The organism is Streptococcus sp. Marseille-Q3604, from assembly GCF_916619785.1.
Taxonomy (GTDB): domain Bacteria; phylum Bacillota; class Bacilli; order Lactobacillales; family Streptococcaceae; genus Streptococcus.
Genome location: NZ_CAKAKM010000001.1, coordinates 1 through 115,343, shown reverse-complemented (window position 1 = coordinate 115,343; position 115,343 = coordinate 1). Strand labels below are relative to the sequence as shown.

The 115,343-nt window shown below is 39.7% G+C and carries 103 protein-coding genes and 2 pseudogenes (1 of these 105 running past the window's edge); 18 read left to right on the top strand and 87 right to left on the bottom strand.

Annotated elements, in window-relative coordinates; translation table 11 throughout:
* The 4 genes from LG375_RS00520 to LG375_RS00505 all read right to left on the bottom strand — a co-directional run.
* Positions 1-2,451: the 5' portion of a glycoside hydrolase family 70 protein gene (locus tag LG375_RS00520; RefSeq protein ID WP_225745064.1), read on the bottom strand. Its footprint begins 2,103 nt before the window's first position; the window shows 2,451 of its 4,554 coding nt (coding positions 1-2,451); the start codon lies at positions 2,449-2,451; its stop codon lies off the left edge, out of view.
* 426 nt (positions 2,452-2,877) lie between these two features.
* Complete coding sequence (locus LG375_RS00515; protein WP_225745063.1) at positions 2,878-7,362, bottom strand: glycoside hydrolase family 70 protein; 4,485 nt, start codon at positions 7,360-7,362, stop codon at positions 2,878-2,880.
* Between the two features lie 273 nt (positions 7,363-7,635).
* Positions 7,636-8,658: a glycosyltransferase gene (locus LG375_RS00510; RefSeq protein WP_002884005.1), complete on the bottom strand. Its 1,023-nt coding sequence runs from the start codon at positions 8,656-8,658 to the stop codon at positions 7,636-7,638.
* A gap of 33 nt (positions 8,659-8,691) precedes the next feature.
* The gene (locus LG375_RS00505; protein WP_225745062.1) at positions 8,692-9,972 is read right to left on the bottom strand and encodes a carbohydrate-binding domain-containing protein; all 1,281 of its coding nucleotides are present in this window, start codon (positions 9,970-9,972) and stop codon (positions 8,692-8,694) included.
* Positions 9,973-10,356: 384 nt separating this feature from the next.
* Between LG375_RS00505 and LG375_RS00500 the strand changes: the two genes are divergently transcribed.
* Together LG375_RS00500 and LG375_RS00495 are read left to right on the top strand one after the other, a co-directional pair.
* Positions 10,357-11,136, top strand: coding sequence for a polyphosphate polymerase domain-containing protein (locus LG375_RS00500; protein WP_073950520.1), 780 nt, complete (start codon positions 10,357-10,359; stop codon positions 11,134-11,136).
* On the top strand, positions 11,129-11,812 hold the full coding sequence (locus tag LG375_RS00495) for a DUF4956 domain-containing protein (protein WP_073950522.1): 684 nt from the start codon (positions 11,129-11,131) through the stop codon (positions 11,810-11,812). The genes LG375_RS00500 and LG375_RS00495 overlap by 8 nt, the downstream gene beginning before the upstream one ends.
* A gap of 136 nt (positions 11,813-11,948) precedes the next feature.
* Here LG375_RS00495 and LG375_RS00490 read toward each other — a convergent pair whose 3' ends face one another.
* The 32 genes from LG375_RS00490 to cdaA all read right to left on the bottom strand — a co-directional run bounded on the left by LG375_RS00490 (position 11,949) and on the right by cdaA (position 40,526).
* A complete protein-coding gene (locus LG375_RS00490) occupies positions 11,949-12,743 on the bottom strand; it encodes a hypothetical protein (RefSeq protein ID WP_225745061.1) in 795 nt (264 codons plus the stop codon).
* A gap of 207 nt (positions 12,744-12,950) precedes the next feature.
* Positions 12,951-13,265 (bottom strand): phosphoribosyl-ATP diphosphatase, encoded by a 315-nt coding sequence (gene hisE, locus LG375_RS00485; RefSeq protein WP_110980950.1) that lies wholly within the window; start codon positions 13,263-13,265, stop codon positions 12,951-12,953.
* Positions 13,266-13,273: 8 nt separating this feature from the next.
* Positions 13,274-13,612: a phosphoribosyl-AMP cyclohydrolase gene (gene hisI, locus LG375_RS00480; protein ID WP_211180645.1), complete on the bottom strand. Its 339-nt coding sequence runs from the start codon at positions 13,610-13,612 to the stop codon at positions 13,274-13,276.
* Positions 13,609-14,367 (bottom strand): imidazole glycerol phosphate synthase subunit HisF, encoded by a 759-nt coding sequence (gene hisF / locus LG375_RS00475; protein ID WP_073689296.1) that lies wholly within the window; start codon positions 14,365-14,367, stop codon positions 13,609-13,611. Before hisF ends, hisI begins: the two co-directional genes overlap by 4 nt.
* Before the next feature lies 1 nt (position 14,368).
* A complete protein-coding gene (gene hisA / locus LG375_RS00470) occupies positions 14,369-15,088 on the bottom strand; it encodes a 1-(5-phosphoribosyl)-5-[(5-phosphoribosylamino)methylideneamino]imidazole-4-carboxamide isomerase (protein WP_073689297.1) in 720 nt (239 codons plus the stop codon).
* Positions 15,089-15,136: 48 nt separating this feature from the next.
* The gene (hisH, locus tag LG375_RS00465) at positions 15,137-15,745 is read right to left on the bottom strand and encodes an imidazole glycerol phosphate synthase subunit HisH (protein WP_073689298.1); all 609 of its coding nucleotides are present in this window, start codon (positions 15,743-15,745) and stop codon (positions 15,137-15,139) included.
* Positions 15,742-16,326: an imidazoleglycerol-phosphate dehydratase HisB gene (gene hisB, locus LG375_RS00460; protein ID WP_008534357.1), complete on the bottom strand. Its 585-nt coding sequence runs from the start codon at positions 16,324-16,326 to the stop codon at positions 15,742-15,744. The genes hisH and hisB overlap by 4 nt, the downstream gene beginning before the upstream one ends.
* Positions 16,327-16,345: 19 nt before the next feature.
* Positions 16,346-17,629, bottom strand: coding sequence for a histidinol dehydrogenase (gene hisD / locus LG375_RS00455; RefSeq protein ID WP_225745060.1), 1,284 nt, complete (start codon positions 17,627-17,629; stop codon positions 16,346-16,348).
* A complete protein-coding gene (gene hisG, locus LG375_RS00450; protein WP_021144333.1) occupies positions 17,626-18,276 on the bottom strand; it encodes an ATP phosphoribosyltransferase in 651 nt (216 codons plus the stop codon). The genes hisD and hisG overlap by 4 nt, the downstream gene beginning before the upstream one ends.
* Positions 18,269-19,249: an ATP phosphoribosyltransferase regulatory subunit gene (locus LG375_RS00445; protein WP_225745059.1), complete on the bottom strand. Its 981-nt coding sequence runs from the start codon at positions 19,247-19,249 to the stop codon at positions 18,269-18,271. Before LG375_RS00445 ends, hisG begins: the two co-directional genes overlap by 8 nt.
* Positions 19,246-20,298, bottom strand: coding sequence for a histidinol-phosphate transaminase (gene hisC, locus LG375_RS00440; protein WP_225745058.1), 1,053 nt, complete (start codon positions 20,296-20,298; stop codon positions 19,246-19,248). The genes LG375_RS00445 and hisC overlap by 4 nt, the downstream gene beginning before the upstream one ends.
* Positions 20,299-21,068: 770 nt before the next feature.
* Complete coding sequence (locus LG375_RS00435; RefSeq protein WP_073950534.1) at positions 21,069-21,458, bottom strand: hypothetical protein; 390 nt, start codon at positions 21,456-21,458, stop codon at positions 21,069-21,071.
* The gene (locus LG375_RS00430; RefSeq protein ID WP_060971463.1) at positions 21,439-22,362 is read right to left on the bottom strand and encodes a phosphodiester glycosidase family protein; all 924 of its coding nucleotides are present in this window, start codon (positions 22,360-22,362) and stop codon (positions 21,439-21,441) included. Before LG375_RS00430 ends, LG375_RS00435 begins: the two co-directional genes overlap by 20 nt.
* A gap of 161 nt (positions 22,363-22,523) precedes the next feature.
* A complete protein-coding gene (locus LG375_RS00425) occupies positions 22,524-23,258 on the bottom strand; it encodes a PHP domain-containing protein (RefSeq protein ID WP_183137354.1) in 735 nt (244 codons plus the stop codon).
* An 8-nt stretch (positions 23,259-23,266) separates the two neighbouring features.
* Positions 23,267-23,911 carry a TIGR01906 family membrane protein gene (locus tag LG375_RS00420; protein ID WP_225745057.1) on the bottom strand — a complete coding sequence of 215 codons (645 nt, stop codon included), beginning with the start codon at positions 23,909-23,911 and terminating at the stop codon, positions 23,267-23,269.
* Positions 23,901-24,674: a TIGR01457 family HAD-type hydrolase gene (locus LG375_RS00415; RefSeq protein ID WP_225745056.1), complete on the bottom strand. Its 774-nt coding sequence runs from the start codon at positions 24,672-24,674 to the stop codon at positions 23,901-23,903. The genes LG375_RS00420 and LG375_RS00415 overlap by 11 nt, the downstream gene beginning before the upstream one ends.
* A 1-nt stretch (position 24,675) precedes the next feature.
* Positions 24,676-25,419: an acyl-ACP thioesterase domain-containing protein gene (locus LG375_RS00410; protein WP_225745055.1), complete on the bottom strand. Its 744-nt coding sequence runs from the start codon at positions 25,417-25,419 to the stop codon at positions 24,676-24,678.
* Positions 25,420-26,556, bottom strand: coding sequence for a radical SAM family heme chaperone HemW (gene hemW / locus LG375_RS00405; RefSeq protein ID WP_225745054.1), 1,137 nt, complete (start codon positions 26,554-26,556; stop codon positions 25,420-25,422).
* A gap of 94 nt (positions 26,557-26,650) precedes the next feature.
* Positions 26,651-27,391 (bottom strand): hypothetical protein, encoded by a 741-nt coding sequence (locus LG375_RS00400; protein WP_225745053.1) that lies wholly within the window; start codon positions 27,389-27,391, stop codon positions 26,651-26,653.
* A 208-nt stretch (positions 27,392-27,599) separates the two neighbouring features.
* On the bottom strand, positions 27,600-28,715 hold the full coding sequence (locus LG375_RS00395; RefSeq protein WP_037600546.1) for a hypothetical protein: 1,116 nt from the start codon (positions 28,713-28,715) through the stop codon (positions 27,600-27,602).
* Positions 28,716-28,779: 64 nt separating this feature from the next.
* Complete coding sequence (gene rfbB, locus LG375_RS00390; protein WP_002884100.1) at positions 28,780-29,826, bottom strand: dTDP-glucose 4,6-dehydratase; 1,047 nt, start codon at positions 29,824-29,826, stop codon at positions 28,780-28,782.
* A gap of 202 nt (positions 29,827-30,028) precedes the next feature.
* Positions 30,029-30,622 carry a dTDP-4-dehydrorhamnose 3,5-epimerase family protein gene (locus LG375_RS00385; protein ID WP_225745052.1) on the bottom strand — a complete coding sequence of 198 codons (594 nt, stop codon included), beginning with the start codon at positions 30,620-30,622 and terminating at the stop codon, positions 30,029-30,031.
* Positions 30,622-31,491 carry a glucose-1-phosphate thymidylyltransferase RfbA gene (gene rfbA / locus LG375_RS00380; RefSeq protein ID WP_002883992.1) on the bottom strand — a complete coding sequence of 290 codons (870 nt, stop codon included), beginning with the start codon at positions 31,489-31,491 and terminating at the stop codon, positions 30,622-30,624. The genes LG375_RS00385 and rfbA overlap by 1 nt, the downstream gene beginning before the upstream one ends.
* A 213-nt stretch (positions 31,492-31,704) precedes the next feature.
* Positions 31,705-33,051, bottom strand: coding sequence for an acyl-CoA thioester hydrolase/BAAT C-terminal domain-containing protein (locus LG375_RS00375; RefSeq protein ID WP_225745051.1), 1,347 nt, complete (start codon positions 33,049-33,051; stop codon positions 31,705-31,707).
* 186 nt (positions 33,052-33,237) lie between these two features.
* The gene (locus tag LG375_RS00370) at positions 33,238-34,326 is read right to left on the bottom strand and encodes an NAD(P)/FAD-dependent oxidoreductase (RefSeq protein ID WP_225745050.1); all 1,089 of its coding nucleotides are present in this window, start codon (positions 34,324-34,326) and stop codon (positions 33,238-33,240) included.
* Positions 34,327-34,392: 66 nt separating this feature from the next.
* Positions 34,393-35,034, bottom strand: a complete 642-nt coding sequence (locus LG375_RS00365; RefSeq protein ID WP_225745363.1) for a ZIP family metal transporter — start codon at positions 35,032-35,034, stop codon at positions 34,393-34,395.
* Positions 35,035-35,133: 99 nt separating this feature from the next.
* Positions 35,134-35,922 carry a Nif3-like dinuclear metal center hexameric protein gene (locus LG375_RS00360; RefSeq protein WP_225745049.1) on the bottom strand — a complete coding sequence of 263 codons (789 nt, stop codon included), beginning with the start codon at positions 35,920-35,922 and terminating at the stop codon, positions 35,134-35,136.
* Complete coding sequence (locus LG375_RS00355; protein WP_225745048.1) at positions 35,912-36,598, bottom strand: tRNA (adenine(22)-N(1))-methyltransferase; 687 nt, start codon at positions 36,596-36,598, stop codon at positions 35,912-35,914. Before LG375_RS00355 ends, LG375_RS00360 begins: the two co-directional genes overlap by 11 nt.
* Before the next feature lie 98 nt (positions 36,599-36,696).
* Positions 36,697-37,137, bottom strand: a complete 441-nt coding sequence (locus tag LG375_RS00350; protein ID WP_014633281.1) for a GtrA family protein — start codon at positions 37,135-37,137, stop codon at positions 36,697-36,699.
* A 2-nt stretch (positions 37,138-37,139) separates the two neighbouring features.
* A complete protein-coding gene (gene glmM, locus LG375_RS00345) occupies positions 37,140-38,492 on the bottom strand; it encodes a phosphoglucosamine mutase (RefSeq protein ID WP_013990769.1) in 1,353 nt (450 codons plus the stop codon).
* A gap of 220 nt (positions 38,493-38,712) precedes the next feature.
* A complete protein-coding gene (locus LG375_RS00340) occupies positions 38,713-39,678 on the bottom strand; it encodes a YbbR-like domain-containing protein (RefSeq protein ID WP_014634272.1) in 966 nt (321 codons plus the stop codon).
* Positions 39,675-40,526: a diadenylate cyclase CdaA gene (gene cdaA / locus LG375_RS00335; RefSeq protein ID WP_014634271.1), complete on the bottom strand. Its 852-nt coding sequence runs from the start codon at positions 40,524-40,526 to the stop codon at positions 39,675-39,677. Before cdaA ends, LG375_RS00340 begins: the two co-directional genes overlap by 4 nt.
* Positions 40,527-40,627: 101 nt before the next feature.
* Here cdaA and murT point away from each other — a divergent pair, with 101 nt between their 5' ends.
* Both murT and gatD read left to right on the top strand, forming a co-directional pair.
* The gene (murT, locus tag LG375_RS00330) at positions 40,628-41,971 is read left to right on the top strand and encodes a lipid II isoglutaminyl synthase subunit MurT (RefSeq protein WP_225745047.1); all 1,344 of its coding nucleotides are present in this window, start codon (positions 40,628-40,630) and stop codon (positions 41,969-41,971) included.
* The gene (gene gatD, locus LG375_RS00325) at positions 41,971-42,759 is read left to right on the top strand and encodes a lipid II isoglutaminyl synthase subunit GatD (protein WP_037600521.1); all 789 of its coding nucleotides are present in this window, start codon (positions 41,971-41,973) and stop codon (positions 42,757-42,759) included. The genes murT and gatD overlap by 1 nt, the downstream gene beginning before the upstream one ends.
* 50 nt (positions 42,760-42,809) lie before the next feature.
* On the opposite strand, the gene mprF is transcribed toward gatD, so the two are convergent.
* The 6 genes from mprF to udk all read right to left on the bottom strand — a co-directional run bounded on the left by mprF (position 42,810) and on the right by udk (position 50,701).
* Entirely contained in the window at positions 42,810-45,365 is a 2,556-nt protein-coding gene (gene mprF / locus LG375_RS00320) for a bifunctional lysylphosphatidylglycerol flippase/synthetase MprF (RefSeq protein ID WP_225745046.1), read from the bottom strand.
* Complete coding sequence (locus LG375_RS00315) at positions 45,362-46,081, bottom strand: alpha/beta fold hydrolase (RefSeq protein WP_139723865.1); 720 nt, start codon at positions 46,079-46,081, stop codon at positions 45,362-45,364. The genes mprF and LG375_RS00315 overlap by 4 nt, the downstream gene beginning before the upstream one ends.
* Before the next feature lie 455 nt (positions 46,082-46,536).
* Positions 46,537-47,568, bottom strand: a complete 1,032-nt coding sequence (locus tag LG375_RS00310) for a hypothetical protein (RefSeq protein ID WP_037600513.1) — start codon at positions 47,566-47,568, stop codon at positions 46,537-46,539.
* 191 nt (positions 47,569-47,759) lie between these two features.
* Positions 47,760-48,020, bottom strand: a complete 261-nt coding sequence (locus LG375_RS00305) for a YiaA/YiaB family inner membrane protein (protein WP_002883990.1) — start codon at positions 48,018-48,020, stop codon at positions 47,760-47,762.
* 89 nt (positions 48,021-48,109) lie between these two features.
* Positions 48,110-50,029, bottom strand: coding sequence for an ABC-F family ATP-binding cassette domain-containing protein (locus tag LG375_RS00300; protein ID WP_037600510.1), 1,920 nt, complete (start codon positions 50,027-50,029; stop codon positions 48,110-48,112).
* A gap of 36 nt (positions 50,030-50,065) precedes the next feature.
* Positions 50,066-50,701, bottom strand: coding sequence for a uridine kinase (gene udk, locus LG375_RS00295; protein ID WP_002890688.1), 636 nt, complete (start codon positions 50,699-50,701; stop codon positions 50,066-50,068).
* Between the two features lie 91 nt (positions 50,702-50,792).
* On the opposite strand from udk, the gene LG375_RS00290 reads away from it, so the two are divergent.
* Positions 50,793-51,875, top strand: a complete 1,083-nt coding sequence (locus LG375_RS00290; RefSeq protein WP_225745045.1) for a DEAD/DEAH box helicase — start codon at positions 50,793-50,795, stop codon at positions 51,873-51,875.
* 52 nt (positions 51,876-51,927) lie between these two features.
* Here the strand turns inward: LG375_RS00290 and LG375_RS00285 are convergent, their stop codons facing one another.
* The 9 genes from LG375_RS00285 to acnA all read right to left on the bottom strand — a co-directional run bounded on the left by LG375_RS00285 (position 51,928) and on the right by acnA (position 63,756).
* Positions 51,928-53,091: an ATP-grasp domain-containing protein gene (locus tag LG375_RS00285; RefSeq protein ID WP_049545207.1), complete on the bottom strand. Its 1,164-nt coding sequence runs from the start codon at positions 53,089-53,091 to the stop codon at positions 51,928-51,930.
* 46 nt (positions 53,092-53,137) lie between these two features.
* Positions 53,138-53,878, bottom strand: coding sequence for an esterase family protein (locus tag LG375_RS00280; protein ID WP_002884014.1), 741 nt, complete (start codon positions 53,876-53,878; stop codon positions 53,138-53,140).
* Positions 53,879-53,919: 41 nt separating this feature from the next.
* On the bottom strand, positions 53,920-54,747 hold the full coding sequence (locus LG375_RS00275; protein WP_225745044.1) for an alpha/beta hydrolase: 828 nt from the start codon (positions 54,745-54,747) through the stop codon (positions 53,920-53,922).
* 115 nt (positions 54,748-54,862) lie between these two features.
* A complete protein-coding gene (locus LG375_RS00270; RefSeq protein WP_002890682.1) occupies positions 54,863-56,296 on the bottom strand; it encodes an NADP-dependent glyceraldehyde-3-phosphate dehydrogenase in 1,434 nt (477 codons plus the stop codon).
* A 218-nt stretch (positions 56,297-56,514) separates the two neighbouring features.
* On the bottom strand, positions 56,515-58,248 hold the full coding sequence (gene ptsP / locus LG375_RS00265; RefSeq protein ID WP_002890681.1) for a phosphoenolpyruvate--protein phosphotransferase: 1,734 nt from the start codon (positions 58,246-58,248) through the stop codon (positions 56,515-56,517).
* Positions 58,249-58,252: 4 nt separating this feature from the next.
* Positions 58,253-58,516, bottom strand: coding sequence for a phosphocarrier protein HPr (locus tag LG375_RS00260; RefSeq protein ID WP_002884015.1), 264 nt, complete (start codon positions 58,514-58,516; stop codon positions 58,253-58,255).
* Between the two features lie 261 nt (positions 58,517-58,777).
* Complete coding sequence (icd, locus tag LG375_RS00255) at positions 58,778-59,953, bottom strand: NADP-dependent isocitrate dehydrogenase (RefSeq protein WP_110980970.1); 1,176 nt, start codon at positions 59,951-59,953, stop codon at positions 58,778-58,780.
* Positions 59,954-59,966: 13 nt separating this feature from the next.
* Complete coding sequence (locus LG375_RS00250) at positions 59,967-61,091, bottom strand: citrate synthase (RefSeq protein ID WP_014634261.1); 1,125 nt, start codon at positions 61,089-61,091, stop codon at positions 59,967-59,969.
* Position 61,092: 1 nt separating this feature from the next.
* The gene (gene acnA / locus LG375_RS00245; protein ID WP_225745043.1) at positions 61,093-63,756 is read right to left on the bottom strand and encodes an aconitate hydratase AcnA; all 2,664 of its coding nucleotides are present in this window, start codon (positions 63,754-63,756) and stop codon (positions 61,093-61,095) included.
* Between the two features lie 330 nt (positions 63,757-64,086).
* On the opposite strand from acnA, the gene nrdH reads away from it, so the two are divergent.
* The 3 genes from nrdH to nrdF all read left to right on the top strand — a co-directional run bounded on the left by nrdH (position 64,087) and on the right by nrdF (position 67,683).
* Positions 64,087-64,311, top strand: a complete 225-nt coding sequence (gene nrdH / locus LG375_RS00240; protein WP_225745042.1) for a glutaredoxin-like protein NrdH — start codon at positions 64,087-64,089, stop codon at positions 64,309-64,311.
* A gap of 94 nt (positions 64,312-64,405) precedes the next feature.
* Positions 64,406-66,565, top strand: a complete 2,160-nt coding sequence (nrdE, locus tag LG375_RS00235) for a class 1b ribonucleoside-diphosphate reductase subunit alpha (protein ID WP_002890676.1) — start codon at positions 64,406-64,408, stop codon at positions 66,563-66,565.
* Positions 66,566-66,723: 158 nt separating this feature from the next.
* Positions 66,724-67,683 (top strand): class 1b ribonucleoside-diphosphate reductase subunit beta, encoded by a 960-nt coding sequence (gene nrdF / locus LG375_RS00230; RefSeq protein ID WP_002890675.1) that lies wholly within the window; start codon positions 66,724-66,726, stop codon positions 67,681-67,683.
* Between the two features lie 91 nt (positions 67,684-67,774).
* On the opposite strand, the gene ileS is transcribed toward nrdF, so the two are convergent.
* From ileS to LG375_RS00145, 18 genes and pseudogenes are all read right to left on the bottom strand, one after another.
* A complete protein-coding gene (ileS, locus tag LG375_RS00225; protein ID WP_225745041.1) occupies positions 67,775-70,573 on the bottom strand; it encodes an isoleucine--tRNA ligase in 2,799 nt (932 codons plus the stop codon).
* Positions 70,574-70,818: 245 nt separating this feature from the next.
* Positions 70,819-71,694, bottom strand: coding sequence for a DivIVA domain-containing protein (locus LG375_RS00220; RefSeq protein WP_225745040.1), 876 nt, complete (start codon positions 71,692-71,694; stop codon positions 70,819-70,821).
* Between the two features lie 52 nt (positions 71,695-71,746).
* The gene (locus LG375_RS00215) at positions 71,747-72,550 is read right to left on the bottom strand and encodes an RNA-binding protein (protein WP_225745039.1); all 804 of its coding nucleotides are present in this window, start codon (positions 72,548-72,550) and stop codon (positions 71,747-71,749) included.
* Positions 72,550-72,807, bottom strand: coding sequence for a YggT family protein (locus LG375_RS00210; RefSeq protein ID WP_037604445.1), 258 nt, complete (start codon positions 72,805-72,807; stop codon positions 72,550-72,552). The genes LG375_RS00215 and LG375_RS00210 overlap by 1 nt, the downstream gene beginning before the upstream one ends.
* Before the next feature lie 3 nt (positions 72,808-72,810).
* Positions 72,811-73,410, bottom strand: coding sequence for a cell division protein SepF (locus tag LG375_RS00205; RefSeq protein ID WP_225745038.1), 600 nt, complete (start codon positions 73,408-73,410; stop codon positions 72,811-72,813).
* Between the two features lie 4 nt (positions 73,411-73,414).
* Positions 73,415-74,098 (bottom strand): YggS family pyridoxal phosphate-dependent enzyme, encoded by a 684-nt coding sequence (locus LG375_RS00200; RefSeq protein WP_037600483.1) that lies wholly within the window; start codon positions 74,096-74,098, stop codon positions 73,415-73,417.
* Between the two features lie 2 nt (positions 74,099-74,100).
* A pseudogene (locus LG375_RS10580) lies at positions 74,101-74,259 on the bottom strand (cell division protein FtsZ); the annotation flags it as partial.
* Between the two features lie 74 nt (positions 74,260-74,333).
* Positions 74,334-75,423 (bottom strand): annotated as a pseudogene (gene ftsZ / locus LG375_RS00195) (cell division protein FtsZ); the annotation flags it as partial.
* Between the two features lie 28 nt (positions 75,424-75,451).
* Complete coding sequence (gene ftsA, locus LG375_RS00190; RefSeq protein ID WP_037600477.1) at positions 75,452-76,828, bottom strand: cell division protein FtsA; 1,377 nt, start codon at positions 76,826-76,828, stop codon at positions 75,452-75,454.
* 126 nt (positions 76,829-76,954) lie between these two features.
* Entirely contained in the window at positions 76,955-78,097 is a 1,143-nt protein-coding gene (locus tag LG375_RS00185) for a cell division protein FtsQ/DivIB (protein ID WP_070839971.1), read from the bottom strand.
* A 9-nt stretch (positions 78,098-78,106) separates the two neighbouring features.
* The gene (locus LG375_RS00180) at positions 78,107-79,177 is read right to left on the bottom strand and encodes a UDP-N-acetylglucosamine--N-acetylmuramyl-(pentapeptide) pyrophosphoryl-undecaprenol N-acetylglucosamine transferase (protein WP_070839967.1); all 1,071 of its coding nucleotides are present in this window, start codon (positions 79,175-79,177) and stop codon (positions 78,107-78,109) included.
* Between the two features lie 3 nt (positions 79,178-79,180).
* A complete protein-coding gene (murD, locus tag LG375_RS00175) occupies positions 79,181-80,533 on the bottom strand; it encodes a UDP-N-acetylmuramoyl-L-alanine--D-glutamate ligase (RefSeq protein ID WP_064524713.1) in 1,353 nt (450 codons plus the stop codon).
* Between the two features lie 127 nt (positions 80,534-80,660).
* Positions 80,661-80,930, bottom strand: coding sequence for a DUF3165 family protein (locus tag LG375_RS00170; RefSeq protein WP_064524715.1), 270 nt, complete (start codon positions 80,928-80,930; stop codon positions 80,661-80,663).
* A 19-nt stretch (positions 80,931-80,949) separates the two neighbouring features.
* Entirely contained in the window at positions 80,950-82,800 is a 1,851-nt protein-coding gene (gene typA / locus LG375_RS00165; RefSeq protein ID WP_002884130.1) for a translational GTPase TypA, read from the bottom strand.
* Between the two features lie 140 nt (positions 82,801-82,940).
* On the bottom strand, positions 82,941-83,909 hold the full coding sequence (locus LG375_RS00160) for an ROK family glucokinase (protein ID WP_037600464.1): 969 nt from the start codon (positions 83,907-83,909) through the stop codon (positions 82,941-82,943).
* Positions 83,884-84,108 carry a YqgQ family protein gene (locus LG375_RS00155; protein ID WP_037600461.1) on the bottom strand — a complete coding sequence of 75 codons (225 nt, stop codon included), beginning with the start codon at positions 84,106-84,108 and terminating at the stop codon, positions 83,884-83,886. The genes LG375_RS00160 and LG375_RS00155 overlap by 26 nt, the downstream gene beginning before the upstream one ends.
* Before the next feature lie 107 nt (positions 84,109-84,215).
* Positions 84,216-84,653 carry a Fur family transcriptional regulator gene (locus LG375_RS00150; RefSeq protein WP_002884117.1) on the bottom strand — a complete coding sequence of 146 codons (438 nt, stop codon included), beginning with the start codon at positions 84,651-84,653 and terminating at the stop codon, positions 84,216-84,218.
* Positions 84,654-84,740: 87 nt separating this feature from the next.
* The gene (locus tag LG375_RS00145) at positions 84,741-85,262 is read right to left on the bottom strand and encodes a Dps family protein (protein WP_037600458.1); all 522 of its coding nucleotides are present in this window, start codon (positions 85,260-85,262) and stop codon (positions 84,741-84,743) included.
* A gap of 109 nt (positions 85,263-85,371) precedes the next feature.
* Between LG375_RS00145 and LG375_RS00140 the strand changes: the two genes are divergently transcribed.
* Entirely contained in the window at positions 85,372-86,028 is a 657-nt protein-coding gene (locus LG375_RS00140) for a prepilin peptidase (RefSeq protein ID WP_225745037.1), read from the top strand.
* 29 nt (positions 86,029-86,057) lie between these two features.
* Here LG375_RS00140 and LG375_RS00135 read toward each other — a convergent pair whose 3' ends face one another.
* From LG375_RS00135 to LG375_RS00110, 6 genes are all read right to left on the bottom strand, one after another.
* Positions 86,058-87,449, bottom strand: coding sequence for a serine hydrolase (locus tag LG375_RS00135; RefSeq protein ID WP_225745036.1), 1,392 nt, complete (start codon positions 87,447-87,449; stop codon positions 86,058-86,060).
* 98 nt (positions 87,450-87,547) lie between these two features.
* Positions 87,548-88,153 (bottom strand): superoxide dismutase SodA, encoded by a 606-nt coding sequence (gene sodA / locus LG375_RS00130; protein WP_049545964.1) that lies wholly within the window; start codon positions 88,151-88,153, stop codon positions 87,548-87,550.
* Between the two features lie 95 nt (positions 88,154-88,248).
* A complete protein-coding gene (gene holA, locus LG375_RS00125; protein ID WP_198463232.1) occupies positions 88,249-89,283 on the bottom strand; it encodes a DNA polymerase III subunit delta in 1,035 nt (344 codons plus the stop codon).
* A 67-nt stretch (positions 89,284-89,350) separates the two neighbouring features.
* Positions 89,351-92,173, bottom strand: coding sequence for a phosphoenolpyruvate carboxylase (gene ppc, locus LG375_RS00120; protein ID WP_073689706.1), 2,823 nt, complete (start codon positions 92,171-92,173; stop codon positions 89,351-89,353).
* Between the two features lie 173 nt (positions 92,174-92,346).
* Positions 92,347-92,742, bottom strand: coding sequence for a DUF4430 domain-containing protein (locus tag LG375_RS00115; protein WP_049545961.1), 396 nt, complete (start codon positions 92,740-92,742; stop codon positions 92,347-92,349).
* Positions 92,739-93,212 (bottom strand): membrane protein, encoded by a 474-nt coding sequence (locus LG375_RS00110; protein WP_037597654.1) that lies wholly within the window; start codon positions 93,210-93,212, stop codon positions 92,739-92,741. Before LG375_RS00110 ends, LG375_RS00115 begins: the two co-directional genes overlap by 4 nt.
* Positions 93,213-93,501: 289 nt before the next feature.
* On the opposite strand from LG375_RS00110, the gene LG375_RS00105 reads away from it, so the two are divergent.
* From LG375_RS00105 to LG375_RS00090, 4 genes are all read left to right on the top strand, one after another.
* Positions 93,502-94,230 (top strand): metal ABC transporter ATP-binding protein, encoded by a 729-nt coding sequence (locus LG375_RS00105; protein ID WP_002890643.1) that lies wholly within the window; start codon positions 93,502-93,504, stop codon positions 94,228-94,230.
* Entirely contained in the window at positions 94,220-95,059 is an 840-nt protein-coding gene (locus LG375_RS00100) for a metal ABC transporter permease (RefSeq protein ID WP_002884063.1), read from the top strand. The genes LG375_RS00105 and LG375_RS00100 overlap by 11 nt, the downstream gene beginning before the upstream one ends.
* Positions 95,060-95,078: 19 nt before the next feature.
* The gene (locus LG375_RS00095; RefSeq protein WP_002890641.1) at positions 95,079-96,005 is read left to right on the top strand and encodes a metal ABC transporter substrate-binding protein; all 927 of its coding nucleotides are present in this window, start codon (positions 95,079-95,081) and stop codon (positions 96,003-96,005) included.
* Positions 96,006-96,084: 79 nt separating this feature from the next.
* Positions 96,085-96,732: a metal-dependent transcriptional regulator gene (locus LG375_RS00090; RefSeq protein ID WP_002890639.1), complete on the top strand. Its 648-nt coding sequence runs from the start codon at positions 96,085-96,087 to the stop codon at positions 96,730-96,732.
* Positions 96,733-96,782: 50 nt separating this feature from the next.
* On the opposite strand, the gene htpX is transcribed toward LG375_RS00090, so the two are convergent.
* The 9 genes from htpX to LG375_RS00045 all read right to left on the bottom strand — a co-directional run bounded on the left by htpX (position 96,783) and on the right by LG375_RS00045 (position 108,996).
* Positions 96,783-97,682, bottom strand: coding sequence for a zinc metalloprotease HtpX (gene htpX, locus LG375_RS00085; RefSeq protein WP_002890638.1), 900 nt, complete (start codon positions 97,680-97,682; stop codon positions 96,783-96,785).
* 1 nt (position 97,683) lies between these two features.
* Entirely contained in the window at positions 97,684-98,244 is a 561-nt protein-coding gene (locus LG375_RS00080; RefSeq protein WP_002884070.1) for a LemA family protein, read from the bottom strand.
* Between the two features lie 149 nt (positions 98,245-98,393).
* Positions 98,394-99,395, bottom strand: a complete 1,002-nt coding sequence (locus LG375_RS00075) for a DNA/RNA non-specific endonuclease (RefSeq protein WP_225745035.1) — start codon at positions 99,393-99,395, stop codon at positions 98,394-98,396.
* A gap of 146 nt (positions 99,396-99,541) precedes the next feature.
* Entirely contained in the window at positions 99,542-103,297 is a 3,756-nt protein-coding gene (locus tag LG375_RS00070) for a YSIRK-type signal peptide-containing protein (RefSeq protein ID WP_225745034.1), read from the bottom strand.
* A gap of 532 nt (positions 103,298-103,829) precedes the next feature.
* Positions 103,830-104,729, bottom strand: coding sequence for an Rpn family recombination-promoting nuclease/putative transposase (locus LG375_RS00065; RefSeq protein ID WP_225745033.1), 900 nt, complete (start codon positions 104,727-104,729; stop codon positions 103,830-103,832).
* 162 nt (positions 104,730-104,891) lie between these two features.
* Complete coding sequence (locus LG375_RS00060) at positions 104,892-106,586, bottom strand: DUF2075 domain-containing protein (RefSeq protein ID WP_225745032.1); 1,695 nt, start codon at positions 106,584-106,586, stop codon at positions 104,892-104,894.
* Positions 106,587-106,595: 9 nt separating this feature from the next.
* On the bottom strand, positions 106,596-106,925 hold the full coding sequence (locus LG375_RS00055) for a nucleotide pyrophosphohydrolase (RefSeq protein ID WP_110980984.1): 330 nt from the start codon (positions 106,923-106,925) through the stop codon (positions 106,596-106,598).
* A 117-nt stretch (positions 106,926-107,042) separates the two neighbouring features.
* The gene (locus LG375_RS00050) at positions 107,043-107,807 is read right to left on the bottom strand and encodes an SDR family NAD(P)-dependent oxidoreductase (RefSeq protein WP_155212956.1); all 765 of its coding nucleotides are present in this window, start codon (positions 107,805-107,807) and stop codon (positions 107,043-107,045) included.
* Between the two features lie 31 nt (positions 107,808-107,838).
* Complete coding sequence (locus tag LG375_RS00045) at positions 107,839-108,996, bottom strand: Mbeg1-like protein (protein WP_104020835.1); 1,158 nt, start codon at positions 108,994-108,996, stop codon at positions 107,839-107,841.
* 110 nt (positions 108,997-109,106) lie between these two features.
* Here LG375_RS00045 and LG375_RS00040 point away from each other — a divergent pair, with 110 nt between their 5' ends.
* On the top strand, positions 109,107-109,733 hold the full coding sequence (locus LG375_RS00040) for a Pr6Pr family membrane protein (RefSeq protein ID WP_002890606.1): 627 nt from the start codon (positions 109,107-109,109) through the stop codon (positions 109,731-109,733).
* Positions 109,734-109,770: 37 nt separating this feature from the next.
* Here LG375_RS00040 and LG375_RS00035 read toward each other — a convergent pair whose 3' ends face one another.
* Complete coding sequence (locus tag LG375_RS00035) at positions 109,771-110,613, bottom strand: HAD family hydrolase (protein ID WP_110980987.1); 843 nt, start codon at positions 110,611-110,613, stop codon at positions 109,771-109,773.
* Between the two features lie 151 nt (positions 110,614-110,764).
* Here LG375_RS00035 and LG375_RS00030 point away from each other — a divergent pair, with 151 nt between their 5' ends.
* The 4 genes from LG375_RS00030 to LG375_RS00015 all read left to right on the top strand — a co-directional run bounded on the left by LG375_RS00030 (position 110,765) and on the right by LG375_RS00015 (position 113,474).
* Entirely contained in the window at positions 110,765-111,154 is a 390-nt protein-coding gene (locus LG375_RS00030) for a hypothetical protein (RefSeq protein ID WP_061652211.1), read from the top strand.
* Between the two features lie 190 nt (positions 111,155-111,344).
* Entirely contained in the window at positions 111,345-112,247 is a 903-nt protein-coding gene (locus LG375_RS00025) for a glycoside hydrolase family 25 protein (protein WP_225745031.1), read from the top strand.
* 112 nt (positions 112,248-112,359) lie between these two features.
* Positions 112,360-112,833 (top strand): aminoacyl-tRNA deacylase, encoded by a 474-nt coding sequence (locus LG375_RS00020; RefSeq protein WP_022495771.1) that lies wholly within the window; start codon positions 112,360-112,362, stop codon positions 112,831-112,833.
* Positions 112,834-112,835: 2 nt separating this feature from the next.
* Positions 112,836-113,474, top strand: a complete 639-nt coding sequence (locus LG375_RS00015) for a histidine phosphatase family protein (protein ID WP_002890596.1) — start codon at positions 112,836-112,838, stop codon at positions 113,472-113,474.
* A 99-nt stretch (positions 113,475-113,573) separates the two neighbouring features.
* Here the strand turns inward: LG375_RS00015 and LG375_RS00010 are convergent, their stop codons facing one another.
* Both LG375_RS00010 and LG375_RS00005 read right to left on the bottom strand, forming a co-directional pair.
* Entirely contained in the window at positions 113,574-113,993 is a 420-nt protein-coding gene (locus LG375_RS00010; RefSeq protein WP_225745030.1) for a hypothetical protein, read from the bottom strand.
* Between the two features lie 57 nt (positions 113,994-114,050).
* Complete coding sequence (locus tag LG375_RS00005; protein WP_225745029.1) at positions 114,051-114,953, bottom strand: HAD family hydrolase; 903 nt, start codon at positions 114,951-114,953, stop codon at positions 114,051-114,053.
* Between the last annotated feature and the right edge of the window lie 390 nt (positions 114,954-115,343).

Genomic DNA, 115,343 nt, shown 5'->3' with positions numbered 1-115,343 from the left:
AAAGTTCTTGATACCATCAGCTGTACCAACAATCAAAGCACGGTATTTTTGGTTGGCATGGATTTTACCCATTTCAACGTTTAATTTAGCTGATTGATCCAAAGTCAATTTTGGATTGTTAGCTACAAGTGTTACCTGACCAGATGTACGGCTGTATTTAGAACCTTCTGTATCATCAGCTGTCATGATGTCTTTACCATAACGTACTGAAGCATAGACTTCATTTGTACGGTAGAGTTCAACATCTGAATTGTCCATCTTACCATCAGTTGGCAACCAGTATGAACGTTGAGCTTGTCCACCAGATACATACTTGATACGATTCTTCATCAAGTTAACAATGGTATCGTAGTATGGAGACTTAGTTTCCATGTAATTACCATTATCTGTATAAAGGTCTCCATAGTAGACACGAGTGATTGTTTCCATGTTTTGCAACATAACAGCGTATGCTGCTGGGATGTTGTTCAAGGTATATTTTTTGTCGCTGCTGAGCATGTCTTTGTTATAAATCTCAAAGGCTTGCTTCATTTCAGCATCAGTGATTGTGAAACCATCTGATTTTGGATTGATTTCTTTCTTGATGATTTCAGCAATAATATCTTGAACGTTGTTATCATGGGCACGGATAAAGACGTAGTTTCCTGACGCATCTCCGTATTTCTCGTTGTATTTACCGATTGTAGACTGTTTAACTGTTCCGTCTTCGTTATAGGCCTTGCTTCCATCTTTGTTAATCCAATCAGTCTTTTCATCACGTTGTGTCGTGTTGAAAGTATTGTTATACAAAGGACTTACAGCCGGTGTACGTTCTTTGATTGGTTTAGCCAATGAGAAGAGGAGAGCCAAACGTTGTTTGTTTTCCATAGCAAGCGCAGCGCCATCTGTCTTGTCATTGTAGTGGTTGTCATTAAGACTCCATGCTTCAAGGACTGAGATGTGAGCAAGAGCGTTTGCTTCAGATTTGTTAACACCATAGTACTCACGGAAGTAGTTTGTGTAGAGTTGAAGCATGTCTGCATCGACATTATCTACCGCGTCGACACGGATACCATCGAAGTTAGCATCCTTGTCACCCATAACGATTGAACCCCAGTTCATAAGGTAGTGGATTTGGTTCAATTGTTCCGCTTGAACAACTGGGTTTGACAAATCTACGTCATTAGCTAGCAAGAAGTCGAAACCACCCATGTGGTTTGGATCTGATTGCTCATCAAGAATTGATTTATCAATTGTACCAGTCCGGTTAGTTGCTGTACGGTTCAAAAGACGATAGTTAGAGTTCGCCCATGGTGTACGTGAATCATTTACATAAAGAAGGGCACCACCTTGAAGGTGATCTTCGCCGCCACCTTTAGAGTAGTTTTCAGTTTCTTTGTTCCATTGTGGTTGTGTCTTAACAAAGGCAGAGATAGTTTCACGCAACCATTGTGTTGATTTTTCAGCCTGAATCTTTTGTTCAATCTTAACTTGGATATCCTTAGCAGCAACATTCAAAGTTTCTTGCTTATCTGTGCTAGTGTATTTAGCATCCAAGTTAAATACTTTAGACATGTAGTTCAAGTAGTTAACTTGTGTATCTACATTTGGCCACCAAGCCATCAAAAGTGGACGGAAATCTTCTGCAGTTGATGCTTGCCAAGTTACACCATCTTTGATGATAGAAGCTGGACGGTACCAGCTATCTGCAGTCAAATAACCATCAATCAATTCAAAGCTAGCTTCAGATGAATCGTAGGCACGGTTATTTATTGAGAAACCATCAACAATATTTGTTGTTCCTGGTGTGAAAGAGTATGTTGATGAGCTTGTAAGGGCACCATCTTTACCGAAGTAAAGCAATTGACCATTTACAGTAATGGCAAAGTTTTCTTTGTGTGAACCATCTTCATTAACATAGTAATATTTACCATCAATGTTTTTGATGTTTTTCAAGGAAAGCGCAGCTTCTACTTCTGAATCTTTCAAAGCAGCTTCTGGCGCTTTAACTTCTGTGTTTACAACTTCAGCCTTCACTGTTGCTGGTTGTTCTTCTGCTTTTTCAGTTGTAACAGCTGGTGCATCTGTTGTCACAACTGCTTCTTTATTTGGAACAGCTGCCACCGCTACATCAGAAGTTGTTGCTGTTGTAGCTGCTTCAGCTGTTGCTTGTGTGTTCGTTGTAGTTGCTGTTTCGACGGCATTTGTTTCTTTAGCAGGCGTTAAAACATCTGCTTCTTTTGTATTTGTACGTTTATCGACTTCTTTGGTTGCTTCTGTAGAAGTAACTAAATCGGCTGTTGTATCTAAATTTGGTTGAGTTACTATCTTATCTTGAGTTTCATCCGCTGAAACTGAAGATGTTGTTGCAGACAATCCTCCTACGACAGTAGCAAGTGCTGCAGAGGCAACTGCAATTGTGACCCATTGCTTCTTAACTTTATGAAGCTTATAGTGTACCTTATTTTCCATTATAATTTTCCCCGTGATTTTATTTGTCAAAATCAGACTGAAATCTATCCGATTTCAAACAATTACATTATATCATTATTTTCTAACTATTTCTCGAATTAATTGTTTTTTTATAAATTATATGTAACATAACAGCAACATTAGAAAAGTTTTGTAACACACCTATTTCATAGGCTTTCAATTCTCATTTTCATATCATTTGATAAGTAAAACTATTTTCTATAAAAACCACTAAAACCCTTGATACAATGGCTTTTACAACGATTCTGACTCAAAATTGATATTTGTCAGATTTTTTTCTTTAAGGAGCAAAAAAAGGCAAAATTTCTTTAAACGATTCTCGTTTTCAAGAAATTTCACCTATAAATTCATGTCAAATCATATCGTTTTTCACTTAATCTCTCAGATTAAGATTAGATTGATTGATTATTTATCAAAATCAGCATAACCATTTTCATCGAAGAAGACAGTCTTACCGTCTTGGAAAGTGATCCATGTGTTTGTCACACGTTCTCCAAGAACTGATTCGTAGTATTCCACTCCTTTTGGTGTGCTGATTGGGCTACCTTTAACTTGACGTCCCAAATGATCAAAGTAATACTCTTTACCATCGATATTTTGGCGTCCTGTTACAGCCTTACCATCTTTGAAGTAGTACCAAACATTGTTACCAGTTGTCAAGAAACGGTTATTGAGACGCTCCCCTGAATCTTTATCATAGTAAGAAAGTGAACCATCAGCATTCTTAACAAAGTCACCTTTAACTTGGCTACCATCTTCTTTGAAGTAATAGTTTTTACCACCAACGCTATACGCACCTGTCACGATTTCACCATTATCTTTGGCGTAGTACCATGTCTTACCACCATCAAGAGTGAAGAAATCAGATTTAACTTGGCTTCCATCAGCATTGAAGTAATAGTTAAGGTGGTCAATTGTTTGACGACCTGTGGCGAGGTTACCATCCTTATCAGCATGGTACCACTTGCCGTTTACTTCGAAGAACTTGTCTTTAACCTTGTAACCATTATCTACAGTGTAGTAGCTAATCTTGCCATTTTCAGTAACAAATTCACCTTTAACTTGGGCACCATTTGCACGGAAGTAGTATTCGTGACCATCCAAAGTAAGGGCACCTGTCACATTTTTACCAGCTGCATCACGGTAGAACCATGTTGAGCCATCTGTTGTGTAGAATTCACCCTTCTTAGCTTGTGCATAGCCTTGATCATTGAATTCATACCAGATACCATCGATTTCAGCCCAACGATTTGTGTAGGCATTACCTGAATTTTTATCGAAGAAGTAGAGTTTTCCGTCTGGAGTAACATACTTAGTACCTTTAGCTTGGAAGCCATTTTCATCAAAGTATTGCAATCCTCCACCAGCATGAGTCAAGCCAACAGCCATTTCTCCAGTTGGTGAAAAATAACGGAATTTAGCTTCTGTTTCTGAAGTACCTTCTTTCGGTACATCGAATACAAAGTAACCATCTTTGTACTGCTCACCAAAGCTACCAAAGTAATAATATTTACCATCCTGTTGATAAATAGAATCACGAAGCTGGATACCGTTTGGCAAGAAGAAATAAGTCTTACCATCGACATCTTGACGACCAGTTAACATATAACCTTCTTTATCGAAGTAATAGTAATTTCCAGCATATTTAATGAAGGCATTCTTAGCTTGGAAACCACTATTATCAAAGTAGGCCATACCCTTACCATCATAGTAGAAACCTGTCTTACCACCTTGGTCCGTCAAAGGTTTTGGCAAGAAGATGCCATTATCAGTAACTTGATAATAGCGACCCGTAGCATCGTTACTGAGAACATAACGATTACCACGACCCAAGATATTAGTACCATTCATGTACTTAGCAGACCATTGCTTGATTTTAACAGATGGATCAATCTTCTTACCAGTTGATATCATCACATCTTCAAACAACTGTGGATATTTCTTTTGGAGCTCATCAAGGAACTCACCACCATATTGAGCTTGGAAGTCCTTACCTGATGATTTAGAATTTGCAACATATAAAGTGTTATTGATATAAGCATTGGCCTTTGGAGTACCATAACTATTAGCACGTGTTGCTGTTACAACTTCTTGTCCTGGCAATTGATAAAGTTGATCTGGAACCCAGTCAGCAATTGCTTGAATACCTTGCTTGTGAAGCGCCTTAAGTGCATCACGAAGATCTTCTTTAGATCCATATTTGTTATTCTTACTCATGGCAAGGTCATAACGGTCAGTAAAGGCATAGCCATTTTGGATAACAGAATCAAGGAAAGTACGGTCATCAGCCGATACAAATTGAGGAGCCATCTCGAATGATGTGATTCCCCATGACTTGAAGAGTTCCGCATTTTCTGCAATCAATTTATTAGTATATTGGCTATCTTTTTCAACAAAATCTTGGAAGTTTGAGAAACCTTCATAGATAACTTGTGAGTCCAATGCTTCAGTAGCAGAAAATGTCTTGTCAAGTTTCTTATCTGAACCTTTAACACGGATATCTTGGTTATCAGGCGCACCTACTGGTACCCAAACACCAAGATAACCTCTCATATCAACAGTTCGATATCCCTTGATTTCATCTCCACTGAAAGTCAAGTTCCCTTCAGCATCGGTGTATTTAATTTTTCCAGCTGCAGCTGCATCATTCTCGTAAGTGACAATTCCCTTATCAGTACCAAGAAGTAATGGACGGTAGGCTTGGTTAGCATGAAGTTTACCCATGTTAACTTTCAACGTACCATCACCCAGTGAGAAATCCTGATTATTGGCAATAAGTGTCAACATACCAGAATGTTTACTTGTTTCTGCTACACCCGTAGTTTGGTCAGCAGTCATAATATCTTTACCGTAACGAACAGATGACAAGATTTCTTTTCCATTGAACGTGTCGACTTTCATCGATTGTCCACCTGAAACATATTTCATACGGTTCTTCAAGAGCGTTGTGATAGCATCGTAGTAAGGAGACTTGGTAGCCATATATTGGCCGTTATCCGTATAAAGATCTCCATAATAAACACGAGTTACCTGCTCCATATTTTGAAGAATCAAAGCATAGGCAGCTGGAATATTGTTAATAGTATAACGTTTTTCTGCCTTCTTCATATCTTCATTATAGATTTCAAAGGCACGTTTCAATTCAGCATCAGTCATGGTATAACCATCTGATTTTGGATTGATCTCTTTTTGAACGATATCACGAATGATATCTTGAACAAGGTTATCATGAGCACGCGCAAAGATGTAGTTAGCTTGTGTATCTCCATACTTACTATTATTTGTACGGTCTGTCAAACTGCTAGTAATCAAATCTTTCAATGAAGAGCCTGATCCATAAAGTGCACCCATAATTGCATAACGAAGGTTATTATCCATGGCAAGGGCTGCACCATCATGTTTTTGATTATAAGCATTATCATTTAAATCCCAAGCTTCAAGGATAGAAATGTGAGCGAGTGCATTGGCTTCAGATTTATCCACACCAAAGGCTGCTCGGAAGTAGTTTGTATAAACTTGGAGAAGGTCTGCATCAACATTATCAACTGCATCAACACGGATACCATCAAAGTTAGCATCCTTATCACCCATAACAATTGATCCCCAGTTCACAAGATAGTGAATTTGGTTCAACTGCTCAGCTTGCACAACTGGATTTGAGTTATCAACGTCATTGGCAAGTAGGAATTCATAACCACCCAAATATCTTCCTGTACCATTTAGAGAACCATCTTGGTTACTTGGTGTACGGTTAAGCAAACGGTAATCAGAATTTGCCCAAGGTGTCTTGTCATTATTGACATAAAGAAGAGCTCCCCCTTGAAGGTGGTCAGCAAGGGTATAGTTTTCAGTTGTAGTATTCCACTGGTCTTGTTCTTTTACAAAAGACTCAATTGCTTGACGAAGCCATTCAGTTGATTTTTTAGCTGAAATTTCTTGTTCAATCTTAATTTGAATTGTCTTAGCAGCTGCATTCAATTCAGATTGACTTTGGCTGGTTGAATAAGTTGCGTTAAGGTTAAAGTGTTTAGAGAAAGTATTGAGGTAGGCAACTTGTGTATCTACATCAGGCCACCATGCCATCAAAAGTGGACGAAAGTCTTTCTCAGTTGATACACGCCATTTTTCACCATTTTCCAAAATAGTGACTGGACGATACCAGCTGTTTGGTGTCAAGTATCCATCTACCAACTCGAAGCTTTCTTTCTTAGAATCGTAAGCACGATTATGTGAAGAGAAAGCATCAACTAGATTAGTTGTACCTGGTGTGAATGAGTGTGTTGATGTGCTTGTCAAAGCACCGTCTTTACCGAAGTAAAGCAACTGGCCATTAACTGAAACAGCAAAATTTGTTTTGTATGAACCATCTTCCTTGACATAATAGTATTTACCATCAACTTGTTTGATGTTGTCCAAAGAGAGTGCTGCTGTTTCTTCTTTTTCAGTAACACCAGATTTTGGTTTTTCAGCTACTGTAAGCGTTGTATCTGTTGCTACAGTTGCATTTGCTGGTGTTTCTGTAGCACCATTAGCTACTGCTGCACGATCAGTCGCTGCTGGTGCTGCCGCATTAGTAGTTGTATCAGTTGTAGCCGTTGCTGGTGCTGGAGTTGGAGTTGCTACAGTATCTGTAGTTGCTGCCTTGTCATTTGTTACTGCTGTAACATCTGTCGTAGCAGTTGCTGCTGGAGTCGCTACTTCATGCGTTTCGACCACAACATCGCTTTCAGCTGTCGTAGTAGCAACTGGTTCTGTTGTTTCATCGGCTGAAACCTTTTGATTAGCTACTGTAGCACCACCTACAATAGAGGCAAGTGCTGCCGAAGTGACGGCAATCGTCACCCACTGCTTCTTAACTTTGTGAAGCTTATAATGTACCTTTTTTCCCATTTTAGGTCCTCTTTTCATTTTCCTAGTTTGAATGAAATCTACATAATTCAAACAATTTCATTATAGCATATTTTTTTCAGCCATTTCGAGTCTTTATCAAGTCATTTCAATTTTTAATCATAATGTAAATTGAAAAACATTTTGACAATCATTAAAAACTACCGAATGTCGAAAACGGTAGTTTTTTCTATATTTTTAGGAAAATTTTTAGAGGTAATTGAGAGGTAAATAAACTATCTCTATTCAATCAGTTAGCGATTTTCAAGTCAGCTATTAAGCAAAAACCACATTATGTTGGACCCTGTAGCTAACTAAAAAGAGCAAGGTTTCTGTAACTAGTTTTGCCAGAACCAAGCCTAAACCAATAGCAACTAGACTACTAAGTAAGAAATAGTTACAGGCCAGGAGGACCAGGACCAACATAAAGTAACGAACACTCGATCTAAAGAGGGAGCTTGTCGGATTAAAGACCACATTGGCGTTCAGCAAACACTGGCTGGAAGCCGAAATCACACGAGCTAGCACGACCGAAAGGAGCAGATTCTTCGTCAAGGCAAAGAGCACAAATAAGGCTGTTGCATCAATGACTGAGGCCAAGACGGCCGTGCCAGAGAACTTTAAAAAAGGGCTGTAAATACGGATGGAATCACGAATAGGCCGAAAGTGTGAACTTTTATTTTCCTCCAGATAAACGGTCTCGATAGGGACTTCAGAGATTTGATGGCCTGACTTTTTGGCTTCAAGCAACATATTAAACTCGTACTCAAAACGATTGCCATCCAGATTAAGAAGCCATGGAATCAGGTCGGTTGACATGCCTCGAAGCCCTGTCTGAGTATCTGTCACCTTTTGGCCAGTTACTAGACGGAAGAGTCCAGCAGTCACCTTATTTCCAAAGCGGCTACGTGCTGGCACCTTACCAACAAAGGCACGCGCACCCAAAACAAGATGACTGGGATTTTCCTCGATTGCCTTGGCCACACGGACAATATCTTTAATCAGATGTTGACCGTCACTATCAACTGTGACAATAGGTTGAGCCGAAAGGTGCTGACTGACTACTTCTTCTTGAATGTGAGCAAAGGCTGTCTTGAGAGCTGCTCCTTTTCCTTTATTGATAGGATGGGTAAGGACAGTCGCTCCAATAAAAGCCGTTTCGTCGTAATAGTCGTTATAGCCTGGTCCACTCCCATCATTAACAACAATAATACGGGCTTTAGGGAGTTTTATGGTAATATCTTGAACCACCTGAATCAGGCGTTTGTCTGGTTCATAAGCTGGAATAATAATATACATAGGCACTTCCTTTCTGTTTCATCCTATGACTCTTTAGTGACCTCCTCCAAAGCCACCTGGTTGTCCACCACCTTGGGGACCACCTCCACCTTGAGGGCCACCGCCTCCAGGCATTGAGTTTTCAATCTTAGTTTGTTTTTCACCATTAATAGTAATGTCACCACCGGTATAGGTCGCTGAACCATCGAAGTCAAAGCCAGACTGACCAGTCAAATTAATCGTTCCACCCGATACAATAATATCGCCGTTAGAATCGATTGGGTCGGTATCACCCTCACCAACCTCAACATTTAGGGTTCCACCGGTCATCTTAAAGAAAATCTCACTTTGACTGGCATTAGCATTGGCCGCATTGACACCATCATCCGTTGCATAGACATCGATATTTCCACCATTGATGGTCACAGATTTACCCTGGATACCTTCGGTTGATTTTTCAACCTTGTAAGTACCACTATCAATAATCAGGTCACCGGACGCATGAATACCGTCGTCACCAGCCTTAATGGTCATGGTATTGTCAGATAGATAGATGGTACCTACTGAGGTGTCGTCATCATTATCGACCTTGACACCATCTTCTTCAGCCTCAATGGTCATAGTTGTTCCTGTGATGTTGAGTTCATCATTGACATTGAAGGCATCACCGACTGAGGAAATCTTATAGGTACCGCCAGTCATATGAAGGCTGTCATTGGCTTTAATACCGTTATTTTTCTTGGCATCAATGTTAAGAGTACCTGACCCATTAATGGTCAAATCTCCCTTAGAGAAAATCACGGCATCCGCATCTTCATCACTGTTAGAACTTGAATCAGAGAGGGTGCTAGTGGTTCCATCTTTAAGCGTTAGGTAGACATGCCCAGCTTTTGTAGCGTTGATTGGTGCCTTTGTATTTGTCATGGTAGCACCATCTAGAACAATATGGACATCATCTGAATCCCCAGCATCCACCTTGATTTGCACACCATCAGATTTTCCAGAAATGACGTAAGTCCCAGCTTTGGAGATGGTTACGGTTGAATCTGATACCGTTACGCCATCACCTGAAACATCCGCAGATGAGCCTGATAACTTAATCTTAGAGGCAGAACTTTCATCATAAGATGTGTCCGAGTCTTTTGAAGTGAAATAGTTGCTGTTGTTATTAGTCGTTTTCTTACTAGTTGTTGCGGTTACAGCACTTGTTTTTGATGTCGTGCTTGACGTCGTCCCCGTTGATTGACTGTTTGATTGGCTACAAGCTGTCATGACTGTTAGGGCTGTCGCACAGGTTACTAAAGTCGTCCATTTTTTTAGTTTTTTTGATTTCATATCTTTTTTTCCTCTCGGATTCGTTTTGATGATTACAGTTTACGGGACTTAGCTAAAACATTTCTGAAGGTTAACTAAAACTTTTCTTAAGTTAAGTTTGGTGAAAGTTTGACTTAGGCCTTCTTTCAGAAAAGTCCCATAGACTAATAGGCGAGCAAGTAAGTACTATATAAAATAGTACATTTGCCCTCAACTTAATTTTCTACTACAAAAATAAAAGCCAAATCTTAAAGTGAAGGCTTTAATCTTATCTAATTGAACACGCCTACAACTCGGGGGGAAAAAGATGGGCCCTGCTTGGAGATAAACTCCTGCGGCTGGTCTCCCTATTTTCCTGAGAGTTGTTTTACGGCTTTGTATCTTATCTATAAAAGGAGTTTTTTCATGGTTAAACAATTGGAAACACGTTTTAAACGTATTGAAACAAAATATGTGGTCTCAAAGGAAAATCTTGAAGACCTGCTCGCTGATCTTAAGGAGTATTTGGTAGAGGATGATTATCCGACATCTACCATTTCAAATATTTACTTTGATACGGATAATTTTGATGTCATCCAAGATGCCCTTGATGGTAATCATCGTCAAGAGAAGATCCGCATGCGTACCTACCTAGCCAATCCCAAAATTGATAGCAAGGTCTTTCTAGAGGTCAAAGCTAAAGATGAGGAGGGAATCGGTCATAAGTTTCGTCTCGTTTCAACACCCCTTGCCATCACTAACTTGATGACAGACGGTAAGAATCATAGCCAAATCACCGATCGTCAGCTCTTACAGGATATTCACCACTTACGTCAGCGTTATGATGAAGGCCTCAAACCTCGTATGTATATCTACTACGACCGTTTTTCAATGAAAGAAAAAGAGACTATCCAAGGCTATGCCTACAATAAAGTTCGTGTGACCCTAGACCAAAATCTGACTTACCGTGATGAAGACGTCAGTCTCTTCAAGGGAAATCATGGGTTTCCGCTTCTTGATGAAGATACGATTATCATGGAAATCAAGGCACCTGGTCAAAAGCCAGAATGGCTTCAAGCTATCTTAGACAAACATGGTTTGGAAGAGCAGAAATTCTCAAAATACAGCTGTGCCTATCATAAGTCTCAAGGTCTAGATTACGGGCCACATCCAGTTCAAGAAAAAGGAGCTGCCGCCTATGTCTAATCTCTTCAATTCTATCTTTAATGATGCAACCGCAACTGCAAGTCCCCTTCAACTCATGCTGGCCTTACTGGTCAGCCTTGTTTTAGGCTTGGCATTGACCTGGACTTACAAATATCGAACCCTCTACACCAGAGAATTCGCCATCAGTTTGACCTTGCTGCCATGCTTGATGACCCTAGTTATCTTCCTTGTCAATGGTAGTTTGGGGACCTCTATCGCCGTGGCAGGGACCTTTAGTCTCATTCGTTTTCGATCAGCGACTAGTGGTTCCAGGGAGCTAATCGCCGTCTTCATGGCCATGATTATCGGTCTGGCATCTGGGACAGGCTATTTGCTACTGGCCGTCCTCTTCACCGCCTTTCTATTGGCTGTTTGGCTCCTTTTGGAAAATCGTCAAAGTCGTACCGACAACCAACGTCGTAGACTCCTGACCATTAACGTCTCCTACCAAGACTTGATTGATCAAAAAATCACTAAAACCTTGCTCAATTTCACCAGCGAATGCGACCTGATTTCCCTTAACACCACTGGTGGGGGCGAGACCATGCAGCTGGTCTACGAAGTGGATTTGAATCCCCAAGTGGATGACTTCCAATTGACGAATCACCTTATCTCAAGTATTGAAAATTGTGACCTTGCCCTAACCAAAAAAGCTAAAAAGAAAAAGAATTTGTAAGATAAAAAGACATCTCCAACTAGTTTTTGGAGATGTTTTTGCATGTTTTGAGGTTAACATTATCGCTTGAGTGTAACCCACACTTCTAACGGCCTAGTATGGCAGGCTAGCTTATCGATGAAAATCAAAATACTTTCTAATCATCTTCATCTTGGACAACCTTACCATCTTGTATGTTAAAGGTATAGCCAATATATCCGGAATTGTCATAGTTAGCGGAATTTTCTTTATCAGTTGTGAAAAAATAAAATTCGTACTCTCCGTCTGGTAGCTTGCTAGCATCCAGTTTCTTCGCTGCCTCTTTTAAATCGTTCTTACTAGTATTTTCTGCATCACTTACTCTTATTGACATAGTAACAATATGTTCATCAATCATTGTTTGATAAGGAATTTGATAATACCCATAAAAATCAGATTTCCCATTTTTACGGTTTTCCTCAGCTATATGTTTTCGACGATTACCAGCCTCTTGATCTATCAGGGTATTATCTCTGAAGGAGAAATCTACGATATCAAGACCTAAAGATTGTTTTTTAAGCTCCTTAAAGAGTCTCTGCTCTTCTTTTTTTACAGATTTTTGTTGTAAATAGGTTTGCGAGTATAGACCAGGAGTCTCATATTCTTCACCATTAACTGTCCAGTCCAGGTTAAAAGTAATTTTTGAATCTAATGATATGTTTTGATTGTCGTAGGTTTCCTCTGAATAGGTATAATCAACATAAATGCCTGCACTATCTAGAATCACCTTTTTGATATTCTTAACTTGGACCTTTCCCTTAAAACCATTATGAGCCAAGATTTTTTGCGTTTTTTCTCTGGCTTTTGAGTAAGCATTTGGAAGTGCTCCTGTACAACCAACTAAAAGACTAGAACAAAGGAGGAGAATTGCTAAACGAGAAAGAGTTATGATATAAGGAGTATTTTTCTTCATAGGACATCCTTCCTTTCATCAATGATTTGTATAAATAAGCACACCAAATCCTTCAAATAAAACGAGCTTTCTTCACTCCTATTATAGCATTTTAAAGCGCTTTCTCATGGTAGTTAGAGGGACAAAATCATTAGAATTCCTCTATCAAAAAAGCCCGAAGCATCACTTCAGGCATTTCTTTTTAGTCTTAATCGGTTGAGATAATCCTCAATAATCTGTTACTTCTTTTCGGTCATGGATATTGCTTTGCTTGCCCTGACGTGCTTTAAGTACGGCTTCAACGTCTTCAGGGCTAACCCCTGTTTCAACGAGCATGACTGCTAGGTGATAGAGGACGTCTGCTGTCTCGTTGGCAATTTCTTCTTTATCAGCATTTTTGGCCCCAATCACAACTTCTGTCGCTTCTTCGCCAACCTTTTTAAGAATCTTGTCTAGCCCCTTGTCAAAAAGGTAATTGGTATAAGACCCTTCTTTGGGATTCTTTTTACGATCTAAGGCTTCCTTATAAAGTGTTTCTAACATAGCTACTCCTATCTGTCTTGATTGTCATCATATATATCCGTAAAGAAACAGCTATAGGCTCCTGTATGACAGGCTGCTCCTTCTTGTTCCACGGTGATAAGCAAGGTGTCCTGATCACAGTCAGTCTTGATGCTTTTAACATGTTGGAAATGACCAGATGTGGCTCCCTTATGCCAAAGCTCATTTCTAGAGCGGCTCCAGTAATGCATTTGTTTGGTCTCTAGGGTCAACTGATAGGACACCTCATTCATATAGGCCAACATGAGCACCTGCCCCGTCTTGTAATCGGTCACAATGACTGGTACAAGTCCCCCTTGTTTATCAAAATCAAGTTTAACCTCTGTCATCGTCTCACCTCAATTCCTGCATTTGCCAAGACTTGTTTGGTTTCGCCTATATTTACCTCACCAAAGTGGAAGATAGAGGCTGCCAGTGCACCCGTTGCTGTTGTCTTTTCAAAGACCTCTACAATGTCCTCAATATTTCCCGCGCCACCAGAAGCGATGATCGGAACATCAACGACTTCCGCCACACGATTTAGCATTTCCAAATCAAAACCAGACTTAGTGCCGTCCTTGTCCATGCTGGTTAAGAGAATTTCTCCAGCCCCCAAGGCGACGACTTCTTGAGCCCATTGGATGAGGTCCCTACCTGTATCCTTACGGCCACCTGCCACAAAAACATGCCAGCTCCCATCAGACATCTTTTTAGCATCAATCGCAGCGACCACACACTGATTGCCAAATTTTTGAGCACAATCAGCGATTAGTTGAGGGTTGGCAAGGGCTGAGGAATTGACCGCAACCTTGTCAGCACCGGCTTTGAGCATCTTGTTCATGTCTTCAACTGAACGGATACCACCACCAACCGTGAAAGGAATAAAGACCTGGTCGGCAACACGGCGCACCATGTCAACCGTTGTTTCACGATTGTCTGAAGTCGCTGTGATGTCCAAGAAAACAAGTTCGTCACAACCAGCCTCATAATAGGCACGCGCAGAATCAACAGGATCTCCAACATCTGTCAGATTCACAAAATTAACCCCCTTGACGACACGGCCATCCTTGACATCCAAACAGGGAATAATACGTTTTTTAAGCATCTTAACCTCCGAAAGACTTGAGTTGGTCTAATGTGATATTACCGTTATAGTAAGCTTTACCGACAATGGTTCCTGCCACACCAATCTCTTGTAGGTGATCTAAGTCGGCTACTTCTGCAATCCCACCGGAAGCGATGACTTTGGCGGTTGTGAGTTCAGATACCAAACGTTTGTAGTGATCAAGATTGGGTCCTGTCAGTGTGCCATCTCGATCAACATCAGTATAGACAAAGAGGGTTACGCCCATCTTTTCCATTTCCTTGGCCAAGGTAATATAGTCCACATTGCTGGTTTCCAACCAGCCTTCAGTAGCGACTAGACCTGCCTTGGCATCAATACCCACGACAATCTTATCAGCACCAAATTCCTCTAAAGCTGCTCTAACGAAGTCAGGATTTTTAACGGCCATTGAACCGATAATGATACGGTCGATGCCAACTGCCAAATAATCACGAATCTGCTCCACGGTACGGATACCGCCACCAACTTCGATGCCAAGTCCAGAAACCTTCTTGACCTCTGCAATCAAGTCACGGTTAGTGGCACGACCATCAAGGGCACCGTCCAAGTCCACGACGTGAATAAATTGAATGCCCGCATCCTTAAAGGTCTTTGCTTGTTCAATAACGTCTGGATTAACAACGGTTTGTTGGTTGAAATCTCCTTTGAAGAGACGAACAGCCTGTCCATCCTTAATATCAATTGCTGGTAGAATTTGCATCTCCCCTACCATCCTTTCTAACTAAAAAGTCTTTGCTCTCACTAGCTTCTAGGCTTTACATAAACCTGCAAATTTTTCAAGAATACCTAAGCCAATATCCCCTGATTTTTCAGGATGAAATTGGGCACCATAAACATTGTCTTTATGGATCATGGCTGGCACCTCGATACTATAATCTGCGGTAACATCAATATATTGGCTAGGGACATCCGTGAAATAACTGTGAACGAAGTAGACAGCTTGGCCGTCTAAACCATCTGTCAAAGGGCTGGCTTGCTTAACAGCCAAATCATTCCACCCCATATGTGGGACAGGCTGCTCCTTGCTAGCAGGAATAGCACGGCAAACACCTGGAATAAAACCAAGACCATTTGTTTCCTCATGTTCCAGCCCTTTTTCCGTTAAAATCTGCATGCCTAAGCAGATTCCTAAAAGTGGAACTCCCTTTTCTACGGCCTCTTTGATAACAGCTACCAAGCCTCTTCGCTCAAGCTCTGCCATGGCTGTTGGATAAGCACCCACACCAGGTAAAATCAGACCATCTGCAGCTAAGATTTTTTCTTTATCGGCAGACAATTCTGCAGTCACACCGATCTTTTCAAGGGCCCGCAGAACATTGGCGGTATTGCCCGCATCGTAATCAATGACGATAATCATAGCATCCCCTTTGTCGAGTTTACGCCGTGAATGTCAGGATTGACTGTGATTGCCTCACGCAAGGCACGTCCTGTTGCCTTGAAGAGACTTTCTGACTTGTGGTGATTGTTTTTTCCGTGGAGAATCTTGAGATGGAGATTCATCTGAACATTGAAAGCCAAGGCTTGGAAAAATTCTTCTACCAATTCTGTGTCAAAATTACCCAATTTTGGATTATCAAAACTAGCATCAAAGACCAAGTAGCTACGTCCAGACAAGTCTAAACTTGCCATTCCGAGGGTTTCATCCATAGGTACAAAAGCCGTTCCATAACGGTTAATACCTGCTTTATCGCCCAAGGCCTCTTTAAGAGCTTGACCAAGGACAATACCGACATCTTCAACGGTGTGGTGACTATCAACCCAAAGGTCGCCATCAGCCTTTACCACCAAAGACATACGGCCGTGACGGGCAAACAAGGTCAACATGTGGTCAAAAAATCCGACACCTGTTTGAATATCTACTGGTTCTTGAGCATCCAAATTGAGGCTTAACTTAATTTTGGTTTCAAAGGTATTACGTTCAATTTCTGCTTGTCTCATAACTTCTTCCTCTACTCTCTCAATTATTGTCGTTTCTGACTTCAATAGCCTTAGCGTGGGCCTGCAAACCTTCCGCGTAAGCCAAGGTTGTGATATCGTGTTGAGCCTTATTGACTGCTGCTTTGTCATACTGCGTATATTGGATACGTTTGACAAAATCATGCACACCTAAAGCTGATGAAAATCGGCTGGTTGCTGTCGTTGGAAGAACATGATTGGCACCAGCATAGTAGTCACCAATTGGTTCACTGGTAAAGTGACCAAGAAAGACGGAACCAGCATTCTCCACTTTTTCTAGATAATCATAGGCCTTGTCCATAGCAATTTCCAAATGTTCTGGCGCAACCAAGTTCATGAGTTCAAACATAGCATCTGTATCATTGGCAATAATAATTCGGCCGTTATTTTCGATAGATGGACGAGCAATCGCCTCACGTGGCAAAAGCTTGAGTTGACGTTCAATCTCACTTTCAACTGCATCAGCCAAGGCTTGAGAATCTGTTACCAAAATGGCGCGTGCACGTGTATCGTGCTCTGCTTGAGACAAGAGATCGGCTGCCACATAGGTTGGATTAGCGCTACTATCAGCAATAACACCGATTTCTGATGGTCCTGCAATCATATCAATACCGACAATACCGTAAACTTGCTTCTTAGCAGTCACCACGAAAATATTACCGGGACCTGTAATCTTGTCAACCTTTGGAATCGTTTCTGTACCAAAAGCCAAGGCCGCAACCCCTTGAGCCCCACCGACTTGATAAATGCTATCCACACCAGCCAATTTTGCGGCTACTAGAATTGCAGGAACAAAGTGTTCTTGTGGCGGCGTAATCATAATAATCTCTTTAACCCCAGCAATTTTAGCAGGGATGACATTCATAAGAACTGATGATGGATAAGCCGCAGTTCCTCCAGGCACATAAACACCTACACGATTGATGGGACGAATCAATTGACCACGAATAACACCCTCACTTGGTTGGTCCTCAAAACCAGCCTCCAACTGATGCTTGTGGTAAGATTCAATGTTTTCTTTGGCATTAACTAGGGCTTGGTAAACCTCTGGATCAATCTCTTTAAAGGCCTGATCAATCAAATCTTGTCCAACCTCAAAATCAGTCAAGTCAACCTTATCAAATTTAGCTGAATAGTCACGAAGGGCCTCGTCTCCTCGTTTTTTGACATCCTCAATAATGGCTTGAACCGTGCTTTCAACGTCTCTATTTTCTTTTGAAAGTTCCAATTGCTCCTGATAAAGAAGCTCAGCAATTTCTTTATTTGTTCCAGTTAATCGTTTCATTCGAACGGTACCTCCTCGTTCCCTACAAGTGATTCAATCTTACGAATGAATGGCAGGACTTCCTTGTTATTTTTCAAAGAAGCCTTGTTCACAATCATTCGTGCTGAAATACGGCAAATATCTTCATAAACTTTTAGGCCATTTGCAACAAGGGTATTCCCTGTTTCCACAATATCGACAATGGCATCCGCTAGACCAATAACAGGGGCAATCTCTACACTCCCTTGAATCGAAATGATCTCGACATCCTCACCCTTTTGATTAAAATAATCCGTCGCAATGGTTGGATACTTGGTCGCAATACGTTTTCGCTTATGGTCATCAGGGTTATAGTCTTCTGTTGATGCTACGGAGAATTTACAAAGACCAAAATTAAGATCTAACATTTCCAAATAACCTGTCGGATGTTCGACCAAAACATCCTTACCGACAATCCCAATATCTGCAACACCGTGTCTAACATAGGTAGTCACATCTGGAGCTTTGACCAAGAGAAAACGGAACCGGTTATCAGGACTCTCGAAAATCAAATTACGTCCCTTATCGGCCATGAAAGACATATCAAAGCCAGCTTTTTCCAGTAATTTAACCGTATCTTTCTCAATACGTCCCTTGGTCAAGGCAATTGTGATTTGATTGCTAGTCATCCAAGTCACCTCCAAATTCTACATCGTCATGTACTGCTTGATAAACTGAGTCGATATCAATGGCCCAGCCAACTGCTGTTAACTCGGTAGCTCCAAAGCGTTCAAATAGTTTATCGTAACGGCCACCTGATACAAAGGCATCTGGTACCTTGTCACCGAAGACCTTAAACATCATGCCCGTGTAGTAAGGCACTGCTGGCAATTGAGCCAAATCAAGCGTCGTCTCTGGGAGACTATCTGATAAACGATTAGTTAAAACTTCCAAACTATCCAAGGCTGTCAAAAAGGCTTCACTGTCTGTTAACTGTCTAGCCTTGGTCAGGACAGCATTTGTCTCACCAAACAAGAAGGGTAACTGCTCCAAGACCTTGTCATATTGACTTGGATTTTCTTTGGTGAACTCCTTAAGACCGGTGATCGATTTGTCACGGATATAGGCCGCCAACTCTGCTTCTTTTACATCTGGAAGGTTTAATTCTTCAAAAATGAGTTGTAGGAGGCGAGCATGTGAAAATTCAAACTTGTAATTTTTGACCCCTGCAACATCTAGAGCATCTTTAGCAGAAGCTATTGCTTCTTCCAATGCCTGATGAACTGGAAAACCAATGATTTCCACACCAGCCTGCGTATGCTCATTGGACAAGCCACGCATCTCCTCATTGTAGTTAAAGACTTTTCCAGAGTAAGAAAATTTAATCGGTGTATGAACTTGAGTCGAAGCAATCACACGCCCAATTTGGCTGGTAATATCAGGACGTAAACTAACAAGCTCTCCATTTTTATCAAAGAAATTATAGTTACCATTGTCCACAAGATCACTAAAGACTTCGAAATGCTCTAAGGTTGGTGTCTCAATCCGAAGAAAGCCCTTTGTCATCAACAAGTCACAGATACGGTGTTCAATCTGATACATGGTACGGGCACGTTTGAAAAGTTTATCGTGCATTCCTAAGGCTAATGTCGTTTTTTTCATGCTTGTAACTCCTGTATTGTCATTAATACGCGCTCCATCTCATCCTGCGTCCCAATAGAAATGCGTAGTCTGTCTGAAATACGCTCCACTTTTGGAAAATAACGGACATAAATTTTCTTACTTTGGAGGTAGTCAAACAATTGACCTGAAGTCACTCCGTGAGGTTTGACCAAAACAAAATTAGTTTTTGAAGGTAGGATATCAAAACCAATCGCCTGCAATTCTTGGCTAAACCAGTCACGTGTTGCCATAATCTTTGCGCAAGTGTCCTCATAGTAGTCCCATGACTTAACCGCTGCAGTCGCCAAGACTTCCGCAATGCTATCCACATTATAGGGGTTGACCGAATTCTTGACGGCATTGATTACAGCCATTAATTTAGGACTTCCTATGCCATAGCCGACACGCAAGCCAGCAAGGGAGGCATCCTTAGAAAAGGTCCTAGTGATAAACACATTGTCATACTTTTCTAGGAGCGGTAAGGCCGTCTCCCCACCAAAGTTAATATAGGCTTCGTCAATAATCACAACTACCGACTGGTTGGCTTTTACGATTTCTTCAATTTGATCGAGAGGTTTATAAATACCTGTTGGCGCATTTGGGTTAGTGAGGACAATCCCACCATTTTCAACCAGATAATCTTGAGTATCAATCCCAAATGAAGAGTTCAAAGTCACTTCTCTAAATGGGATGCGATACAAATCTGCCCATACCTTGTAAAAACCATAGGTCAAATCTGGAAACAAGACTTCTTCCTCACTATTAAAGAAAGCTAGAAAAGCCATTGACAAGATATCGTCTGACCCATTTCCAATAATCACTTGATCGGCAGGAACACCTAACTGTTCAGATAAGGCCTGACGTAAAGCCGCTTGATCCAAAGTCGAATACTTGCGTAACTGATGGGCATCAAAGGATGCTAAAGCTTGATGGACTGCTGGACTTGGTCCATAGGCATTTTCATTAGTATTCAACTTAATGATATTTTTCTCAGCAGGCTGACTACCTGCCACATAGGGTTCAATCTTTCGTAATCCTTTGATTTCCATAGTTTATCCTTTCTGTTCAACTCCAACCAAGTGTACGTCTAGCTACAAATGCTAAAAGCAAGTGTAACAAAAAACGCCCTCGCAAAAACAACTTTTGCAAGGACGTTGGCACGTGGTTCCACCTTAATTCGAACAGGGGTCACCCCCTCTTCCTCATGAAGTCACAAGGTCTCTCTTGTAACTCCCAGTCTCTAACGGAACCACCCGTCGTACACTACTGTCATCCAGAGTTCGCATACGCTCTCAAGAATGTGTCGTCTTTGATCTCATGCGTTCTCAGCTTCCCGCATTCTCTGTGAAACGATCTGACTTTTTCTATCAACGATTTCGATTTTAGTATATTTTACCTGAAAATTCAGAACAAAGCAAGTCTTTTTTGTATATTTTTATAAAAAGTTGAAAATCATGTATATTTAATAGCAGAAACAAGCCTTTTGAGACTTTTCTTAGGTGATGACGGACGCGGGTGAAATGATTCTGTGGATAATTCTAGCCATCCAAAAGTTCCATGCCTAAGTTTTGAACCTCATGTCTCAAAAATCCCTCGCACCGCAAATACGATAGATTCAGGTATTTTCATCACTATAGAAGATTTCGTTCTATCTAAATTCCTATCACAAAAAAATCAGGCTCAGTAATTTTTTATGAAAATTTCTTTAGGCTAATTCCCCATTTAAAATAATTTCTTCATATTATAATTTGTATATTTATCCTAAATATTTTTTCAATGCAAGACAAAAAGCCTGAAGCACAGCTCCAAGCTCTTATGGTTAAGCTAATTTTCTAGGTCTAATAAATCCTGTCATAATACTCAAACAAAGTAGCCCCGCAGCAACATACCAATAAGGCATATCCACGCTAGTCGTACGACCTGAAACCTCAACGATTCCCTTAACCAAGCAGGCACTAGCAACAACGGCAATAGACGAATTAAAGAGTAGTTTTGAAAGACGTGTTTTCACCCAAGACATTCCCACTCCTGTTAGCAGATAGATAAGTGCTCCAGCCAATGGTGCAAAAAACATCATACGCATAAACATGGACGATTCCCCATAAGAAAAGCGTTCATAGACAAAGGTAAATAGAAGACTGAAAATGGTTAGACCGATGTAGGTGAAAAAGTGTTTGCTGGCTGATTTTTTAGTAACCGATGTAAACAATATCGCTCACCGCCCTTTCTGAGATTTTATTTCCGTTTGTGGTTGGCTTGTTAATGACTTGACCATTGAAGTACATGGTTGATGAGCCACCACCATCAAGGTTATAGGCTGTCGTCACACCATAGGATTTCATCAACTCTGCCATTTCATAAAGAGTCAATCCTGACGACTCACTGGTACGACCATCAGAGACAATGACAATATAGTGCACACTGCCGTCACTTTCTTCGATAACTCCGATGGCTGTACGTGGATTGTCAGCCATGGCTTGACCAACCTCTTCATTTTCTGATACAGCTACCTTGCCATTTTCAACCAAGGTTGGACCAAAGGCAAAGGTATTCACCACACCTGAATCAACCAATTTTTGAGCCGTTGTATCGCTTTCCTTAAAGGTCTTGAAGCTACCATCTGAGTAAACGGCAAGGTCTTCATAGTCACTGTTTCGATCAGTATCACGATAGACTTGACCATTCTTAATCACATAACCTGACTGATTAGCCCCATAGTAGTCACCATTGATGGCAAAGATAGCATTGTTTTGCTGAGCAATACTTGAAGTGGTATCAGTAATGTTGGTCCCATAGGTGTTTTGTGCCAAAGCTGTTTTAAGGTAATCAGCACTTGACAGCTTGATATCTGCCACATAGTAAGTGGTATCACTAGTTTTACCTGTTGTGATTTTGATATCCATATTGTCATCTTTGTAAGTTGTATCCGTCTTAGTCACCTTACCAGTGCTGGTAGATGCTGTCGACGAAGCTGTGCTTGAGCTAGTCGTATTGGCTGAAACCGTTGAGACTGCTGAGGGAATGACAAAGACCTTTAAGAGAGAGTAGACATTTGCCCCCATGAGAAAAAGGGTAAAGAGTAAGGCATAGGCATGCCTTTTGAGAAATTTCATAGAAAACCTCCAATTTTGAAAGATAAGATAGAAACCATAAGTTTCTTTTTCTTGACATTAGCATAACAAGCAAAGCTTAAAATCTTCTATAAATCCCACAACTACGCTTTTCCTTTAAGTTTTCCTTAAGAAAAAGACAGCTTCAGTTGAAGCCATCTTCGCTATATAATCATATCTTCAGTAATATCAAATTCTCTCAAGAGCTCCTGAATCTTATCAAAGTTCAGACGGAAATGCTCTAACTTATGCCCATCAGAGCCGATAGAATACTTGCAACATCCCAAATCCTTAACAAGGCCCAAGGCATAACGATAAAGATCTTCGTGATGATAGAGATACATACTCTTTGCATTCAGTTCAAAAGCCAAATCATTAGCAAGCATTTTCTGGAAAATGCGTTTGAGCTGCTCCTCATAGGCTTTTAACTCATCAACAGTCACGTCAAAAAGTCGGAAACCATAGTCAAAGTGAGCCAGAACATCTGCGTCTACACGACCAATAGCGTACTCCAACTTGTCCAGATACTCTTGAATAATGCTTGCCTTGTCCATATCAGCTACCTCATCATCAAGATAATCATTGAGCCCATTATGGTGAACAGAAAGCAGTTTGAGATCATAGTCCTTACCATCCAAAAAGGCCAAAATATCCTCTTCCCTAGGCTGATAATAACCAATCTCGATGCCACGTTTAATACGATTGCCATACTTGAGGTTAAGACTTTCGATTTCGTGACTATAAGCCTCGTACTCGGGCACATCGTCCTGTTTGGTATAAGGATTAGAGAGATCGTAATGCTCAGTCGTTACAATTTCGCCATCAAAATGTGTCAAATAGTCAGTAAAGTTCGCATCCGAATCATAGGAATGATGGGTATGCAAATGGTTATCACGAATAGACATAACTACTCCTTATTTTTCAAATACATTGTAAGCTGCTTATGGGCCAACCAGGTCAAACTCACCATCAACCCCTCATAAATAATAAAGAAAATCACAAAACATTGAAGGAAATACTCTTCTGGTAAAACATTGATAATCGGATCCAAGATTGGATTAAAGAGCCAACTGCTATCTCCAGGAAAGAGGGCTTCATGAAAGAGCGTAAAAAACTCATCAAATCCGAGAAAAACTCCCACTACTCCAATAAGGATTGGTAAAACAGCTAAACTCATATAAAGCCTACGATAAAGACCAAAGGTGCCCTTCTTCACATTTCGCCAGAGCGAAGTTGCTGCGGGATAAGCCAGTAGAATAACAAACCCCTGTACCAAATGAAAGAGCCACTTCACATCATGAAAATGCTTTAGCCCACTCTCCGACGATGGAAAATCAGGCATGGCCAGATGACCAACCCAAGGAAAGGTCAGGTACTGCATGAGGACATTGAAATTATGCCAAAGCTCCGTCTTTCCGATAATGACATAGTCCATAAGATGCATCCAATCAATATCAAAATAATAGAATCCCCATGCCAGATAAATCGTCACTAGGATAGACAGGGCCAGGAGCCAAATCGGAGTCAGTACAGCTTCAATCTTAGTTCGCATCAAAATCCCACTCCGCTAGACTAGCAAGTACGTGGTCTGGTTTGACAGGTAGACCTGCAACCTCTTCCGCCTTGGTGAAGCCAGTTGTCACAAGTAGTGTTGGAAAGTCATTTTTAATGCCAGATGTAATATCAGTCAAGTAATTGTCACCAACCACAATAGTTTGGCTACGTTCTGTCCCAAGGATTTCAAGAGCCTTATTCATGATAATAGCTTTAGGCTTACCAATAATGATTGGTTTCACACGGGTAGCCGCCTCAATAAGGGCCAAGAGGGAACCAGCACCTGGAAGAAGACCACGTTCTGTTGGGATATTCAAATCTGGGTTAGTTCCAATAAATATAGCCCCTTTGTGGATAGCAAGCGTTGCTTTTACCAACATTTCATAAGTGACTTCACGGTCCAAGCCCACCACAACATAGGCAGGATTTTCCTCATCTACCGTATAGCCCGCTTCCGCAATTGCAGATTTAAGCCCAGTCTCACCGATAACATAAACCGTCTTGCCACGATTCATATCGTTCATGTAGTCAACTGTCGCCAAAGTAGCTGTGTAAATGGTCTCAAGAGGCGTTTCCAATTCGCACTGATTACGCAAAAGCTCTTGGACCATTTCTGGTGTACGCATACTGTTATTCGTCACAAAAAGATAGGGAATCTGACGCTTCTGCAACTCCTTAACGAAGGCTTCTCCCTCAGGAATGCGGTCCTTCCCCTTGTAAATAGTTCCATCTAAATCAATCAAATAACCTTTATATGTCATCCTACTCGTCTCCTATTTCTTTCCATTGGATAATAGCCTGAGCATGAACATTACCATCCACACAAATCTGATGTTGACTGCTCAAACTATCTTGGTCAAACTCGTAACCTGAATAAATTTCTGATCCATGATGAATTTCCTTAACATACTTGAGGTCAATATGGGCCGGTGTGTACTTGGTCAAAAAGTCCAAATCGAAAACATCCAACATCCACTCCAAGTACTTGCTATTATTAACATGGCCATTCATGTCTAGGTCAAAATAACGCACACGATAAAGCGTCTCAATTGGATTTTCCAAAGCCTTATAACGAGGTCCTCTAAGCAACTTTTTAGTCTTATCAGCCCCATAAGGTGCTACCACCTCATCTGGCACTTCGGCTACCTTACGCGTTTCATAATCCATAAGAGCAAAAGTAGTCTTAAAGAGCATGATTTGTTGACCAGTTTCATCCGTGATGTAAAAATTACGGTAACAAAAAATCTTATTATAGGAAACGGCTTCCGTTGTAATGGTCACCTTTTCATTGTAGCGAGGCAAACGGTCAATCTCAATCGCATAGTCTGTCACAATCCAAACTAGACCATATTTATCAAAAACTTCCTTATCCGTATTACCCAGAGACTCTGACTGCATACCAGATACTTGCAATGAAAAAGCCAATAAATGTGGTAACTTCACCTGATGCGTGATATCCGTCTCATAAAACGGAATCTGGTAAGGAATGCTAAATTTTAATCCCATCTAATCCTCCAAGATAAATTGCTCAGCGACACTATCTCCCAGAAAAAGTCCTTGTTTTGTCATACGAACCACCTCAGGATCCTTAACCAAGAGCCCATCTTCCTGTAGTTTTTTCACGATATCCCCATAAGTATCCGAAAATGACAAACCAAACCTCTCTTCAAAACGTTTAATAGACACACCTGATTTTTTACGTAAACCAAGGAAGAACTCCTCCTCCATCATTTCCGCCTTAGTCAGATGCTCCTCCTGGAGTCTAGCATGACCATCCTCAGCTATAGCCTTTAGATAATGCTGGATAGGTCCTCTATTGCGATAACGAACACCATTGACATAACCAGAGGCCCCAGCACCAACTCCATAGTACTCATTATTATTCCAGTACATGAGATTGTGACGACTCTCCATCCCAGGTTTGGTAAAGTTGGAAATCTCATAATGCTCAAAACCATTCTTTTCCAACTCTTGGATAATATAGTCAAACATCTCTGCTTCCAAATCCTCAGTTGGCAGATTGAGCTTACCCCGACGCATCTTATTCATAAAGACCGTGTGATGTTCCAAGATCAAACTGTAGAGACTTAGGTGTGGAATATCCAGTTCCAGTGCCTTTCTCACATTTTCCTTGACCTGATCCATGGTTTGACCAGGTAGCGCATAAATGAGGTCAATGGAAATATTATGGAAACCAGCAGAATTCAAGCTATCAATGCTTTCATAAATCTGTGCTTGATTGTGACTGCGACCAATTTGACGCAAGTGCTTGTCATCAAAAGTCTGAACCCCTAAAGACACTCGATTAACAGCAGATTTTTTGAGTACTTTAATTTTATCAACCGTCAAATCACCAGGATTGGCCTCAATAGTAAATTCCTCCAGCTTTGACAAATCCAAGTTTTTCTGAAGATGACTTAAAAGGTAGTCCAATTGTTCCGCAGAAATGGCTGTCGGTGTTCCACCACCAATATAAAGCGTGCGAAGCTCCTTGATATCTAAAAGCTCCCACTCACGAATCAAAGCCCGTAGGTAGTCATCAACGGGCTGATTTTTAATAAAGACCTTGGAAAAGTCACAATAATAACAAATTTGTGTGCAAAACGGAATGTGCACATAAGCTGACGTTGGTTTTGTTTGCATGTAACTATTCTACCATTTTTTAAGCAGAAATGAGACCATGAATGATAAGAGTTGAGGCAAAAAAGAAGCTACCTCTTCAGATAGCCTCTTCCTATTATTTTGTTAATGAGAATGGGAAAGCGTTGTAGTTGCTATAATCAAAGGTTGGTCCTAGGTCTGAAATGAATTGAACTGGCGTGTAGGTTCCATTTTCAAGAATAAAACCAGGCTTAGCTTGGAAACCAGCTCCCCCTAGTCCAGTAATACCAGGAAGCAAGGTTGAAAAATCGCCACCCTCCCAAACGTAGAGATTACCAGAAATTTGAACAGCTTTTGCAGTTGTTGAACTTTGACGATAGGGTTCGTAATCAACATTGAAATTTGCCTTTGAAGTGATGTTGCCATCAGCATCAACTGTAAAACTAATGTCTGTTGCTTGAGGACTGGTACCAGTCCAAGTTCCCACTAATGCTGCTGGAACAGGAGCGTCACTTTGAGTATCAGGTGTTGCTTGACCAGACTTGTTTGACTCAGAAGCAGCACTACCACTTGTTCCTGCTTGAGCATCATTTCCAGCTGTAGCTTGATTTTTTGAAGAGCTAGCTTCAGGAGCACTCACTTCTTCTTGACCTTGAGAATCCTTTGAAGATGAATCCTCTGTCTTAGACTTTTTAGCAGGTTTCTTCTCAGATGCTTTTGGCTTTGCTGATGGCTTCACAACTTTAGAAGTTGACGTTGTAGATGATGATGCAGTGTCTTTTTCTGACTTAGAGCCACATCCTACAAGTGCTGTAGAGACAGCTACAGACAACAAAACAAGGGAACAAACACGAATAACTTTTCTTTTCATTTTCATAAACCTCTTTTCTATATGTCTATTATATCTATTTTGTTACAAAAATCAAGCATTTTATGTAATTTTTGTAACATTTATGTAATTTATTGTATCGCTGTCATAAGTTAATGTCGTATTTACAAGTAAAAAAAGTCCATCACTCCTAGAGGAATGATAGACTTTGGGATATGATCTAAGCACTTCTTATCTGCTAGAGGTATCCTAATTACTATTTGTCTTCTCTTTCAATATAACCCCCTATGGAGAGAATGTTGAAGCTATCCTCCAAGATAATAATGCGCTTACCACCATCTACAACGATATAATAGTATGACTTTCTCGCATCGTGGTAGATGTCATTAACACTCTTAGCCTGATAACCATGTGACTTAAGAGACTTCTGTATTTTAGCAAACTCTTTTTGCACCTTATCATTATCTGCGCTGCCTGATTGATCCGCCAGATATTCTTTTAAAGGCTTAGCAATTAAGATATCTAAAGGCTTAACATTTAAGATATCTATATCATCAGAATCTGTAGTCATAACACCATTTTCAGAGATAGTCAATTCTCCTTCTGATTCATTTTCATCATCATATGTCTTCCATTTTCCAACAAAGGCTTTTGGAACCTCTGCCTTATGAAAAAGACATTTCTTTTTTAAATCTTTGGTACTTCTTGATCCGTAGTAGAGGTCTGATAAGAATAAATCTAGAACTAAGTTTGTCCCATCTTTCTGAATCAGATTATAGTATCCAAACCATTCCCATTTCGTCTTAACCAGTATTATCTCTTTGGTCTGTAATTGATATTTCTTGTCAAAATCAGCAATCGTTTTTAGTTTTGAATTACTGACATCTTCTAAACGTGCTTCAAACTCCTGTCTAACTTTATTACCAATAGAGATTTCTTTGATTTCTTCTTCCCTATAGCCTGCAACAAGTTTTGACTTCTTCCCACTTAAATCATAAACCAAACCAACATTATCATTAGTTACCCACAAACCTCCCAAGTTTGTTCCTTTGGAAGAAAACAAAAAGAGTCCAAGACTTGTTGCTACAACAAGAAATAAAGCAATCCCAAGACCAATAAAAGTCTTCTTGCCAAACTTTTTCTTCTTAACAAAGACCATTTGTTGTGAATAAGCTGGGTTGACCATTTGACCAGTCATTTGATTCGGTAAAGGTCTGACTCCTTCAGTCACAGACTTTCCACTGTTGGAAAAAGTAGCTTGTTTTCCTTCCATAACAAATTCACCATTTAGAAGGGCCTGCTGACACTCCTGAATAGTGGGCTTACGATTATTAATCGCTTCAAAATATTCAATCCATTCTTTTCTATTCATCATCTCTCCTAATATTTCTTAATAGAAAAATCTATCACTAGCTTGGAAGTGATAGATTTCCCAATTATTTAAGCACTTCTTGTGTCTTAGCGTAGTTGGCTTCGACAGCTTCTTTTTCAGCTTTCCACCAGTCTTGGTGATCTGTGTACCACTTGATTGTTTCTTCCAAACCTGATTCAAAGTTTGTGAATTGTGGTTCCCAACCCAATTCTTCACGCAATTTTGTTGAGTCAATAGCGTAACGCAAATCGTGACCAGCACGGTCTGTCACACGGTCGTAAGCGTCTTTTGGTTGACCCATTTTTTCAAGGATGAGCTCAAGCACTTCCTTGTTGTTCTTCTCACCATCAGCACCAATCAAGTAAGTTTCACCGATACGACCTTTAGTTAGGATAGCCCAAACACCAGTTGAGTGGTCGTTAGTGTGAATCCAGTCACGGACATTTTTACCTTCACCATAAAGTTTTGGTTTAATCCCTGACAAGATGTTGGTGATTTGACGTGGGATGAATTTTTCGATGTGTTGGTATGGTCCATAGTTGTTTGAGCAGTTTGAAATAGTTGCCTTAACACCAAATGAACGCACCCATGCTTTAACGATAAGGTCTGAAGCAGCCTTAGTTGATGAGTATGGTGATGATGGGTTGTATTTTGTTTCTGCTGTGAATTTTTCACCAGGACCTTCACCGTGTCCAGGAAGATCTTCACGCAATGGAAGATCACCATAAACTTCATCTGTTGACACGTGGTGGAAACGAATATCGTATTTACGAGCAGCTTCCAAGAGTGTGTAAGTACCAATGAAGTTTGTGTGGATAAATGGTGATGGGTCGTTCAATGAATTATCGTTGTGGCTTTCAGCCGCATAGTGAACGATAGCATCAGCCTTAGCAGCCAATTTATCAACCAATTCAGCATCAGCAATATCACCAACAACCAATTCAACACGGTCACCAAGGATTTCTTCAATGTTAGCACGGTTCCCAGCGTATGTGAGTTTATCCAAAACAGTTACATGCACGTCTGGATGGTTGTTGTAGACATAGTGTACGAAGTTTGAACCGATGAAACCTGCGCCACCAGTTACGATGATATTTTTATATTCAGTCATTTTTTCTCCAAATTTCTTAGTTCCTTGACCGTTCCTTTAGTTAGTGAGGGACGCCAGCAACCCTTCGGTTTCATGGCTAAATCCGGAGCCTAAGTCTCCGGATTTCCCTACAAGATTCCCTAAGGGAATCTTGTTCCCACTAGGGCAGGAACAATCTTATAACGCTCCTTGCAGTCACGATACTGCTGTGCAAGGTTTATTTTTACAAATCCTCTGGTTTGAGAGGTTTAACGTCTTTGAGTAATGGGTGGTTTTTATCTGCTTCTGAGACTTCTGCTTCTTCCAAGTTTTCCCACTTGATATCAAGGCTTGGGTCAGCATAGTTGACAAAGGCGTATTTTGGTTTGAGTTCAAGTGCCCAGTAGTCGTTCACAAGGTAGCTGTAGGATACTTTGTCAGACAAAACTTGGAAACCATTGGCAACACCACGAGGAACGAAGATTCCTTTTGAGGCATCAATGACTGTTTGGTAAGTATTCCCAAACGTTTCGCCTTCACGGAGGTCAACCCATGTTCCAAGAACCTTTCCTTCATCTGCGACTGAGATGTATTTATCCCAAGGCTCAGCGTGCAAGCCACGCAAAACATTTTTACGTGAGAAAGAAACATTATTTTGCAATTTTCCTTCTGCAAAGAATGATTCTGGAAAACCAAGCGGCAACATTTTTTCTTTTTGAAAGTTTTCCTTAAACCAACCACGGTTATCCCCATGTACTGGAATATCAAATTCAAGTAAACCTGGGATGGCTTCAATCTTACGTGCAGCTAATTCTTTACCAAAAAATTGTTCAGTCATTATGCTTCTCCAATCAAACGGAGCAAATATTGCCCGTATTCATTCTTCTTAAGTGGTTGTGCCAATTCGAGGACCTGCTCTTTAGTAATGTAGCCCATGCGATAGGCAATTTCCTCAAGGTTAGCCACTTGAACATTTTGCAAACGTTGAACTGTTTCAATGTACTGAGCAGCTTGCAAGAGACTTTCGTGAGTGCCTGTATCCAACCAAGCAAAGCCACGTCCCATAAGTTCAACAGAGAGGTCACCACGTTCTAAGTAAGCCTTGTTAACATCCGTGATTTCAAGTTCGCCACGAGGACTTGGCTTGATATTTTTGGCTATTTCCACGACATCATTGTCATAGAAATAAAGACCAGTTACAGCAAAGTTTGATTTTGGATGCTCAGGTTTTTCCTCAATTGAGATGGCATTCATATTGTCGTCAAACTCAACAACTCCAAAACGTTCTGGGTCCTTAACTTGATAACCAAAGACTGTAGCGCCTTTTTCCTTAGCTTCAGCACGTTGAAGCATGGCAGAAAGACCATTGCCATGGAAAATGTTGTCCCCGAGGACAAGGGCAACACTATCGTCACCAATGAAGTCTTCACCAATGATAAAGGCTTGAGCCAATCCATCTGGACTTGGTTGTACTGCGTAAGAAAGGGAAATACCGAACTCAGAACCATCACCAAGGAGCTCTTCAAAACGTGGAAGGTCCTGTGGTGTTGAGATGATGAGGATTTCCTTAATACCAGCCAACATAAGCGTTGATAGTGGGTAATAAATCATTGGTTTATCGTAAATCGGCATCAGTTGTTTTGATGCAGCACGAGTCAATGGATACAAACGCGTCCCTGAACCGCCTGCAAGAATAATACCTTTCATAAGAAGGCTCCTTTTTTCTCTAATATATTACCTATATTTTAGCATTTTTCAGCCCTCTTGTCACGGTAAACCCTATGTTCTTAAGCTTTCATTAAGAAAATCACAAGTGTCCATTTTCTTAATCCAATGAAAAAAGGATTTCGATTGAAACCCTTTTAGATTGAAGATAACCTCTTGTAGCACTTTCCTTAGAAAGCGTAATCATCATCTTCTTCAGTGCCTTTGTGCACTCATCCAGTCAAAGATACTGTTATAGGTTTGCCCATTGACACTAGCTCGAGAGCCACCGCCATAGGTTGGGTCAGTGGCTACCATACCACTATAACCATCCCAATTTTTCGTATTTTCAGGATGCTGAACGCCAATCACCTGGTCATGGAAGAAATAAATCCAAGCCCAATGCCCATCATACTCTGTACCAGGAAGATCAGTCCCGGTAGCTGTTTCAAAGTATGAAAACCATTTGTTAGAAGCTCCAGAGGTAATCAAACTCTTGTATAGAGGCAAGACACTATTTTCTGGTTGAACTGTTGCGTCTGCTTTCGTGTGAATCAACCACATAGGCTGGTCCTTCAGTTTATCAATCCCAGATTGGTCAACAGTTAAGGGAGCAGCAATTGGAATGAGAGCTGCAAAATAATCTGGATAGGTTGCTCCCATGGTCAAGACCATACCACCACCATTGGAAACCCCTGCAAGATAAATTCGTCCCTTATCTACCTCTGGGTGATTAGCTAGGTATGTATCAATGGTCTCTTTGAGTTGTGCTGCATTATCCGACCCCCAAGGTGTCTGCGTTTGAACAGCAAGCACATTGACCCCACGCGCCTGATCACCAGTTGTTAAGAAATGGCCTTGAATATCAGACTGAGTAAGCGCATAGACGTCATTTGAAAGAAGGGGAATATTCATATCTGCCCCTCTTTCACCAATGCCGTGTAGCCAGACTATCAAAGGTTTGGTGCTATTTCCCGTACCGGTCTGGGCACTATAAGCCGCATACTGCATGTTACCTACCTGCCCTCGCTCATCGAAAACCTCCGTTGTTGGCATCAAACGATTATTGATGGCATCTTGCTCAGAAGACACCATTTGCGACTGACTACTACCTTCTGCCACTACTGACAAATCTTTCATTGATACCATATAACTTTCCAGCCATTGGTTAGTCCAAGTAGAAAGGTTAAAATACATAGGTTCAGCATTTCCACCCATGTTGTAGCGATTATAAGAAGGTAGGCTCAATTCAAGCGTCACGTACTTGCTGTTATCATAATAGACCACATGCCCCTGATCGTCGGACACATAAGAATTCGTCACCTGACGACTAACTCCTGCTGTTGTAACCTGGGTTGAGCTGTGGACAACCTCTGGTGTGACCTTCTGATTAAATTCAAAAATGACTTTGGTTACAGCAGGACCAAACTCATAACTCTCTAGGACAATTCTTGTCTTTGTCACAGCCAAGTCTTCTGCTGCCCCTGCTTTGACAGACACGCCTAAACTTATGGCTAACAAGGAAACAAAGACTGTCACATATACTTTAACTTTTTGGAACATAGTCCCTCCCCATTTTTTATTAGTATTCACCTACAATCGATGAACAGTTACTATTTTATCATTTTCTAATCAAGTAAGAAATAGATATAAATAACTCTAATAAAAAAGAATCAGCCAACATCCCTCAATAGCGAGAAATAGCCAGCTGATTCTTGAGTCTAAATATCTAGAAGAACTTTAATACTATTAGTCTTTTTTCTTAATGTACTGAGCCACTGGATAGTCCGCACTATCCAAGCTACCAGGTCGATTCATGACCAAATCAACCAGATTTTTTCCAATCAGTGGCCCTGTCGTGAGCCCTGAAGATCCTAAACCAGAAGCAACAAAGACACTCTCAAGCTCTGGAACTTCTCCAAAGAAAGGAGAGAAATCACTCGTGTAGGCTCTCGTTCCCACACGTTCTGAGAAGGACTTGGCAGTACTTAAATCAGGGAAATATGTCTTAGCCTCTTCCTCCAGACTTGCAAGTACAGTCTCATCAACTGTCAAATCAAAGCCTTGGTCATTTTCATGGCTGGCCCCTACCGAAATCTTTCCACCAGCAAAAGGAATGACATCTAATTCGCCCTCTGGCATCAGAACAGGTAATCTATCAGTATCCATGCCCTCAAAGAAATAGTCACGCAATTGCCCCTTTTGGGGGCGGACGTCTACTTCGAAACCAAGGGTTTCAAGCGTTTGACCCAGCCAGGCACCACAAGCTAGAATGACCTTATCGAAAGTTTGCCCATTAATCTCGTAGGTGCCATTGTCAAGAGGAGAGAGTATGACTGGCCCCTCCACCTTTTCAAAACCAGAGGCCTCAATCAAAGTAGCTGTCAACTCTGCTCCTTCCACTCTGGCTCCTCCAGAAGCATAGAGATAACGGTCAAATCCAGTGAATTCAGGGAGATCCTCAGCATTTTTTATAGAGAGTTCACCAATAATGGGTGATTCTTCTAGTCTCGTTTCTGCATGCTGGTACAAAGCGTCCAAATTACTATCGTCTTTCTTGAGAAGGGCTACACCAGACTGATCATAGAAGTTCGTGTCATAACCATCCTTTTTAAGATCTGAAACTAAATCTTGGTAAAAATCTGCTCCCAAACGGGCCATGCGATACCAGGCCTTATTACGACGCTTGGAAAACCAGGGGCTAATAATCCCTGCTGCTGCCTTGGTTGCTTGTCCAAGACCATGATCAAATACTGTAACTTCTACTTCTTTTTCCTTTGACAAGTAATAGGCAGCCGTTGAACCGACGATGCCTGCGCCAACAATTGCAATTTTCATTTTTTACTCCATCTATTTGAAAAGAGCTGAGTCCTATATCAATAGGCACAGCTTTTTATTATTCTTTTACCCCAAGGCCACGTCCATGACCATCATGACGACAAAGCCAACCATAAGGCCCAAGGTTGCTACGTCAGTATTACCATTGGTTTGTGATTCAGGAATCAATTCCTCCGTTACCACAAAAATCATAGCACCAGCCGCAAAGGCCAAAGCATAAGGAATGATTGCCATCATCAACATGACAAGGGCAGCTCCCATAACAGCCCCTATAGGCTCCACGATGGCTGACATAGATCCCCAATAAAAGGCCTTGATACGAGATTTTCCATCTGCTCGAATAGGAACTGAGAGGGCTGCACCTTCAGGGACATTCTGCAAACCAATACCTATAGCTAAACCAATGGCTCCCATAAGACCCGCGAATGTCATATTGCCACCAGCCAAGGCTCCGAAAGTCACACCGACTGCTAATCCCTCTGGAAAATTATGAATGGTGATAGCCAAAAAGAGCAGAGCTGTCTTGGACAACTTTTTCTTACGAGGTTGAATACCTTCTGCTTTAGAGATGTCATTCCCCAAATGCAAATGGGGAACGACGGCATCAATCAAACGAAGGGCAACACCTCCAAGCAAGAAACCAGCTGCCGCAAAGCCCATCATGATATCTAGCAATTTACGGCTAATATTCTTGAAGAAGAAAACAATGGCCTATCCGACAATGGTACAGCCCCAAGTAAAAAGACCAGCAAGCAAGGCCAAAAAGACCACATTTTGATGTAAAAGCCAAGTCACAGACACATCCTCCTACAAATGGTCAAAAGGATTGGTTGAGGACTGACTCTCAAGTATGGTCACATTCCAATCATGCTCACGTTTCCAAGCCTCAAGTTTCTCAGCAATCTTTGAGATAAAGAGAGCTTCAATATGGTGCCCAGGGTCAATAGCCAAGAGAACATTAGTAATCATTTCCTGTCCTGTATGGTAGTAAACATCACCAGTGATGAAAACTTGTGCGCCCTTTTTCAAAGCATCCTGGTAAAATCCTTGACCGCTACCCCCACAAATAGCCACACGGCTAACTATAGGATTGTCATGATTATAACGAACCAAGCGAACACTATCTAAGCCAAAAACAGACTTAACTTTAAGAGCAAGTTCTTCAATAGTTTGAGGCACGATATCACCCACTCGACCGATTCCATGATTTTCAGAAGTCTGCGTTAAATGAGTGGTGTCTTTAATGTCAAGTAAGTCACAGAACCAATCATTAAGTCCATCATTAACGACATCAATATTAGTATGACTCACATAGACTGCAATATCATGCTTAACCAGGTCAAGTAAAATATCTCGGTCAGGCGAAGACACCAAATCCTTAACTGGACGAAAAATTGGAGCATGTTTAGCAATAATGAGGTTCACACCTTTTTCAATGGCTTCGGCTACCGTATTCTCACGAACATCCAAGGTGACCATGACCTTCTGAATCTCCTTATCCAGACTGCCAATCTGCAAGCCAACCACATCACCTTCCATAGAAAGCTCCTGTGGACAAAATTCTTCATAAGTCTTAATAAGTTCACTAGCTAACATGATTCAAAACCTCCTTAATGGTTTGAATTTTATCTTCAATAGCTGTACGATCAGCCTGATTGGCCAGTGGAATGGATCCTAAAGCAATCTCTAATTTATTGATTTCGCGTTGCCATTTGAGCTGGAAAACCTGAGATTGGTCTTTCATGAGATGAGGACCAAAACGCACTTCCTTGTCCGAAAGGCTCATGTGTCCAGCTTCTGCCACCATGATTTCGTAGTATTTGCCATTTTCAGTCATGATGGCTTCTGCGACAATGGCAAAACCATTTTCCATCAACCAGATACGGAGATCATCTTCACGATTATTTGGTTGTAAAATCAGACGGTCTACGCCCTTAAGTTTGTCCTTTCCAGCATCAAGGATATCCGCAATAAGACGTCCTCCCATACCACAAATCGTGATAGTGGTTACGTCATCAGCAGGTTCGAAGGCAGCCAAGCCATTAGCCAAGCGCACCTCGATTTTATCTTGGAAACCAGAGGCTGAGACATTAGCAAGAGCAGATTCATAAGGCCCTTTTACCACTTCACCAGCAATAGCTGAAGTAATCAAACCTTTTTCAAGTAAATAAATCGGGAGATAGGCATGATCACTACCTACATCCAAGAGTTTTGCGCCTTTGGGAACATAGGTTGCTACGTCCTTGAGGCGTTGAGATAATTGTACGTACATATTTCATCTTTCTATTTTTTTAAGTCTCTTCAATTATATCAAAAAAGGAGGTTGGTAAGAAATGCTTTTAACACATTTCCTAACAACTTCCTTTTTGCTTATACTTTCTCGCCTGTAAAGACGAAGAATTTAGAAATAATATAGTTCAATACAATGATAAGGACCTGAGAGAAGAGGCTCTCGATACCGTTTACCCAAGCATGACTATGACCAACAAATTGACCAATAATTTCTGGATAGGTATCGACCAAGAAATAGGCCAAAGCCAAATCCAAGACCAAGGTCAATAGGCGAGCACCCACAAACTTAACAAAGCGCGTAACCATACCAGTCTTTTCCTGATTAAAGACAAACATGTCATTTGTAAAAAAGGCAAAGATAATGGCAATCGCACTGGCTAAGACCGCCGAGAGTGTCCCCTGATTGGTCAACTGAAAAATCAAAATACGACTGACCATATAAACTAAAGTTGCCAAGACACCAAAGAAAAGGTACTTGAAAACTTCGGTAGCCATGAAGGCTCTGAGCTTAGCTATCATACTTAGTCCAATCCAATTTCTGCACGAACAACATCAGCAATCGTATCAACGTAATAGTTCACTTCATCATCTGTTGGTGCTTCTGCCATAACACGAAGGAGTGGTTCTGTACCACTTGGACGAACCAAGATACGTCCATTTCCAGCCATCTCAGCTTCCATTTTTTCAATGATAGCGGCAATGGCAGGAACTTCCATAGCTTTATCTTTCATGCTATTTTCCACACGGATATTAACCAATTTTTGTGGATAGATGGTCACTTCTGAAGCCAATTCAGACAAGCTCTTACCTGTTTCAACCATGACTTTAGTCAATTGGATTGCTGTCAACTGACCATCACCAGTTGTGTTGTAATCCATGATAATAACGTGTCCAGACTGTTCACCACCAAGGTTGTAGCCGTTTTTACGCATTTCTTCGACAACATAACGGTCACCAACAGCAGTCACTGCCTTGTTAATGCCTTCACGGTCAAGTGCCTTGTGGAAACCAAGGTTTGACATAACTGTCGTTACAATAGTATTTTTAGCCAACTCGCCTTTTTGTGACAAATGTTTACCGATGATGTACATCACCTTGTCACCATCAACAATATCACCATTTTCATCAACGGCGATGAGACGGTCACTGTCACCATCAAAGGCAAGACCGATAGCTGAGCCAGTTTCTTTAACCAAGGCTTGCAACTGCTCTGGGTGTGTCGAACCAACACCAGCATTGATGTTAAGGCCATCAGGTTGGTCACCAATAACAGCGATTTCTGCGTTCAAGTCAAGGAAAATGTTACGTGCAGATACCGCAGCCGCACCATTAGCCGCATCCAAGGCAACTTTCATGCCACCAAGGTCAACACCTGTAGCTACCAAGAATTTTTCATATTTACGAAGACCCTCTGGATAGTCCACAAGTGTTCCAAGTCCTTCAGCTGAAGGGCGTGGAAGCGTATCTTCTGCAGCATCGAGAAGGGCTTCAATTTCCGCTTCACGCGCATCATCCAATTTAAAGCCATCACCACCAAAGAACTTGATACCATTATCAAGAGCTGGATTATGGCTGGCTGAAATCATAACCCCAGCGCTTGCATTTTCTGTACGAACCAAGTATGAGACGCCAGGTGTTGCAAGTACTCCAAGTTTGTAGACTTCAATACCCACTGAGAGCAAACCTGCTACTAAGGCAGATTCCAACATCTCACCAGAGATACGTGTATCACGTGCCACAAAAACTTTAGGACGGCCAGTCTCATGTTGGCTAAGCACATAACCACCAAAACGACCTAATTTAAAGGCCAATTCAGGCGTAAGTTCAACGTTTGCTTCTCCACGAACACCGTCTGTTCCAAAATATTTACCCATAATTTTATTATTAGTGCTTGAGCACTAAATCCTCCTTAAACTGTGATGCTGTTTAGCAAGAGTCAATCTAGTGAAATCTATCTAGATAATCTAACTTTATAAGATTTCGCCAATATTTTCAACCCTTGATTTTAAATATTTTTAATTGGTTACATTTTTATGAGATTAGTCCCTCTCAATCCCATCCATTATACATGAATTTTGGGAAAATGTAACTCCCCTATTTTTGCGTGACTTTTAAGTTAACCTTAACAGTGCCAGGCTGAACCGTAACACCTTCTGCCTTAAGGTCTATGGTTTTTGAAGTGTCCTTAGTCACTTGGCTAATGTCCACAGGAACTGTGATGCTATCAATCTTATCCATAGCTTCTTGACTACCAACAATAGTCACATGCCCACGATTAAAGCTGTAGCTGATACTAGACACATTGCTAGCCTTATCTCCAGTCAGTTCGACCTTGACAGGAACAGATTTGCTTAATTTTCGCAAACTAATCTTGGCATGCACCTTAGCTGGTGAGATTGAACTTGCTAGGACTGTTCCATTTGTCGAAACTGCTTGAAGGACCAAGTTCCCATCATAATCTTCAGACAGGTGGGAATCGCCTTCCAATACTGCTTGAACATGATCAATCTGGTTAATGATATCTTCACTCGAAGTCACCTCTACCTTGGTTGCATCCAGGCTAACTTTTTTAACTTCATAGCCATTTGCTAACTTATCTGATGTGATGTTAGCTACGACGTCAAAGGTCTTGCTGGCTTTTTTACCAATAGTCGCCGTCAAGGTTGATGGCGATACTTGCGCAGACATTCCAGCTGGAAGATCCTTAACCTGAATAGGTACTCGACTGGTTCCTTGACCCAGATTCGACAAATCAGCAACTAATTTAAAGTGACGCGTATCACTACTTGTCTCAGTCGTTAAAGCCAGCTGTGTTGTCGCTGTCAAATAGACTTCGGCATCATAGGAATAACCACTGATAAAGTACTTATCACTATCATATTTAATATCCACAGGAACCGACTCAACGGTTTGTGTAAAGGTATTAGATGCACTTGAGCTATTGTTTTTATTTTGCGTATTTCCCGACCATGCCGTGAAAAAGAGTACCACAGCAAAGAAGAGAGCAACTAGCATCTGCCATAAACGATCGTTTTTAAAGAAATTTACGAAACGCTTCATTTTTTACTACCTCCAATCCAACGTTGGAAGAATGACTGACGTGGTTCTTGTTCTTTCAACAAGATAAGACTCAACTCTTGTTCAAATTCTTGAACCGAGAGATCATGGATGAAATTCCCCTTGTAAGCAATTGAAATCGCACCAGTTTCCTCAGACACAACAAAGGTCAGTGCATCTGTCTGTTCTGAAAGACCAATGGCAGCCCTATGTCTAGTTCCAAACTCTTTGGAAATCTTATTAGATTCCGTCAATGGCAGATAAGAACAAGCCGTCGCAACCTTGTTATCTCTGATGATAACAGCCCCATCATGAAGCGGTGTATTTGGGATGAAAATATTAATTAACAGTTCCCCAGTCACCACTGCATCAAGTGGAATACCTGTCGCAATCTGCTCTTGTAAGGTCTGAGTCTGTTCAATAGAAACCAGCGCCCCAATCTTACGAGGACTCATGTACTTAACAGCTTTAACGAAGGCTTGAACCAACTTCTCATCTGAGCTAACCTCTTTATTTTGCAAAAAATGCTGAGGCGTACGTCCAAAGGTTTCAAGTGCAGAACGAAGCTCTGGCGCAAAGATTACAACCGCCGCAATGGCTCCATAGTTGATAACCTGATTCATCAAATAAGAAATCGTCGTGAAGCCTATAAAATCAGAAATCAGTTTGACTAAAATAAATAAGACAACCCCTTGAACAAGGGTCATAATTTTTGTCCCTCGTAGGGCCCTAATAAAGCGATAAATTAAAAAAGCAACAATCAATATGTCCAAACTATTGACGATAACTTTCAGCGGACTATCAAAGAGTGACCGCCAAAAATCAATATCAATGGACGAAAGTATTCCCATACATATCACACTTTCTTTTAATTTTTAAACAGTTTCTATTATACCACGAATTCTAACTATTTTGAGACTACAATCACTACTTTTTGTGATAAAATAAATTCATGACTATGAAAACTACCATGGGGATTCTAGCGGGAAAAGCTAGCCATTTCGTCCTTTCAAAATTGGGACGTGGCTCAACCCTGCCTGGAAAAATCGCCCTTAAATTTGACAAAGATATTTTAGACACTTTAGCCAAGGATTACGAGATTGTCGTTGTCACTGGAACCAATGGTAAGACTCTGACAACAGCTTTAACAGTAGGGATTCTTAAAGAAGCTTTTGGTGAGATTGTGACCAATCCTAGTGGAGCCAACATGATCACAGGAATCACTTCTACTTTCCTAACAGCTAAAAAAGCCAAGTCTGGTAAGAAAATCGCTGTCTTGGAAATTGACGAGGCTAGCCTTCCTAAAATCACTGAATACATCACTCCAAGTCTTTTTGTCTTCACAAATATTTTCCGTGACCAAATGGACCGCTATGGTGAAATCTATACCACTTATCAGATGATTTTAGATGGTGCTGCTAAGGCACCTGAGGCCACTATTTTGGCCAATGGGGACAGTCCTCTCTTTAATTCTAAAGAAGTGGTCAATCCTGTACGCTTCTATGGTTTTGACACTGAAAAACACGCTCCAGAGCTGGCACATTATAATACCGAAGGAATTGTCTGCCCTAAATGTGAGAGCATTCTTCAGTATCACCTCAATACTTATGCTAATTTGGGTGACTATGTATGCCTCAACTGTGACTTTCACCGTCCAGAATTAGACTATAAGCTAACAGAGTTGACTAAAATCACTAACACTACTTCTGAATTTGTCATTGATGGACAAGATTACAAGATTAATGTCGGTGGTCTTTATAACATCTACAATGCCCTTGCTGCCGTCTCTGTCGCTGAATTCTTCGGAGTGGCTCCAGAGCAAATCAAAGCTGGTTTTTATAAGAGTCGTGCTGTCTTTGGACGCCAAGAAACCTTTAAGATTGGTGACAAATCATGTACTCTCGTACTAATTAAGAATCCAGTAGGAGCCAGCCAAGCTCTCGATATGATTAAACTTGCAGATTATCCGTTTAGCTTGTCAGTCCTTCTTAACGCCAATTATGCTGATGGTATTGATACTAGCTGGATTTGGGATGCCAACTTTGAAAGCATTATCGAGATGGATATCCCTGAGATTAACGCTGGTGGTGTTCGCCATTCTGAAATTGCCCGCCGTCTTCGTGTAACCGGCTATCCAGAAGAAAAGATTACGCAAGCAGAAAAACTTGAAGATATTATGGCCTTGATTGAAAAACAAGATTGCGATCATGCCTATATCTTAGCGACCTATACTGCCATGCTTGAATTCCGTGATATTCTTGCTCAACGTCATGCTGTCGGAAAGGAGATGAACTAATGACTTATACTTCACTCAAATCTCCAGAAAATCGTGACTACACCTATGACCTAAATGTTGCCCACCTTTATGGTAATCTACTCAATACCTACGGTGACAACGGAAATGTCCTTATGATCAAATACGTGGGTGAAAAACTTGGTGCTAAGATGACCTTCGACATCGTTTCAGTTGGTGATGACTTCGACAAGGACCACTACGACATGGTCTTCTTTGGAGGTGGTCAAGACTACGAACAATCCATCGTTGCTAAAGACCTCCCAACTAAGCGTGAGGCTATTGGTCAATTCATCCAAGATAACAAAGTAATTCTTGCCATCTGTGGTGGTTTCCAACTTCTTGGTCAATATTACATCCAGGCTAATGGTGTCCGCATTGATGGTATCGGTGTTATGGGCCACTACACCCTCAATCAAGAAAATAATCGTTATATTGGTGACATCAAGATCCATAACGAAGAGTTCGATGAAACATACTATGGCTTTGAGAATCACCAAGGGCGTACCTTCCTCTCTGATGATGAAAAACCACTTGGAAAAGTGGTCTACGGTAATGGTAATAACAAGGAAGACGGTTCTGAGGGTGTCCACTATAAAAATGTTTATGGTAGCTACTTCCATGGACCAATTCTTTCTCGTAATGCCAACCTGGCCTACCGTTTGGTCACTACTGCCCTTCGTAACAAATATGGCCAAGACATTAAATTGCCAAGTTACAATGACATTCTTTCAAGCGAAGTCGCTGAAGAATACGCAGATACTAAATCAAAAGCAGAATTTGAAAAATAATTCTCTTATACAGAAAAAGTGAACCATTGTGGTTCACTTTTTTGTCATATTTACTTCCAAAGTCGTCTTTTCTTCAATCTGTCTTCAATTTTTCGATTATCAATCCTTAGAATGGCAATCATATCAAACAAGAGCCAAGTTCGTTTAGGATAAACAATGTATTTGGGAGACCAAATTGGAGAGAACTTCTCCTTATAACGTTGGAGCCCACTAAAAGAGTAAAAACGCTGCGCAAAGACATAGACCAAATTGGCAACCTTCTCTTCCAAAAAACTATCTTCTTCAGTACCCACATTCGCGAGTGGAGCCATTCCCATATCAAAGTACTGCTTTCCTTCTGCTTGGAAGTACTGGAAGAGTTTCACAAAGAGGTAATCCATGATACCTTCGGGTGCCTTTTCAAAGTCATAACGCATAAGGTCAATCGTCGCCACCCGATTGTTTTTGGTTGGCATGATGTTGGCAAAGGCTACAATTTCTCCCTCCTCACTCTCAACAATAGCAATCGGTGCCTGCTGCAAATAGGCTACATCAAAGAAACCAAGGGAGAAGCCCTTCTCCTTACGACCGTTAAGCCAAATATCTGAGACAGCCTTCATTTCTTGCATCTGAGTCTCTGAAAATGGAGGATCAAGTAACTTAAATTGGAAACCTGCTTTTTCAACACGATTGGTTGGCTTACGGAACTTCTTACCATGCTTACCATCAACAGAAAATGACGTCAAATCAACCATGGCATTTTCCCCAAATTTCATAAAATCAAAGCCATAATCATGAAGCATCAGGGTAATACTCTCATCTGCCTCATAAAACAAGGCTTGTAAATTCCAATCCGACAAGGTCTTCAAGAAAGATTCCCAAGCTGCTCGGTAATAGTTTTCATTCCCTATCGGATTTCCCATAACCACACACTTGTTACTGGTTTGTGCAAATTGGAAAACTACCTGGTCTTGTCCATCGACACGATACCAAAAGAGGCGTTTATCATGTAAATAAGCCAGGGCACTTTCTGATGCACCTCCATATTTCTCAAGGAGAGCTGTGAAGCGCTCATCATCCATGCTTTGACCAAAAGGCCTGCGGGGTGCCAAAATTCTCAAGACTCCCCAAACTATGGTTGCAATGATAACTGATGCCAGTAAAATATCAAACCAAATATGAACAAAATGTCCAAGAACATCCCGATTCTTAGGTGGCAATAAATGAGACCAAAAACCGCTGCCACCCAGAACAAGAAGAACCAGAATCGTAAAGGCTAGGAAAAGAAAATCCTTGGTTTTGTCTTCCCAACTATAAACAAAGTAACGATGATACAACCTTTTTCTGATGATCAACATAAGCACCAAAGAGAGTAAAATTAGGAAAGACATGGCCCATGAAATACCATTGAGATTGACATAAATTAAGGCCAAGACAAAGGTTATCAAGGAGGCAACAAAAGCACCCTTAACCCGACGTCTAATGAGACGAGCCATGAAAATAAATAGGGTTCCAAATAGGATACTTGGGAATTGCCAAATCAACTGCTCCTGAATAGGATCAAAACGGCTAATAAAGTAGACATTAGCCAAGCGTTCAGGGATTAAGGCAGACAAAATCAAGAAAATCCCTAAAAAACGTAGCAAATAGACGAGAAAGCGGTGGAGACTTCCACCAAATACACGTGAAGAAAGTTTGAAGTATTTCTCGTTGATACGTCCTCCCATGTGTTTGAAAAAGAAGACAACACCAAGCAAGAAGGGAATAACGTAGTAGGTTAAACGAAAGAGCAAGAGCAGACTAACCGCAAGAGCATTGCTAACCCCCATAGAGGTCAGACCGGTAATCACGATCAAATCGAAACTACCAATCCCACCCGGAATCATAGAGAAGATACCAATAATAACCGCTAGGAAATAAAGTGGAACCAGATTATAAAGTGGAACATGTAAGCCCATTAAATAAGCCACACTGACAAAGCTCCCCAGAGCCGTTCCCCATTCAGCTGTCGAAGCTAAAAGAAGACTTAGCCTCGTTTTCAACGGTACTTGACCAAAATAGGTTAACTTTTCACGACTAGAAACAAAGAAAATAAAAGGCAGATAAAGGAATATACCCAATAAGAGTAACCAATATTTTCTTAAGTCTGGACTTAGAGGGAAGAACCAAAAGACAGCGAATACCAAACCACTTAAAAGGGATAGGCCCGACATAAAGTAAGGCAATAAACGAGAAAGTGCCTTAACACCTGTCTTTTCCTGCCCATCCTCAGAATAAAAGGAATATCGCAGTCCCACATCGACCAAACCAGCAAAACCAGCCAAGTTATTAATGGTATTGACAGCCCAACTTGTTTCTAAGATATAGGATTTGGAATAATCCGTTTCTAGCTCCTTATTCAGTATGATGTCATAAAAGAGCATGGGGGAGACAGCGACTAGTCCGATGACAGCCATCAAAACAAGATGCCAAATAGACAAACCGGACAGAGCTGACTCCAGTGACTCTAAAGTGATGGTCCGTTTTAGACGAACCAATTCTATGACGACAAGAACCGTAATCGAGATAAAAAAGATGGATTTAACGGCTGCTTTTAAAGGTTGAAGTCTCTCTAAAAGACGCTTCATGCCACCACCTCTTTTCGACTAATTCTCACAAGCTCACGAATCATTTGATTAAAGACCTTATATTTACGTTGAGCTAGACGATGCCCTTCACGACGTTGGACATAGAGCTTATGAATCGGAAAGAGTTCTGAAATCTCTCTAGAATGCCTAATACTGATAACATCCCTTTGCCCCATAACTACCCAGACAGGATAGGCAGCCTGATGTAGACGTTCCCTATCTAATGGCAAGTCATGAAGCATCAGACCCGTTACCTGAGCCATGATATCCATTTTAGATGAAAATGGTGACAAAGCTTGTAAGCAAAGATATTGTATATAGACCGCGAATCTTGAGCGTCTCGTCAACCCATTAAAGGTCATATTTCCCGCATTAAGCAAGAGCCCTGCAATCCGGTCAGGATAACGACTAGCATAAACCATAGCCAAATTAGCACCGTCACTATGACCAACAAATAAGGCCTTCTTGATATTCAAATATTGCAAAATTTCCTCCAAATCGGCAGCCATCTGTTCAAAGGTCATCTTAACACTCTGACGACTGGACCTGCCGTGATTACGACTATCAATGAAAATTAAACGATAGTCTCGATACAGAATTCCTTGCTTACCAAAGTAATTCCCTGACAAATTATTGCCATGCAAAAAAACAATTGGAAAGCCTTTACCGAGATCACGATAATAGATGATTTGACCATCTTTCACTTTGAATTCCATAATATTACCTACCTTTTCACTAACGCACTCTTATACGATAATTAGTCTTATAAGGCATTAGGGCTGATGAGTTGGACTTATCACATTCCAAAACCATCTAACCCCCTTCACTCCATTATAACACTTCCACTAGGGAAGAGTCAGAATATTTGTGCATTTTCTGCAAAAAGAAAAAGCCTTTTCAGGCTTCTTTAAATATAATCTTTTTGAGACTTCCTTTAAGTGAGTACGGACGTCAGCGACCTTCTTCGAAGTTCCATGACTAATTTTTGAGCCTAAAGTCTCAAAAATTCCGAGTGGCTGGTACTAAAAAGATTCAGCCACTTTTCTCACAACAGGAAGTCTCATCTAGCTTTATTTAATTACTTCTTGAAGAATTTATTTGTATTTATTGCCACGATTGATAAATCACTTAAGGCTAAATTATACTTTTTTTCTAGTATGAGAATTGTTTATCACTCAATACCTAAATATTTTTTTGCAATACCATAAGAGTCTTCCAAATAGCTAGCTTTATTACTAATTCCGTCATTTACACCTGTAAAAATTGCACCAGATTTAGGTAAACCATTGTACTTATTGTATGCATGCATTGAGTAGCTACCACCTTCACCAAAATCAAATGTAAAATCAATCGCTGTATTCATATCTCCTGTATAAGAAGCAGTAGTGACTACTGCACTCTCTTCATTATCATATTTTGTTATCTCAAAAATTTGATGATTTTGGGTATCTAAAACATAAAACTTTTTATAATCATAAAAATCAATCTTATATGCAATATGATTTTTATTATAATCATCTATCTTCTGTTTTTCTCTAGCTGCATTTTCTGATGCTGCTATGCTTGATGATGCACTAGCTTCTTCAGAAGATTCAATTCTTTCAATTACCTTTTTATTCTGATGTAATGTTATGTATTTAACTCGATTCTTTTTACCATTTTTTAAATCAAGTCTAATTTTAGAATCATTCTTATCTTTCAGTTTAAATGACATACTGAATTTACCATCGTCTTTTGCATCTATACTCTGTTCATCTGAAGATGATATTTGTGTTCCCTTTTCTGTAATACCATTAACCTCAACATTGCCATTTTCATCAGCCGTAAACTCTCTATCGAGTTCCAATTTTAGAATTTTCTGATCTCTATTTGAATATGTATGATAAGTTATAGTAACTTTGTCATTCTTTGAAAAAGATGCTCCCTTTTTAAAATTCGTAGTCTTTCCTACTTGAACTTCTTCTACTTCTCCATCGAAATGTACAAATCCAAAAATAAGATCTTCATCTTTCTTGACTACAACATCTGTAAATCCTGCTTTTTTAAAATCAGTCACTAAATCATCATAATACTCTTCATCTAAGTTTTTAGAAGATATAGGAGTCTTTACTTCATTTTCAACTTTCGAATCTGCATTAACATGCGCCACTGCTATCGAAAAAATTATAAGTAATGATAGAAAAGTCATACTACGTAATTTCATTATATTAAACTCCAAATTAATTTGATATCATCAGTATATTTTAAAAGAAATAAAGCGTCAACGTATTCTTTAATTTTTATTTAATTTTAATATTTTGCTTATTTAAGGACTTTTTATTATTTGAGTAAAGTATGTATCAAATAATAAATTAGAGTTTGACAAAAAGAAAAAGCCTTTTCAGGCTTCTCCTCTTATTGTTCGAAAGTTTGTTGAGCGATGAGCTTATTATAGTTTTCTTCATCTTCTTGGTTATCACGGACAACCTTAGATACTGTAAATGAAGATGAAATCAAACCAACACATCCCATGAGGTAGTAACCCTTAACCATCAAAGGCTCTTTAAGGGTATAGAGGCCTACCAACATCAAGATTACGAAGAAGGCAAATGATCCCCATGCCATCATGTTGAAAGATGTTGTGTTACGATACACTTTTTTCTTTACTTTGTTCATAAAGTTAGTCTCCTTTTATATACTAAGACTATTATACCAACAATGTAAGCCTTTCACAGCTCAAAACATGAAAAGGTTCTCATCATCCCTTAACCTTCCAATTGTTCTGATAGGGCACTCCACTCTTCCATCAGAGCTTCTTGATTGACTGATAAGTCATCCAGCTCTTTCTGTAAGTCAGACAATTCTGCCACGTCATTTGTTTCAAGCATGGCAGCAGAGATTTCCTCCAATCGTTCTTCAATCGTCTCTAGCTCATTTTCAATTTGCTCAATGCGTCGGCTTAATTTACGTATCTCTTTTTGATTGGCTTTTTGAGCTTGATAATCACTAGCACCCGCTGAAGCTACTTGGACTTCCTCTGATACTTGATTTTCCTCTGCTTCAAGACGTGCTAACTCTTCAAGCTCCGCCTTCTTCTTAAGGTAGTAATCATAATCTCCAAGATAAATGGTTGCCCCATCCTCAGAAATTTCCATCACTTTGGTTGCCACACGGTTGATAAAGTAACGGTCATGGCTGACAAAGAGAAGCGTTCCATCAAAGTCAATGAGAGCATTTTCCAAGACTTCCTTACTATCAATGTCCAAGTGGTTGGTCGGCTCATCTAGGATGAGAAAGTTGTTGTTTTCCATTGACAATTTGGCTAGGAGTAAGCGAGCTTTCTCACCACCAGAAAGCATGGAAACAGACTTTTTGACATCATCACCTGAGAAGAGAAAGGCCCCCAGACGGTTACGAATCTCAACTTCAGGAGTCGTCGCAAAATCATTCCACAACTCATCAAGGACTGTGTTCGACGATGTCAAGGCAGATTGGGTTTGATCATAATACCCCACTTCAACATTAGCACCATAGGTTGACGTTCCCTTGATAAAAGGCAATTTACCCACTACCGACTTGATAAAGGTTGTTTTCCCGATACCATTTGGACCAACGATGGCAATGGCATCCATCTTCTTAACATCCAGGGAAATAGGCTCTGAGAGAACCTCGTCGTCATAACCAATAGCAGCATCCCTAACTGTCAAGACCACATTCCCAGAGACCTTATCCGCATGGAAAGTCATATTAGCTGACTTCTGGCTTTCTGTTGGCTTATCCAGACGTTCCATTTTCTCTAGCTGTTTACGACGAGCTTGAGCACGCTTAGTTGTAGAAGCACGGACAATATTACGATTAACAAAGTCCTCCAACTTAGCAATTTCCTTTTGTTGTTTTTCGAAGTTCTTTGCTTCAGTGGCCAACTTTTCAGCCTTAAGGTCCATGAATTTTGAATAGTTTCCGACATAACGATCTAAACTATGTTTGGTCAAATCCAGGGTTACTGTCGCCACCTTATCCAAAAAATAACGGTCGTGACTGACAATGATTAGAGCTCCCTGATAATTGACCAGGTAATTCTCCAACCAGGCAATGGTTTCGATATCCAAGTGGTTAGTCGGTTCATCCAGTACCAAGAGTTCAGGCTTCTCAAGCAGCATTTTCGCCAAAGCTAAGCGCGTGTTTTGCCCTCCAGAAAGATCTGAAATGGGCATTTCCCACATGCTTTCATCAAACTTAAAACCATTGAGAATGGCTCTGATATCAGATTCATAGGTAAAACCACCTCGCTGTCTGAAATCCTCAGAAAGGCGATCGTAGTCAGTCATTAACTTGTCCAAGTCTGACCCAGTTAACTCAGCCATCTTCATTTCCATGTCACGAAGGCGTTTTTCGTCTGCACGAAGACCTGCAAAAACATTTAACATTTCCGCATAGATGGTATTGCTAGACTCAAAGCGACTATCCTGAGCTAAGTAAGACAAATTCAAATCACGTTTTGTGTTGATTTCACCACTTGTCGGCGCTTCCTCTCCAACCAAAATTTTCAATAGGGTTGATTTCCCAGCACCGTTACGTCCAACAAGGGCAATACGATCGCGTTCATCTACCTGAATATTAATATTATCAAAGAGCACATCTCCTGAGAAAGAGCGCTCAATCTTGTTTCCTTGTAAAATAATCATAACGTTTCAATTATACCAAAAAAGCCAAGCTCCTGCTTAGGCTTTCTGACTTTCTTTCAAAATGCTTGCTACCTTAGTATTAATCAAATCGATAGCAACAGTATTTGTGACACCTTCAGGAATCACCACATCTGCGTAGCGTTTCGTAGGTTCGATAAACTGGTGGTACATAGGTTTAACCACACTGATATATTGCTCAATGATACTATCCAAGCTACGGCCACGCTCTTCCATATCACGTTTGATACGACGAATAATACGAATGTCATCATCAGTATCTACAAAAAGCTTGATATCCATCAAATCTCGCAAACGTTTATCCTCAAGTACCAAAATCCCTTCAACAATGAAGACATCCTGTGGTTCCTGACGATAAGTCTTTTCACTACGTGTGTGTTGGGTGTAGTCATAAATCGGAATATCCACAGGACGCCCAGCAATCAGCTCATTGATGTGTTCAATCATAAGATCTGTATCGAAGGCAAAGGGATGGTCGTAGTTCGTTGACACACGCTCTTCAAAAGTCAAATGTGACTGATCCTTATAATAAGAATCATGCTCAATCATGGCAATTTTCTCATCTGGAAAATTTGATAGAATGGCACGAGAAACACTGGTTTTACCACCACCAGAGCCACCCGTAACCCCAATAATAATCGGTTTTTTAGGCATGGTAAATTCCTATCTAATATAGTCTTTCTTATCTATTCTACACTAAATCATGATATAATAAAAGCAAATCCATATAGAAAATGAGACTTTTATGTTTAAAAACTTTCCTGAACAATGGCAAGACCTCCTTAAAGAAAAAGGAATCACTACAGAGACTGCCATTCAAAAAGAACTGTTTGCACCAATCACTGAAGGAGACAATGTCCTAGGTATCAGTCCTACAGGAACAGGTAAGACCCTTGCCTACCTTCTTCCACTGCTCCTCACACTCAAGCCAAAAAAAGCTCAGCAATTGCTTATCCTAGCACCTAATTCTGAACTTGCTGGACAGATTTTCGACGTAACCAAACAGTGGGCTGAGCCACTAGGACTTACTGCCCAGCTCTTCCTTTCTGGCTCTAGTCAAAAGCGACAAATTGAACGCCTGAAGAAAGGACCAGAAATTCTCATCGGAACCCCTGGCCGTGTCTTTGAGCTGATTAAACTCAAAAAGATCAAGATGATGAACGTCAATACTATCGTCCTCGATGAATTTGATGAGCTTCTCAGTGATAGCCAATACCACTTTGTGACAAAAATCAGCCACCATGTTCCTCGTGACCATCAAATGATCTATATTTCGGCAACCAACAAAATTGACGATCAAGATCTCGTCGAAAATACTATCGTTTATGACCTATCTGATCAGGAACTAGACACTATTAAACATTATTATATCAGTGTTGATAAACGTAACCGTGTCGAACTTCTCCGTAAGTTCTCCAATATTCCTGACTTCCGTGGCCTTGTCTTTTTCAACAGTCTTTCTGACCTTGGAGCTACTGAAGAGCGCCTCCAATTTAACGGAGCTTCAGCAGTATCATTGGCAAGTGACATCAACGTCAAATTCCGTAAGGTTATCTTGGAAAAATTCAAGAACCATGAGATTTCACTCTTACTAGGTACTGACCTCTTGGCACGAGGCATCGATATTGAAAATCTGGAAGTGGTCATCAACTTCGATATTCCTCGAGATCGTGAAGCCTACACTCACCGTGCAGGTCGTACCGGCCGTATGGGAAATGAAGGTAGCGTCATTAGCTTGGTAACTCATCCAGAAGATCTCAAAAAACTTAAAAAATTCGTTAAAGTATCAGAACTGGTTCTTAAAAACCAAGAGCTTCACGAAAAATAAGGCATTACAAAAGCACTTCAGTTTACTCTGAAGTGCTTTTAACATATACAGATTAGGCTTTTTTACCAAAGTCCTCAATCATTTGTTCCATCTCCTCACGACTTGGAGTTGTCAACATATAAAGGAAGTCACCTTGCAACTCTGCAAAGGCTGCAGGCATGATTTTCTTAACTTTAAGTTGTTCACGATACTTATCGAAAAGTTCTTCTTCTGAGTAAGCATAGTGAGAGCTTGCACGACGTGAAGTTGCCAAACAGTAAAGTGGCTCAAACTGAGAAGCCGGGAATGGTTCACCAGCAACGATATCCGCATAGCCCTTGTACAAATCGAAAGAATGAGCATAGTTATAGACGTCGATTGTGAAGCCACCTGCTGGACGGTTGTTATATTCAATAGCAATATAATCGTCACCATCACGGAAGAACTCAATATGGAAGAAACGTTCCTTCATACCAAATTCTTTGACAATTGCCTCACCATACTTACGTAACTTAGGATCCATATCCTTAAGAACGTAGTAAGAATTATCCATCTTGTAAATCATCAAGTCAAGTGGAGTGTGGGCATAATCGAAAGTTGTTGAGAAGACAATATTACCATCATGATCAATCAAACCATCGAAAGTACAGATTTCGCTTGAAGTTACAAATTTTTCAAAGAAATAAACTGTTTCATGATCCCACTCAGCCTTAAAGTGATTGATATCATCTTCTGTTTCAAGTTTGAAGGTTGCAGCTGCACCAACCCCATTATCTGGCTTAGCAATCATTGGAAGGCCGATTTCTTTCACAGCTTTATCCACATCTTCATCAGTTTTAATGACAGCACCAGGTACAACTGGAACTCCAGCTTTTTGGAAGAGTTTTTTCATTTCAGACTTGAATTTAGTCTTCTTAAGATCTTCTGGCTTAGCACCAAAAACATTGAACTGTTCACGAAGAGCAGCATCCAATTCCAACCAGTATTCGTTATGAGATTCGATTCGGTCAATTGGTCCGTGTTTATAGAAAAGAAAGGCTACCGCACGTTTAACTTCATCCAAGTTTTCCAGATTGTCTACACGGAAGTACTCAGTCAAAGCCTCTTTCAAAGGTTGATCCAATTGTTCATAAGGCTCTTGACCAATACCAAGAACAGTGATGCCCTTATTAGCAAGTTCAACTGTAAACTGTTGGAAGTTTTGTGGATAGTATGGTGAAATAACAAGATAATTCATTAGTAATTCCTCTTTTATAGTTATTTAGATGGGATGGACAAAGAAATTATAGGTTCATATTGTCAAGGAAATAAGGCATTTGTTTACGCCACCATTCCCAATCGTGAGCGACATCATGACCCCACTCAGAGAACCAAGCTGGAATATTCTTTTGTTCAAAGGCTTCCTTGAGTTTATAGTAAGATGGAAGACCATCTTGTTCCCAAGCACCAAGACCTGTACATACGATGATCTCAGCTTGACGGTAGCGGTCGATAAACCAACCATCATTTTGGTTCCAGATATAATCTGATGGGGAATTTTGGTAAATAGCTTCGTCCCCTCCAAACTCACCCACAAAGAAACGAGCATCGTAGACACCACTAAGGGCTACTACTTTATTGAAAACATCAGGGTGTTGCAAGAAGAAATTAAGCGCATGGTATGCCCCCATTGAACAACCTGTTGTCATCATTGGATCAAACCAACCAGTTTTGTGTTTGATAAATGGAATAGCTTCTTCAATAACATAACGTTCATAAGCGCGATGCATTTCAGCACGATCATGTGGGTTTTTCCAATCACAAAGCCAGCTTTCACTATCCACACTTGAAAGAGTAAAGAATTGTACGCGTCCTTCTTCGATAAAACGTGCACAAGCATCAATCATACCAAAGTCATAGTATTCGTTATGGCTACCACCTGATGAGGCAAAAACCACAACAGGGATACCAGCGTGCCCGTAACGGTTAACATACATTTCACGGTTAAGTTGACCACTCCAGTGGCTAAGATGTTCGATATTCATATTTATATTCCTTTTCCTAAATTAATTTGCGTTAATAAAGACTAGTCCCATTTTTCAGCGAAAAAGCGAAGACAGTCTGGTAAATTCTCAGCCCAAGCTTCTTCATTGTGTTCAGCACCAGATTGAATGTGAATCTTGATATTTTCCAAATCAACCCCACAAGCAATCAAATCATGATAATAGCTCAATGAAGAGTCTATATAAGCCTGCTTAATATTACCAGCCATCAAGGTCTTATCAGTATCATCAGCTTCCTCAGTTCCTACATATATGTAGACACGTTGATCTGAATCGAGCTTTTGACGCGACATGTAACGATCAAAAGCATCCTGATGCAACCAGTTAGCTGAAGAAAATACCCCAAGACAGCCAATCTGCTCCTTATAATCAAGCCCCATAAATTGAGTGATATTACCACCGAGAGATGAACCAATCATAGCTGTATGCTGACGGTCAGAGAGGGTACGGTATTCCTTATCAATAAAGGGTTTAACCACATCCATGACAAACTCTGCATACTCTACACCCTTACCTCCGAACTGGACACCAGGGATATTAGATTCTTGGTACTTCCACGCAGAATACTCATTCATACGGCCAGGACCATCATTATCAATGGCTACAACAATCATGCGCGAAATATCAGGATTACGCTTGACTGTTGGGATAATCTTCCAAGAATAGCCAGAAAACGACTCCTTACTATAAAGAACATTCTGACCATCATGGAAATACACGACAGGGTAAGAACGATCTGTATCCGTTTCATAGTTCTTAGGTAGAAGAACACGCACACGACGAAGTTGACCAGTGTATGGTACCTCTAACTCATGCGTCTTCATAACCAAGTAAAAATAAGATTTATTCATTGTCAGAAAACTCTCTATATTCGAAATTTAGTTCTATTATACCATATTTTAAAAGAAAAAGAGCCCCTATTATTGGGACTCTTTACACTTTTTTAATGATTGAATAGCTACACTCTTAGTAGTTTGCGATATCAAATACTGTTGATTTCACACGAGTCATAGCTTCGATAGAGTATTTCACACCTTGAGTTCCGGCACCAGATCCTTTAACACCAAGGAATGGGAAGTTGTCTGTGCCACGTTGTGTTTTGTTGTTGATGTGAACTGTACCAACTTCAAGTTGTTCAGCAATTGCAAATGCACGTGGGTAGTCTTGTGTGAAGACAGCACCTTGAAGTCCAAATTCAGATTCGTTAGAAATCTTGATTGCTTCTTCAACTGAAGATACACGGATGAATGGCAATACTGGACCAAATGGTTCTTCCCAAGCAAGACGCATGTCAGTTGTTACATGGTCAAAGACTGCTGGGTAAATAAGGTTACCTTCACGTTTCAATTCAGTTTTAGCAGTAGCACCTTGTTCAACTGCATCATCAATCAAACCTTGAACGAAGTCAGCAGCTTTTGTATCGATAAGTGGTGTAACGCTTGCGCTTTCTTCAGGCATACCAACAGTGATATTACCTACCAAAGCAGTTACTTTTTCTACCAATTCATCTGCAACACTATCCATTACAAGGACACGTTTGATAGCTGTACAACGTTGACCTGAATAGTCAAAGGCACCAGCAACAATGTTTTTAGCAGTCAAGTCAAGGTCAGCATCTTCAAGAACGATAGCGGCATCTTTACCACCAAGTTCAAGCATGATTGGACGCATAGCTGCCAAACGACCAATGTTTTCACCAACTGGTGTTGAACCTGTGAAGTTGATGAAATCAACTGCTTTGTGTTCAACGATGTAGTCACCGATAACAGAACCACGACCTGTGATAGAGTTCAAGACACCTGCAGGGATACCAGCTTCAACAAATGCTTCAACCAAAAGAAGACCTGAGATAGAACCTTGTGTTGGTGGTTTGAAGGCAACAACGTCACCAGCAATCAAGGCAGGAGCAATTTTAGAACCAGCCAAGTTTACTGGGTAGTTAAATGGAGAGATAGCAAGGACAAGACCTACTGGTTCGCGACGAACAACAGCGATTTTTTTCTTGCTACCAGCGTCAAATGCACCACCTTCAAGTACTTCACCTTCCAAACGCAAACCTTCTTCAGCTGCATAGTGGATGATTTCAGCAGTACGAACAACTTCACCGATTGCAGATTTCAAACCTTTAGAGATTTCTTTAGAAAGAACTTGACCGATTTTTTCTGCATCACGTTCCAAGATATCTGCTGCTTTATGAAGGTAAGCTGCACGTTCAGCATATGAAAGCGCACGCCATGCTGGGAGTGCTGCTTTAGCTGCTGCGTAGACTTCGTCTACTTCAGCTTGGCTCATCGCTGGAACTGATCCAAGTTCCTCACCGTTTGCAGGTGCGTAAATAGTAATTTCGTTTTCAGATGTTTTCCACTCACCATTGACATAGTTTTTGTATTGTTTAGCCAAGATAGTAACTCCTTTTATCTATTATAAGACCTATTTTATCATTTTTTTAGAAATATTCCAAGATTTAAACGAGAATTATTCAGAAAATTTTGACAAAAAATAGTTAAAATTGTTAACCTAGGTTAGCCGTATTCTACTCCTAACTAAAGAATGAGTCAATTATTTTGTCTCCGTTTAGATATAAAAAAAGTGAAAGCCTAAGCCTCCACTTTTTATGATTAGTCTACGTTAACGTATTCTTTTGAAAGTTCAAGAACTTCTTCCATTGTTGCACATTCAGTAAGAGCACGGTTAGCGTATTCTTCCATTTTAGCTGTGTCAAGTTTCTTCATCAAGCTACGTGTACGAAGAACAGATGTCGCTGACATTGAGAACTCATCCAAGCCCATTCCAACAAGAAGTGGAACAGCAGTTTGGTCACCGGCCATTTCACCACACATACCAGCCCATTTACCTTCAGCATGAGCCGCTTTGATAACATTGTTAATCAAACGAAGGATTGATGGGTTATATGGTTGGTAAAGGTATGAAACTTGTTCGTTCATACGGTCAGCAGCCATTGTGTATTGGATAAGGTCATTTGTACCAATTGAGAAGAAATCAACTTCCTTAGCAAATTGATCAGCAAGCATAGCTGCAGCTGGGATTTCAATCATGATACCTACTTCGATATCGTCTGCAACGGCAACACCTTCAGCAACCAATTTAGCTTTTTCTTCTTCAAGAATACCTTTAGCAGTACGGAACTCAGTCAACAAAGCAACCATTGGGAACATGATACGCAATTTACCGTGAACAGATGCACGAAGCAAAGCACGCAATTGTGTACGGAACATTTGATTACCAGTTTCAGAGATAGAGATACGCAAAGCACGGTAACCTAAGAATGGGTTCATTTCTTTAGGAAGATCGAAGTAAGGGAGTTCTTTATCCCCACCGATATCCATTGTACGAACGACAACAGGTTTACCGTTCATACCTTCAAGAACTGCTTTGTAAGCTTCATATTGGTCATCTTCAGTTGGGAAGTCTTGAGAATCCATATACAAGAATTCTGTACGATAGAGACCAACAGCTTCTGCACCGTTATCATTTACACCTTCAACGTCTTTAGGTGTACCGATGTTAGCAGCCAATTCGAAATGTTTTCCATCAGCAGTAACTGTTTGAGCATCTTTAAGGAGAGCCCATTCAGCTTTTTGTTTAGCGTAAGCTTCACCGGCCGCTTTGAACTCAGCAATTTGCTCTTCAGTTGGGTTGATAACAACTTCACCAGTAATACCTGAAACAGCCAAAACATCACCATCTTTGACAAGTTCTGTGATGTTATTTGTTCCAAGAACAGCTGCGATTTCAAGTGTACGCGCCATGATAGCTGAGTGACTTGTACGTCCACCGATGTTAGTAACAAAGGCTTTTACGTACTTTTTGTTCAACTGAGCTGTATCAGATGGTGTCAAGTCATGAGCAACAACGATTGATTCTTCGTTGATTGTTGCTGGGTTAGGCAATTTCTTACCAAGCAAGTTAGCAAGCACACGTTTTGTAACGTCACGAATATCCGCTGCACGTTCTTGCATGTATGGGTTGTCTTCCATACCTTCAAAAATAGCGATAAACATGTCTGTTACTTCTGTCAAAGCAGCTTCAGCATTAACTTGTTTAGCACGGATAGTTTCTTTAATTTGACCAGTCATTTCTGGGTCAGCAAGAACCATCAAATGAGCATCGAAAACGGCTGCCGCTTCTTCACCAAGGCTTTCAACTGCTTTTTCACGGATAACAGAAAGCTCGTCTTGTGACGCCGCTAGAGCAGCATCTAGACGAGCCTCTTCTGCACTTGTATCTTCAACTGTTACAGTTTCAAATGACAAGTCCGGTTGAACAAGCAGATATGCCTTAGCAACTGCAACACCATCAGATGCTGCGATTCCTTTAAGCATTTCTGTCATATTCTTATGCCAATCCTTCTTTTGTCATTGTTTCTGCGATTGCTGCGATTGCATCATCAGCATCAGCACCTTCTGCAGAGATAGTTACGTCAGCACCTTGACCAACACCAAGGCTCATAACACCCATGATTGATTTAAGGTTAACTGCTTTACCCTTGTAGTCAAGAGTGATATCTGAAGCAAATTTGCTAGCTGTTTGAACAAGCAAAGTAGCTGGACGTGCGTGGATACCTGTTTCTGCAACAATGTGGAAATCTTTAGAAGCCATAATGGATTCTCCTTCTTAGTTTGGAATATTTGAGTTATCAATGATAACCCTTACAATTTAGAATTATAACATAGCTAATTGAGATTATCAAGGTTAAAACGTACTTTCTACAAGTTTTTCAAAAGCCTGTCTCTCATTTTACTGCTCATTTTCATTTTTTTAAACATAAGCAAATACTAGTCTCTAGTTATTTACAACATTTTCAGAAAATTTCTTTCATGGTGTTTTCAATCGTTAATTTTCATTTCCGAGCAAAAACAATCACATAATTGAAAGAATTTGATTGCTAAAGGCACTCGTTGAATAAGCTTGCTTCCCAAATGCCAAATCAGCTGTAAAGATATCGGCTTTAAATGTCTTTTCAATAGCACTTGTAATCAGTTGAGCTGCCTCAGTCCAACCAATATAATCTAGAAGCATGCAGCCAGATAATAGAACTGAGCAAGGATTAGCCTTATCTTGATTCGCGATATCCGGAGCTGTTCCATGTGTTGCTTCAAAAATAGCATGGCCTGTTTGATAGTTAATGTTGGCTCCAGGGGAGATGCCGATACCACCAACTTGTGCAGCTAAGGCGTCACTGGCATAATCACCATTCAAGTTGGTTAAGGCAACAACATCAAATTTTTCTGGATTTAAAAGAATCTGTTGTAGAAAGTTATCCGCGATTATATCATTAATCTCTAAACGACCAGCCAGCAATTCTTCTTTATATTCTTCCTGAGCCACTTCATAACCCCATTTACGGAAGCCACCCTCTGTAAATTTTTGAATATTCCCCTTATGAACCAAGGTCACTTTTTTTAGATTGTTCTTGAGAGCATAGTCGATAGCCGAGCGAATGAGACGTTTACTTCCTTCTATTGAAATTGGCTTGATTCCGATACTACTTGATTCTGGGAAGCGAATTTTACTAACATTCATTTCTGTCTGGAGAAACTCAATCACGCGCTTAACATCTGTTGTTCCCGCTTCCCATTCAATTCCCGCATAAATATCTTCAGTATTTTCACGAAAAATAGTAATATTCGTTTTTTCTGGTTCCTTAAGCGGACTTGCTACTCCTTCAAAGTAACGAACCGGTCTAACACAAGCGTAGAGATCAAGTTCTTGACGTAAAGCTACATTTAAAGAACGAATCCCTCCACCTACTGGCGTCTCAAGCGGACCCTTAATAGCAACTAAACTTTCTCGAATAGTCTCCAATGTTTTTTTCGGCAACCATTCTCCTGTTTTATCATAAGCCTTCTTACCAGCTAGGAGCTCTTGCCACTCAATATGACGCTTTCCTTCATAGGCTACTTCTACTGCTTTATCAAAGATTGCTTGGGTATTCTTCCAGATATCATGTCCAACACCATCCCCTTCAATAAAAGGGATAATTGGACTATCAGAAACTTGAAGCTGTCCATTTGTCATTACGATTTTTTCTGCCATATAGCTTTCCTCCCTAGCGTTTTTCTAAAGGAATATAGGTCATATTTTCTTGTCCAATATACTGTGAGCGAGGACGAATCAATTTGTTATTTTTTTGCTGCTCTTGAATATGAGCAATCCAGCCGGCAACACGACTCATTGCAAAGATAAGTGTGAAGATATCGCTGTCAATTCCTAGAGTATGGTATACGGTGGCTGAATAGAAGTCTACATTGGGAATTAATCCCTTCTTATCTTTCATGAACTCTTCAATTTCTTGAGACATATTAAAGAATTCTTCATTCTCGGTACCCTCTGTCAACTTTTTAGCCATATCTCTTAAGAAAATTTCACGAGGATCCTGTTTCTTGTATACACGGTGTCCAAATCCCATGATTTTTTCTTTAGAATCAAGTTTTTCCTGCAAGTAAGCATTAACATCACCAGATTCACGGATTTCTTTAAGCATATCAAAGACGCGTTCATTAGCTCCACCATGCAGGGGACCTTTTAGAGCTCCAATAGCTGTTGTGACACAAGAATAGATATCTGTCAGAGTCGAGGCACAAACACGCGCTGCAAAAGTTGAAGCATTCAACTCATGGTCAGCATGTAGAATTAATGCCTTATTCATAGCTTCAATTTCAATTTCAGAAGGTTCAACACCATTCAGCATGTAGAGAAAATTAGCTGCAAAACCTAAATCTTCTCTTGGTTTGAGAGGCATTTTACCAGTACGTAAGCGTGCAAAAGTCGTAATAATTGTAGGCAATTTAGCCATCAATTCAATACTTTGCTGATAAATTGCCTCCATGGATCTTTCCTCGGCGTCAACATTGTAAACTCCAAGAAGGGAGACTGTTGAACGTAAAACACTCATTGGGTGCAAATGTGGACGAGACTGGATAAGAATGCATTGTTCTACAGCATCAGAAATATCATAGTTCTTACGCAACTCAGCTTCAAAATACTTAAGTTCCATTTGCGTAGGAAGATGACCATTCCACAAGAGATAAATCACTTCCTCAAAAGACGCTTTATTTTCCATAAACTCGGAAATATCATATCCCGAATACGATAAATGGTCATCGATAATAGATGAAATCCTAGTATTACAGGCAATCATATCCTTAAGTCCATTAATTTCAACTGTTGTCATATTAGGCTCCCTTCAATTTTTTTCTTACAACCATTGGCAAGATACCACCATTTTTATAGTAGCGAATATCAGCATCAGCATCAAAGCGTACCAAGGCTTTAAAAGTTTTGGTTTGTTCAGGTGTTGAAGCTGTAACAGTGATAACATCATGGACACCTGGATTTTCTGAAAGGTCAAAGCTAAAGGTCTCCTGTCCCGTCAATCCAAGACTTTCAGCATTTTCTCCTTCCATAAATTGGACTGGTAAAATCCCCATCATAACGAGATTTGAACGGTGAATACGCTCAAAACTCTCAGCAAGCACTACTTTTACACCAAGAAGATTAGCACCTTTAGCCGCCCAGTCACGACTTGAACCCATACCATAATCCTTACCGGCAATTACAAGCGTAGCTTGATTAGCTTCTTTATATTTCATAGCAGCATCATATATAGGTAGAATGTCACCATCATATTTAGTATATCCACCAATTTTTCCATCTGCTAGCTCATTCTTGATACGAATATTAGCAAAGGTTCCTCGCATCATGACTTCGTGATTACCACGACGGCTACCATAAGAATTGAATTCTTGATAATCAACACCATTCTCAGTCAAATAACGAGCTGCTGGACTATTTCTGGCAATATTACCCGCTGGAGAAATATGGTCTGTTGTTACCGTATCTCCGAATTTAGCCAAAACCTTCAAATCTTTCAATGGTTTAATGCTCAAATCATCTCCTAAAGCATCAAAGTAAGGTGGGTTTTGAATATAGGTAGAGTTTTGATTCCATTTATAATTTTGACTTTGTTCAGTAGGAATGGCATTCCACTTCTCACTATCAGAAAAGACACTGGCATACTCATCTTGGAAGAGTTGACGGGTGACGTATTTATCAACATAAGTCTCAATTTCTTCACGAGATGGCATAATCTCTTCTAAATAAACAGCTTGACCATCGTCGTCAAAACCTAAAGGTTCAGTTGTCAAATCAATATTCGTGTTACCAGCTAAAGCATAAGCAACAACCAATGGTGGGCTAGCCAAGAAATTCGCTTTAACAAGTGGATTAATACGCCCTTCAAAATTACGATTTCCTGACAAAACAGCACTCGCTAATAAATCAGTGTCTACAATAGCCTTAGCCACCTCAGGTCGTAAGTCTCCTGAGTTCCCAATACAAGTTGTGCAACCGTAACCTACCAAGTTAAAGCCAAGCTTATCTAGATAGGTTTGCAAGCCTGAAGCTTTGAGATAACCAGTAACAACCTTAGAACCTGGTGCCAAAGATGTCTTCACTGTTGGAGATACTTTTAATCCTTTCTCAACCGCTTTTTTAGCTAAAAGACCGGCTGCCATAAGAACGTAAGGATTTGAAGTATTGGTACATGATGTGATAGCTGCAATGGCCACATGACCTGTTTGAATTGTTTCTGAATGATCCTCAAAGTCAACTTTTGCAGTTTTTGCTAACTCTTCCTTATCCAAACCAAAGCCACGGACACCTGCTTCTCGTACCACTGCATCTTGAAATTCTTGCTTAGCATCTGATAAGAGAATCAAATCTTGTGGACGTTTAGGACCTGAGATAGAAGGTTTAATAGATGACAAATCAATTTCAACAATCTTAGTATACTTGGCTTCTTTACTTGGATCATAGAAAAGATGATTGGCTTTTGTATAGGCTTCAGTGACTTGGATATGTTCCTCATCACGGTTAGTTAAACGCATGTAGTTAAGAGTCTCGTCATCAATAGGAAAATAACCACAGGTCGCACCATATTCTGGTGCCATATTAGCGACTGTAGCACGATCAGCTAGAGATAAGCTCTTCAAGCCAGGTCCAAAGTACTCAACAAATTTACCAACCACATTTTCAGAACGAAGCACCTGAGTAATCTTGAGAGCCAAATCTGTTGCTGTAGCAATTTTAGGCAACTCTCCTGTCAGATGTACACCAATAACCTCTGGAATTGGGAAATAAGATGCTTCACCGAGCATAGCTGCTTCAGCTTCAATACCGCCAACACCCCAACCAAGAACGCCAATACCATTAATCATAGTCGTGTGACTATCTGTACCAAACATAGAATCAGGATAGAGTAACCCATCTTTTTCAATAATGACATCGCTCAAAAATTCAATATTAACCTGGTGAATAATCCCTGTTGCTGGTGGAACCGCACGGTAATTTTCAAAAGACTGTTCGGCCCACTTTAGAAATTCATAGCGCTCGTTATTACGTTTAAACTCTAGATTGATATTGTCTTCAAGAGCAGTATCACATCCGTATGAATCCACTTGGACAGAGTGGTCAATAACCAAATCCACTGGAATCTCAGGGTTAATAAATTCTGCTTTACCACCATTAGCCACTATAGCATCACGCATTGAAGCTAAATCAACAACAACAGGAACTCCTGTAAAATCTTGTAAGATAACACGACTTGGTTTAAAAGGCACTTCGGAAACTGTCGGAAAATTCGGAAATTTCATCAGGTCAGCAATGTGAGATTCCTTAACATCGACGCCATCTTTTTTTCGGAGGAGACTTTCAAGTAGGATTCGAATGGTATAAGGTAGTTCTCCGACCTTAACATCATGAAATTTCGCTGCTTTTTCGAGATCATAGAAAGAGAATGTCTTACCATTTACAGTTAGATTTGAACAGTATTCTTGCATACTTGAACCTCCATTAGTTAAAAATTTTCTTTATTCTACACTGTTTTTTTTGAAAAAACAAATAGAATTGGCATTTTGATGTCATGTTTTATAACATCTATAGTTAGATGTTTCTTTTTTAGTCATTTTCATAAACAAATCCTATTTAATTTAGGAAACTTAAAAAAGCCTTTAAAACACAAGATATAGGGTTGTGTTTCAATACTAAACACAAAATCTTGTATTTTCTTAAGATATTTAGCTTGATTTTTCCCAATATTTTGGGTATTCTATTAGAGTTAAAAAGTGGCTCTTGGCCACTTAAAATCTTTTTATAAAGGAGTATTTGCAATGGCAAAGATTACATTGTTTTCTAAAAACAACTGCATGCAGTGCAAAATGACTAAAAAATTCTTGGAAAAGGAAGGTGCTGATTTCGAAGAAATCAACATTGATGAACAGCCAGAAAAAATCGATTACGTTAAAAGTCTTGGTTTCACTGCTGCTCCAGTTATTGAAGCAGGCGATATCATCTTTTCAGGTTTTCAACCGACTAAACTTAAAGAAATCCTTTAATTATCAAGTTTTTAAATAGAAAGGAACTTGTCTGCTTAGTATAATGTTTTAACCTTAATATACTATTAAACTAAGTAAGCCTGGTATCTGTATTATGTCTTTAAAAAATCTTGGCGATGTCTCATACTTCCGCCTCAACAACGAAATTAACCGTCCTGTTAACGGTCAAATTCCTTTGCATAAGGACAAAGAAGCACTTCGTGCCTTCTTCCTTGAAAACGTTAAGCCAAATTCAATGGCATTCAACAGCATCACAGATAAAATTAATTATTTGATTGAGAACGATTATATCGAGTCTGAATTCATCGGTAAATACGAACCTGCTTTCATCGAAAAGTTGTCTGCAGAAATTCATTCTCAAAAATTCCGCTTCCAATCTTTCATGGCAGCCTACAAGTTCTACCAACAATATGCCCTCAAAACAAACGATGGCGAGTCTTACCTCGAAAGTATTGAAGATCGCGTTCTTTTCAACGCCCTTTACTTTGCTGATGGTGATGAAAACCTTGCTAGTGACCTTGCTAACGAAATGATTCACCAACGTTACCAACCTGCTACTCCTTCATTTCTAAATGCTGGACGTAGCCGTCGTGGTGAACTCGTGTCATGTTTCCTTATTCAAGTAACGGATGACATGAATTCAATCGGACGTTCTATCAACTCGGCCCTCCAGTTATCACGTATTGGTGGTGGGGTAGGTATTAGCCTATCTAACCTACGTGAAGCTGGTGCTCCTATCAAAGGTTATGCTGGGGCAGCCTCTGGTGTCGTACCTGTTATGAAGCTTTTCGAAGATAGCTTCTCTTACTCAAACCAACTTGGCCAACGTCAAGGTGCTGGTGTTGTTTACCTGGATGTTTTCCACCCAGATATCCTTGCCTTCCTTTCTACTAAGAAAGAGAATGCTGATGAGAAGGTGCGTGTTAAAACACTGTCACTTGGTGTTACAGTTCCAGATAAATTCTACGAGTTGGCACGTAATAATGAAGATATGTACCTCTTCAGCCCTTACTCAGTCGAAAAAGAGTATGGTAAACCATATAACTACATTGATATTACAGCTATGTATGATGAGTTGGTTGCCAATCCCAATATTACAAAAACCAAGATTAATGCACGTGAGCTAGAAACTGAAATTTCTAAACTCCAACAAGAATCAGGTTATCCATATATTGTCAATGTTGATACAGCCAATCGACACAACCCAATTGATGGTAAGATCGTCATGTCCAACCTCTGTTCTGAAATTCTCCAAGTTCAAACACCAAGTGAACTTAACGATGCACAAGAGTTTGTTAAACTCGGTACAGATATTTCATGTAACCTTGGATCAACTAATATCCTTAACATGATGACGTCACCTGACTTTGGTCGTTCGATTAAAGCTATGACACGTGCGCTTACCTTTGTTACAGATAGCTCAAGTATTGATGCTGTACCATCTATCAAAAATGGTAACCAACAAGCTCATACCTTTGGTTTAGGAGCTATGGGGCTTCACTCTTACCTTGCTAAACACCATATCGAGTATGGTAGCCCCGAATCTGTTGAATTCACTAATATCTACTTCATGCTTATGAACTACTGGACTTTGGTTGAATCTAACAATATTGCCCGCGAACGTCAAGAAACCTTTGTCGGTTTTGAAAAATCAAAATATGCTGATGGTTCTTACTTTGATAAATACGTTACAGGCCAATACGTTCCTAAATCTGACCGTATCAAAGAACTTTTCGATGGTCACTTCATTCCACAAGCCAAAGATTGGGAAGAACTACGTGAACTCGTTAAGAAAGATGGACTCTACCATCAAAACCGTTTGGCTGTTGCACCAAATGGCTCAATCTCTTATATTAATGACTGTTCTGCTTCTATCCATCCAATCACACAACGTATTGAAGAACGTCAAGAAAAGAAAATCGGAAAAATTTACTATCCGGCCAACGGTCTTTCAACAGACACAATTCCTTTCTACACTTCAGCCTACGACATGGACATGCGTAAAGTTATCGACGTCTATGCAGCTGCGACTGAACACGTTGATCAAGGTTTGTCATTAACCCTATTCTTGCGTAGTGAGTTACCAAAAGAAATTTACGAATGGAAAACAGAAAATAAACAAACAACTCGTGACCTTTCTATCCTTCGTAACTACGCCTTTAACAAAGGAATTAAATCAATCTACTACATCCGTACTTATACAGATGATGGGGAAGAGGTTGGTTCTAACCAATGTGAAAGCTGTGTCATTTAAGATAGTGATTTAACGATAGCAACTTCACTACTCTTATTTACAAAATGCATTAAAAGGTCGGTTCGCCGACTTTTTTAATAGATCAACTCAAAAAAACTATATCATGATTTTGAATTATGATAAAATAGTAACGATATCAATAAAGAAAGAGGTTTCTAATGGAAACTTACTACAAAGCCATTAACTGGAATGAAATCGAAGATGCGATTGATAAATCTACCTGGGAAAAATTGACCGAGCAATTTTGGCTAGATACACGTATCCCACTTTCAAATGACCTTGATGACTGGCGTAAACTTTCCGCTGAAGAAAAAGATTTGGTTGGAAAAGTTTTCGGTGGTTTAACATTGCTAGATACCATGCAATCTCAAACGGGTGTTGAAGCCATTCGTGCAGACGTCCGTACACCTCATGAAGAAGCTGTATTGAACAACATTCAGTTCATGGAATCTGTTCACGCCAAATCTTACTCTTCAATCTTCTCAACTTTGAATACTAAATCTGAAATTGAAGAAATTTTCGAGTGGACTAACAGTAACAAATACCTCCAAACCAAGGCGAAAATCATTAACGATATCTATGAAAATGGAACGCCTCTTCAGAAAAAGGTTGCTTCAACATATCTTGAAACTTTCCTTTTCTATTCAGGATTCTTCACTCCACTCTATTATCTTGGTAATAACAAGCTAGCTAACGTTGCTGAAATTATCAAGCTCATTATCCGTGACGAATCTGTTCACGGAACCTATATTGGCTATAAATTCCAACTTGGATTCAACGAATTGCCTGAAGAAGAGCAAGAAAGTTTCCGTGAATGGATGTATGATCTCCTCTATCAATTGTATGAAAATGAAGAGCTCTACACTAAATCTCTTTATGACGGTGTTGGATGGACTGAGGAAGTTATGACTTTCCTTCGTTACAACGCCAACAAGGCTCTTATGAACCTGGGACAAGATCCACTCTTCCCAGATAGTGCGAACGATGTTAACCCAATCGTTATGAATGGTATTTCTACGGGAACATCTAACCACGACTTCTTCTCTCAAGTTGGTAATGGTTACCTTCTAGGAACTGTCGAAGCCATGCAAGACGATGATTATAACTACGGACTATAATAAAAAACTAGCTGAGCTAGTTTTTTATTGTGTTCAATACTATATTCGAAAAACAAATAGAAAAAAGAGTTCACGGTGAACTCTTTTTATTTTATTTTGCTTTTACTTCAAAACCTTCTGCTACACCTTCAGCAAAGTTTTCTTCAACAATGCTAGCACAGTGATCACAGATAGTCGCGTTGTAGCTACGTTCTTTAGTAGTTGGATCGATACGACGACAACGGTCACAGACATCACCTGTAGCACGTTCTACTGTGAATGCCACACCTTCAAAGCTTACAGCAGATTGAGGTGCTTCTCCTTCAGCAATAGTCAATGCTGAAACAATCAAAAGTTGAGCAAGGTTAGTGTTCAAACCTTCAATAAGTTCTTTGACTTCATCATCAGGATAAATAGTCAAATGAGCTTCAAGCGATTTACCAATAACTTTTTCATTACGAGCTTCTTCCAAAGCTTTTTGAGCTTGGCCACGGAAATCCATGAAGGCATTCCATCTTTCAAGAAGTGCATCTTGACCCACAAAATCTTCTGCTTCTGGCAACTCTGACAATTGAACATAGTCTTCTGTTTCAAATTCAAGATATGACCAAATTTCTTCTGCAGTGTGAGGAAGGATTGGTGTCAATAGTTTTGTGATTTTAACAAGAATATCGTAGAAGACTGTTTGCATTTGACGACGTTCAAGTGATTCCGCACTCTCAATATAAACCACATCTTTGGCAAAATCAAGATAGAATGCAGACAACTCAACGTTAATAAAGTTAACCAAGGCTTTGTAGATAGTTAAGAACTCAAAGTTTGCATAGGCATCACGAATAGTCTTAACCAATTGGTTAAATCGAATAGTCATGTACTGATCTACAGAACGCAAGTCTTCAAAGGCTACAGCATCAGTTGTTGGATTGAAGTCAGAGGTATTGGCAATCAAGAAACGGAGTGTGTTACGAATCTTACGATAAGATTCTGATACTTGGCTAAGGATATCCATTGAGATACGAACATCATTAGTTGTATCAACACTTGTTACCCAAAGACGAAGAATTTCAGCACCAAATTGTTTCTCAACATCACTAGGAGCAATTGTGTTACCAAGCGATTTAGACATCTTCTCACCCTTACCATCAAGCGCAAAACCTTGAGACAAGAGTTGTTTATATGGTGCAACACCATTATTGGCAACAGATGTAATAAGAGATGAATTAAACCATCCACGGTATTGGTCTGAACCTTCGAGATAGAGGTCAGCTGGATAAGTTAACTCAGGACGGTTAACAACAACACCGTTCCATGATGAGCCTGAGTCAAACCATACGTCCATAATGTCAGTTTCTTTAGTAAACTCGCCGTTTGGTGAGCCAGGATGTGTAAAACCTTCTGGAAGAAGATCTTTGGCATCACGTTCCCACCAAATAACTGAACCGTGTTCTTCGAAAAGTTTAGCCACATGTTCGATAGTTTCTTCAGTCATGATTGGTGTTTTATCTTCAGCATAGAAGATTGGGAGTGGCACACCCCAAGCACGCTGACGAGAGATTACCCAGTCACCACGGTCACGAATCATGTTATAGAGACGAACTTTACCCCACTCAGAATGGAATTTAACTTTTTCAATCTCATCCAGAATCTCTTGACGGAATTTAGAAACAGATGCAAACCATTGTGGTACTGCACGCCAGATGATTGGTTTCTTCGTACGCCAGTCAAATGGGTATGAGTGTGAGATTTCTTCTTTGGCAAGGAGTAAATCGCCGAGTTTTTCCATAACAATTGGAGCCACTTTATCGTAGAACTGACCTTCAAAATCAGGTCCAGCATTTTCCATCATGATACCACGCTCATTAACGGTTACGGCAACTTCAAGACCATTAGCAATACCTACGTTATAGTCATCCTCACCAAAACCAGGAGCCGTATGGACGATACCTGTACCTGAATCTGTAGTAACGTGGTCACCAAGAATAACAAGCTCATCAACTTCTGTATCCCATGGGTGTTCAGTCACAATTTTATTTAATTCTTCACCACGGTATGATTGAAGTACTTCCACATCTGTCCAACCGAATTTCTCAGAAAGACTATTAAGTAATTCAGAAGCAACAACAAATTTGTGGTCTTCTCCGGCAGGTTTTACGAGAACGTATTCGATATCAGCACCAACAGTCAATCCACGTGAAGCTGTTACTGTAAATGGTGTTGTTGTCCAAACTACGATATATGTATCTGTGTCTAGTACTCCTTTACCATCCTTAACCTTATTGGCATAGTAAAGTGAAGTTGAAACCAAATCATGGTACTCAATTTCTGCTTCAGCAAGCGCTGATTCTGATGACCATGACCAATAAACTGGTTTTGCACCTTGATAGATGTAACCTTTTTTAGCCATCTCACCAAAGACACGAATCTGAGCTGCTTCATAATCTGGTGTCAAAGTAACATATGGGTTATCCCAATCAGCCGAAACACCAAGACGTTTGAAATCTTCACGTTGTTTGTCAACTTGTGAAAGTGCATAATCGCGACACATCTTAAGATATTCAGCACGATTAAGTTCTTTACGTTTCACACCTTGTTTTGCCAACACTTGCTCAATTGGAAGACCATGCGTATCCCAACCAGGAACGTAAGGAGCATAGAAACCAGACATTGATTTTGAACGAACAATGATATCCTTAGAAATTTTATTCATCGCATGTCCAACGTGAATATTACCATTGGCATACGGAGGACCATCATGAAGAGTGAAGTGAGGTTTACCTTGGTTCAACTCTTGACGACGTTGATACATCTTAGCATCTTCCCACTCTTTTTGCCAGATTGGTTCTTTGTTAGGAAGTCCAGCTCGCATTGGAAAAGCTGTCTTACCTAGATTTAAGGTTTCTTTGAGTTTCATTATATCTCCTCTTTAAATTAATTTACTAAATAAAAAGAGCCTTCATCAAAAAGGACGAAAGCTCGTGGTACCACCTTAATTCAGAGCAAAAGAATTTGCTCCCTCATATGTCCGTAAGGAGGACCATCCTTCTAACTTACTTATTTCAGTTAGAATGCTTGAAAATGATAACTATCCAAATAGGGAATGTGGGACTCACACCATCTCCCACTCGCTGTTAATATACTTGGTAAGTTGTATTTTTCTTATTCGCTAATATTCAATTTAAACGTTTGTGTTTCGTTAAGATTAATTTCACCTGTTGACTCAGGTTGCAAATCAAAAACTTCATCTACTGGTGCTGAAGTTGGGAAATCTGCCACTTCACTCTCGAAAGTGTCTGGAATACCAAACTCAACTGGAGTTGAAACAACTTCGTTTGTTTCATCAACTTCTGGACTAGAGAAATCTTCAACTTGCTTATTACTTTCAGCAACGCGACGTTGAAGTTCAGCCATTTCATCAGGAGTGAATTGACGAGTTGCATCAAATGAAGCTGCATCATTTGAATCAGGTACATGCTCATCCAAAACTTTTTCAACAACTTCTTTAAAGGCAGCATCTGAATTTTGAAGATAAATAGCTGTTGGTTGCAACAATTCACCCCATTCTGGAGCACTTGCTAAGCTAAGCTGACCTTCAACTGCAGCCAATAGGCGTTGGTGGAAGACACGACTTTGACGTTTAAGTTCTTCTGTTTCGATGGCAACACGTTTGGCTTCATCTGTTGCATCACGAAGAATTTCAGATGCCTTAGATTTAGCTTCTTCAACCAAATGAGTAGCATTGAAGTTAGCCTTATTAATCAAGTTAGCTGATTCGTCAGCCGCTGAAGCTTTAACTTTTTCTGCTGTTTCTTGAGCCAAAATAACTGATTGACTCAATGATTCTTTCATTTCATCAAAATAAGCCAATTTTTCTTCAAGCTCTTTTACACGAGCAGCAAGTTCACGATTATCACGAACCAAATCTTCGTAATCATCTACAATAATATCAAGAAATTCATCAACTTCTTGCTCATTATATCCACGAAATTTAGTTGTAAACTGTTTATCTTTAATATCAAGTGCTGTAATAGCCATTACAGGCCTCCTTTATTTTTCATTACCATATCTGATGGTTTAAATTAAATAACTACTTTTTTCTCCGTCTTAACAGACTTTCAATAACGATTTTAGCTTTCCCGGACTTTGAAAATCCGTCTTGTTGAGCTAGTCGAAATCGACCATAACCTCTAACCGAAATCATATCACCAATCATAACCGCCTGATCAGCCTTCTCAACTTGTCTATAATTTAATTTTACTTTTCCTGAAGCAATAAGTTTTAAGGCGTTAGAACGAGATAAGTTTAATACCGTCGCCAACACATTATCAAGACGCATACTGGAAAGTAAAACAAAAGATTGTGAATAGTTTTCTTGATTTGAAATCCAATCGTCTTTGCTTACTTCTTTTAGAGTAACCGAAACATTTCCAATCTTAGTAATCGTCATTATCGCATAACTTGCTAAATGAGAAGCAATGGAAAATTGAACACGTCCTTCTTCATCAAGAATAATATCTCCAAATACTTGACGATCAAGACCAAGTTGATTAATCAGTGCTCCCAAAACTTTTGGGTGTGTCAATTTATTGAACTGTCTCGCATATGAGATTTCTAGGCGTTTAATTTCAAAGTCTTCGTCATCAAGCTCGTAATATTCGGGAGCAAGAATAACTCTTCCATATTCTTCAGATTCAGGAGTAGAACTCACAAAAAATTTTAAATTGTAGTAATGAGCTAACTCTTCAACAATCTGAATTTCACGAGGATTCAAGAAATCAGTTAAGTAAGGACTGTACCTTTCATCAACTAATTGACAAAATCCCCTAACCTTCTCTAGAAAAGGGCGTTCATCTAACGAGTAATGCTGTTCAATTTTTTTAATATCTGACATTAGAGTAGAATAAATCTAAGAATTCTAAGTGAAAAGTTTAGTAGAAGTACAATTACCAATATTGAAAAATCAATACCAGCAAAAGCTAAATTCAGGCGACGAAATGGTGCGAGAATCGGTTGAACAATTTGTCTAATGATTCTTCCAAGGCTAGTATCATAAGCTCCTGGAAACCAGGACAACAAAGCATAGACTACAAGAAGAATCTCTATCACGTTAACAACACGTGCCCAAATAACATAAAGTAATACAGACATCGCTTAACGTCTCTTCATATCGAAGTCGAAATTAGCTTCTTGGTTGCCGTGAGACAAACCAATCTCTTCAATGTCTACTACGACATTAATTGGCGTAAGCAAATACATTGAAGAGCCAACTTTTTGCAAGTTGCCTGTAAGTACCTTGCTAGCACCATCAATAAAGTCAAGACAACGACGAGCTTGCGCTTCCAACATATATTGAAAATCGATTAAAACACATTCGTTTTCAATCAATAGTTCTACAATTTCCTGAGCATCTTCATACTTTTTAGGATATTTAATTGCAATTGTTGTTTTAGTTGTATTCATTTGTTGTGGTCCCTGATTTGCTTGTGAACGACTCAGAGGTAAACTACGAAGGACTTGAGTTTCCTGTAAGTCTGAATTAACATGTTGGCGACGAGGAGGGACTGTTGCCTGAGAACGCTCAGGTTGACGTTGCTGACGAGGAGGTGGTGTCTGCACAGATCTCTGTGCTTTTACTGGACGTGCTTTTACTGGACGTGCTTTAGCCTCTTCTTTAGCAGCATCTTCATAATCTGTTACTTCGTCGGTATCAAAATATGAAACAATTTTATCAATTGCGTCTTTTAATGCCATAAGGTTATTCTCCGTTCTCTTTAAAGAATGCACTGCCTATTCTGACAAAGGTTGATCCATTCTGAATAGCCATGTCATAGTCTCGACTCATCCCCATGCTTAACTGATCACAAGGAACATTCTTTAGTTTTTTCTCTTGAATTGATTGTCTAAGCTCATTTGTCTCAGAAAAAATCTTATCAAGTTCTTGAGCATCTGCATCAATTGGAGCCATAGTCATTAGTCCAACGATACAAATCTTATCAAGATTTTCAATTTGTTTTAGAACAGTATCAAGTTCTTCAGCTGAAAAACCATGTTTTGATTCCTCCCCTGAAACGTTAACTTGTAGGAAGCAATTAATAGTATGGTCGGCACGCTTTTGAATTTCCTCTGCTAATTTAACAGAATCCAAAGCATGAAAATAATCAACTAAATTAATAACATCCTTTACTTTACGACGTTGCAAGGTACCAATAAGGTGCCAAGTCAAATCATAATTTTTTAAAGCTTGATACTTATCTAAGAATTTATCAACGCGATTTTCAGCAATGTGCTTAATTCCCGTTTGAACCAATTCTTCAGCGACATCACTTGAAACATATTTGGTTACGGCAATAATATTGACTTCATCACTAGAGCGATTAGCCCTTTCACATGCTTCTTTTACCGCTTGATAAACATTATTTTTATTCTCTTCTATAGTCATTATTAACGATTTTTAAAGAATGGTGGTGTCTCCAATTCATCATCATCTTCAACATCACTTGAGAATGTAGACATAGTCAATTGACTATCTAGTTGACCAGTTTCAGGACGAGAAATATTATCACGTCTCAAATCCCAATTACCAAAAGCTGACTGCTCTTGTTGAGGAGCTGCCGCTGCAGGACGAACTCCTGGTTGTGGCATTGAAGGTGTTTCATTATAGTCAAAATTTGGTTGACGTTCAAATGAAGGTTGAGAGACTGGACGTTGTTCTTCTTGAACAACTTGTTGAGTAGGAGCTGATGGTTGTGAAGGAGCTGTAGTCACTTTACGTGGTTGAGCTTTGATACCAGATGCTTTTTCAGCACGATCTTGGCGAACACCAGTTGCAACAACTGTTACACGGATTTCATCTTTCAATGTATCATCGATTGATGTACCAAGCCAAATGTTAACACCATTACCAGCTGCTTGGCCAACAATTTCAGAAGCTTCTTCTGCTTCCGTAAGCGTCATATCAAGACCACCAGTTACGTTAACGATAACATCTTCTGCACCATCAATAGTAGTTTCAAGAAGTGGTGAATAGATGGCTTTGCGTGCAGCTTCAACAATACGTTCTTCACCAGACCCAATACCGATACCCATAAGTGCATTACCTTTATTGGCCATAACTGTTTTCACATCGGCAAAGTCGAGGTTAATCAAACCTGGGTTAGTGATAAGGTCTGTAATACCTTGGACCCCTTGACGAAGAACATTATCTGCTTCACTAAGAGCTTCAAGAAGAGGTGTTTTCTTATCAACGATTTCAAGAAGGTTATTGTTAGAGATAATAAGAAGGGTATCAACTTGCTCACGCAACTCTTGAATCCCTTCGACAGCAAAGGCACCACGTTTGTTACCTTCAAATCCAAATGGACGTGTCACAACTGCAACTGTCAATGCACCCAAACTTTTCGCAATACGTGCAATAACTGGTGCTGCCCCTGTACCAGAGCCACCACCCATACCAGCAGTGATAAAGACCATATCAGCTCCTGTAAGTGCTTCTGTAAGTGTTTCTTCACTTTCTTCAGCTGCCTTACGACCAACTTCAGGTTGACCTCCGGCACCTAGGCCACGAGTCAATTTAGGACCCAATTGGATTACTGTTTCTGCTTTAGAAGAACTGAGTGCTTGAATATCAGTATTAGCTGCAATAAATTCAACACCAGCAAGACCTTCTTCAATCATTCGGTTGATAGCGTTTCCGCCACCTCCACCGACACCGATAACTTTAATTACCGCACCTTGAACTGATGCGCTATCAAATGAAAAACTCATTTTATTTCCTCGCTTTTACTAGATTCAATTAATCAAACATACTGCCGAAAATTCCACGAACACGATCACCAAGTTTTTGTTTTTGTTCATGATTTTCTTCTTCAACTGGCAGAGGTACCTCAATAGTGTTCTCAACAGGAATAGGATTTGGTTGAGGAGCCACTCGAGGTGCTGGAGCAGGAGTTCTATCAAAACTCAAGGAAGGAGCCTCATTGTCGATTGGTTTACGACGTAGATACTCTTCACCAGACACAGCCTGTTGCGCGATGATGTCAACTTCTGTAAGAAGACCAACATACTCAACAAGACTAATCACATTTGCAAACATTGGATTACGGATACCAACTTGGTTTGGCACGTAAAGTTTAACATTTGTTTCAAAAATCTCTTGAGCAACTTCAACCACACCTGGCATGATAGCTGTTCCACCTACAAGGACAATGCCACCAGGCAAATCAAGTAGACGTCCTCGAGTCAAGTCTTGTTTAACTCTATCAAGGATATGCTTCACACGAGCTGAGATAATCTCAGCAAGGTATTTTTCTGTAATTTCAACAGGTGAATTCTCACCTACAACCTCTACTTGGACAGTTTCTGTTTCGCTTGCTTCTTCAATATCTGCATTACCAAAATTGAACTTAAGCGCTTCAGCAATCTGCATTGAAGTCTTCAAAACTTTTGAAATATCCTTAGTGATGTACTCGCCACCTTCAGAATAAATATTGGTAAATTGAAGTTCTTGAGCACGCATGCTTGCAACAGTTGTTTGACCGCCACCCATATCAATAACAGTAGCACCAAACTCACGTTCACCTTCATTCAGAACAGCACGTGTCATTGCAAGAGGAGAGATGATAATATTCTCTACTTGAATACCAGCACGTTCAACTGTCTTACGAAGGTTGTGAAGAATTGTTGTTGGTCCTGTATAAATGAGACCTCTCATTTCAAGACGAATCCCCATCATTCCACGAGGATCACGAATTCCTTGGAAGCCATCAACAATAAACTCTTCAGGAACTAGTGAGATAACCTCACGTTCAGGTGTAATGCTCTTTGTCAAGGCTGAGCGAACAACACTTTCAACATCTTCATCTTTGATTTCTTTTGATTCACTTGTTACAGGTATCATACCTTGTGTAGGCTCAATTTGAAGAAGATTAGCTGGAAGCCCAACGTTCACTTGCTCAATAACAATCCCAGCTTTTTCCTCTGCTTGTTCAATAGCTGTTTTGATTGTTTTCGCTGCAGCGTCAATGTCAACAATGATGCCATCTTTCACACCAGAACTCTTAACATTACTTACACCGATGACATTCATTGATCCATCAATAAACTCAGCAACAAGAACCTTAATCGAGCTAGTTCCTATATCTAATCCTGTAAAAAAGCCATCTCTAGCCATTCACTCGACCTCTCAATCTTTCCATTCAATATCTTTGTAAACTGTATAAAAACAGAATTATTCGGATACTATTGTACCATAAAAAAACGTAAAATGTCAGCATTTTACGTTTTTTATTATTCAATATTAGCCTTGGGCAGGGGAAGGACGAAGAGTTGTTTCTTGACCAACAGTTGGATTTTTCTGTCCTTGAATACCCGGATTTTCAGAATTAGACTCTTCCTCAGAATGCTGTTCAGTTGATGTTGTAGTATCTTGATCTTCTTCAGAAGTTGTATTTTCATCCTTTTTATCAGTCTTATCTTTGTCTTTCTTTTTATCCCCATCAGTTTTTGATGATTCAACCTCAGGAGTCGTTGTATAAAGTCCAACTTCCATATCAACAATACTTCCATCTGAAAGTTGGTTCTTAATTTTCTCGTAGTAAGGGAGCTTAACCGTTAATTGAGAAAGAGGAACACGAATGGAATTGCCATCATACAGCTCAATCGTTAGTAAATCTGAAGTTGCTTTAGTTGGCGTAAGATTAATAATTTGAATATTATTCTTGATTTTTGAATCAAGTTTATTTAATTCTTTTACTAAATCTTCGATTTTCTTCTCGTCATCCATCTTTAAAGTGATGAATTTATCAGGTAGATTGCTAGTTGAAACCGTTCCTCCTGTCTTACCACTTTCAAGAATAGAAACATAACCATTTGTAGTTTGACGATAAGCAACAATTGGGTATTCTTTTACTGCAATATTAAATTGATTTGGAAAACTATAAGTTACTGTAGCCTTTTTAACCCAAACATTGGTTTTTTCAACAGTTGATGCAATCTTTCCTTGGTTGAAAAAGACATGAGTGATATAGTCTGTATCAAGAATTCCACTTGCAACTTTCACATCTTCTGGTAGAGCATTTTTTGTTCCTGATACAGTGAGAAACTTTTGTTTTGACCAAGGTGAAATAAAGAAAAGTGAAAATACGATTAGGAGTGCAGCGATAAAAATAACTAGTCCCGCAAGATTTTGTTGTGCAATTGGAATATTACTACTCGTATTCCCTTTTTTTCGTTTCTTCTTTTTGGTCCTTTTTTTCTTTTTAACCTTCTTTTTCACTGATGGTTGGCTCTCATTTGAAGTCGCTCCTTCTGGATGAACGACCTTTCCATTCGTAAATTCTTCAGAATCTTCGGTTTCTTTTTTTCTCAAAAATTCGAGGTTTCTCTTCTGCCACTCTGTGAGAACTTGTTTTTCTTGTGATTCTTGATCCTTTTTTGCCATGAAATTCCTTTATTTTTTTGAAATACTAGTCACTAATAGGTTATAAAAATCATCAGGAGAAGTAATTTCCTCAGATTTAGCCATAGCTTCTTTGTAAGTCTCTGCATGTTCAACAAGTTGTTCAAACTCATGATTTAAGGTTTCCCAACTTAACTCTGCTTCCTGTAATTGACGTGCGTAACCTTTTCGTTCAAAATAGGCAGCATTTTCAAGTTGGTCTCCTCGGCTAGCTTCTTTCCCTAAAGGAATAATTAAATGAAGTTTTTTCATAGCTAACAATTCAAAAATCGTATTTGAACCACCACGAGTGACAACTAAATCTGCCGTATCCATAAGAGGTTGATACAAATCTGTCACATAATCAACTCTATAAAGATGACGTTCTAAGGTATTCAATGAAGAGTCCCCAGAAATATTAATGACATTATATTTTTCAGTCAGTTGTGGAGTATTACTAATAAAATCATTAAATACCTTTGCACCAGCTGATCCACCTATGAAAAGGACAGTTTTTAACTTGTCATCAAACTGTACTTTAATCTTATCCAGAGCATCAGACTGATTGGACGTTGCCATCCCTACCTTTGTAATAGCACCTATATGTTTTGTCTTCGCCAATCCTTTAGATTGTTCAAAAGTCGTAAACATAGTAGTCGCAAATTTATAGGCAATCTTATTGGCCAAGCCCATAGAAAGATCAGACTCATGCACATATACAGGAACGCCTAATAACTTAGAAGCAATTACCGGTGGCACTGAGACAAATCCACCTTTTGAAAAGAGTGCTTGAGGACGAATCTTGGCAATAATTGCAATTGACTGTAGAATCCCCCAACCAACTTTAAAGACATCCAACATATTTTGCCATGAGAAATAACGACGTAGTTTACCTGTAGCAATACTATGGAATGTCACATCCAAGCCAGATTTATCAATTTGCTCGTGTTCAATTCCGTGCTTATCACCAATATAGTGCACTTCCCATCCATCTTTTAGAAATTTTGGAATTAAGATAAGATTTAAAGTCACATGTCCAACAGTTCCACCACCGGTAAAAACAATTTTTTTCGCTTTTGCCATAGCCTATCCCTTCAATTGCTCAACAGTTGTGATAAATTCGTCACCACGCACTTCGAAATTCTTGTACATATCCCAGCTTGCATTTGCAGGGCTCAACAAGACAACATCTCCTGCACTGGCTTGATCAAAAGCAATACGTGTCGCATCTGCCACATCTTTGGCATCAAGATAAGTTACTCCTGCTTTATCAGCAGCACGCTTGACACGAGGAGCTGATTCCCCTAAAATCACCATTTTCTTAAGACCGGTAATGTCAGGAATGAGTTCATCAAATTCATTACCACGGTCCAAACCACCAGCAATCAAAATGACTTTACTATTATCAAAACCAGAAAGTGCTTTTTGTGTCGCTAAAATATTAGTTGACTTACTATCATTATAGAATTTCACTTCATCGATAGTATCAACGAATTGGAGACGGTGCTTAACACCACCAAAACTTGCGAGGGTTTCCTTTATAGCTTGGTTTGAAATACCTGACAATTTTGCTACAGCTATAGTTGCCAAGGCATTTTCAACATTGTGACTACCAGGAACGCCAATTTCATCAGCTCGCATCACTAATTCACCTTTGAAGTAAAGAGCACCATTTTCAAGATAGGCACCATCTACTTTTTCCACTGTTGAGAATGAAACTACTTGTGCCTTAGTTTGTGTAGCTAATTCCTTAGCTAAATCTTGATTGAAGTTCAAAACAACAAAATCATCCACAGTCATTTGATTTTGAATATTCCACTTAGCAGCCACATATGCTTCAAAACTACCATGATAGTCAATATGTGTCGGCATCAAGTTAGTAATCACAGCAATATGTGGATGGAAGCTGTCAATCCCCATCAATTGGAAAGAAGACAATTCCATAACTAAGGTATCTTGATTAGTTACTGACTGTGCAACTTCTGACGCAGGGAAACCAATATTCCCAGACAAGACACCTGATTTACCACCATGATTTAGGACATCAGCAATCATAGTTGTCGTTGTTGTCTTACCATTTGACCCTGTAATACCGATAATAGGTGCTTCAGATACTAGATAGGCCAATTCCACTTCAGTCCAAACCGGAATACCTTTTTCTAGTGCACGAGCTACCATTGGATTGTCATAACGAATTCCAGGATTTTTCACCATTAATTCAAAATTTTCATCCAAAAGTTCAAGAGGATGTCCGCCGCAAACAACCTTAATGCCTTCTTCAAGAAGGGCTTGGGCCGATGGATTTTCCTCAAATGGTTTACCATCATTTACTGTGACAATAGCACCCAACTTAGCCAATAGGCGAGCAGCTGCTTCACCAGATTTAGCCAAGCCAAGGACCAAAACTTTTTTATTTTCAAATTGTGTTACTGATTTCATAATTCGTCCATTCTCTCAAATTGTATCATAATCATTTTACCCTTTATCCCAAGCTATTTCAAGGAGTTACCTCTTCTTGGTAAAAGAAAAAGCCAATCTATCAGACTGACTTTTAATCTCATGCTACTTATTTATCTTCATGCTCAGCTTTTTCATGATTAAGGTCCGACATGGCGAAAAAATCTTTCAAGGTGAAATAGCTCAATACAAGCATTCCAACTGTAACAAAGAACTCACCAGGTAGGCTGAAGAATTTAATAATTGATAGCACTGCCAAAAGTAGGAGCAATGCTAAGGTAGCCATGACAAAGAGAAGATTCATGGTGTTTTTTACCGACTTTGGTGCAATAAAGAAATAGAATGATGCAATCAATACAGCAACAATCAGATAAAACATCTCTTCTCCTCTCTATATATTATTCAGCTTCTGCTGCTTTTTTCTTACGTTTATTGGCTTTATCACGCTCTGCTTTATTCAAAATTTGTTTACGCAAGCGGATAGATTCAGGCGTTACTTCCATGTATTCATCATCATCCAAGAATTCAAGTGATTCTTCAAGAGTCAAGATACGTGGAGTCTTGATAACAGCCGTTTGGTCCTTAGTTGCTGAACGCACGTTTGTCATTTGTTTTGCTGTAGTGATATTGACACCAAGGTCATTTTCACGAGCATTTTCACCAACAATCATACCTTCATAAACTTCAGTACCTGGGTTAACAAAGATTGTACCACGTTCTTCAATACGCATAATTGAGTAAGTTGTCGCTTTACCTGTATCGATAGAAACGAGGGCACCACGGTGACGTCCACCAATTTCACCAGCAACAACTGGCAAGTATTGGTCGAAGGTATGGTTCATGATACCGTAACCACGTGTCATAGACAAGAATTCAGTAGAGAATCCGATAAGTCCACGAGCTGGTACAAGGAAGATAAGGCGAGTTTGACCGTTACCAACCATTTGCATATCAAGCATGTCACCTTTGCGTTCTGAAAGGGCTTGGATGATAGAACCTTGGTACTCTTCTGGAGTATCAATTTGAACACGTTCAAATGGCTCACATTTCACGCCATCAATTTCTTTGATGATAACTTCTGGACGAGACACTTGAAGTTCGTATCCTTCACGACGCATTGTTTCAATAAGGATAGACAAGTGCAATTCACCACGACCTGATACAGTCCATTTATCTGGAGAATCAGTTGGATCAACACGAAGAGAAACGTCTGTTTGCAACTCTGCCAAAAGACGCTCTTCAACCTTACGTGATGTCACGTGTTTACCTTCACGGCCGGCAAACGGTGAGTTATTCGCCAAGAAAGTCATTTGAAGTGTTGGTTCGTCAATACGAAGAACTGGCAATGGTTCAACAGCATCAGTTGGTGTAATTGTTTCACCAACGAAGATGTCTTCCATACCTGAGATGGCAATCAAATCACCAGCTTTTGCTTCTTCAATTTCACGACGTTCCAAACCAAAGAAACCGAAAAGTTTAGTAACACGGAAGTTCTTTGTTGTTCCGTCAAGTTTTGAAAGGGTAACTTGGTCACCAACTTTTACAGTTCCACGGAAGATACGTCCAATACCGATACGACCAACAAAATCATTGTAGTCAAGAAGCGACACTTGGAATTGAAGAGGCTCATCTGAGTTATCTACAGGAGCTGGGATGTGATCAATAATAGTGTCAAAGATTGGAGCCATAGTGTGCTCTTGATCAGCAGGGTTATCTGACAATGATGATGTACCGTTAATCGCTGACGCATACACAACTGGGAATTCCAACTGATCATCATCGGCACCAAGCTCGATGAAGAGTTCAAGAACCTCATCAACAACTTCTTCCGGACGTGCTGATGGTTTATCAATCTTGTTAACAACAACGATAGGTGTCAAGTTTTGCTCAAGCGCTTTTTTCAGCACAAAACGTGTTTGAGGCATTGTACCTTCGTAGGCATCGACAACAAGGACAACCCCATCAACCATTTTCATGATACGTTCAACTTCTCCACCGAAGTCCGCGTGACCTGGTGTATCCATGATGTTGATACGTGTACCGTTATAAGCAACTGCTGTATTTTTGGCAAGAATTGTAATTCCACGTTCTTTTTCAAGATCGTTTGAGTCCATTGCACGCTCATCAAGCTCTTTACGCTCATCAAGAGTGTGTGATTGTTTCAACAATTCATCAACAAGTGTTGTTTTACCGTGGTCAACGTGGGCAATGATGGCTACGTTACGGATATCTTCTCTAAGTTTAGTCATTTTTTCCTCTTTAATTTTTATTTCAACTTTTAAAGTATACCACATTTTCAACAAAATGGCAGAGCTCAGCTGATTGTAAACGTTTTTCAACAAGAAAAAGGTGCTGTCCACCTATAATTGGTCAGACACACCTTCTGTCATTAGTTATCAATTGTAAGTGCAAGACTAGCAGCTCCAATAATACCAGCATCATTTCCAAGCTCTGCTAATTTCACTTTTGTTGTACGGCGAACTTGTGGGAATGCATAACGTGTAAAGTATCCTTCAACACGGCTACGCAAGAATTCACCAGCTGCCGAAACACCACCACCGATTACAACTGAATCTGGGTTAAGAATGTTTGAAATGTTTGCTGTTGCAAGTCCGAGGTATTGAGAGACTTTATCAACAATGCTATTAGCAAACTTATCACCTTCAGCAGCAGCTACGAAGATATCTTTACTTGTCACTTGCTCACCATTATCTACAGCAGCTTTAATAGAAGAGTTCCCTTCGTATCCTTCTGCCAAATGACGTGCTAAACGTACAACACCTGTTGCTGAAGCTACAGTTTCCAAACACCCCTTGTTTCCGCATGTACATTCAAATCCTGTTTCAGGTTCAACAATAATGTGACCAATTTCACCACCAGCACCGGCAACACCATGAATTAAATTACCATCAGCGATAACACCGCCACCAACACCTGTACCCAATGTTACAAAGACAACATCTGGATTGTTAGCACCAGCACCAACCCAACGTTCCCCCAGTGCAGCCACATTAGCATCATTATCAATAGCGAATGGAATACCAAGTTCTTTTTCAATGACAGAGCCAACTTCTTGAGTTTCTGCCCAGTTCAAGTTAAAAGCACCCGTTACTGTTTTATTTTCACGGTCAACTGCACCTGGAGATCCCATACCAATTCCAATGAAGTCTTCAGCAGTAAGTCCATACATTTCCAAACGGTGTTTCAAAGATTCTACAATGTTAGGAACGATGTGGCGACCATTTTCAAGCGTATTTGTCTCAATAGCCCATTTTTCTTGCACTTCACCTTCCGAAGTCAAAATACCAAACTTAACAGTTGTTCCACCAAGGTCAATTCCTAAGAGTTTTTTTGCCATTTTCTTTCTCCATTTCAATGCGATGTTCACGTCGTAAAATCATTTCAGCAGTAAGATAGTTGTCCTTGTCCACTAAACCATTCTGGTAGAGGGCTTCTAATTCAATCTTCATCATTTCGATATCATAGAGCCTTTTCCCTAGGTAAACCACTATGCCAAACTGTTTCAACAACTGTTGAACGTCATATAAAGTTTTCATAGCAATATTTTAGCAAAAAGCTTCTGCCATGACAAGATAGTTTTGAAAACCTTTACAGATTATTGTATACTTCAAGACTTAAAAAACCTAAGTCATTAAGACTCAGGTTATTGACAGTTTGGACAAATCCCATGTAATATCATCTGTTCACGAGTAATGCGAAAACCAGTTTGTGATTCTACCTCTTCCTTGAAAGACGGAATCGGTAGGTCTAAGTCGGTAATGTGACCGCATTTTTCACAAACAATATTTAAGTGATCATGTCCCATAAAATCATAATAGGTTGTATTATCATTATTAACCTTAATTTCAGAGACAATTCCTTCTTCAACCAATACCTTCAGGTTGTTATAGACTGTCGCCAAACTCATCCCAGGATTGTCAGGGAGAAGATCATAATATATCACATCTGCACTAGGGTGTTGATCAGACATCATCAAATAGCGAATAACAGCTTTACGAGATTCCGTCAACCGAATTCCTTTAGCTTTTAACTGATTTAGGACATCTTCATAAACGCCTAGACTACGTCGATGCTCAGACATATCTCCGCCTCCCTTCTTCTAAAAGTATTTTACGTCTATTATACACTTTTAGAGGAACTCTTGACAATCATCTTAACTCAAAAATGCTTATCTCAAGCCTGGCGCTTGTCCAAGCTCAGCAGTCAACATCCAGATTGTCTTATCAATTTCAGATTTAGCTGCAGTGAAGATATCATTTGAAGGAGCATCTCCTTCTTCATCTGTGATATCCAAACCAACTTGGAACAATACTGACAAATATTTGTATGTATCAACCAATAATTGAATTTGATCAGACATTGGTTTATCAAATGTACCAGTAGTTTCAGTCAAGCCTGAATTAGATGAAAATTCTACCAAAGTTGAGTATGGTTCCCCACCGATAGTAATCAAACGTTCACTAATAACATCAAGATGAGCATTCAAACTATCCATCAATTCATCCATTTTTGGATGAAGATAGAGGAAACCAGGACCACGCATATACCAATGAACTTGGTGAACAATTGAAGCTGCTACAGACAAATCAGCAACTGCTTGATTCAAAACTGCTTTAGTTTTTGTATTTGTTGGAGTTTCAGCTTGTTGGTTAACTGTTTCATTGATTGTTTCTTTAATTGAATCTACCATATTAATTCTCCTTATTTAGAATTACTATTATTTACACTCTTATTTTAGAATATTTCTAAATAATATGCAAGTAAAATGCTTTTTCTCATTCTTTTTCGAATAATTAGGTATGTTAAGCATTATTTATTTTTTTCTAGGAGCCTCTTTAGGCTCATTTATCGGACTAGTTTGTGATCGTTTTCCTGAGAACTCGATTATTTTTCCTAGTAGTCACTGTAGCCATTGCAAGCATCAGTTGCGTTTTTCCGAGATGATTCCTATCCTCTCACAACTTTTCTTAAGATCTCGATGTCGTTCATGTCAGTCTTCTATCCCTTTTCGTTACCTCTTTATGGAAATATTTTGTGGGATAATATGTCTTCTATATTTCTATAACTTTTTAAGTCTTGAAGTAACCTACTTTCTTTACTTCAGCCTTTGTTTATCTATTTTTGATTTGAAACAGAAATCCTATCCACTTCTGTTCTGGATAGTTGGAACAGTCCCACTCCTATTCATGGGCAACTATTACCTCACATTTGCCATAGGGATAATCCTCGCTTTCCTTTCTTTTATAAAACATCTAAATATTGGGGAAGGTGATTTTCTCTACTTAGCAAGTGCCTCACTTATTTTCCCATTTTCAAAAATACTTCTAACTATCGAGCTTGCCTGCCTATTAGGGCTAGCGTACTTCCTTATACGAAGAAATCTTAAGGAATGTATCGCATTTGTTCCATTTCTTTTTCTAGGGATTGTACTTCTTACCTTTTATTCAATTGTATAGAAAAAAGCCGATAAACTCGGCTTTCTTTATTAGTTCATATTAACACGGTGCCACTCATTAATAACATAAGAGAGCATTCCTAATTGTTGGAGACCCCAACCGCTGATTTCATCTGAATTTTCAGTTGATCCACCAAGGTAACGTGTATAGATTGCAACCATATAAGGTGTATCTTCCATAACGATAGCATCAACGTTAAGTGCTTCACGGACATAACCTGGTTTTTGATAAATTGTCAGATTAGGAAGATATGTCTTGTAGTACTCATTAGGGAATGACTCACCAATGTAATGGAGAATATCCTTGTAATTATCTTGGTGTTTCCAAAGGTAATCCAAAACTTGGATGTAATAATCCGTCGTTGTCTTATTACCATGCATTTGGATAGTTTTCACTTCACCTTTTGATTTACCATATTTATCAAGCATACCATAGAATTTTTCCATACCACCAAGGCGTTCCGCCAAAGCATAGGCTGGAGTATTCTCAGAGTAAACAAGAGAATACTCTTGCATTTCTGGAATAGTCATTGAACCACCGAAAGCAGCAACATAATTATCATGTTCGCCTTGATACTCATACTCAGTATTAGTAATATCAAAACGTTCAGTTAAAGAAAGTTTTCCTTTATTAACCTGATCCATGACAAGCATGTTTAGTGGCAATTTATAAGTTGATCCCGCGGTCATTGGCTGAGTATCATTCATAGAGAATTGCTCATTTGTCTTGGTATTTTTATATGAAAAGGCAATTTGGCTAGACTCGATACCTTGGTCAGCCATAAAAGCTTCAACCACTTGGTTCAATGTCATGTTAGCATAATCATAATACAATCCATTACCATTCATGGTATCTGCATCTGCTTCCATGACTGCTTGTTTAGCTTCGGCTGATTTATTAGTTGGAGTTACCTTTTCCTCTTTTTCTTTGTCTTCTTTTTTAGTGACTTTAGAACTAGAGCCGAAGATATTTCCAAGGCTACCGGTGTGACCGGCTTGTTTACCACGTCCTGCTAAAGCAAGCATGGCAACAAACAAAAGTATTACCAGAACACCTAGGAAAGCTAAAATAAGATAAGCTTTTTTATCATCACGAGATGATTTTGATTTAGATCTCTTAGAGCGTTTACTTCTAAGTGCCAAGGTTTCAGTTTTTGTTTCTTTTTCCTTGTGATCAACTGGTACTACTGTTTCTTCAGCTACTTTTTTGTCTGCTGATTTTTTAGAAACCTTTTTTGTATCTTTTTTCGCTTCTTTTTTGTTGGCCTTTTTAGCGCCTTTTTTGACATCTTTTTTAGTATCTTTAGTGTCTTTCTTGACGTCTTGTTGAAGGTCTTGTTTTACCGAATCTTTCTTTTTATCTTTAGTTTTTCGGCGACTTCCACTGTACTTCTTGCTTGAATGTTTTTTCTTTTTTTTCATAACAATAATAGTTTAAGCTATAATTCACTAAAAAGCAAGGAGATTTTACAATCATATTACAAAAAAATTATCCTCTTTTATTGAGGATAATTTTAAACTTATTTAGCTGCTGCATAAAGCTCAGCAACTTTATTCCAGTTAATGATTTCAAAGAAAGCTTTGATGTAGTTTGGACGTACGTTACGGTAGTTTAGGTAGTAAGCATGCTCCCAAACATCAAGCGCCAAGATTGGTTTCTTACCGTCTGAGATAGGAGTGTCTTGGTTAGCAGTTGAAACAACTTCAAGTTTACCTTCATCGTTAACAACAAGCCATGCCCAACCTGAACCAAAACGAGTTGTTGCTGCTGCTGTGAAAGCTTCTTGGAAGGCTTCAAATGATCCGAAAGCTTCGTTAATAGCAGCTGCTACTTCAGCAGTTGGTTCTTGTTTTTCAGGAGACAAAAGTTCCCAGAAAAGTGCGTGGTTAAGGTGTCCACCACCATTATTAATAAGTGCTTGACGAATATCAGCTGGGATTTGTTCCACATCAGCCAAAAGTGCTTCAAGGTCTTCACCAATTTCTGGGTGTTTTTCAAGAGCAGCATTAGCATTTGCTACATAAGTTGCATGGTGTTTATCGTGGTGAAGAGTCATTGTTTCAGCATCAATGTAAGGTTCCAAAGCATCATATGCGTAAGGAAGGTCTGGAAGAATAATTGCCATAGTAAAGGTCCTCTTTTCATTTTTTCTTCATTTTACCGCAAAGTGGTAGAGCTTTCAAAAATTTTGCTTACAAAATCATAGAAAACTCTAAACCTCTAGCGGTTTGATAGAATTTTTAAAAGTGCTAAATCAAACAAGTAGTCTTTATCTAAAGTTCCTGTTTTTATCTGGTAATCTGTCTCTACTAAAATCTTAATCGTCATCTTTAAGAATGCTACTGATAAGGGACGGCTATCTCTCAGTGCGAAACGAACCTGAAACTGATTAACTTTACGCCCTAGATAATCTGAGAGACTTGAAACAATTTGCTGCTCACTTTTACCTTGAGCAGATAAAAGTTTAACCTGTAAATAGGTACGAAACTGTCCCAACATAACAGCAATCAACTTAATCTCATCTTCACCCTGCAGCCGTAAATCATGAACCAATTCACGAACGCTCTGAATCTGTCCTAGTATAAGAAGTTGCGTCATATCAAAAATGTTATCTTGCAAACTTTTCGGAATGGCCTCAGCAATGTCCCGTGATGAGATATTCCCTTCCGTTTTATATCCCTTTAGAAAAGCTAAGTTTTTTTGAACATCTGAAAAATCAAAATTCGACTTAATCAAAAGTTCCTCAAAAACTCCTGTATCAAAAGTAAGCCCCTCTTGATGCGCCTGCTTTTGAAAATAGGTTCTAAGTTCTGCATCTTTTAAAGGACTAGCTTCAAGCACCATGGCATCACGTTTGAGAAGTTTGACTAAACGACGCTTTCCATCTAGCTTTCCTGCAGACATTAAGACAAGGCGAGTTGTTTCAACAGGAGACTCAAGATAATTTTCAAGACGCTTCAACTCTTTCTCATCCAGATACGACTTTTTAGCAGTAGTCATATCTGCGAAATGATCAAAAATGACCACCTTCTCATCGGCAAAAAAAGGCATACTTTCTAAATCGAGCTCAGCATCTTGATAATCAGTCTCTGACATATCAAAATAAGAATAGGTCAAGTCACTGGGATCGAAACCAATTTGTTTTAAAAATTTTTCTTTAGCTTGACTATACTGCCCTAAATCCTCACCAGCCAAGACAGTTATCGTGGGAAGCTTTTCTTTGGACAGCTTTTCAATCGTTTCCATAGCAATCATGGTCCTATTATAACAGAAATTTTCCCATAACAAAAAGCTCACCACTAAAGTGATGAACTTTACTTGATTAACCAGAGTTACGAAGACCTGTTGCAATACCATTGATGGTAATGTGAATAAGGCTAATTTCGTCATCGGTCAAATCATTGTTACGAAGACGTTTAATCAATTCAATTTGGATGTAGTTCAAGACATTGAAGTATGGCAAACGGAAGTCCAAACTTGCTTTAAGTGACGGACTCTCATCTAGGAAGCCATCATGTTTTTCAATAGCAAGAATGACATCTTTAGTCAACTGCCACTCATCCAAAATAATATTGAAGACACTACGAACTTCTTCACTTTCTGCCAATTGTGCATAGTGGAAGGCGATATTCATATCTGATTTTGAAAGCACCATGTCTACGTTTGACAAAAGTGAACGGAAGAATGGCCATGTTTCAAACATATGTTGAAGTTTCTCGAGGTTGCCTTCTTCAGCTTGGATAAAGCGATTAAAGGCAGAACCCACACCATACCAACCTGGGAACATGATACGGTTTTGTGACCATGAGAATACCCAAGGAATCGCACGAAGACCAGAAATTTCAGTAATAGTCTTACGAGCAGCTGGACGAGAACCAATATTCAAACTTGACACTTCTTTGATAGGACTAGCTTCAAAGAAGTAATCGTAGAAATGTTCATTTCCAAAGACAAGGTCACGATAAATAACATTTGAATCGTGAACAATTCCGTCCATAACCTCACGGAAATCAACCAATTCTTCTGGATCGGCAATTTGACGTGTCACCATACGGTCAAGAGCAGCTGAAACAAGCATTTCAAGATTGTAGTAAGCAGCATCCTTATTACCATATTTATTACCGATAACTTCACCTTGTTCAGTCAAACGGATACGGTCTTTAATAGTACCAAATGGCTGAGACGTAATGGCATCGTATGATGGACCACCACCACGACCGACAGTACCACCACGACCATGGAAGAATGTAATCTTAATACCACGTTCTTCACCAATCTTAGTCAATTCGTTTTGAGCTTTGTAAAGCGTCCAACCTGAAGACAAGTAACCACCATCTTTGTTAGAGTCTGAGTAACCCAACATGATTTCTTGGTAGTTATTGCTATTCTTAATCCAACGTTTAACGATATCATAACCAAGGTATTGTTTCATGATATCATTAGAGTTTTCCAAGTCTTCGATAGTTTCAAAAAGTGGAACGATTTGGACACGCGCACGTTCTGTATCAACCAAGCCAACTTCTTTAAGAAGGATAGCCAACTCAAACATATCAGAAACGCTCTCAGTGTGAGAGATAATATGTTGTTTGATGACATCTTCACCAATATAGTCTTTCAAGAGACGAGCTGTACGGAAGATTGCCAATTCTTTTTCAAGAATTTCTGACTTAGGCACATTAGTTGATGACAAAGTACGAGGATCTTCTTGCAATTCTTTGAGAAGAACCGCAACCTTTTCAACCTCAGTCAATTCACTATAGTTATCAACAATATTAGCAGACTTAAGCAATTCTGCCACACAAGTTTCATGAACGCTTGAATCCTGACGCATATCGATTGTAGCAAGATAGAAACCAAAGACTTCTACAGCTTGGAGAAGCTCTTCAAAATCACCTGAAATTAAGACAGCATCGTCGTTTTCAAGAAGTGAATTTTTGATTGCCAAAAGATCATCATGGAAATCCTCAGCTGTTTCATAAAATTCAGTCGTTTGTTGTGAGACAGCTTGAAGACTTTGGCTGAGACGTTGTTGCACGTAATCAGCTACTACTTCACCCGTTGAAGCTGAGCCTAGACGAACATTTTCAGAAAGACGTTTAGCAACTCTTTCCTTGCTAAAGTTTCCTTCTTTAAAGAAAAGAAGTGTCTGAATCAACTTAGACTGGATGTAACTGAAAGCACGACGGTAAGGTTCATTTTCACGATAAACAGATGTATCTGGAGAATGTTTCGCCATCTCTGCTACTGTATCTGAAACCTCAGTCAAGCGTGATGAGAGGGAGAACGAACGGTAAAGATTATCAACTTTTTCAATATAGTAGTTAAGGATAACTTCACTTTGTACAGTGGCAGAAAGTTTAAGAGTTTCTGCTGTTACAAATGGGTTCCCGTCACGGTCACCACCAATCCACATTCCCATAGTAATAGGTGTTGGATTGTCAAGTTCGATACCTTTTTCAACTGCTAAACGTTTGAATTCATGTGATAAGTTTGTAATCGCCTTAATCAATGAGGAGTTGTAATACTCCATAACGTTAGTGATTTCGTTTTTAACTTTAAGTTTTTTCTCACGAATGATATCTGTTTGCATCATGATTTCTACATAACGACGCAAATCTGCATACCATTTATCCTTGTTGATAAGACCAGCCTTAACATCACGATGCTTACGGAGAAGTTCGTGAATGTGGTTAGTCAATTCAAGCATGGTTTTACGTTGAACCTGAGTTGGGTGGGCTGTCAATACTGGCACGACATTGACATGTTCAAGAATGTCACGTGCATTTTCACTTTCAGCGACAACATCAAAGGTTTCAGACAACTTACCTAGATAAGATTCATCAATATTGTTCTTGTGGTTGACTTCATAAGCCAAATCCACGTCTTCAGAGATATTAATCAAAAGAGGTAACAAAGAGAAATAACGTGATGCAACGACCATATCGTCATTTGTCATTTCTGAAATGGCTTGTGTAAGGGCCACATAGTCACCTTCATCATAAAGTTCAACCAAATGTTGGATAGTTGTGAGACCTTGCTCTCCAGCCATGCCTCGTGTTGCATCATCCAACAATTCTTTCAAGATACCAACTTCTTCAGAGATGATTTCCTGGTTGTTACTGCTTTCCAATTTGTTAAAAGCCAAACCTTATTCTCCTTACTTTATGTAGTACCCTCTTATCATATCACTTTTAAAACAAAAGTAAACTATTTTCCTTTAAATCGTCAGTTATTTTGCAATTTTCCGACTTTTTCAAACAAATTTTCAAGGCTATTTCCGAACTTTATAAAAAAGACTCTGAAACAGAGTTCAGAATCTTAATTATACTTTTCTTGATAGAATTTGATTTCATCGCCATCTTCAACCTTAAGTTGGTTGGCTGCTTTTTCACCAAGTTTACCATTGACATCAAACATCCAATAGATTCCCTTATCTTTATCTTGAGAAATACCATCAATCTCAGTGATGAAGCCATCGTTTTCTTGAACAGGATATACCTCTTCCAATACATCAAGCACTGTATCACCTTTTTGGATTTCTACTGATTTTTTCTTACTTTCCTTATCTGTTTTCAAAATCAAAGTCACTTGACCTTGAACCTTAGACTGATGATTATTTGTGCTGCTAGTAAGTTTAGCTGCCTCATTTTTTCCACAGGCTGCTAGAGTAACAAGTGATAAAGCAAGAAAAATATATGTCGCTATTTTTTTCATTTCAAAAACCTCCTAAAAATAGACTGGATGAATGGATAGAATAGAAGCGTCGATACTGCATGATAGGTGTCGTAAAGAAGACCAGAGATAACAAAGGTAAGACCACTCTTAAATAGGAGGCCATAACTGTAATCCATGAGAACTCCGTAGAGAAAGGACAAGAGAGTAACCAAAGCAATCTGCCAAACAAGTGACAACCTAGGTGCAATCAAACTCCAAAGAGCCATCAAGACGCCGAAGGCCAGAATCTGATTAAAGACCCAAGGACCAAAACCAAAGATGAATCCTGAGATGGCCATGGTTAAAGCCATAATCAAGAGACCATCTACCAAGCCCAAATAAAGAACAGCCACAAAAAACATAGCTGTAATAGGCTGAATATTTGGCAATCCTATAAATGCTGACCGTAATCCTACTGCCAGAGCTGACAGAATAGCTATCCGAGCCATTCGTTGAATCGTTAATTTCATATATCTATTATGCCAGAAATAAGGAAATATGACTAGTTTTAAAAAATAAAAACTAAAGATTTCTTGAAATACAGAGTAAGATCGTACAAATTGAAGAAAATATTGTTCCTTGTAACCTCTCCCAAATATCAAACAGTTTGAGCAGGCTGAATATTTGATATAAAAAATGTACTCTCATTCACTATCCTCTGTCATCTTGACAACGATATAAAATTAAGTTCAATTAATTTTATAAGTTAACTTGACTTAACTTTTGTTTTAAAGTATATTAAACTCAAGGAGGTAGCTAATGATTCAAATTGAAAATATTAATGTGTCTTACCAACAGACATTAGCTCTGGATAATATCACCTTAAACTTGGAGGGACCTAGTATTACTGGGATTATTGGACCAAATGGTGCTGGTAAATCAACTCTAATTAAAGCATTAATTGGTATTATTCCTCACTCTGGAAAAATCCTTTTCAATAAACAACCTATTCGTCAGCAATTGAATCGTATTTCCTATGTTGCACAGAAGGCTGATATTGATTTTAACTTTCCGATTACTGTCAGAGAGTGCATCTCTCTAGGACTCTATCCCAAAACCAAGTTCTTTAAACGTCTATCTAAGAGTGATTGGTCTAAAGTCACAGATGCTTTAACACTACTTGGTCTAAATGATTTGGCCCATCGACAAATAAGCCAATTATCAGGAGGCCAATTTCAACGTGTTCTAATCGCTCGTTGTCTTGTACAAGAGGCTGATATTATTTTATTAGATGAACCCTTTGTAGGGATTGACTCTGTTAGCGAAGATATTATCATGAACACCTTGAGAGAGCTTAGGGACAAAGGTAAGCTTATTCTTATTGTCCACCATGATTTGAGCAAAGTTCCTCATTATTTTGACCAAGTTATCCTCCTAAATCGTAAACTGATTGCTAGTGGGCCTACTAATCTTGTTTTTAATGAGGATAATCTCCGTAAAACCTACGGTAACAGTTTATTTTATAAAGGAGATGTAAATGATTTCTGAATTTATTGATGGTTTGCTAAATTTCCACTTCTTACAAAATGCTCTTATAACGGCTTTAGTTATTGGAATTGTCGGGGGTGCTGTTGGTTGTTTTATTATTCTAAGAGGTATGTCACTTATGGGTGATGCAATTTCACATGCGGTTCTACCTGGGGTAGCCATTTCCTTTATCTTGGGTATTAACTTTTTCATAGGAGCTATCATCTTTGGACTTTTAGCTTCTACAATGATTACCTATATCAAAAGCAATTCCATTATTAAGAGTGACACGGCAATTGGGATTACCTTTTCGAGCTTTCTAGCTCTCGGTATTATTCTCATCGGTGTTGCTAATAGTTCCACAGATCTCTTTCATATTCTCTTCGGGAATATTCTAGCTGTACAAGACATGGATATGTGGATAACGATTATCGTTTCACTTCTCGTACTAGCAACTATTACAATCTTCTTTCGCCCTCTACTCCTAACATCCTTTGATCCAATTTTGGCCAAGTCTATGGGAGTTAAGGTCACCTTCTACCACTACTTACTTATGGTTATTCTAACTTTGGTTTCTGTAACTGCCATGCAGAGTGTTGGCACTATTCTTATTGTGGCACTTTTAATTACACCGGCTGCCACTGCCTACCTTTATGTTCATAGCCTAAAAACAATGATTCTTCTCTCATCAGGATTGGGGGCTCTGGCATCTGTTCTAGGTCTTTTTATCGGCTATAGTTTTAATATTGCAGCTGGTTCGAGCATTGTATTAACGTCTGCTCTACTCTTTCTCATCAGCTTTTTCATCGCCCCAAAACAAAGTGGCATGAATAAAACTTCTAAACAATAAAAAATAGGATGAAAATAATATGAAAAAAATACTATCAACAATAGTACTACTACTTTTAGCGGTAGTTACTCTAACAGCTTGTACCAATAAACAAGGCAGTAACAAGGATAAATTACGAGTCGTTACGACCAATTCCATTATTGCTGATATCACCAAAAATATTGCCGGAGATAAAATCACTCTCCACAGTATTGTCCCCGTTGGTAAGGATCCTCACGAATACGAACCCCTTCCTGATGATGTAAAGAAGACATCGCAAGCTGACTTGATTTTTTACAACGGTATCAATTTAGAAACTGGTGGAAATGCTTGGTTTACTAAGTTAGTCAAGAATGCTCATAAGACAGAAAATAAAGATTATTTTGCAGTTAGTGATGGTGTTAAGGTAATTTACCTTGAAGGTCAATCAGAAAAAGGTAAGGAAGATCCCCACGCTTGGCTTAATCTGGAAAATGGGATTATTTATGCTCAAAATATTGCCAAGCAACTGATTGCTAAGGACCCTAAAAACAAGACCTACTACGAAAAGAATCTAAAATCCTATACTGACAAACTTAGTAAACTGGACCAAGAAGCTAAAGAAACATTTAACAAGATTCCCGATGAGAAAAAACTGATTGTCACTAGTGAAGGATGCTTCAAATACTTCTCAAAAGCCTATGGCGTACCATCTGCCTACATCTGGGAAATCAATACAGAAGAAGAAGGCACACCAGACCAAATCAAAACACTCGTGGAAAAACTACGTCAAACAAAGGTACCAGCTCTCTTTGTCGAATCTAGTGTCGATGAACGCCCTATGAAAACAGTATCTAAGGATACCAATATTCCTATCTATGCAAAGATCTTTACAGATTCTATTGCTGAAAAAGGGCAAGACGGTGACAGCTACTACAACATGATGAAATATAATCTGGATAAAATCACCCAAGGCTTGAATCAGTAAAAATCTTATCTAAGAAACATTCTGTATTCTTATGATAAATCTGTTATACTAAGGTGAGACTATTTTCAAAGGAAGAGAAATGACACCTAACAAAGAAGACTACCTCAAATGTATCTATGAGATTGGTACTGAAGAAGGCAAAATAAGCAATAAGGAAATCGCAAACCGTATGCAGGTGTCTCCACCTGCTGTGACGGAAATGATTAAGAAATTGATTTCAGAAGACCTCATCATCAAAGACAAAGTCAAGGGCTATCTTCTAACGAAAACTGGTAAAATCAATGTCGCTGAACTCTATCGGAAACATCGCCTCATCGAAGTCTTTTTGGTGGACCACTTGCAATACACTTGTGATCAAATTCATCAAGAGGCTGAAATTTTAGAGCATACTGTCTCTGATCACTTCATCGATGCGCTTGACCGCCTACTCAATTACCCTCAAACCTGTCCACACGGTGGGCAAATCCCCAAGTCAGGTCAGCTCATAGAGGAAATCTACAATCAGACTTTTACACAAGACCTAACTCCTGGAGACTATGTACTTCGTCGAGTTCAGGATCAAATTGATTTACTCCATTATTTGGAAACTGTCGGTCTTAAAATTGGAGTAACTTTTACCTTGAAAGGCTTTGACCCTTTTACACTACTATACCGCCTGAATATTGATGGAAAAGAAATTCAAATTCCAGAAACTGTTGCTAGCAATCTTTACATTGAAGCAAACTAAAAAAGCGAGGCTGATGAACACACTTAGAAGTGTCATCAGCCTCACTTTTTTTACATTTGTTTCAAGCGTTCCACCCGTTCTGAAATTGGGGGGTGGGTATAAAAGAGCTTCTGCAAACCAGATTCTTTTTTAGGGTCATTGATAAAGAGGGCTGCGCTAGCATCATCCACGTGATGTTGCATTGGCGCACTATTATCAAGTTTGAGCAGAGCGTTAATCATACCTTGTGGGTTACGTGTCAATTCGACGCTAGAAGCATCAGCTAAAAATTCACGCTGGCGTGAAATGGCCAACTGAACCAAGGTAGCTGCTAAAGGCGCCAGAATAATGGCAATCAAAGAAATAATGAGAAGAATAATCTCCAAGCCACTACTTCCATTACGATCATCATCATTTCTACGACGGCCTCCACCCCAGAACATCATATTACGAGCCATCCCAGCTAGCATGGTAATGGCAGATGCTAAGGCAACTGCTATGGTAGAGATTCGGATATCGTAGTTGCGAATATGACTCACTTCATGTCCAATAACTCCTTCAAGTTCCTCACGATTCATAACCGCAAGAAGACCTGTCGTAGCAGCCACCGCAGCATTTTTAGGGCTAGATCCCGTCGCAAAAGCATTCATTGAAGGATCATCGACAATAAAGACACGTGGCATCGGTATTTGTGCCACCATAGCCATATCCTCAACAACATGATAAAGGTTCGGAGCGGTTTGTTCGTCAACCTCTCGTGCACCATTCATAGCCATAACGACATTGGTTGATTGGAAAATCATGGTAACGGCATAGATAAAACCGATAACTAGAGCAAGAATCAGACCACCGAAGCCTGAACCTAACCAAAGATAGCCGACACCGTAACCAACAAGGCCCAACAAGAGGAAAAAGACCAGGAGCAAAAGCCAAGTCTTTCTCTTATTTCGAGCAATCTGATCAAATAACATATTAGTTACCTAGTCCACTGAAATCAACCTTAGGCACAGCTTTTTCTTCTTCTGGTGTTTCAAGGAATTCAGCAGCCTTAAAGCTAAACATTTTAGCAATAACATTGCTTGGGAAGGTTTCCAATTTCACATTGTAGTTACTTGTCACACTGTTATAGAGTTGGCGTGAATAGGCAATTTTGTTTTCAGTGTTCGTCAACTCTTCTTGAAGCTGGCTGAAGTTGGCACTAGCCTTAAGATCAGGGTAACTTTCAGCTACGGCAAAGATTCCAGAAACCTGACGAGTCAATTCATCACTGGCACGCATAGCTTCTGCAGGAGAAGTCGCAGCTGCAACTTGATTACGAAGTTCTGCTACTTTTTCAAGCGTTGAACCTTCATATTTAGCGTAACCTTTAACTGTTTCAATCAAGTTAGGAAGGAGATCATTACGACGTTTCAATTGAACATCAATTTGACTCCATGCCTCCTTGGTTTGCATACGGCTTTTAACCAAGCCGTTATAACTTGCAATAACAAAAATCACAAGAACAACAATAATGGCAATAATAATCCAAATCATATTTAGTTTCCTTTCTTATACTTAAAAAGAGTCGGTACGACTTCTCTTACAAGTATTTTGATAGTCTCAGTATATCAAATTTTCAGATAAAAGTGGTAAAATGTGAGCCGTTTTACAAAAAAACTGGACATCTTGTCCAGCTTTTTTTATTACTCTTTAGACGTGTGTCGTTTGCCTTGGGCTAGGGCATCTGCTTCTGTCATAGTAACGACATTTGCTTTGTTGGTGTTGCTAGGCATACTATTGATGTCATACCAATAAACATCTGCTGTTCCATGACGCGCCACATAAACTGTTCGACTTTCTTCTTGTGCAGGTTGCACAGGCTCTGGCTCAGAACTTGGTTGTTCAGTCACCTGTGAACTCTCAGAACTAGGCTCAGATGGTGCTTCAGTAAATTCAGTTACCGTATTTGTTGCTGTCCCATCTGCATAATTGATTTCTGCATTTGGTGATTGGTTATCTAAGACAACATGTGTAACTCCCTGACTATCAAGGGTCTCCTTATCTCCACCAAGTTTAATTTCCAAGAGATTTCCAGAACTATCGATACCAACATACTGAAGTTCCACTTGACGAGGCAACAACTCGTCTCCACTGTAGATAGCTGTTACCTTATAATCTAACCAATAGTTAGGGTGGAGTGCCAGCCAGTTATCCAAGCGATTCTCGTAATAAAGCATGCCTGACTGATTACCTTCGTCAGTTCCTTTATAATTTCCAGAGTTCAACCAGGCAGTCATAGGTACTAAATTCTTGCCCTCGTCATTGACACCAGAAAACTGATAGCCAATCAAATGTCCTCGATTCATTAACCAAGATTTTGATTTACCATCACCATAATAAAACTTATAGTTATGCCATCCTACAGGATCATATTTTATTTTACCGGGGCGTTTATTCTTTGGCTCGTCCTTATCTTGTAACTGTATATGAGCACTGTGGGCACGTCCTAGCTGGTCCTTCTCCTCCATGACAAACTGTTTTTGACCATTAAAAGCCAAGATACCATTGTTCTCATCCGCTTGAACCACTTGAGAGCTCACAGCCAAAGATTGTTTACTAGAATCAACTGAAAATCCGAATCCTAAAGTAAATACTAAAACAAGAAGAGCAAATAAACGAATCCTACTATTTCTTTTTTCTTTCATTATCTTAACTCCTTAATTTCTTATCACTTTAATTATACAGGACCAAATCAAAGTGGATGATTAAAAATAAAGAATAATGATATTAGCCATCTTAGAACTTGCTTAAAAAACAAGAAACATCCATTTTCTTGGATGCTTCTTACCTATTATTTACCTGCTTTTTTACCTTGTTTTGTAAGGTAAACTGTAGATATACTTAGTGCCGCAGCAACTCCGACAAGAAGGAAGACCGTTGTCGTATTAGACTTACCTTTTTCTTTTGAGGTGCTAGCTTGACTTTCAGAACCCTTAGCAACCTGGTTTGCCTCAGTTGTTTTATCAATACGGGCGACATTCTTAGGTGTCTCATCCTTCTTGCTTTCCGCCAATTCTGACAAATCATTGCTAATCTCTTTGGCTACACCTTCAGAGCTTGTAAGTGATGCCGCTTCTGAGGCTAATGTTTCAGATGCCATAACCGCCGTGACTTTACTTGCAATCACATCCACAGATTTCTCATTCAACAGAGAATTAAAGCGAATAGCTTCTGAGGCGAGCTGACTGCTTGTTATAGGGGTTTTTAGATCATTGTTATAAGCGACCTGACTATTTGGCGAAATGCTGACAACTTCAGATGTACTTGCTGTTGTTGGTGCTTCGGAAACTTTGACGTCAACCTGACTTGTTGAACCTTTTTCAATAACTTCTGAAGAAACCTCGCTTATCGGATCCTTTTGTGTACTTTCTGAAGTTGGAGATTTCTCTGGGCTGTCAGAAGTAATTACTACGTCAACCTGACTAGTAGATGAAGCTACTGAAGTTGCCTCATTCTTTGGTGACTCAGAGGCTGGAGCAGTTGAACTTGCTTCACTCTTTGGTGTTTCTGATGCTGAAGTCTCGGAGATTACCTCACTGTTAGATACTTCAGAAACTGGAGTGCTTGAACTTTCCTCACTCTTTGGGGTTTCTGAAACTGAAGTCTCGGAAGCTACTTCACTGTTTGATGCTTCAGAAACTGGAGTGCTTGAACCTCCCTCACTCTTTGGTGTTTCTGAAACTGAAGACTCTGAGATCACTTCACTGTTAGATGCTTCGGAAACTGGAGTGCTTGAACCTCCCTCACTCTTTGGGGTTTCTGAAACTGAAGTCTCGGAAGCTACTTCACTGTTTGATGCTTCAGAAACTGGAGTGCTTGAACTTGCTTCACTCTTCGGTGTTTCTGAAACTGAAGTCTCGGAAATTACTTCACTGTTTGATACTTCAGAAACTGGAGTGCTTGAACTTTCCTCACTCTTTGGTGTTTCTGATGCTGAGGTCTCAGAAACTACTTCACTAGTTGATACTTCAGAAACTGGAGTGCTTGAACTTTCCTCACTCTTTGGTGTTTCTGATGCCGAAGTTTCGGAAACTACTTCACTATTGGATGCTTCAGAGACTGGAGTACTTGAATCTGCTTCACTCTTTGGTGTTTCTGATTCTGAAGTCTCGGATACCACTTCACTAGTTGATGCTTCAGAAACTGGGGTACTTGATCCTGCTTCACTCTTCGGTGTTTCTGATGCTGAAGTCTCAGATGCCACTTCACTGTTTGATGCTTCGGAAACTGGGGTGCTTGATCCTGCTTCACTCTTTGGTGTTTCTGATGCCGAAGTTTCGGAAACTACTTCACTATTGGATGCTTCAGAGACTGGAGTACTTGAATCTGCTTCACTCTTTGGTGTTTCTGATTCTGAAGTCTCGGATACCACTTCACTAGTTGATGCTTCAGAAACTGGGGTACTTGATCCTGCTTCACTCTTCGGTGTTTCTGATGCTGAAGTCTCAGATGCCACTTCACTGTTTGATGCTTCGGAAACTGGGGTGCTTGATCCTGCTTCACTCTTTGGTGTTTCTGATGCTGAAGTCTCAGAGACTGGATTATTGACTGGCTTTGGCTCAGACTTTGTTGGAGAAACTGTTGAAACAGCTCCAACAATCGTCGCCTTATTGTCAATCGTATTATTTGATATACGGATTTCTCCATTACCATTGTCACCCATCTCAAAGTTTTTAGTAATCACTGGATCAGCCAAGGTATTCAATAGTTTATTATCGTAGACATCGACATTCTTGATTGTTCCACGAACTTGTTGGAAATCAATCGCACCACGATGGAGGTTATAGAGGTCATTAGTTGTCCCTGAACGTAGAATGGTATTGTCATGAATCTTAATTCCAGAATCATTGAGGTCAAAATTGTGACCTGCAAAGACTGTGTTCACACGAATACCTGCTCCAGCAAAGACGTCCTTGATGAGGTTTCCTGAGATTTCATGACCCTTACCACCAAAAATACCGATACCAGCCGCACGCCAGCCTGATTCAATGGTGTTGTTGAGGAATTTATTATTTTCCTCGGCTGCGGCATTTGTCCCATCTGAAATACTTGACCAGATAGCCAAACCATCATCACCATTCCCACGGATGTTAGAGTTTTTTACCGTTGAATTCTTGGTTCCTTGAGCAAAGTTAATACCATCAGCCAAGTTATTACGGATACGAGCGTTTTCAATAACAAGACCGTCCGTATACTTCATATTTCCCGTCTGGTCGTAGTCTCCAATCCACATACCAACTTCAAAATGCTGAACCCAGATGTCATGAATTTTCGAATCCTTGCCAAGTGTTCCCGAAATAGCCTTGTACTGTGCATCCTCGTTATAACGAGAGGTCAAGTTGGAATCCATATAAAGATTGCTCAACTCAATACCATTACTATTATGACCGAAGACAATTCCACCACCATAGCGTTTATCACTTGTAAAGTGCAGTTGTGTATGCCAAACACCAGCACCTGAAATTTTTAGATTATCAGCTTCGATATTAACTTGTTTGTCGAAATTGAAACGTCCCTCTGGAATATAGACAGATTTTCCGCTAGCTTTAGCTTCCTCAACAGCCGCAAGTAGGGCAGCTGTGTCATCACTATCATCATTGGCAGATGCACCCTTATCCACAATACTGATGCTATTTTCACCTTGGGCAACTGGCGCTGGAGCCTGTTCTAGCTCAATAAAATCAATACCATAAGTGACATTGTCATCTTTCTTCTTAACCAAAGAAATCTTATCACCAGATTTCAATTGGATGTCCTTGAGGAGAAGACGTGTCTCATCAAAACGGAAGCGTGCACTTGATCCATCAACGACTTGATCATATTCGTGGTCACCTTTAAGGTACTGCCATGCTGAGTGAGATGACAAATCAAGATTACCAACGCTTGAACCATTAACCTGCACATCCAACTGACCTGATGCACCATCAGGTATTGTATAACGCACATTCAAAGCATTGGCTGGCTCGGTGACATTGAAAGTAACTGCTGCATCTTTTTTAGGAAGCTCGACATAAGTTTGGTTCGTCGCTTCCACGGCCGTAGATTCCATGTCAGTTGACTGTTGGATTGTAGCTCCATTTTCGATAGTCGCATTTTCTGCTTCATGAGTCGTGTAAGGCATTTTGGCACCGTAGGCATCTGTGTTATACTCCTTGCCTTGTCCTTGACCCTCAGTCGCATTGGTTAAGACATTTGCTGACGTTCCTTGATTTTGAGAGGTGCCTGTCTCAATCACTTGATCGATGGTCGGAGTCTGCTCAGCTGCTTGAACAGTCCTTACCTGAGGTTGAGACGGCATAATATTGGCAGGCTGAGAAGCTTGCACACTCTCTGATGCTAGCTCTGAAGTCGCCAACTGAGCTGTTGAAACCGCTTGAGGGGCCTGCGCTTGATTTGAAGCATCAGTCAAGTCACTAATCGATTGTGCCTCGTCAGCCTGAACTGCTTGCCCATTGGCAAGGGCCATGAAGCCAATCAAAGCCGATGCTGCCCCAATGGAATATTTTCGGATGCTGTACTTTGGTTTTGTTTTACTTTCTCTAAACAAGTTAATTCTCCCGATACTTTTTTTCACAATCTCTCCATTTTAGTTTTAAGCTATTCTCGAACTAAAAACAGAGACTCTTAAATATTTGATGTACTTAATGATGCTGTTGTTTCTTTAATCCAAAACAAACCAAAACAAATTATAAGTCATGAGAACACAAAATAAAAGGCTAAGTAATCCATTTTAACAAGGCCTTAACAAAAATGTCATATTAGAAAGTTCAGTTATTCATTTCTAAATTATAGTCTAAAAATGTCGCACAAAAAGGTAATTTCTTTCACGTGTAAGAAAGACAAACATCTAATTTCCCTCCAATCCTTATTTAGCAAGATCTATCGGCTAAAACAATCAAATTGTTTTAAATCTGTTTTCTCAGATTTCTGTCAAACGTTTGACAGTCTTTTTTAATTTTACGATTCAAAGTATTATTTTCCGAATGTTTTAGTATTACAAATGTTAAATACCCAAAAATAAAAAAAGAGACAAAAACTGCCTCTGACTTTTCAAATAAATATTTATTCCTAACTGATTCTTACGATAACAATGTCTCTAGTTCTTCAACCGATAAACCAGTAACATCTGATACTGCCTCTAGTGACAGGCCTTTTGAGAGCATCTTGCGAATCAGTTCTAATTGTCCCTCATGACGGCCTCGTTCCAACCCTTGTTCCAAACCTTCCTCACGTGCTTCATCGATAGCTGTTTCCATAGTCATGTCATAATTTTCTTGAATACGTATGCGTTCATCAATCATCGCCTTTTCCTCCTGTGTCCAGCTGGATGAATCCAGTAATGAATCGGCATGCGTGACCGCTTGACTAGGTTCCTTAGAAAATGGGAGATTTCCAAAAAACTCTAGCCACTGCCGCCCTTCATCCGTAATATGTTTACCTTTATTATACTTATCCAACTCTAAAAAGGCAATCTGAAGAAGGTTTTGCCGTTTCCCATCCTTATAGAAAGAACACAAAGGCTTGCCCGTCCGACTATTTGCCATCCAATAAGTATTAATCGGGGACTCCTCATCTGGCAACAAGGTCTTCTCCAAGATAGCTATACCATAGACCGGCTCCATCTGCTCATACATCTTATGCGTCTGTCCTTGTTGACGTAATTGTTGCACATTTTCCACCAGCTGGTTAGCCAAATAATAATGAAAACGATTGAGAAAATAATGTTCCTTACGCACCTGAATCTCAATGATAACCTCAGTTCCATCATTCAACTTAGCTCGAACATCCACCGAGGTTGAAAAGAGCTCATCCTCGTCAAAGTCCTTTTTATGAAGCTGTGTCCCCTCCAAAATCTGAGCATCCACAACATCCAAATCCAAAATATCTCGAATAAATGCCACCGTCACTTCAGGCAGGCTGAAAATCTTCTTAGCCATGATATCCAAGGTCGGTGAGACATGCTTGTGTCTTTTTTCCATTTACCTCTCCTTAAGAAAAAATAGAGGGTTGGCCCCTCTACTTCTACTATTCGGAAAAAGTAAATGAAAGCTTGCAACTACCCCTTAAATGCTTTCACAAAAGCCTTGAGTTCTTCGTCTGCTTCTGGAGTAGTTCCATGAAGACGGTGAAGCATGTGAATTTTATAATTTCATATCTCTTTTCAATTTCAGTAAATAGTCGTTAAGTTTACTATCAATAGCATATATATATAAGCCTTTTATAGCTCTTTTCATAAGAATATTGATTGAATTTAATACTATTTCTTCTTTGTATGAATCTGCATTTTCTTTAGAAGAATTCTTTTCAAATTCTTGCGGAATTTGAAAGGCTCCTTTATCCTTGTATTTATGTTGTAAAATTTTTATGGAGTTTGTTTCCTCATCAAGACTAACAGATGGACCAAGAATAACACCTACATTATTTAGGTCAAATCCTTGAACAGTATAAATTGACCCAACTTGTTTTAACGTCTCAGGATCTTCAGCCCAAACACCTTTAGTCGCAAGATTCCAAGGTAAATTAATTCCCTCTTCATCTACGTAGTACTCTTCTCCATCTTTCTTATGAGTAAAATCAAATGTAGCTACCAAGCGAGATAAGTTATCTTTTTTATTTAACTCTGTAATTTTATCAAAAAGTTCTTGAGAAGACTTACAAATTTGAAAATCAAAAGTTTCTGTTGGTTTAGGCAAGGGTAGTATTGTCTTTTCAACAAAATTATCAATCCATTCAATAATTTCATCTGAAGCATTCATTCGAAACTGTTCCTTTAAGTATAGAGTTTCAGTATCATATTTAGACATAATGCTATCCATTGTCTGTTCATCCCAATAGGATTTCAATTTTAAAACCTGCTTAGGATCGAAAATAACAATAGTAATCTTTGATCGTTTAATAATTTCTTCTAACTGATTTTCATAATGAAACCCATTATACGCATCTCTACTAGTTAAAAGTAAATGGGCCTCATCTACTAATGTTATATCACTCTTGGTAATTTTCTCCTTATCAACACTATTAATGAAGGATGTTGGTTTCATAATGTCTTTTTTCTTCATATTAGGCAAACTTTTGGACATAGTTTGATAGGTTTTTAAAACCTCCGAATGATTCACCAATAAACGATTAACTGTTTTATATAATCCTGACTCTTTATCTCCTTCATCTTTATCACTTGATAAATTACAAAGATCGTTATATAGAGAAGACAATACAACACTCTTTCCTGTACCAGCCTCTCCTTTAACTAAGAAAACTTTGTGTTCACCTTCTTTTAGTTTTTTCAAATTTCTACGACAATAATCAATGATTTGTTCTTTAACTCCATATTGACTATCTGATAATTGATGAAAAGGTGAAAGTTTATACACATCTTTATTTTGAATAACATCACTGCTATTCCTAGCGAGACCTTTTTGCCTTAACTTGTCCCAAAGTTTTTGAAAGACCTCTTCATTATAATATTGCTTCTGATAGTAGTTATGAATTACCTGATTAGAAGAAACTTGACTTTTATTTTGTAATTTAAAAATTCCATCTGCCAAAAAATAGTTAATTAGATTAGTCTCAATGTTATATGTTGCAGACTGATTAAATTTATCATGCCCTATTAATAGAACCCTCTTAAGTTTTCGTCTAACTGGATTCTTTAAGTGGTTCTTCATACGATTTCTTGCATTCGTCGTCTGACCAATATAAGCTTCGGATTTATCCCTATACAAAATATATAATATTGGATAATCTTTAATGTAACTCGTTGAAATTAGATTAAATTCTTTCAATTCGAAATTCTGCTCGATAAAGCTTTTATCTTCAAAATATAATTCTATGTCCATCTTCCACCACTACAACTCATTATACTTTTTATTACTTCCTCGACTTTTCTCAACAGGATATTTCTGTTCGTTCAAATCAAGTTTACTTTTTATAATTTCTTCTACATCCAGGTTCAAGTTATCTGCCATCATAAAAGAATAAATAAAAACATCCGCAAGCTCTTCTCTGATTTCTTGTAGTGACTTTTCAACTACTTCTTCTGATTTTTTCCATTGAAACAACTCTAGGAGTTCACTTGCTTCCAATGATATAGAGATAGCTAAATCCTTTTCATTATGAAACTTTCTCCAATCACGTTCATCTCTAAATTGATTGATTCTATTCATTAATTCCTTCATTTTGTTACCTCAATACTGTCGTAATCCCTTACATTATAGCATTTTCACGGTTTCTTTCATAGTTTTGGGAAAATTCAAACAAAAAACACAGCTTGGTGCCATGTTTTTATCATCTATTTATTTCCCCCTATGAATCGTAAACCCTGTGGCTTGTTGGTTAGCCATAATGGTCATGTCTGAAACCTGGACGCGTCGTGGTTGCTTGGTGACATAGAGGACAGCATCCGCAATATCTTGGGCTTGGAGAGCTTCCAAACCTTGATAAACCTTAGCTGCCTTGTCCTTGTCACCGTGAAAGCGCACTTGTGAAAAGTCGGTCTCAACGATACCGGGCTGAATGGTTGTCACCTTGATATCTGTGGCAATGGTATCAATACGCAAACCATCGCTGAAAGTTTTCACTGCGGCCTTTGTAGCTGAATACACAGCTGCACCTGCATAGGCATAGATGCCCGCCGTAGAGCCCATATTAATGATATGTCCCTCATTGGCAGCAACCATGCTTGGTAGAATCTGACGTGTCACCATCATCAAGCCCTTGACATTGGTGTCGAGCATGGTCAGCAGATCCCACTCTTCATAATCTTGATAGGCTGTTAGGCCTAGTGCCAGGCCTGCATTATTGACTAAAACATGGACTTGCCCCACACTTTTGAGAATGGCTTGGCAAACATCCTTGATCATGTCCATATCGGTAACATCCAATGCAAAAGTCCAAACTTTTTGATTGGGATAGGTTGCTTGGAGCTCTTCTTTCAAGGCTTGAAGACGCTCCACACGGCGACCTGTTAGGATGAGATTTTCTCCCTCTTTAGCAAAGGCACGCGCCGTTGCTTCGCCAATTCCTGATGTTGCTCCTGTAATAAGTACGTTTTTAGGCATGATATCCTCCACTCCTATAGTTCAGCTTACCCTAATCGTTATTTGTCAATTCACTCAACTTCTTGATAAAATCAGGAAGTTCAAGCTTGGGTAGGGTAGATTTTTTATTTCCTGACTTCCAAAATATCGAGAGTAATTGGTTGAAACCATCTTGAAGAACCTTTTTTTGTTGGTCAGTAAGATTGCCAAATTCTTGCAACAACTGACCTAACTTAGGGAGAGTTTTGATACTAATATCGTCTAGACTCTCAATTCCAGAATCAAGAATGGTATCAAAGAACAAATCACAGACCTGCTTGAGTTCTTGATTGGGCAAGGTCTCAATCCACTCTTGGAAGGTTTCTTCCAAACGTTGACTCAACTCTGTTGGCTGGTCCTCATAAACAAAATCTCCTGCTTCTAGGTCAACCTCCCAAGTCAAGGCGTTATGTTGAGCAAATCCAATGCCTTCTGCTGCGACTAGCTGGGCAGGCCTATCCCAATAGAGCATAACCCCCACAACAGAATCTTGAGGTCTAATAACTGTCATCCTGGCTTTTAACTCTTGGTAAGAAGGCTTCTCTAAGAGGGGCTTCATCAATCCCGGAGAATCCAGAAGCAATAGCTCTGCTATTTGCTCGCGTAGAGCAGTCGAGCCTTGAACAGCCGAATAGAGGGCAAGATTACCACCCTTGGAATGTCCAGAAACAGCGATATAGCCACTAAGGTTTGGCAAGTGCTCAGACAGAAAGGCAATAGCTGAGCGATGGGCAGGAATTTCCCGACTGTAGGTCAGCTGAAAATCCTCCTTCCAGCCAATAACACTATCATCTGTCCCACGAAAAACAATCTGCTGGTAGTCCAGTTCAGGCAGGCTAAAAATCATGGCTGCAAACTGCTTTTCGACTTCCTTGTCCAAGACACTACAGTAGTCACTTAGATTAAGTCCAGCGAAACGCTTCGACCTGACCATGGCTTCAGCCAAATCTACCCGTTCCTTAGTCACCATGAAGGTATACTCAGGATTTAGCTCTTTACCCTCGGCATAGTCATGTAAATTGATGGTTTTCTGTAAATCACTTGCTGTGAGGCATTTTTCATAAGTCAGGTAGCCAATTTCATTGATACAAACCTTATCCAAGATATTAAGTGGCTCTTGGTCAAAAGGCATATCCTTAACCTTTTCAAGATAATCGATTAGATTGGACATAGTAATCTCCTTGAAGTCTTTCTTACTTTGATTTTACTAGAATTTTCAAAAAATTGTTAGTGAAAAATGTGATATGATAAGAGAGATTATTTATTAGGAAAAGGAAGCTTATGACTATTTCACGATTTTACCGTATTTTACTAGCTCTTTGTGGACTTGTAGGAGTCTCTATCCAAATCCATGACGATGGTTGGGGCATGTTGCTCTACTACACCGTTTTGTCCAATATCCTCGTCTTTTCTAGTTTGATTTTCTTTATCATCTATGACTTCAAAAAAGGGGATGCGACGACTAACACAAAACTCTTGCGTTACAAGGGTGGCGTAACCATGGCCATCCTCATCACTGGAGTTATCTATCACATCTTGCTAGCTCCTATTACAGAACCTGAGAAATTCTGGACCCTCCGCAATTTCTTGGTTCACTATATTGTCCCTTGGGGATTGGTGCTTGATACCCTAATTTTCGATGCTAAGAAAGCCTACCGTCTCCGTGAGCCAATTTACTGGTCAGTGGTCCCTCTGTCTTACTTTGCCTTCGCCCTTCTAAATGGCTTGGTTCTAAAACTCCCAATCCCAGGTGCCAAAGATAGCCCCTTCGCCTACTTCTTTATCAATGTCAATAAATTTGGTTGGAACAAGGTCTTGGTAAATGTCCTAGTCATCAGTGCCGGATATATCGCTGTCGGCTATCTCTTGTACCTCTTGAAAAAATTTATCGGTCGTAAACCAGCATAAAATACAAACTGAGCTCCCAAACGGAACTCAGTTTTTTCTATTGCAATAAACTCAATTTCTCAAAAGCCTTGTAGAGGCCATCAGCTTCAACATCGTCTGTTACAAAGTCTGCCATAGCCAAGATTTCTGGCCCACCATTTCCCATGGCAACCCCAACCTCACAGTATTCCAACATAGGGATATCAATCTTGGCATCGCCAAAAGCAATGGTCTCTGAACGCTCAGCCCCCAAATGTTCCAAAAGGACATCGATGGCATGGGCCTTGTTAATATCCTTAACACCTAGATCACCAAACAAGGCTGTCTCACCTCGACCTCCCCAAGTATGGGCTTCAAGCTGTGGAAAAGCTTCTTTTGAATCTAGATGGTCCTGATAGGATTCTAAAACGAAACTGACCTTGTTTAGGTCATCACGGTAGAGTTCCCCACCATACTGAAGGCCATGAAGAAAATCTTCTGGTTCCTTACCAGCGACAGACTCTTCTGACTGCCCCTTTTGAATAGCGTAAGTCTTAAGTGTCTCACGTGCCCGCTCCCGAAAATCCGGACTAGCAAATAGACCATTATTGCTCTCAAGATAAAAAGCTAGATGACGTTGGGTCAACCAATCCACAATCTTAGCCGCATCTTCCTTAGAAATCAGCTCATGCATAAGGACCTGTCCATGATGCTCCACATAAGAGCCATTACCACCAATCATCCCATCCAAGCCAATTTCCCATAATTCTGGCTGCATTTCTGCCTTGCTACGACCAGTACAAACATAGACCAGATGGCCCTTTTCACGGGCCTGACGAATAGCCTTTACTGCTGATTCTGGAATGCGGTTATGATAATCCACCAAGGTCCCATCAACATCTAGAAAAATAAGTTTTGACATGTTTTCACCTCGAGTCTTCTTTTACTTTATTATACCCTGATAATGCTACAAGAGATACTACTATCCTTGGACAAACTGATACTATCCTACGATAGTATTGTCTCCAATCCAATGCATTGCCATTTTGCATGAAAGAAGCTATGATGAAAGTATGAATGATTTAAAAACACTACTGAATCACCTGCCCTATAAATTAGCAGCCTATGATGCCCAAGGAAACTTTCTCTATGACAATGGTGGCGCTGACGGTAGTTTCTTCCCCCGTGAGTCTGAAAATCTACCTGATTGGATCATGTCTGAAGTGCTAGCCTCTCCTACCAAAGAAAGAAGTTATCAGATTCCAACTGACAGTTTTGATCAAGTCCTCATCCAAACCTACCAAGCTGCTATAGACAAAGATGGAAATGTCTTGGGATTTTGGGAGACCATCTATGATTTGAAGCAGCCTCTCAAAACCTATCTAGATAACTCTGCTCAAGCTCTTGTAGCCTGGTCGGATGCCACTAGTGGCGCTAGTTTCAAGGAGGAAACTGACTTTTAAGCTAAATTTTTTGCTTTAATAAATGAAAAATTCACTTAATTCAAGACTAGCTCGAAACATCCTTATTCATAAAATGTGCCTAAGTCAGCACTACAAAGGCTTTTTGAACATCAGTCACTTTAATATCTCTCACAGAATTTACAAACACTCTATTTTGCATTTTTGCAGTATTTAAGGTAGAATGGGAGTAATGAGAAAAAGAATAAAACCGATCGTTGTTTACGTGGTTCTAGCTCTTTTAGGATTAGCATTAGTTATTGCAAATATTCACAATACGTCCAAACAGCAGGCGCATCTACAAAACGTGAAATCTGCTCTTCCTTATGCTACTACACCAAAAACAACAACCAGTAGTACATCTAGCAGTTCCGACGAGGAGCTGATACTCAATCCCATTATCGACCTTTCGGGGTGGCAACTACCTCAGGATATCGATTACGATGTCTTGTCAAATCATATTTCTGGTGCTATTATCCGCGTCTTCGGTGGATCACAGATTAGTAAGGATAGCAATGCCGCTAGTTCGAATGGGGTCGACAAATCTTTTAAAACACATATCAAAGAACTCAAAAAACGTGACGTTCCAGTTGCCGTCTATTCCTACGCTCAAGGTACTTCTGTTAAAGAGATGAAGGAAGAAGCTCGTATTTTCTACAAAAATGCTTCTCCATACAAACCTACTTATTACTGGATCGACGTTGAAGAAGAAACCATGTCCAACATGGAGCAAGGTGTCCAAGCCTTTCTCGCTGAGCTCAAACGTCTAGGAGCTGAAAACGTTGGTCTCTATATTGGTGCTTATTTCATGCTTGAGCAAGAAGTTTCAACTAAAAACTTTGATGCTGTTTGGATTCCAGCCTACGGTACCGATTCTGGTTATTATGAGGCTCTACCAAATACTGAAATCGACTATGACCTTCACCAGTATACGTCACAAGGAAGCCTGCCTGGTTTCGATAATATCCTAGATCTTAACCTAATCAATCCTGAGAAAAACAAACGTAAAACCTTTGAAAAACTCTTTGGTAAGATTAAGCAAAAACCAACTAAAAATAAGAAAACTACTTCGACAAGTTCATCTAGTAGTCAGTAAAAACCAGTGTCTAAGGCACTGGTTTTCTTCTTGTCAAATTGGCTTAGGCGTGCTCGGATGAATGTGTTATAATGGATGGTAGAAATGTATAACTTTAAAAGGAGATATGACAATGGCTAAGAAAGGCAAAGTCAAGAAGACCTTGGTTGACCAAATTCTTGATAAAGCTAATATTGACCATGATAGCTTATCCTTCAATGGTTTAGAAGGGGAGCTTCCAGAAGATGTGGCGCGTGAGAGCATTTATAAAACCCTCGCCCTTAAGGGAGATAAGACAGGACCAGTCATCGGCATCGTCCCTATCACCGAACACCTGTCTGAAAAGAAATTAGCTAAAATTTCAGGGAACAAGAAGGTTCAAATGATTCCACAAAAGGATCTCCAAAAAACAACTGGCTATGTTCACGGAGCTAACAACCCAGTGGGAATTCGCCAAAAGCACAATTTCCCTATTTATATCGATCAATCTGCCCAAGAAGCTGGCTTCCTTATTGTCTCAGCGGGGGAAATTGGGCGTTCTATCCGTATCAATAGTCAAGATCTTGCTGATTTTGTTAATGCTGAATTTGCTGATATTAAGGAGTAATCATGAAACTGTATTTTGTACGTCACGGTAAAACCGAGTGGAACTTGGAAGGCCGACTTCAAGGCGCAAAGGGAGACTCGCCTTTGCTTAAAGAATCTATCGAACAAGTACGTGAGTTAGGTCACTATCTCAGTGACACACATTTTGACTTGATCTTCTCAAGTGACCTACCACGTGCTAAAAAAACCACTGAACTCATCATGGAGTCTCAAAAGCCTAAAGCTAAAGTTACCTACACTAAAGCTCTGCGTGAATGGCAACTTGGTAAACTGGAAGGGCAAAAAATTGCACTCGTTCAGGCTATCTATCCAAAAGAAATGGATGCTTTCCGTCATAATCTAGCCAACTTCCGTGCTAATGACTTCCAAGCTGAGTCTGTCTACCAGACAACCAAACGTGTGGCCGAATTTGTTAAAACACTTAAAGATAGTGATGCTAAAAATGTCCTCATCGTCGGTCACGGAGCTAACTTGACGGCTTCTATCCGTACCCTCCTTGGTTTTGAACCTGGTCTTCTTCGTAAGGCAGGCGGTCTTGACAATGCTTCTGTCACTATTCTCGAAACCAATGATTTCGAGCACTTCACTCTTAAATGTTGGAATGATACGTCCTATATGGATGAACAAAACAAGATCAGCTAAATCAGCGACTGACTTCATAAGACAAGCGATCCTTAACAAGGGTCGCTTTTTAGCACTCAAAAAGCTCTTAAATCGATTGCTTTAAGAGCTTCACTTCCATTATTTCCACTTCGGTTCCTCTGGCAAACGGTCTAATTCTACACCAAAGCCTCGGGCCAAGTCATCCAATTCCTTTTCAAAAACGTCTAGTTCCTGTGAGACAAGTTCATACTGTCCCTCAGACAATAAACGCTTAAAACGAAGACCACGACTCAAAACAAATTCCATTTCTATTTGGACCGTTCTGTGTACATGTTCCCAATAGTTGTTAGCAAACCCTCTTTGCTTTTCTTCAGCATTAAGGTGGTCTACTAATGCATAATAGGAATCCCAAGCAACGCCCTTCATCTGCTCTGCATCTCTAATACCTTCGAAGAGATCGTCACGTTTGGCTTCGAGAGCTTCTACCTCTTTTCTCAAAGCATCACGTTCAGCACTTAGTGCTTCAATATCATGTTTTAAGTTGTTGATTTCTACCATTTTCAAACTCCTTATCTCACGTTCTAGACAATAAAACGGCCATACGAGGCCGCTCTATTATCTTCCATATTTCATACGAAGGATTTTTTCCTGGTTCACATTCAAACGAAGAAGGATAACCACTTTATCAATACTCATATTACTCTCAAGAAGACGTTCAGCCGCCATCATAAGACCATTATTGATACCTAGTTGAAGGACTGGATTTTCATTATCATTGATATCAAAGATATATTTATTATTTGGAAGGTCGAAAAGGACTTTTACCGCTCCAAAGAGTTGCTCAAAATTGTCGATTTCCAAGTCGAAGACTGGCTTAGTACCTGGTTTGAGGCTACGTCCACGGTGGTTAAACCACATAGAATGCCAGCCACCATTGAAGGCACCCATGACATCATTGTCATAAGAATCTCCAACGTAGAGCGTCGTCGATGGATTCATATCAAATTGCTCAGCTGCAAGGTTGAAGATTTCCTTCTCAGGCTTTTGGAAACCTGTCGCTTGACTGACGATGACACGCTTAGGGTCCACATAATCATAAAGTCCCAACTTCTTGACTTTCTTAAGTTGGTGCTCTGTTGGTCCATTGGTAATAATACCCATAGGAACATTTTTTTCCTTGAGGAAATCAAGGGTCATGCGCATCTCATCAAGCATGGTGATATTTTCCAACTCATGCTCATAAACCTCTTGAAAATGGTTGCCCGTTTCTTCATCAATTTCACGGTAGCCAAACTCCAAAAGGGTCTCTTTACAGCGCCAAAAACGGAAATACTCAGTTGTCCACTCACCGGCCATTACACGTGGAAAACCAACATCAGAATAGTGGCGGAAACGAATGTAGGCTTGATTCATGTGGCTCATATCAAAGTCAGGGAAACATTTTTCCATGGCAATACGATAAGGTGCCTGTTGGTCATAAATAGTATCGTCAACGTCAAAAACAATAGAAGTAATCATCTGTCCGTTCTTTCTTATATCATTCTCTTGTCAGAGACTTAAATAAATTAGGAAACTAACAACTAAACTACTACATGAGTCAGCTCTTAATTTAATCTTCAGTCTTGCAAAAGTAAGCTTTTAGTCAACTGTCTAGGGCAATCTTACTCGACTGTTTTTTTACTAAGATGCAATTGCCCAAACAGTCTTATTATACCGTTTTTACCCTTTCTTTTCAATTTTCGACCCCACTTAAGGAAAGATTATTCGTGTTTTGAAGATAGAGTCAAAACCACCCGTGAGAACGGGTGGCTTGCTCTTCGGCTGAAAGCCTCTGCTACCGGCCGAGGCCTAAAGGCCTACCGAATGGTTTCCCTTCAGCACCACCTTTGCTAGCTGACCCGTCTAGCG

What these genes read in the sequence shown, in the direction of transcription:
- LG375_RS00355 (WP_225745048.1), bottom strand. Translation starts at nt 36,598, where the DNA reads ATGTACGTACAATTATCTCAACGCCTCAAGGACGTAGCAACCTATGTT.
- LG375_RS00020 (WP_022495771.1), top strand. Translation starts at nt 112,360, where the DNA reads ATGGCTAAGAAAGGCAAAGTCAAGAAGACCTTGGTTGACCAAATTCTT.
- ftsA (WP_037600477.1), bottom strand. Translation starts at nt 76,828, where the DNA reads ATGGCTAGAGATGGCTTTTTTACAGGATTAGATATAGGAACTAGCTCG.
- LG375_RS00110 (WP_037597654.1), bottom strand. Translation starts at nt 93,212, where the DNA reads ATGAAATTAACGATTCAACGAATGGCTCGGATAGCTATTCTGTCAGCT.
- LG375_RS00515 (WP_225745063.1), bottom strand. Translation starts at nt 7,362, where the DNA reads ATGGGAAAAAAGGTACATTATAAGCTTCACAAAGTTAAGAAGCAGTGG.
- LG375_RS00065 (WP_225745033.1), bottom strand. Translation starts at nt 104,729, where the DNA reads ATGGAAAAAAGACACAAGCATGTCTCACCGACCTTGGATATCATGGCT.
- LG375_RS00510 (WP_002884005.1), bottom strand. Translation starts at nt 8,658, where the DNA reads ATGTATATTATTATTCCAGCTTATGAACCAGACAAACGCCTGATTCAG.
- LG375_RS00375 (WP_225745051.1), bottom strand. Translation starts at nt 33,051, where the DNA reads ATGTTCCAAAAAGTTAAAGTATATGTGACAGTCTTTGTTTCCTTGTTA.
- LG375_RS00090 (WP_002890639.1), top strand. Translation starts at nt 96,085, where the DNA reads ATGACACCTAACAAAGAAGACTACCTCAAATGTATCTATGAGATTGGT.
- LG375_RS00350 (WP_014633281.1), bottom strand. Translation starts at nt 37,137, where the DNA reads ATGATAGCTAAGCTCAGAGCCTTCATGGCTACCGAAGTTTTCAAGTAC.
- LG375_RS00135 (WP_225745036.1), bottom strand. Translation starts at nt 87,449, where the DNA reads ATGAAAAAAAAGAAAAAACATTCAAGCAAGAAGTACAGTGGAAGTCGC.
- LG375_RS00340 (WP_014634272.1), bottom strand. Translation starts at nt 39,678, where the DNA reads ATGAAGCGTTTCGTAAATTTCTTTAAAAACGATCGTTTATGGCAGATG.
- nrdF (WP_002890675.1), top strand. Translation starts at nt 66,724, where the DNA reads ATGGAAACTTACTACAAAGCCATTAACTGGAATGAAATCGAAGATGCG.
- LG375_RS00360 (WP_225745049.1), bottom strand. Translation starts at nt 35,922, where the DNA reads ATGTTAGCTAGTGAACTTATTAAGACTTATGAAGAATTTTGTCCACAG.
- rfbB (WP_002884100.1), bottom strand. Translation starts at nt 29,826, where the DNA reads ATGACTGAATATAAAAATATCATCGTAACTGGTGGCGCAGGTTTCATC.
- LG375_RS00075 (WP_225745035.1), bottom strand. Translation starts at nt 99,395, where the DNA reads ATGAAAGAAAAAAGAAATAGTAGGATTCGTTTATTTGCTCTTCTTGTT.
- hisA (WP_073689297.1), bottom strand. Translation starts at nt 15,088, where the DNA reads ATGCAAATTCTACCAGCAATTGATATTAAGGATGGACAGGCTGTTCGT.
- LG375_RS00055 (WP_110980984.1), bottom strand. Translation starts at nt 106,925, where the DNA reads ATGAAGGAATTAATGAATAGAATCAATCAATTTAGAGATGAACGTGAT.
- LG375_RS00030 (WP_061652211.1), top strand. Translation starts at nt 110,765, where the DNA reads ATGAATGATTTAAAAACACTACTGAATCACCTGCCCTATAAATTAGCA.
- LG375_RS00105 (WP_002890643.1), top strand. Translation starts at nt 93,502, where the DNA reads ATGATTCAAATTGAAAATATTAATGTGTCTTACCAACAGACATTAGCT.
- gatD (WP_037600521.1), top strand. Translation starts at nt 41,971, where the DNA reads ATGACTTATACTTCACTCAAATCTCCAGAAAATCGTGACTACACCTAT.
- LG375_RS00145 (WP_037600458.1), bottom strand. Translation starts at nt 85,262, where the DNA reads ATGGTAGATTCAATTAAAGAAACAATCAATGAAACAGTTAACCAACAA.
- LG375_RS00280 (WP_002884014.1), bottom strand. Translation starts at nt 53,878, where the DNA reads ATGAATATCGAACATCTTAGCCACTGGAGTGGTCAACTTAACCGTGAA.
- LG375_RS00315 (WP_139723865.1), bottom strand. Translation starts at nt 46,081, where the DNA reads ATGGAATTCAAAGTGAAAGATGGTCAAATCATCTATTATCGTGATCTC.
- acnA (WP_225745043.1), bottom strand. Translation starts at nt 63,756, where the DNA reads ATGCAAGAATACTGTTCAAATCTAACTGTAAATGGTAAGACATTCTCT.
- glmM (WP_013990769.1), bottom strand. Translation starts at nt 38,492, where the DNA reads ATGGGTAAATATTTTGGAACAGACGGTGTTCGTGGAGAAGCAAACGTT.
- hisF (WP_073689296.1), bottom strand. Translation starts at nt 14,367, where the DNA reads ATGCTTAAAAAACGTATTATTCCCTGTTTGGATGTCAAGGATGGCCGT.
- LG375_RS00420 (WP_225745057.1), bottom strand. Translation starts at nt 23,911, where the DNA reads ATGCGAACTAAGATTGAAGCTGTACTGACTCCGATTTGGCTCCTGGCC.
- LG375_RS00220 (WP_225745040.1), bottom strand. Translation starts at nt 71,694, where the DNA reads ATGGCTATTACAGCACTTGATATTAAAGATAAACAGTTTACAACTAAA.
- ileS (WP_225745041.1), bottom strand. Translation starts at nt 70,573, where the DNA reads ATGAAACTCAAAGAAACCTTAAATCTAGGTAAGACAGCTTTTCCAATG.
- LG375_RS00400 (WP_225745053.1), bottom strand. Translation starts at nt 27,391, where the DNA reads ATGAAAATGAAAAGAAAAGTTATTCGTGTTTGTTCCCTTGTTTTGTTG.
- LG375_RS00445 (WP_225745059.1), bottom strand. Translation starts at nt 19,249, where the DNA reads ATGAAAAAAACGACATTAGCCTTAGGAATGCACGATAAACTTTTCAAA.
- LG375_RS00250 (WP_014634261.1), bottom strand. Translation starts at nt 61,091, where the DNA reads ATGACAACAGTTGAAATTAATGGACTTAAGGATATGATTGCCTGTAAT.
- LG375_RS00305 (WP_002883990.1), bottom strand. Translation starts at nt 48,020, where the DNA reads ATGAACAAAGTAAAGAAAAAAGTGTATCGTAACACAACATCTTTCAAC.
- LG375_RS00395 (WP_037600546.1), bottom strand. Translation starts at nt 28,715, where the DNA reads ATGAATAGAAAAGAATGGATTGAATATTTTGAAGCGATTAATAATCGT.
- LG375_RS00200 (WP_037600483.1), bottom strand. Translation starts at nt 74,098, where the DNA reads ATGACTATAGAAGAGAATAAAAATAATGTTTATCAAGCGGTAAAAGAA.
- nrdE (WP_002890676.1), top strand. Translation starts at nt 64,406, where the DNA reads ATGTCTTTAAAAAATCTTGGCGATGTCTCATACTTCCGCCTCAACAAC.
- LG375_RS00025 (WP_225745031.1), top strand. Translation starts at nt 111,345, where the DNA reads ATGAGAAAAAGAATAAAACCGATCGTTGTTTACGTGGTTCTAGCTCTT.
- LG375_RS00150 (WP_002884117.1), bottom strand. Translation starts at nt 84,653, where the DNA reads ATGTCTGAGCATCGACGTAGTCTAGGCGTTTATGAAGATGTCCTAAAT.
- LG375_RS00215 (WP_225745039.1), bottom strand. Translation starts at nt 72,550, where the DNA reads ATGTCAGATATTAAAAAAATTGAACAGCATTACTCGTTAGATGAACGC.
- LG375_RS00015 (WP_002890596.1), top strand. Translation starts at nt 112,836, where the DNA reads ATGAAACTGTATTTTGTACGTCACGGTAAAACCGAGTGGAACTTGGAA.
- icd (WP_110980970.1), bottom strand. Translation starts at nt 59,953, where the DNA reads ATGGCAGAAAAAATCGTAATGACAAATGGACAGCTTCAAGTTTCTGAT.
- LG375_RS00035 (WP_110980987.1), bottom strand. Translation starts at nt 110,613, where the DNA reads ATGTCAAAACTTATTTTTCTAGATGTTGATGGGACCTTGGTGGATTAT.
- LG375_RS00285 (WP_049545207.1), bottom strand. Translation starts at nt 53,091, where the DNA reads ATGAATTATCTTGTTATTTCACCATACTATCCACAAAACTTCCAACAG.
- LG375_RS00170 (WP_064524715.1), bottom strand. Translation starts at nt 80,930, where the DNA reads ATGTTTTATCTGATTGTTGCTGTATTGATTGCATCATTCTATTTCTTT.
- LG375_RS00050 (WP_155212956.1), bottom strand. Translation starts at nt 107,807, where the DNA reads ATGCCTAAAAACGTACTTATTACAGGAGCAACATCAGGAATTGGCGAA.
- LG375_RS00290 (WP_225745045.1), top strand. Translation starts at nt 50,793, where the DNA reads ATGTTTAAAAACTTTCCTGAACAATGGCAAGACCTCCTTAAAGAAAAA.
- LG375_RS00490 (WP_225745061.1), bottom strand. Translation starts at nt 12,743, where the DNA reads ATGAAGAAAAATACTCCTTATATCATAACTCTTTCTCGTTTAGCAATT.
- LG375_RS00505 (WP_225745062.1), bottom strand. Translation starts at nt 9,972, where the DNA reads ATGAAATCAAAAAAACTAAAAAAATGGACGACTTTAGTAACCTGTGCG.
- hisC (WP_225745058.1), bottom strand. Translation starts at nt 20,298, where the DNA reads ATGGAAATCAAAGGATTACGAAAGATTGAACCCTATGTGGCAGGTAGT.
- LG375_RS00155 (WP_037600461.1), bottom strand. Translation starts at nt 84,108, where the DNA reads ATGAAAACTTTATATGACGTTCAACAGTTGTTGAAACAGTTTGGCATA.
- LG375_RS00115 (WP_049545961.1), bottom strand. Translation starts at nt 92,742, where the DNA reads ATGAAAAAAATAGCGACATATATTTTTCTTGCTTTATCACTTGTTACT.
- LG375_RS00260 (WP_002884015.1), bottom strand. Translation starts at nt 58,516, where the DNA reads ATGGCTTCTAAAGATTTCCACATTGTTGCAGAAACAGGTATCCACGCA.
- LG375_RS00300 (WP_037600510.1), bottom strand. Translation starts at nt 50,029, where the DNA reads ATGATTATTTTACAAGGAAACAAGATTGAGCGCTCTTTCTCAGGAGAT.
- LG375_RS00430 (WP_060971463.1), bottom strand. Translation starts at nt 22,362, where the DNA reads ATGAAATTTCTCAAAAGGCATGCCTATGCCTTACTCTTTACCCTTTTT.
- hisB (WP_008534357.1), bottom strand. Translation starts at nt 16,326, where the DNA reads ATGAGACAAGCAGAAATTGAACGTAATACCTTTGAAACCAAAATTAAG.
- LG375_RS00095 (WP_002890641.1), top strand. Translation starts at nt 95,079, where the DNA reads ATGAAAAAAATACTATCAACAATAGTACTACTACTTTTAGCGGTAGTT.
- hisE (WP_110980950.1), bottom strand. Translation starts at nt 13,265, where the DNA reads ATGTTAGAAACACTTTATAAGGAAGCCTTAGATCGTAAAAAGAATCCC.
- LG375_RS00410 (WP_225745055.1), bottom strand. Translation starts at nt 25,419, where the DNA reads ATGGGATTAAAATTTAGCATTCCTTACCAGATTCCGTTTTATGAGACG.
- LG375_RS00005 (WP_225745029.1), bottom strand. Translation starts at nt 114,953, where the DNA reads ATGATTACTTCTATTGTTTTTGACGTTGACGATACTATTTATGACCAA.
- LG375_RS00160 (WP_037600464.1), bottom strand. Translation starts at nt 83,909, where the DNA reads ATGGCAAAAAAACTCTTAGGAATTGACCTTGGTGGAACAACTGTTAAG.
- murT (WP_225745047.1), top strand. Translation starts at nt 40,628, where the DNA reads ATGACTATGAAAACTACCATGGGGATTCTAGCGGGAAAAGCTAGCCAT.
- LG375_RS00060 (WP_225745032.1), bottom strand. Translation starts at nt 106,586, where the DNA reads ATGGACATAGAATTATATTTTGAAGATAAAAGCTTTATCGAGCAGAAT.
- cdaA (WP_014634271.1), bottom strand. Translation starts at nt 40,526, where the DNA reads ATGGGAATACTTTCGTCCATTGATATTGATTTTTGGCGGTCACTCTTT.
- holA (WP_198463232.1), bottom strand. Translation starts at nt 89,283, where the DNA reads ATGATTGCTATGGAAACGATTGAAAAGCTGTCCAAAGAAAAGCTTCCC.
- LG375_RS00370 (WP_225745050.1), bottom strand. Translation starts at nt 34,326, where the DNA reads ATGAAAATTGCAATTGTTGGCGCAGGCATCGTCGGTTCAACGGCTGCC.
- LG375_RS00100 (WP_002884063.1), top strand. Translation starts at nt 94,220, where the DNA reads ATGATTTCTGAATTTATTGATGGTTTGCTAAATTTCCACTTCTTACAA.
- LG375_RS00080 (WP_002884070.1), bottom strand. Translation starts at nt 98,244, where the DNA reads ATGATTTGGATTATTATTGCCATTATTGTTGTTCTTGTGATTTTTGTT.
- LG375_RS00180 (WP_070839967.1), bottom strand. Translation starts at nt 79,177, where the DNA reads ATGGCAAAAGCGAAAAAAATTGTTTTTACCGGTGGTGGAACTGTTGGA.
- LG375_RS00040 (WP_002890606.1), top strand. Translation starts at nt 109,107, where the DNA reads ATGACTATTTCACGATTTTACCGTATTTTACTAGCTCTTTGTGGACTT.
- LG375_RS00275 (WP_225745044.1), bottom strand. Translation starts at nt 54,747, where the DNA reads ATGAATAAATCTTATTTTTACTTGGTTATGAAGACGCATGAGTTAGAG.
- typA (WP_002884130.1), bottom strand. Translation starts at nt 82,800, where the DNA reads ATGACTAAACTTAGAGAAGATATCCGTAACGTAGCCATCATTGCCCAC.
- LG375_RS00010 (WP_225745030.1), bottom strand. Translation starts at nt 113,993, where the DNA reads ATGGTAGAAATCAACAACTTAAAACATGATATTGAAGCACTAAGTGCT.
- hisI (WP_211180645.1), bottom strand. Translation starts at nt 13,612, where the DNA reads ATGACAGAGGTTAAACTTGATTTTGATAAACAAGGGGGACTTGTACCA.
- hemW (WP_225745054.1), bottom strand. Translation starts at nt 26,556, where the DNA reads ATGCAAACAAAACCAACGTCAGCTTATGTGCACATTCCGTTTTGCACA.
- ptsP (WP_002890681.1), bottom strand. Translation starts at nt 58,248, where the DNA reads ATGACAGAAATGCTTAAAGGAATCGCAGCATCTGATGGTGTTGCAGTT.
- LG375_RS00495 (WP_073950522.1), top strand. Translation starts at nt 11,129, where the DNA reads ATGTCTAATCTCTTCAATTCTATCTTTAATGATGCAACCGCAACTGCA.
- hisH (WP_073689298.1), bottom strand. Translation starts at nt 15,745, where the DNA reads ATGATTATCGTCATTGATTACGATGCGGGCAATACCGCCAATGTTCTG.
- LG375_RS00385 (WP_225745052.1), bottom strand. Translation starts at nt 30,622, where the DNA reads ATGACTGAACAATTTTTTGGTAAAGAATTAGCTGCACGTAAGATTGAA.
- LG375_RS00045 (WP_104020835.1), bottom strand. Translation starts at nt 108,996, where the DNA reads ATGTCCAATCTAATCGATTATCTTGAAAAGGTTAAGGATATGCCTTTT.
- LG375_RS00185 (WP_070839971.1), bottom strand. Translation starts at nt 78,097, where the DNA reads ATGGCAAAAAAGGATCAAGAATCACAAGAAAAACAAGTTCTCACAGAG.
- LG375_RS00205 (WP_225745038.1), bottom strand. Translation starts at nt 73,410, where the DNA reads ATGGCATTAAAAGACGCAATTGATAAAATTGTTTCATATTTTGATACC.
- mprF (WP_225745046.1), bottom strand. Translation starts at nt 45,365, where the DNA reads ATGAAGCGTCTTTTAGAGAGACTTCAACCTTTAAAAGCAGCCGTTAAA.
- LG375_RS00310 (WP_037600513.1), bottom strand. Translation starts at nt 47,568, where the DNA reads ATGAAATTACGTAGTATGACTTTTCTATCATTACTTATAATTTTTTCG.
- murD (WP_064524713.1), bottom strand. Translation starts at nt 80,533, where the DNA reads ATGAAATCAGTAACACAATTTGAAAATAAAAAAGTTTTGGTCCTTGGC.
- hisD (WP_225745060.1), bottom strand. Translation starts at nt 17,629, where the DNA reads ATGAAACGATTAACTGGAACAAATAAAGAAATTGCTGAGCTTCTTTAT.
- udk (WP_002890688.1), bottom strand. Translation starts at nt 50,701, where the DNA reads ATGCCTAAAAAACCGATTATTATTGGGGTTACGGGTGGCTCTGGTGGT.
- sodA (WP_049545964.1), bottom strand. Translation starts at nt 88,153, where the DNA reads ATGGCAATTATTCTTCCAGACCTTCCTTACGCATATGATGCTTTGGAA.
- htpX (WP_002890638.1), bottom strand. Translation starts at nt 97,682, where the DNA reads ATGTTATTTGATCAGATTGCTCGAAATAAGAGAAAGACTTGGCTTTTG.
- LG375_RS00140 (WP_225745037.1), top strand. Translation starts at nt 85,372, where the DNA reads ATGTTAAGCATTATTTATTTTTTTCTAGGAGCCTCTTTAGGCTCATTT.
- LG375_RS00500 (WP_073950520.1), top strand. Translation starts at nt 10,357, where the DNA reads ATGGTTAAACAATTGGAAACACGTTTTAAACGTATTGAAACAAAATAT.
- hisG (WP_021144333.1), bottom strand. Translation starts at nt 18,276, where the DNA reads ATGACTAGCAATCAAATCACAATTGCCTTGACCAAGGGACGTATTGAG.
- LG375_RS00210 (WP_037604445.1), bottom strand. Translation starts at nt 72,807, where the DNA reads ATGTCTGTATTACTTTATGTTATTTGGGCACGTGTTGTTAACGTGATA.
- rfbA (WP_002883992.1), bottom strand. Translation starts at nt 31,491, where the DNA reads ATGAAAGGTATTATTCTTGCAGGCGGTTCAGGGACGCGTTTGTATCCA.
- LG375_RS00415 (WP_225745056.1), bottom strand. Translation starts at nt 24,674, where the DNA reads ATGACATATAAAGGTTATTTGATTGATTTAGATGGAACTATTTACAAG.
- nrdH (WP_225745042.1), top strand. Translation starts at nt 64,087, where the DNA reads ATGGCAAAGATTACATTGTTTTCTAAAAACAACTGCATGCAGTGCAAA.